111 protein-coding genes and 4 tRNA genes (1 of these 115 running past the window's edge) are annotated in these 114205 nt (G+C 55.8%); 71 read left to right on the forward strand and 44 right to left on the reverse strand.

The genetic code is table 11. The features are described from left to right. The 8 genes from ligB to etk form a co-directional block, all read left to right on the forward strand. Positions 1-1076, forward strand: the 3' portion of a protein-coding gene (ligB, locus tag RS584_RS00560) for an NAD-dependent DNA ligase LigB (protein ID WP_315748766.1). The gene continues 595 nt to the left of window position 1, outside the view; only the last 1076 of its 1671 coding nucleotides appear in the window; its start codon lies beyond the left edge, outside the window; the stop codon is at positions 1074-1076. A gap of 704 nt (positions 1077-1780) precedes the next feature. Next, positions 1781-2077, forward strand: a complete 297-nt coding sequence (locus tag RS584_RS00565; RefSeq protein WP_017383628.1) for a hypothetical protein — start codon at positions 1781-1783, stop codon at positions 2075-2077. Positions 2078-2192: 115 nt separating this feature from the next. Beyond that, on the forward strand, positions 2193-2837 hold the full coding sequence (locus tag RS584_RS00570; RefSeq protein WP_193042197.1) for a YjbF family lipoprotein: 645 nt from the start codon (positions 2193-2195) through the stop codon (positions 2835-2837). Beyond that, positions 2834-3571: a capsule biosynthesis GfcC family protein gene (locus RS584_RS00575; protein ID WP_315748767.1), complete on the forward strand. Its 738-nt coding sequence runs from the start codon at positions 2834-2836 to the stop codon at positions 3569-3571. The genes RS584_RS00570 and RS584_RS00575 overlap by 4 nt, the downstream gene beginning before the upstream one ends. Further along, entirely contained in the window at positions 3571-5664 is a 2094-nt protein-coding gene (locus tag RS584_RS00580; protein ID WP_315748768.1) for a YjbH domain-containing protein, read from the forward strand. The genes RS584_RS00575 and RS584_RS00580 overlap by 1 nt, the downstream gene beginning before the upstream one ends. A 43-nt stretch (positions 5665-5707) precedes the next feature. Next, on the forward strand, positions 5708-6841 hold the full coding sequence (locus RS584_RS00585) for a polysaccharide export protein (protein ID WP_032646765.1): 1134 nt from the start codon (positions 5708-5710) through the stop codon (positions 6839-6841). Then, positions 6829-7272 carry a protein-tyrosine-phosphatase gene (locus tag RS584_RS00590; RefSeq protein WP_015570047.1) on the forward strand — a complete coding sequence of 148 codons (444 nt, stop codon included), beginning with the start codon at positions 6829-6831 and terminating at the stop codon, positions 7270-7272. The genes RS584_RS00585 and RS584_RS00590 overlap by 13 nt, the downstream gene beginning before the upstream one ends. Positions 7273-7294: 22 nt before the next feature. Beyond that, positions 7295-9472, forward strand: coding sequence for a tyrosine-protein kinase (gene etk, locus RS584_RS00595; protein WP_315748771.1), 2178 nt, complete (start codon positions 7295-7297; stop codon positions 9470-9472). A gap of 26 nt (positions 9473-9498) precedes the next feature. Here etk and RS584_RS00600 read toward each other — a convergent pair whose 3' ends face one another. Together RS584_RS00600 and RS584_RS00605 are read right to left on the reverse strand one after the other, a co-directional pair. Then, positions 9499-10116, reverse strand: coding sequence for a trimeric intracellular cation channel family protein (locus RS584_RS00600; protein ID WP_015570045.1), 618 nt, complete (start codon positions 10114-10116; stop codon positions 9499-9501). A gap of 208 nt (positions 10117-10324) precedes the next feature. Beyond that, a complete protein-coding gene (locus RS584_RS00605; RefSeq protein ID WP_003860907.1) occupies positions 10325-11188 on the reverse strand; it encodes a YicC/YloC family endoribonuclease in 864 nt (287 codons plus the stop codon). A gap of 125 nt (positions 11189-11313) precedes the next feature. On the opposite strand from RS584_RS00605, the gene rph reads away from it, so the two are divergent. Together rph and pyrE are read left to right on the forward strand one after the other, a co-directional pair. Continuing rightward, positions 11314-12030, forward strand: a complete 717-nt coding sequence (gene rph / locus RS584_RS00610; protein WP_015570044.1) for a ribonuclease PH — start codon at positions 11314-11316, stop codon at positions 12028-12030. A gap of 66 nt (positions 12031-12096) precedes the next feature. Further along, positions 12097-12738 carry an orotate phosphoribosyltransferase gene (gene pyrE / locus RS584_RS00615; RefSeq protein ID WP_315748772.1) on the forward strand — a complete coding sequence of 214 codons (642 nt, stop codon included), beginning with the start codon at positions 12097-12099 and terminating at the stop codon, positions 12736-12738. Between the two features lie 82 nt (positions 12739-12820). Here the strand turns inward: pyrE and slmA are convergent, their stop codons facing one another. From slmA to coaBC, 3 genes are all read right to left on the reverse strand, one after another. Further along, positions 12821-13417, reverse strand: coding sequence for a nucleoid occlusion factor SlmA (gene slmA / locus RS584_RS00620; RefSeq protein WP_003860901.1), 597 nt, complete (start codon positions 13415-13417; stop codon positions 12821-12823). Between the two features lie 121 nt (positions 13418-13538). After that, a complete protein-coding gene (gene dut, locus RS584_RS00625) occupies positions 13539-13997 on the reverse strand; it encodes a dUTP diphosphatase (RefSeq protein WP_015570042.1) in 459 nt (152 codons plus the stop codon). Beyond that, a complete protein-coding gene (gene coaBC / locus RS584_RS00630) occupies positions 13975-15186 on the reverse strand; it encodes a bifunctional phosphopantothenoylcysteine decarboxylase/phosphopantothenate--cysteine ligase CoaBC (protein WP_168728665.1) in 1212 nt (403 codons plus the stop codon). The genes dut and coaBC overlap by 23 nt, the downstream gene beginning before the upstream one ends. A 173-nt stretch (positions 15187-15359) precedes the next feature. Here coaBC and radC point away from each other — a divergent pair, with 173 nt between their 5' ends. The 4 genes from radC (at position 15360) to mutM (ending at position 17551) form a co-directional block, all read left to right on the forward strand. Then, positions 15360-16025: a RadC family protein gene (gene radC / locus RS584_RS00635; RefSeq protein ID WP_006812419.1), complete on the forward strand. Its 666-nt coding sequence runs from the start codon at positions 15360-15362 to the stop codon at positions 16023-16025. A gap of 217 nt (positions 16026-16242) precedes the next feature. After that, positions 16243-16479 (forward strand): 50S ribosomal protein L28, encoded by a 237-nt coding sequence (rpmB, locus tag RS584_RS00640; protein WP_002436699.1) that lies wholly within the window; start codon positions 16243-16245, stop codon positions 16477-16479. A 22-nt stretch (positions 16480-16501) separates the two neighbouring features. Next, positions 16502-16669, forward strand: a complete 168-nt coding sequence (gene rpmG, locus RS584_RS00645) for a 50S ribosomal protein L33 (RefSeq protein WP_003024094.1) — start codon at positions 16502-16504, stop codon at positions 16667-16669. A 72-nt stretch (positions 16670-16741) separates the two neighbouring features. Continuing rightward, on the forward strand, positions 16742-17551 hold the full coding sequence (gene mutM, locus RS584_RS00650; protein WP_003860879.1) for a bifunctional DNA-formamidopyrimidine glycosylase/DNA-(apurinic or apyrimidinic site) lyase: 810 nt from the start codon (positions 16742-16744) through the stop codon (positions 17549-17551). A gap of 2 nt (positions 17552-17553) precedes the next feature. On the opposite strand, the gene coaD is transcribed toward mutM, so the two are convergent. The 7 genes from coaD to rfaQ form a co-directional block, all read right to left on the reverse strand. Further along, positions 17554-18033 (reverse strand): pantetheine-phosphate adenylyltransferase, encoded by a 480-nt coding sequence (coaD, locus tag RS584_RS00655; protein WP_015570040.1) that lies wholly within the window; start codon positions 18031-18033, stop codon positions 17554-17556. A 3-nt stretch (positions 18034-18036) separates the two neighbouring features. Then, positions 18037-18807, reverse strand: coding sequence for a glycosyltransferase family 2 protein (locus RS584_RS00660; protein ID WP_315748773.1), 771 nt, complete (start codon positions 18805-18807; stop codon positions 18037-18039). Continuing rightward, positions 18807-20081, reverse strand: coding sequence for a lipid IV(A) 3-deoxy-D-manno-octulosonic acid transferase (waaA, locus tag RS584_RS00665; protein WP_003860874.1), 1275 nt, complete (start codon positions 20079-20081; stop codon positions 18807-18809). The genes RS584_RS00660 and waaA overlap by 1 nt, the downstream gene beginning before the upstream one ends. A 66-nt stretch (positions 20082-20147) precedes the next feature. Then, positions 20148-21137 carry a glycosyltransferase gene (locus tag RS584_RS00670; protein ID WP_315748774.1) on the reverse strand — a complete coding sequence of 330 codons (990 nt, stop codon included), beginning with the start codon at positions 21135-21137 and terminating at the stop codon, positions 20148-20150. A gap of 11 nt (positions 21138-21148) precedes the next feature. Continuing rightward, entirely contained in the window at positions 21149-22249 is a 1101-nt protein-coding gene (locus tag RS584_RS00675; protein ID WP_315748775.1) for a glycosyltransferase, read from the reverse strand. Positions 22250-22251: 2 nt separating this feature from the next. Beyond that, positions 22252-23379, reverse strand: coding sequence for a glycosyltransferase family 4 protein (locus tag RS584_RS00680; RefSeq protein WP_315748776.1), 1128 nt, complete (start codon positions 23377-23379; stop codon positions 22252-22254). After that, positions 23376-24446, reverse strand: coding sequence for a putative lipopolysaccharide heptosyltransferase III (gene rfaQ, locus RS584_RS00685; protein WP_315748778.1), 1071 nt, complete (start codon positions 24444-24446; stop codon positions 23376-23378). Before rfaQ ends, RS584_RS00680 begins: the two co-directional genes overlap by 4 nt. A 150-nt stretch (positions 24447-24596) precedes the next feature. Between rfaQ and RS584_RS00690 the strand changes: the two genes are divergently transcribed. Beyond that, the gene (locus RS584_RS00690; protein WP_023302886.1) at positions 24597-25550 is read left to right on the forward strand and encodes a polysaccharide deacetylase family protein; all 954 of its coding nucleotides are present in this window, start codon (positions 24597-24599) and stop codon (positions 25548-25550) included. Positions 25551-25576: 26 nt separating this feature from the next. On the opposite strand, the gene RS584_RS00695 is transcribed toward RS584_RS00690, so the two are convergent. Genes RS584_RS00695 through rfaD form a run of 6 tightly spaced genes read right to left on the reverse strand, consistent with a single transcriptional unit; the run spans position 25577 to position 31762 of the window. Further along, entirely contained in the window at positions 25577-26788 is a 1212-nt protein-coding gene (locus RS584_RS00695; RefSeq protein ID WP_315748779.1) for an O-antigen ligase family protein, read from the reverse strand. Beyond that, positions 26776-27675 carry a glycosyltransferase family 2 protein gene (locus RS584_RS00700; protein ID WP_315748780.1) on the reverse strand — a complete coding sequence of 300 codons (900 nt, stop codon included), beginning with the start codon at positions 27673-27675 and terminating at the stop codon, positions 26776-26778. Before RS584_RS00700 ends, RS584_RS00695 begins: the two co-directional genes overlap by 13 nt. 5 nt (positions 27676-27680) lie before the next feature. After that, entirely contained in the window at positions 27681-28790 is a 1110-nt protein-coding gene (locus RS584_RS00705; protein WP_017693958.1) for a glycosyltransferase family 9 protein, read from the reverse strand. 3 nt (positions 28791-28793) lie between these two features. Continuing rightward, positions 28794-29777 carry a lipopolysaccharide heptosyltransferase RfaC gene (rfaC, locus tag RS584_RS00710; protein WP_032668862.1) on the reverse strand — a complete coding sequence of 328 codons (984 nt, stop codon included), beginning with the start codon at positions 29775-29777 and terminating at the stop codon, positions 28794-28796. 3 nt (positions 29778-29780) lie between these two features. Continuing rightward, positions 29781-30827: an ADP-heptose--LPS heptosyltransferase RfaF gene (gene rfaF / locus RS584_RS00715; protein ID WP_015570031.1), complete on the reverse strand. Its 1047-nt coding sequence runs from the start codon at positions 30825-30827 to the stop codon at positions 29781-29783. 2 nt (positions 30828-30829) lie between these two features. Continuing rightward, positions 30830-31762 carry an ADP-glyceromanno-heptose 6-epimerase gene (rfaD, locus tag RS584_RS00720; protein ID WP_003860858.1) on the reverse strand — a complete coding sequence of 311 codons (933 nt, stop codon included), beginning with the start codon at positions 31760-31762 and terminating at the stop codon, positions 30830-30832. Between the two features lie 213 nt (positions 31763-31975). Here rfaD and kbl point away from each other — a divergent pair, with 213 nt between their 5' ends. Both kbl and tdh read left to right on the forward strand, forming a co-directional pair. Further along, positions 31976-33172, forward strand: coding sequence for a glycine C-acetyltransferase (gene kbl, locus RS584_RS00725; protein ID WP_015570030.1), 1197 nt, complete (start codon positions 31976-31978; stop codon positions 33170-33172). A 9-nt stretch (positions 33173-33181) separates the two neighbouring features. Next, on the forward strand, positions 33182-34210 hold the full coding sequence (gene tdh, locus RS584_RS00730; protein WP_017383610.1) for an L-threonine 3-dehydrogenase: 1029 nt from the start codon (positions 33182-33184) through the stop codon (positions 34208-34210). 28 nt (positions 34211-34238) lie between these two features. Here tdh and RS584_RS00735 read toward each other — a convergent pair whose 3' ends face one another. Beyond that, the gene (locus tag RS584_RS00735) at positions 34239-35153 is read right to left on the reverse strand and encodes a hypothetical protein (protein WP_047057000.1); all 915 of its coding nucleotides are present in this window, start codon (positions 35151-35153) and stop codon (positions 34239-34241) included. A 15-nt stretch (positions 35154-35168) separates the two neighbouring features. Then, complete coding sequence (locus RS584_RS00740; RefSeq protein WP_033486967.1) at positions 35169-36374, reverse strand: glycosyltransferase; 1206 nt, start codon at positions 36372-36374, stop codon at positions 35169-35171. Positions 36375-36580: 206 nt separating this feature from the next. Between RS584_RS00740 and RS584_RS00745 the strand changes: the two genes are divergently transcribed. After that, the gene (locus RS584_RS00745; protein WP_315748782.1) at positions 36581-37381 is read left to right on the forward strand and encodes a glycosyltransferase family 2 protein; all 801 of its coding nucleotides are present in this window, start codon (positions 36581-36583) and stop codon (positions 37379-37381) included. An 11-nt stretch (positions 37382-37392) separates the two neighbouring features. Here the strand turns inward: RS584_RS00745 and RS584_RS00750 are convergent, their stop codons facing one another. The 3 genes from RS584_RS00750 to gpmM are packed head-to-tail and all read right to left on the reverse strand — an operon-like array spanning position 37393 to position 41166. Further along, positions 37393-38325 carry a divergent polysaccharide deacetylase family protein gene (locus tag RS584_RS00750; RefSeq protein WP_032622054.1) on the reverse strand — a complete coding sequence of 311 codons (933 nt, stop codon included), beginning with the start codon at positions 38323-38325 and terminating at the stop codon, positions 37393-37395. A gap of 3 nt (positions 38326-38328) precedes the next feature. Continuing rightward, positions 38329-39588 carry a murein hydrolase activator EnvC gene (gene envC, locus RS584_RS00755; protein WP_248595745.1) on the reverse strand — a complete coding sequence of 420 codons (1260 nt, stop codon included), beginning with the start codon at positions 39586-39588 and terminating at the stop codon, positions 38329-38331. Between the two features lie 33 nt (positions 39589-39621). Next, the gene (gpmM, locus tag RS584_RS00760; RefSeq protein ID WP_032646785.1) at positions 39622-41166 is read right to left on the reverse strand and encodes a 2,3-bisphosphoglycerate-independent phosphoglycerate mutase; all 1545 of its coding nucleotides are present in this window, start codon (positions 41164-41166) and stop codon (positions 39622-39624) included. 248 nt (positions 41167-41414) lie between these two features. On the opposite strand from gpmM, the gene RS584_RS00765 reads away from it, so the two are divergent. The 5 genes from RS584_RS00765 to cysE all read left to right on the forward strand — a co-directional run bounded on the left by RS584_RS00765 (position 41415) and on the right by cysE (position 44524). Then, complete coding sequence (locus RS584_RS00765) at positions 41415-41846, forward strand: rhodanese-like domain-containing protein (protein ID WP_017383604.1); 432 nt, start codon at positions 41415-41417, stop codon at positions 41844-41846. An 11-nt stretch (positions 41847-41857) separates the two neighbouring features. After that, positions 41858-42109, forward strand: coding sequence for a glutaredoxin 3 (gene grxC / locus RS584_RS00770; protein WP_003860837.1), 252 nt, complete (start codon positions 41858-41860; stop codon positions 42107-42109). A gap of 31 nt (positions 42110-42140) precedes the next feature. After that, positions 42141-42608, forward strand: a complete 468-nt coding sequence (gene secB / locus RS584_RS00775; RefSeq protein WP_003860835.1) for a protein-export chaperone SecB — start codon at positions 42141-42143, stop codon at positions 42606-42608. Continuing rightward, positions 42608-43627 carry an NAD(P)H-dependent glycerol-3-phosphate dehydrogenase gene (gene gpsA / locus RS584_RS00780; RefSeq protein ID WP_006812398.1) on the forward strand — a complete coding sequence of 340 codons (1020 nt, stop codon included), beginning with the start codon at positions 42608-42610 and terminating at the stop codon, positions 43625-43627. The genes secB and gpsA overlap by 1 nt, the downstream gene beginning before the upstream one ends. Before the next feature lie 75 nt (positions 43628-43702). Beyond that, positions 43703-44524: a serine O-acetyltransferase gene (gene cysE, locus RS584_RS00785; RefSeq protein WP_022646641.1), complete on the forward strand. Its 822-nt coding sequence runs from the start codon at positions 43703-43705 to the stop codon at positions 44522-44524. A gap of 54 nt (positions 44525-44578) precedes the next feature. On the opposite strand, the gene ppiC is transcribed toward cysE, so the two are convergent. Next, positions 44579-44860: a peptidylprolyl isomerase PpiC gene (gene ppiC, locus RS584_RS00790; RefSeq protein ID WP_006812396.1), complete on the reverse strand. Its 282-nt coding sequence runs from the start codon at positions 44858-44860 to the stop codon at positions 44579-44581. Positions 44861-44945: 85 nt separating this feature from the next. On the opposite strand from ppiC, the gene rep reads away from it, so the two are divergent. Further along, positions 44946-46970, forward strand: coding sequence for a DNA helicase Rep (rep, locus tag RS584_RS00795; RefSeq protein ID WP_015570023.1), 2025 nt, complete (start codon positions 44946-44948; stop codon positions 46968-46970). Between the two features lie 51 nt (positions 46971-47021). Here the strand turns inward: rep and gppA are convergent, their stop codons facing one another. Then, entirely contained in the window at positions 47022-48506 is a 1485-nt protein-coding gene (gene gppA / locus RS584_RS00800) for a guanosine-5'-triphosphate,3'-diphosphate diphosphatase (protein WP_017383602.1), read from the reverse strand. Positions 48507-48511: 5 nt separating this feature from the next. Beyond that, on the reverse strand, positions 48512-49780 hold the full coding sequence (rhlB, locus tag RS584_RS00805; protein ID WP_006812393.1) for an ATP-dependent RNA helicase RhlB: 1269 nt from the start codon (positions 49778-49780) through the stop codon (positions 48512-48514). A 144-nt stretch (positions 49781-49924) separates the two neighbouring features. On the opposite strand from rhlB, the gene trxA reads away from it, so the two are divergent. The 17 genes from trxA to RS584_RS00890 all read left to right on the forward strand — a co-directional run bounded on the left by trxA (position 49925) and on the right by RS584_RS00890 (position 65080). Then, a complete protein-coding gene (gene trxA, locus RS584_RS00810; RefSeq protein WP_006812392.1) occupies positions 49925-50254 on the forward strand; it encodes a thioredoxin TrxA in 330 nt (109 codons plus the stop codon). 341 nt (positions 50255-50595) lie between these two features. Beyond that, positions 50596-51855, forward strand: coding sequence for a transcription termination factor Rho (gene rho, locus RS584_RS00815; RefSeq protein WP_001054528.1), 1260 nt, complete (start codon positions 50596-50598; stop codon positions 51853-51855). A 242-nt stretch (positions 51856-52097) separates the two neighbouring features. After that, on the forward strand, positions 52098-53201 hold the full coding sequence (gene wecA / locus RS584_RS00820) for a UDP-N-acetylglucosamine--undecaprenyl-phosphate N-acetylglucosaminephosphotransferase (protein ID WP_001050933.1): 1104 nt from the start codon (positions 52098-52100) through the stop codon (positions 53199-53201). 13 nt (positions 53202-53214) lie between these two features. After that, a complete protein-coding gene (gene wzzE, locus RS584_RS00825) occupies positions 53215-54261 on the forward strand; it encodes an ECA polysaccharide chain length modulation protein (RefSeq protein WP_315748784.1) in 1047 nt (348 codons plus the stop codon). Positions 54262-54317: 56 nt separating this feature from the next. Further along, positions 54318-55448, forward strand: a complete 1131-nt coding sequence (gene wecB, locus RS584_RS00830; protein WP_315748785.1) for a non-hydrolyzing UDP-N-acetylglucosamine 2-epimerase — start codon at positions 54318-54320, stop codon at positions 55446-55448. Next, a complete protein-coding gene (wecC, locus tag RS584_RS00835; RefSeq protein ID WP_193041784.1) occupies positions 55445-56707 on the forward strand; it encodes a UDP-N-acetyl-D-mannosamine dehydrogenase in 1263 nt (420 codons plus the stop codon). Before wecB ends, wecC begins: the two co-directional genes overlap by 4 nt. Next, positions 56704-57381, forward strand: coding sequence for a dTDP-4-amino-4,6-dideoxy-D-galactose acyltransferase (rffC, locus tag RS584_RS00840; protein ID WP_032646798.1), 678 nt, complete (start codon positions 56704-56706; stop codon positions 57379-57381). The genes wecC and rffC overlap by 4 nt, the downstream gene beginning before the upstream one ends. A gap of 4 nt (positions 57382-57385) precedes the next feature. After that, positions 57386-58516, forward strand: coding sequence for a dTDP-4-amino-4,6-dideoxygalactose transaminase (gene rffA, locus RS584_RS00845; RefSeq protein ID WP_015570019.1), 1131 nt, complete (start codon positions 57386-57388; stop codon positions 58514-58516). Position 58517: 1 nt separating this feature from the next. Continuing rightward, on the forward strand, positions 58518-59768 hold the full coding sequence (gene wzxE / locus RS584_RS00850) for a lipid III flippase WzxE (protein ID WP_017383597.1): 1251 nt from the start codon (positions 58518-58520) through the stop codon (positions 59766-59768). Beyond that, entirely contained in the window at positions 59765-60844 is a 1080-nt protein-coding gene (locus tag RS584_RS00855) for a TDP-N-acetylfucosamine:lipid II N-acetylfucosaminyltransferase (protein ID WP_315748786.1), read from the forward strand. Before wzxE ends, RS584_RS00855 begins: the two co-directional genes overlap by 4 nt. Then, complete coding sequence (wzyE, locus tag RS584_RS00860; RefSeq protein WP_017693948.1) at positions 60841-62193, forward strand: ECA oligosaccharide polymerase; 1353 nt, start codon at positions 60841-60843, stop codon at positions 62191-62193. Before RS584_RS00855 ends, wzyE begins: the two co-directional genes overlap by 4 nt. A 12-nt stretch (positions 62194-62205) precedes the next feature. Next, complete coding sequence (wecG, locus tag RS584_RS00865) at positions 62206-62946, forward strand: lipopolysaccharide N-acetylmannosaminouronosyltransferase (RefSeq protein WP_315748787.1); 741 nt, start codon at positions 62206-62208, stop codon at positions 62944-62946. Positions 62947-63143: 197 nt separating this feature from the next. Further along, positions 63144-64529 carry a bifunctional threonine/serine APC transporter ThrP gene (thrP, locus tag RS584_RS00870; protein ID WP_017693946.1) on the forward strand — a complete coding sequence of 462 codons (1386 nt, stop codon included), beginning with the start codon at positions 63144-63146 and terminating at the stop codon, positions 64527-64529. Between the two features lie 102 nt (positions 64530-64631). Continuing rightward, positions 64632-64708, forward strand: a tRNA-Arg gene (locus RS584_RS00875). A gap of 67 nt (positions 64709-64775) precedes the next feature. Next, positions 64776-64851, forward strand: a tRNA-His gene (locus tag RS584_RS00880). A 21-nt stretch (positions 64852-64872) separates the two neighbouring features. Beyond that, positions 64873-64959: transfer RNA gene (locus tag RS584_RS00885), tRNA-Leu, on the forward strand. Between the two features lie 44 nt (positions 64960-65003). After that, a tRNA-Pro gene (locus RS584_RS00890) sits at positions 65004-65080 on the forward strand. Positions 65081-65617: 537 nt separating this feature from the next. On the opposite strand, the gene hemY is transcribed toward RS584_RS00890, so the two are convergent. The 4 genes from hemY to hemC are packed head-to-tail and all read right to left on the reverse strand — an operon-like array spanning position 65618 to position 69712. After that, positions 65618-66817 carry a protoheme IX biogenesis protein HemY gene (hemY, locus tag RS584_RS00895; RefSeq protein WP_026080629.1) on the reverse strand — a complete coding sequence of 400 codons (1200 nt, stop codon included), beginning with the start codon at positions 66815-66817 and terminating at the stop codon, positions 65618-65620. Between the two features lie 2 nt (positions 66818-66819). Then, positions 66820-68013 (reverse strand): uroporphyrinogen-III C-methyltransferase, encoded by a 1194-nt coding sequence (gene hemX / locus RS584_RS00900; protein WP_315748788.1) that lies wholly within the window; start codon positions 68011-68013, stop codon positions 66820-66822. Between the two features lie 20 nt (positions 68014-68033). Beyond that, positions 68034-68774, reverse strand: a complete 741-nt coding sequence (gene hemD / locus RS584_RS00905; RefSeq protein ID WP_315748789.1) for a uroporphyrinogen-III synthase — start codon at positions 68772-68774, stop codon at positions 68034-68036. Then, complete coding sequence (gene hemC, locus RS584_RS00910) at positions 68771-69712, reverse strand: hydroxymethylbilane synthase (RefSeq protein WP_315748790.1); 942 nt, start codon at positions 69710-69712, stop codon at positions 68771-68773. The genes hemD and hemC overlap by 4 nt, the downstream gene beginning before the upstream one ends. A gap of 350 nt (positions 69713-70062) precedes the next feature. Between hemC and cyaA the strand changes: the two genes are divergently transcribed. Then, positions 70063-72606, forward strand: coding sequence for a class I adenylate cyclase (gene cyaA / locus RS584_RS00915; RefSeq protein WP_017383591.1), 2544 nt, complete (start codon positions 70063-70065; stop codon positions 72604-72606). 279 nt (positions 72607-72885) lie between these two features. Here cyaA and cyaY read toward each other — a convergent pair whose 3' ends face one another. Continuing rightward, entirely contained in the window at positions 72886-73206 is a 321-nt protein-coding gene (cyaY, locus tag RS584_RS00920) for an iron donor protein CyaY (protein WP_003860816.1), read from the reverse strand. 135 nt (positions 73207-73341) lie between these two features. Here cyaY and lptM point away from each other — a divergent pair, with 135 nt between their 5' ends. The 8 genes from lptM to corA all read left to right on the forward strand — a co-directional run bounded on the left by lptM (position 73342) and on the right by corA (position 80273). Next, on the forward strand, positions 73342-73545 hold the full coding sequence (gene lptM / locus RS584_RS00925; RefSeq protein ID WP_003860815.1) for an LPS translocon maturation chaperone LptM: 204 nt from the start codon (positions 73342-73344) through the stop codon (positions 73543-73545). Between the two features lie 35 nt (positions 73546-73580). Further along, entirely contained in the window at positions 73581-74405 is an 825-nt protein-coding gene (gene dapF, locus RS584_RS00930; protein ID WP_017383590.1) for a diaminopimelate epimerase, read from the forward strand. Next, a complete protein-coding gene (locus tag RS584_RS00935; RefSeq protein WP_023295731.1) occupies positions 74402-75109 on the forward strand; it encodes a DUF484 domain-containing protein in 708 nt (235 codons plus the stop codon). The genes dapF and RS584_RS00935 overlap by 4 nt, the downstream gene beginning before the upstream one ends. Beyond that, positions 75106-76008, forward strand: a complete 903-nt coding sequence (gene xerC / locus RS584_RS00940; RefSeq protein ID WP_193041791.1) for a tyrosine recombinase XerC — start codon at positions 75106-75108, stop codon at positions 76006-76008. The genes RS584_RS00935 and xerC overlap by 4 nt, the downstream gene beginning before the upstream one ends. After that, positions 76008-76724: a 5-amino-6-(5-phospho-D-ribitylamino)uracil phosphatase YigB gene (gene yigB / locus RS584_RS00945; protein ID WP_315748791.1), complete on the forward strand. Its 717-nt coding sequence runs from the start codon at positions 76008-76010 to the stop codon at positions 76722-76724. The genes xerC and yigB overlap by 1 nt, the downstream gene beginning before the upstream one ends. A 79-nt stretch (positions 76725-76803) precedes the next feature. Then, positions 76804-78966, forward strand: a complete 2163-nt coding sequence (uvrD, locus tag RS584_RS00950) for a DNA helicase II (RefSeq protein WP_017383586.1) — start codon at positions 76804-76806, stop codon at positions 78964-78966. A 149-nt stretch (positions 78967-79115) separates the two neighbouring features. Continuing rightward, on the forward strand, positions 79116-79172 hold the full coding sequence (gene ysgD, locus RS584_RS00955) for a YsgD/CorL family protein (RefSeq protein WP_212743980.1): 57 nt from the start codon (positions 79116-79118) through the stop codon (positions 79170-79172). 150 nt (positions 79173-79322) lie between these two features. Continuing rightward, positions 79323-80273, forward strand: a complete 951-nt coding sequence (gene corA / locus RS584_RS00960; protein WP_003860807.1) for a magnesium/cobalt transporter CorA — start codon at positions 79323-79325, stop codon at positions 80271-80273. 374 nt (positions 80274-80647) lie between these two features. Here corA and rarD read toward each other — a convergent pair whose 3' ends face one another. Continuing rightward, positions 80648-81544, reverse strand: a complete 897-nt coding sequence (gene rarD, locus RS584_RS00965; protein WP_017694744.1) for an EamA family transporter RarD — start codon at positions 81542-81544, stop codon at positions 80648-80650. 51 nt (positions 81545-81595) lie between these two features. Beyond that, the gene (gene yigI, locus RS584_RS00970; RefSeq protein ID WP_006812366.1) at positions 81596-82063 is read right to left on the reverse strand and encodes an acyl-CoA thioesterase YigI; all 468 of its coding nucleotides are present in this window, start codon (positions 82061-82063) and stop codon (positions 81596-81598) included. 160 nt (positions 82064-82223) lie between these two features. Between yigI and pldA the strand changes: the two genes are divergently transcribed. From pldA to rhtC, 3 genes are all read left to right on the forward strand, one after another. Next, a complete protein-coding gene (gene pldA / locus RS584_RS00975) occupies positions 82224-83093 on the forward strand; it encodes a phospholipase A (protein WP_003860803.1) in 870 nt (289 codons plus the stop codon). Positions 83094-83183: 90 nt separating this feature from the next. Next, positions 83184-85013 carry an ATP-dependent DNA helicase RecQ gene (recQ, locus tag RS584_RS00980; RefSeq protein WP_017383584.1) on the forward strand — a complete coding sequence of 610 codons (1830 nt, stop codon included), beginning with the start codon at positions 83184-83186 and terminating at the stop codon, positions 85011-85013. 61 nt (positions 85014-85074) lie between these two features. Then, the gene (gene rhtC / locus RS584_RS00985; RefSeq protein ID WP_006179256.1) at positions 85075-85695 is read left to right on the forward strand and encodes a threonine export protein RhtC; all 621 of its coding nucleotides are present in this window, start codon (positions 85075-85077) and stop codon (positions 85693-85695) included. Here rhtC and rhtB read toward each other — a convergent pair. Next, positions 85692-86312 (reverse strand): homoserine/homoserine lactone efflux protein, encoded by a 621-nt coding sequence (gene rhtB, locus RS584_RS00990; protein WP_006812363.1) that lies wholly within the window; start codon positions 86310-86312, stop codon positions 85692-85694. The genes rhtC and rhtB overlap by 4 nt on opposite strands. 111 nt (positions 86313-86423) lie before the next feature. Between rhtB and pldB the strand changes: the two genes are divergently transcribed. The 3 genes from pldB (at position 86424) to RS584_RS01005 (ending at position 89230) form a co-directional block, all read left to right on the forward strand. Continuing rightward, positions 86424-87416, forward strand: a complete 993-nt coding sequence (gene pldB, locus RS584_RS00995; protein ID WP_015570002.1) for a lysophospholipase L2 — start codon at positions 86424-86426, stop codon at positions 87414-87416. A 31-nt stretch (positions 87417-87447) separates the two neighbouring features. Continuing rightward, on the forward strand, positions 87448-88248 hold the full coding sequence (gene yigL / locus RS584_RS01000) for a sugar/pyridoxal phosphate phosphatase YigL (RefSeq protein WP_015570001.1): 801 nt from the start codon (positions 87448-87450) through the stop codon (positions 88246-88248). Positions 88249-88330: 82 nt separating this feature from the next. After that, a complete protein-coding gene (locus tag RS584_RS01005) occupies positions 88331-89230 on the forward strand; it encodes a carboxylate/amino acid/amine transporter (protein ID WP_023295736.1) in 900 nt (299 codons plus the stop codon). On the opposite strand, the gene metR is transcribed toward RS584_RS01005, so the two are convergent. Next, positions 89118-90071 (reverse strand): HTH-type transcriptional regulator MetR, encoded by a 954-nt coding sequence (metR, locus tag RS584_RS01010; RefSeq protein ID WP_015570000.1) that lies wholly within the window; start codon positions 90069-90071, stop codon positions 89118-89120. The two genes, RS584_RS01005 and metR, sit on opposite strands and share 113 nt — an antisense overlap. A 116-nt stretch (positions 90072-90187) precedes the next feature. Between metR and metE the strand changes: the two genes are divergently transcribed. Continuing rightward, positions 90188-92449 carry a 5-methyltetrahydropteroyltriglutamate--homocysteine S-methyltransferase gene (gene metE / locus RS584_RS01015; RefSeq protein ID WP_315748793.1) on the forward strand — a complete coding sequence of 754 codons (2262 nt, stop codon included), beginning with the start codon at positions 90188-90190 and terminating at the stop codon, positions 92447-92449. Positions 92450-92496: 47 nt separating this feature from the next. Here the strand turns inward: metE and RS584_RS01020 are convergent, their stop codons facing one another. Next, a complete protein-coding gene (locus tag RS584_RS01020) occupies positions 92497-93303 on the reverse strand; it encodes a dienelactone hydrolase family protein (RefSeq protein WP_003860793.1) in 807 nt (268 codons plus the stop codon). 259 nt (positions 93304-93562) lie between these two features. On the opposite strand from RS584_RS01020, the gene udp reads away from it, so the two are divergent. The 9 genes from udp (at position 93563) to tatD (ending at position 101472) form a co-directional block, all read left to right on the forward strand. Further along, positions 93563-94324 carry a uridine phosphorylase gene (udp, locus tag RS584_RS01025; RefSeq protein ID WP_003860792.1) on the forward strand — a complete coding sequence of 254 codons (762 nt, stop codon included), beginning with the start codon at positions 93563-93565 and terminating at the stop codon, positions 94322-94324. A gap of 138 nt (positions 94325-94462) precedes the next feature. Then, positions 94463-95920: a DNA recombination protein RmuC gene (gene rmuC / locus RS584_RS01030; protein ID WP_047057032.1), complete on the forward strand. Its 1458-nt coding sequence runs from the start codon at positions 94463-94465 to the stop codon at positions 95918-95920. 66 nt (positions 95921-95986) lie between these two features. Further along, positions 95987-96742 carry a bifunctional demethylmenaquinone methyltransferase/2-methoxy-6-polyprenyl-1,4-benzoquinol methylase UbiE gene (gene ubiE, locus RS584_RS01035; RefSeq protein ID WP_003860790.1) on the forward strand — a complete coding sequence of 252 codons (756 nt, stop codon included), beginning with the start codon at positions 95987-95989 and terminating at the stop codon, positions 96740-96742. A gap of 13 nt (positions 96743-96755) precedes the next feature. Continuing rightward, complete coding sequence (locus RS584_RS01040) at positions 96756-97361, forward strand: SCP2 domain-containing protein (RefSeq protein ID WP_023295740.1); 606 nt, start codon at positions 96756-96758, stop codon at positions 97359-97361. Next, positions 97358-98998: a ubiquinone biosynthesis regulatory protein kinase UbiB gene (ubiB, locus tag RS584_RS01045; RefSeq protein ID WP_015569998.1), complete on the forward strand. Its 1641-nt coding sequence runs from the start codon at positions 97358-97360 to the stop codon at positions 98996-98998. The genes RS584_RS01040 and ubiB overlap by 4 nt, the downstream gene beginning before the upstream one ends. A 76-nt stretch (positions 98999-99074) precedes the next feature. Further along, positions 99075-99329 (forward strand): Sec-independent protein translocase subunit TatA, encoded by a 255-nt coding sequence (gene tatA / locus RS584_RS01050; protein ID WP_069595577.1) that lies wholly within the window; start codon positions 99075-99077, stop codon positions 99327-99329. A 3-nt stretch (positions 99330-99332) separates the two neighbouring features. Continuing rightward, entirely contained in the window at positions 99333-99875 is a 543-nt protein-coding gene (tatB, locus tag RS584_RS01055) for a Sec-independent protein translocase protein TatB (RefSeq protein WP_003860783.1), read from the forward strand. Between the two features lie 2 nt (positions 99876-99877). Further along, on the forward strand, positions 99878-100648 hold the full coding sequence (tatC, locus tag RS584_RS01060) for a Sec-independent protein translocase subunit TatC (protein ID WP_015569997.1): 771 nt from the start codon (positions 99878-99880) through the stop codon (positions 100646-100648). A gap of 41 nt (positions 100649-100689) precedes the next feature. After that, positions 100690-101472 carry a 3'-5' ssDNA/RNA exonuclease TatD gene (gene tatD / locus RS584_RS01065; protein WP_017694739.1) on the forward strand — a complete coding sequence of 261 codons (783 nt, stop codon included), beginning with the start codon at positions 100690-100692 and terminating at the stop codon, positions 101470-101472. Here tatD and rfaH read toward each other — a convergent pair. Further along, positions 101469-101960 (reverse strand): transcription/translation regulatory transformer protein RfaH, encoded by a 492-nt coding sequence (gene rfaH, locus RS584_RS01070; protein WP_003860779.1) that lies wholly within the window; start codon positions 101958-101960, stop codon positions 101469-101471. The two genes, tatD and rfaH, sit on opposite strands and share 4 nt — an antisense overlap. A 169-nt stretch (positions 101961-102129) precedes the next feature. Between rfaH and ubiD the strand changes: the two genes are divergently transcribed. The 3 genes from ubiD (at position 102130) to RS584_RS01085 (ending at position 106205) form a co-directional block, all read left to right on the forward strand. Continuing rightward, entirely contained in the window at positions 102130-103626 is a 1497-nt protein-coding gene (ubiD, locus tag RS584_RS01075; protein WP_086524167.1) for a 4-hydroxy-3-polyprenylbenzoate decarboxylase, read from the forward strand. Positions 103627-103665: 39 nt separating this feature from the next. Then, the gene (gene fre / locus RS584_RS01080; RefSeq protein ID WP_315748799.1) at positions 103666-104367 is read left to right on the forward strand and encodes an NAD(P)H-flavin reductase; all 702 of its coding nucleotides are present in this window, start codon (positions 103666-103668) and stop codon (positions 104365-104367) included. Between the two features lie 218 nt (positions 104368-104585). Next, on the forward strand, positions 104586-106205 hold the full coding sequence (locus RS584_RS01085) for an ABC-F family ATP-binding cassette domain-containing protein (RefSeq protein ID WP_315748800.1): 1620 nt from the start codon (positions 104586-104588) through the stop codon (positions 106203-106205). Between the two features lie 38 nt (positions 106206-106243). Here RS584_RS01085 and RS584_RS01090 read toward each other — a convergent pair whose 3' ends face one another. Beyond that, entirely contained in the window at positions 106244-106531 is a 288-nt protein-coding gene (locus RS584_RS01090) for an HTH-type transcriptional regulator (RefSeq protein WP_003860776.1), read from the reverse strand. 330 nt (positions 106532-106861) lie between these two features. Here RS584_RS01090 and RS584_RS01095 point away from each other — a divergent pair, with 330 nt between their 5' ends. Continuing rightward, a complete protein-coding gene (locus RS584_RS01095) occupies positions 106862-107572 on the forward strand; it encodes a DUF3053 domain-containing protein (RefSeq protein WP_017383576.1) in 711 nt (236 codons plus the stop codon). A gap of 244 nt (positions 107573-107816) precedes the next feature. Further along, a complete protein-coding gene (gene cspA, locus RS584_RS01100) occupies positions 107817-108029 on the forward strand; it encodes an RNA chaperone/antiterminator CspA (protein ID WP_003860775.1) in 213 nt (70 codons plus the stop codon). A 58-nt stretch (positions 108030-108087) separates the two neighbouring features. Here cspA and ghrB read toward each other — a convergent pair whose 3' ends face one another. From ghrB to RS584_RS01130, 6 genes are all read right to left on the reverse strand, one after another. Further along, the gene (ghrB, locus tag RS584_RS01105) at positions 108088-109062 is read right to left on the reverse strand and encodes a glyoxylate/hydroxypyruvate reductase GhrB (protein WP_315748801.1); all 975 of its coding nucleotides are present in this window, start codon (positions 109060-109062) and stop codon (positions 108088-108090) included. 27 nt (positions 109063-109089) lie between these two features. Continuing rightward, positions 109090-110370 (reverse strand): MFS transporter, encoded by a 1281-nt coding sequence (locus tag RS584_RS01110; protein ID WP_001089079.1) that lies wholly within the window; start codon positions 110368-110370, stop codon positions 109090-109092. Positions 110371-110487: 117 nt separating this feature from the next. Continuing rightward, positions 110488-111426 carry a sugar kinase gene (locus RS584_RS01115; protein ID WP_108394223.1) on the reverse strand — a complete coding sequence of 313 codons (939 nt, stop codon included), beginning with the start codon at positions 111424-111426 and terminating at the stop codon, positions 110488-110490. Positions 111427-111429: 3 nt separating this feature from the next. Then, the gene (locus RS584_RS01120) at positions 111430-112179 is read right to left on the reverse strand and encodes a sugar phosphate isomerase/epimerase family protein (protein ID WP_033486944.1); all 750 of its coding nucleotides are present in this window, start codon (positions 112177-112179) and stop codon (positions 111430-111432) included. Between the two features lie 102 nt (positions 112180-112281). After that, on the reverse strand, positions 112282-113298 hold the full coding sequence (locus tag RS584_RS01125; protein ID WP_315748803.1) for a LacI family DNA-binding transcriptional regulator: 1017 nt from the start codon (positions 113296-113298) through the stop codon (positions 112282-112284). Positions 113299-113477: 179 nt separating this feature from the next. Next, positions 113478-114140 (reverse strand): OmpA family lipoprotein, encoded by a 663-nt coding sequence (locus RS584_RS01130; RefSeq protein ID WP_015569987.1) that lies wholly within the window; start codon positions 114138-114140, stop codon positions 113478-113480. Between the last annotated feature and the right edge of the window lie 65 nt (positions 114141-114205).

Here is a 114205-nt window from a genome sequence, read left to right on the forward strand (position 1 = left end):
AGGTAGCGGGGGCGATGATGCGCGCGACCGATCGCGCAGCGCTGAAGCAGACAGGCATTTTTATCTGGGCCTGGCCGAACGGCCCAAAAGTGATGAAAGCACGCCTTTCCGCGCTGGCGGAGGCAGGTTTTACCCTGACGGCCCGCTATACCCTGCCGGTTAAAAACGCGGCTGACGTGGAAGCGCAGCGGACGGCCTGGTTTAAGGCTTCGTTGCCCTTCGCCACGGATGGCATTGTGGTCCGCGCTTCGGCAGAGCCGCCGGGCGAGGAGTGGCTGCCGGGGGAAGGGAGTTGGGTCGTCGCATGGAAATATCTTCCTGTAGCCCAGGTGACGGAGGTCAAAGCGATTCACTTTACCGTTGGCCGTACCGGGCGGATCACCGCGATTGCGCAGCTTGAGCCGCTGATGCTCGACGATAAACGCGTACAGCGCGTCAGCTTAGGGTCGGTTAACCGCTGGCAGAGGCTGGATATTGCCCCCGGCGATCAGGTGCTGGTAAGCCTGGCGGGACAAGGTATTCCCCGGCTGGATAACGTGGTGTGGCGCAATGTGGATCGCCGTAAACCGCAGCCGCCCTCATCGCGCTATAACGGCTTAACCTGTTTCTATGCCTCCCCGGAATGCATGGAGCAATTTTTTGCCCGGCTGACGTGGCTAAGTTCCAGGCAGGCGTTAGATATCGAAGGAATGGGCGAATCAGGATGGCGGACCCTCTATCAGGCGCATCGGTTTGAGCACCTCTTCTCCTGGCTACAGCTCACGCAGGCGCAGCTCACCGCGACGGCGGGGATATCGGCATCGCATGGCGCTGCGCTGTGGCATCAGTTTAACCTGGCGCGGGAGCGACCTTTTATCCGCTGGATCACCGCGATGGGAATACCGCTGGCCCGGTCGACGCTCAAGGCGGCAGGGGATCGCACCTGGCAGGCGCTGATTCAGCGAAGCGAAGCGGAGTGGCGGATGCTGCCGGGTGTCGGGCAGGAGAAGGCCCGCCAGATCGTAAACTGGCTGCATCAGCCTCAGATTGATGCCCTGGCAAAATGGCTGGCCGCAGAGCACATCGGTGGATTTTAATCTGCGTGCGCTCCTGAACAGACTGGCGAGGGGGCACACTTCCGCTGCCGTGAATAGCGTATTTATGAGACGCGGTTTATATACGCAATAATTATGAATATAAATGAATTATTCATGGTAAATATATTTTGAGGAAATATTATTCCTGAACCCAATTTCAGAATTTGCTCTGCTTGCGTTTTTATTTTCTTTGAGAGAACGGCTTAATTGATCTCAATCACTATTAATCGAGAGCAATAGCCGGGAATGAAGGAGTTATAGGTGATGCAGCCTGAGTGTTGATCGTTTTGTTGCTTTTAATTTCAGTAGGTTAACTATTTTATTAATAATATGTTGAGTGTTTTCTGGTTAACAATTAGTCATATTTATTCTGCCGGAAATCATTGCGCCAAATTATTATAAGAATTATCTTATCCAAAATTTTTAAGGTAGTTACCGCTGGGGTGCATTTCGCATCACTTCTGCGTTTTCCTTTCTTTTTGCACCCCGTGAGGGGGTTAACTATCTGAACTCCAATTGAAGCAATTAAAGGTACCGAAATATATCCTGGCGGTTTATATGCGCTGGTGTTCAGAGCCCTGGGCTTTTACATGGATGATTTTCCGTCCCTGTCGGGCCGGAATTCAGCCCCGGGCTTTATGCCCGTTAACCGGGACCTGGTTTCCAGGTGCTCATATTTTTCTTCATTTGAATGAGGACCAAAAATGAAAAGGACGCTTTGTACAGTGCTGACGGCACTCACGCTGGCGACTGCCCTGCCTGCTATAGGCGCTACCACCGAAGCAGGTAGCACCAGCGCAGCAACAACCGGTACAACAACCGGAGCAACGGTGGGAACTACCGCTGGCACTACGGGGGGACTGGCGGCAGGCGCGATTGGGACAACCGCTGTTGTCACCACCGCTGCGATTGCCGGCGTAGCGACGTTAGCCGTTGTCGCGGCAAGCGACAGTGGCGATGACTCAGGCAATGGTACTTCCACGACGACAGTTACCCGCTAAGGCTGGTGCGCAAGGCGATATAGCTTTGCGCTGAACAGCGCAACGACTTGACCCGGTGGCGATATCAAAGCCGGGTATTTAATTGATTTCAATGTTATTTAATCAAGGATTTCTGGTGAGACTGTTTATTCTGCTCATCATGACTCTGCTGATCCAGGGATGTACGCCGAGCCAGCAGAGCATTATTGAGACCTTTAACGCCAGCCTGGACGGGCGCCAGGATGTGACGGTAACGGACGAGCAGATTCAGGTGCTCCCATACTCAACCATGTACCTGCGTCTGGATAATGGCCCGAGGATCCTGGTGGTTCTCGGATACATCGAACAGGGAAACAGTAAATGGTTATCGCAGGATAATGCGATGATCGTCACGCATAACGGTCGCCTTATCCACACGCTCAAACTTCCTTATAACCTGCTTGAGGTAACCAACCTTGAGCACGATCCGCTGCGCCACACGCCGCAGCTCCGCGACGGCAGCCAGTGGTCGCACGATGTGCGCTGGCAGGAAGAGGGGCGGTATCGCTCCGCACACCTCACCTCGCGCTTCTCCCTGAGCGGGACGGAAAACCTGACCCTTGCCGGAAACACGCTACGTTGTCAGGTCTGGCAGGAGACGGTGCAGGCCGACGGCCTCGATCGTCGCTGGCATAACACCTTCTGGATCGATTCCGCCACCGGCCAGGTACGCCAGAGCGAACAGATGCTCGGCGCGGGCGTATTCCCTCTCGCCATGACGATGTTGAAGCCCGCCCCATGAACAGACTCAGAAAATGGTTACCTGGCGTAGGGCTCTCTCTCTTCAGCCTGTCCGCCTTATGCGCAAGCGTCGTTACCGTGCATCAGCCGGGCAAAACGTGGTCTGCTGGACAGGCCGATACGCTCTCCCGGCTGGTCACCCAGCCGCAGCTGGAAAACGTCTGGTGGCAGGGCGCTGTCATCGCAACCCCTTCCGCCACGCGGCGCGCGCAACAGACGCAACAGCAGGTGCTGGCGTCGCTTTCAGCCTGGCAGAATCGCGTCGATGACGAGCGGATCGCGACCATTCGCGCTGTCGCTACACAGATCCGCTCCCTGCGGATCGTCGGGCGGCAGTTTGTCAGCCTCGATCCAGACGCCGTGCGTACCGACGCCCGCGGCGATCGTTCCCTTGAGGGCCGTTACGATCTGTGGCTCTCGCCTGCGCCCCGCACCGTCACGCTGATGGGGGCGGTCGCCACACCGGGGAAACTGGCCTGGCGACCGGGCGCAAGCATCAGGGATTACTTACAGGGGCAGCTGCGGCTGGCTGGCGCCGACAGGAATAACGTGACCGTTATCGATCCTGACGGCAGTACGGTTGTTGCGCCGGAGGCGTACTGGAACGCACGCCATATTGAAGCAGAGCCGGGCGCTGTTCTGTGGGTGGGGTTTGATCCCCGGGCGGTGCCGGACGATTTTACCGGTCTGAATGAGCAAATCGTTGCGCTCCTGACGCGGCGGATACCTGACTAATGAACAAACTTTTTTTACTGAGCGGCCTTGCTCTGGCGATCTCTTCTGCCTGCCACGCGGAGCTGCGTACCTGGCCCGATCCGACCGGACCTTCACAGTCCGACTTTGGCGGCACCGGCCTGATGCAAATGCCCGACGCGCGCTTTGGCCGGGAAGGGGAATTCAGCGTCAACTACCGCGATAACGACCAGTATCGTTTTTACTCCTCTTCGGTCGTGCTCTTTCCGTGGCTGGAAGGGACGATTCGTTATACCGACGTCCGCACCCGCAAATACAGCAGCGACGAGGATTTCAGCGGCGATCAAAGCTACAAGGATAAGTCGTTCGATTTTAAGGTTCGTCTGTGGGAAGAGGACTATAGCCTGCCGCAGGTGGCGCTCGGCAAGCGCGATATTGCGGGCACCGGCCTGTTCGACGGTGAATATCTGGTTGCCAGTAAAATGGCCGGACCGGTCGATTTCACCTTTGGAATAGCCTGGGGATATCCCGGTAATAGCGACAACGTGGGTAACCCGCTGTGCCACGACAACAATAAGTATTGCACCCGCGGCGAATCGCATGATGCCGGGGATATCAGCTTTAGCGATATGTTTCGTGGTCCGGCGTCGCTGTTTGGCGGACTCCAGTATCAGACACCCTGGCAGCCCCTGCGCCTGAAGCTCGAGTATGACGGCAACAATTATGCCGATGATTTTGCCGGCTCCATTAAGCAGTCGAGCCATATTAACGTGGGGGCGGTCTATCGCGTTGCCGACTGGGCCGATCTCAACCTCAGCTACGAGCGCGGCAATACGCTGATGTTTGGCTTCACCCTGCGGACCAACTTTAACGATCTGCGCCCCGCGCTGCGTGATAACCCGAAACCGGCCTGGCAACCGGCACCGGCAGGCGAGAAGCTGGACTATACCTCGGCGGCAAACCAGCTCACCGCGCTTAAGTACAACGCAGGCTTCGATGCGCCGGAGATCCTTCAGCATGGCAATACCTTATACATGACCGGCGAACAGTATCGCTATCGCGATCCGCGCGAAGCGGTGGATCGCGCCAACCGTATTCTGATCAATAACCTGCCCGACGGGGTCGACACGATCGCTATCACCCAGCAGCGTGACCATCTGCCGCTGGTCACGACGCAAACCGATGTCGCCAGCCTGCGCAAACAGCTGGCGGGACAGCCGCTCGGCCAGGAGGAGGCGCTCAGGCAGCAGCGCGTCGAGCCTGTGGATACCACAGCGTTCGGGCGCGGCTACCGTATTCGCGCCGATCGCTTCAGCTACAGCGTCAAACCGACGCTGGCGCAGTCGCTGGGCGGCCCGGAAGATTTCTATATGTTCCAGGTGGGGGTGATGGCCAGCGCAAGCTACTGGCTGACCGATCGTCTGCTGCTCGACGGCGGCGTGTTCGCCAACCTCTATAACAACTACGACAAGTTCAAATCCTCGCTGCTTCCCGCTGACTCCAGCCTGCCGCGCGTCAGAACCCATATTCGCGATTATGTCAGCAATGATGTCTACATCAACAACTTACAGGCCAACTATGTCGATGCGCTGGGGCACGGCTTCTATGCCCAGATTTATGGCGGCTACCTCGAAACCATGTACGGCGGCGTGGGAGCAGAGGCGCTCTGGCGCCCGCTTGATAGCGACTGGGCGCTGGGCGTGGATGCGAACTACGTCAAGCAGCGCGACTGGGACGACATGATGCGCTTCACCGACTACAGCGCGCCAACCGGATTTATCACCGCCTACTGGAACCCGGCGAAGCTCAACAGTGTGCTGATGAAGCTGAGCGTCGGGCAGTACCTGGCGAAGGATAAAGGCGCCACCCTCGACGTCGCGAAGCGATTCGACAGCGGTGTGACGGTAGGCGTCTGGGCGGCGCTGACCAACGTCTCGAAAGAGGATTATGGCGAAGGTGGCTTTAGCAAAGGCTTCTACATCTCGATCCCGCTTGATCTGATGACGATCGGCCCAAATCGCAACCGGGCGGTGGTCTCGTGGACGCCTCTCACGCGTGATGGCGGCCAGATGTTAGGCCGTAAATATCAGCTCTATGACATGACGTCAGAACGCGAAACCCCGGTAGGGCAGTAGTACCGGATGAAACAGGCATTACTTAACCAGATGATTTTCCTGAATGAAAAACGTTAAATTTTCCGTGCTTGCGTTGGCTATGATGGCGTTAAGCGGTTGTACTATCGTACCGGGCCAGGGACTTAGCACCCAGGGCAAAGATATTATCGATCTGCCTGACAGCAATTACGATCTGAATAAGATGGTCAACGTCTATCCGCTCACGCCGGGGCTGGTGGAGCAGTTGCTGCCTGGCAAAGTCGACTCCCGCGCGAATCCTGAACTGGATCGCCAGCTTCAGAACTACCAATATCGCATCGGCGTCGGCGACGTGCTGATGGTTACCGTCTGGGACCACCCGGAGCTGACCACCCCCGCAGGTCAGTACCGTAGCGCCAGCGATACGGGCAACTGGGTGAATGCCGATGGCACGATCTTCTACCCCTATATCGGCAAAATCCGCGTCGTCGGCAAAACGCTGGCCCAGGTGCGCGATGAGATCGCCGCCCGGCTGGACTCGGTGATTGAGAGCCCGCAGGTGGATGTCAGCGTCGCGGCGTTCCGCTCGCAAAAAGCCTACGTGACGGGCGAAGTGGCTAAGTCGGGCCAGCAGCCCATCACTAACATTCCGCTGACCATAATGGATGCGATCAATGCGGCAGGCGGCCTGACGTCAGAGGCGGACTGGCGCCACGTGGTGCTGACCCACAACGGCCAGGACACGCACATTTCGCTCTACGCGCTGATGCAGCGCGGCGATCTCACCCAGAATAAACTCCTCTATCCGGGCGATATTCTCTTCATTCCCCGTAATGACGACCTGAAAGTGTTTGTCATGGGCGAGGTGGGTAAACAGAGCACCCTGAAGATGGACCGTAGCGGCATGACGCTGGCGGAAGCGCTGGGTAATGCGCAGGGCGTAAATCAGGATATGGCCGACGCCACGGGGATCTTTGTGATTCGTCCGTTGCAGGGCAAGCAGAACGGCAAAATCGCCAACGTCTACCAGCTTAACGCCCGGGATGCCACCGCGATGGTGTTGAGCACCGAATTTCAGCTTGAGCCTTACGACATCGTCTATGTCACCACCGCGCCGCTGGTGCGCTGGAACCGCGTGATCTCTCAGCTTGTGCCGACCATTACCGGCGTACATGACCTGACTGAAACAGGGAGATATATCAGAACATGGCCAAACTAACGTTTAACGCCATCCTGGTGATCTGTACCGGCAATATCTGCCGCTCTCCCATTGGGGAACGGCTGCTGCGCCGGCTGCTTCCCGCCGCCCGGGTCGATTCAGCGGGAACGTGTGGCCTGGAAGGGCGCACCGCCGATTCACAGGCGACAGAGATCGCCGCCGAACGCGGCACCCTGCTTGAGGGCCACGTGGCGCGCAGGCTCACCCCCGCCATGGTGCGCGACTACGATCTGATTCTGGCGATGGAGCTGGAACATATCGAGCAGGTCACGGCTATCGCACCGGAGGCGCGCGGCAAAATGATGCTCTTTGGTCACTGGACGGGCAGAAAAGAGATCCCGGACCCCTACCGTAAAAACCGGGACGCATTTGAATATGTTTATGGGCTGCTGGAGCAGGCCAGTCTGGAATGGGCGAAACGGCTCAGTTAATCACACGGGATAGTTACGTTTTATGTCAACAAATAACCTTCACGCCCATGATGCGTCTGCCGCGAATAACGAGATCGATCTGGTGCGCCTGTTGGGTGAGCTGCTCGACCACCGAAAATTTATTCTCATCCTTACCGCGCTGTTCACGCTGGCGGCACTGCTTTATGCGCTCTTTGCCACACCAGTTTATCAGGCCGATGCGCTGATACAGGTGGAACAGAAGCAGGGCAACGCGCTACTCAGTAACCTTAGCGAGTTCATCCCTGACTCCTCGCCTGAGTCGGCGCCGGAGCTTCAGCTTCTCCAGTCGCGCATGATCCTCGGTAAAACGATTGATGACCTGAACCTGCGCACGCAGGTAAGTGAAAACTATTTTCCCCTTGTCGGACGCGGCTGGGCGCGGCTCACCGGGCAACAGCCTGGCATCGTCGATATCCGTATGCTCAATCTTCCCCCTGTCGCGGGTCGGGCGCAAAAGCTGACGCTGACCGTCGGCGAGAACGGCCACTATCAGCTGGAAGGCGATAACGTGACGTTACAGGGCGTCGTGGGACAGCTACTGAGCGCGGCGAATATCGCCATTACCATTGCCGCTATCCAGGCGAAGCCGGGTACGCAATTTACGATTACACAGCTGAGCGAGCTGGAGGCCATTGACGCGCTACAGCTGCGTTTTTCCGTGAGCGAGCGCAGCAAGGACAGTGGGATGCTTGGCCTGACCATCACGGGGGAAGATCCCGATGAGATGGCGCGCGTGCTTAACTGCATCGCCGACAACTATTTACAACAGAACGTGGCTCGCCAGGCGGCGCAGGATGCGAAAAGCCTGCAATTTTTGAAGCAGCAGCTTCCGCAGGTGCGCAGCGAGCTGGACCAGGCCGAGGAGAAGCTCAACCGCTATCGCCAGCAAAATGACTCCGTTGACCTGAACCTGGAGGCAAAAGCGGTGCTGGAGCAGATTGTAAATGCGGACAATCAGCTCAATGAACTGACCTTCCGGGAAGCGGAAATTTCGCAGCTCTACAAAAAAGATCACCCCACCTACCGGGCGCTGATTGAGAAACGCCAGACGCTGGAGCAGGAAAAAAACCGCCTGAATAAACGGGTATCGTCCATGCCGTCGACCCAGCAGGAGGTGTTGCGCCTGAGCCGTGATGTGGAGTCGGGACGCGTTATCTACCAGCAGCTGCTTAACCGCGAACAGGAGCTGAGCATCGCCCGGTCGAGCGCAATTGGTAACGTCCGCATTATCGATCCGGCCGTGACCCGGCCGCAGCCAGTCAAGCCGAAAAAAGCGCTGGTCGTCGTTCTGGGGGTTCTCCTGGGTCTGTTCGTCTCTGCGGGCTGGATCCTGGCGCGCAGTATGCTGCGTATGGGCATTGAAACGCCGGAGCAGCTGGAGGAGCATGGGATTAACGTCTATGCCACCGTACCGCTGTCGGAATGGCTGGCTAAAAAGATGCGTTTGCGCAAAAAAGACTTTATGTCCTCAGGGCTGCGCCATAAGACCAAACATATCCCCTTCCTGGCGGCGGATAACCCGGTCGATCTCTCCGTGGAGGCGATTCGCGGCCTGCGCACCAGTCTGCATTTTGCGATGATGGAGTCAGCGAACAATATACTGATGATCTCTGGCGCCACGCCTGACAGCGGTAAAACCTTTGTCAGCAGTACCCTGGCGGCCGTCGTGGCGCAGGCGGGCCAGAAAGTGCTCTATATTGATGCGGATATGCGTCGCGGGTATGCCCATGATCTGTTTAAGCTCGACAATACCTGCGGCTTATCGGAGATGTTGTCCGGTAAGGCGGAGTATACCCAGGGCGTTCAGACCTTCGATAAAGGCGGGTTCGATACCATCGTGCGCGGGCAGATCCCCCCTAATCTGGCGGAGCTTCTGATGCATACGCGTTTCCAGCAGCTGCTGGACTGGGCGAATGAACGCTACGATCTGGTGATTATCGATACGCCACCGATCCTGGCGGTCACCGACGCGGCTGTTGTCGGTCGTCGCGCAGGCACCACGCTGCTGGTCGCCCGCTTCGGGATGAACAGCGTGAAGGAGATGCTGGTCTGTGTACAGCGTCTGGAGCAGAGTGGCGTCAATACCAAAGGGGTGATTCTCAACGGCGTCGTTAAGCGGGCAAGCAACGCTTACGGCTACGGCTATCATCACTACGGTTACAACTATTCGAGTAATTGATTATCCGGCGCCTGCCCGTTCTGACATTAATGCGCATTGTGTTTGTAATGAAAAACGGGAAGGCCCAGCTTAAGGCGCAATGCCAGCATACGCGCGGTGAAGCCAAACAGCAGGGTGGAGATAACCACCACATCGTGGCTGGTGACATAGTGCTGCAAGGCGACATAAAGCACCGCCGCGGCAAAGGAGATGCCGGCATACAGTTCCTTCTGGAAAACCAGCGGGATACGTTTGCAGAACATATCCCGCAGCACCCCGCCAAACACGCCCGTGATCACGGCAGCAATGGTGGCGATAACCGGGCCTTCACCCATATCGAGAGCGATCTGCGCGCCGATGATGGAAAAAACAATCAGCCCAAGCGCATCCAGCACCAGGAACACGCGGCGCAGATGAGGCATCACCGGGGCCACAATCGTGGTTAGCACGGCTGCCGTTGCCACGATAATGACGTACTCAGGGTTTTTGACCCAGCCGAGCGGATAATGGCCAAGCAGGATATCGCGTACGGACCCGCCGCCGAGCGCGGTGGCCGTGGCAATAATGATCACGCCGAAGGTGTCCATACGGCGACGTCCGGCGGCGAGCGCGCCGGTCATGGCTTCTGCGGTAATGCCAATAAGATAGAGAATGTGAAGCAGCATAAACCCTCCGGAATGAAGAGGAGGAGATTAGCGATTTGTGCGGAAGATCACGATTGAGATTTTCTAAGGCGAGGGGATTTGCCCTACAGAAATTTATCAACGCATGCCTGGCGGGCTTGTGATAAGGCGGGAGGAAAAGAAAGTAAGGCTAAATAAGGATTAGAAAAAGTAATGGGTGGTGTGCGAGGCAACACCACCCTGAAAGGAATTACTCGATATTCTGGATCTGCTCGCGCATCTGCTCAATCAGGACCTTCAGCTCAATCGCTGAATTGGTTACCTCGGCATTGATAGACTTAGACGCCAGCGTGTTCGACTCGCGGTTGAACTCCTGCATCATAAAGTCGAGACGGCGGCCTACCGCTTCTTTCTTCTTCAGAATGTTGTAGGTCTCTTTAACGTGCGCTTCCAGACGATCCAGCTCTTCAGCCACGTCCACACGCTGCGCCATCAGCACCAGCTCTTGTTCCAGACGGTTGTTTTCCAGCTGAACTTCCGCCTCTTCCAGTTTGGCGACAAGACGCTCACGCTGCCATTGCAGCACTTCTGGCATATGAGCGCGCACTTTAGCGACTTCGGCGCTCACGCCTTCAAGGCGTTGCTCAATCATCGCTTTCAGCGCCTGGCCTTCGGTTTCGCGGGCAACGATAAAGTCGTCCAGCGTGCCGTCGAGTGCAGCCAGGATTTCAGCGGTAATCGCGTCCAGATCCTGCTCTCCGGCGGCCATCACGCCAGGCCAGCGCAGAATATCAACCGGGTTGATCTCGCCTTCATCGCTTTGCATTTTGACCCAGTTCGCCGCATTAACCAGCTGTTTTGCCAGCTTTTCGTTCAGGATCAGTTCGCCCTGTGCACTGGCATCGGGCTCAAAACGCAAATTACATTCCACTTTCCCGCGGGTCAGACGCGTACGGATACGCTCACGCACCACAGGCTCCAGGCTGCGGAACTGTTCCGGCATACGGAAATACGTTTCCAGATAGCGCTGGTTTACCGAGCGCATTTCCCAGGTAGCGCTACCCCAGCTACCCTTGATTTCACGCCGGGCGTAGGCGGTCATACTGCGGATCATAGACATTCCCGTTTTTAAAGGAGAGATGGGGGGATTATAGCTTTCAGGGGCTTCTCAGGATAGGAATAAGCGTCCTTTATCCGTATAATGCGCAGCCACATTCGTTTCAAGCCGGAGAATCCATCATGCGTCCAGCAGGTCGTAGCGCCAACCAGGTGCGTCCCGTCACCCTGACCCGTAACTATACAAAACACGCTGAAGGCTCCGTGCTGGTTGAGTTTGGTGACACCAAGGTGCTTTGCACCGCGTCCATTGAAGAGGGCGTGCCTCGCTTCCTGAAAGGTCAGGGCCAGGGGTGGATCACCGCCGAATACGGTATGTTGCCGCGCGCAACCCATACCCGTAATGCCCGTGAAGCGGCAAAAGGTAAGCAGGGCGGCCGTACTATGGAGATCCAGCGCCTGATCGCGCGTGCGCTCCGCGCCGCGGTTGACCTGAAAACGCTGGGTGAGTTCACCATCACGCTGGACTGCGACGTGATCCAGGCCGATGGTGGCACGCGTACGGCCTCTATTACCGGTGCCTGTGTGGCGCTGGCAGACGCCCTGAACAAGCTGGTTGCCGCCGGTAAGCTGAAAACCAACCCAATGAAAGGGATGGTTGCTGCTGTCTCCGTTGGTATCGTTAACGGCGAAGCGCTTTGCGATCTGGAATACGTTGAAGATTCTGCCGCAGAAACCGACATGAACGTGGTGATGACCGAAGATGGTCGCATCATTGAAGTGCAGGGGACGGCAGAAGGCGAGCCATTCACCCACGAAGAACTGCTCACCTTGCTGGCGTTGGCCCGAGGGGGTATCGAATCTATTGTAGCGACGCAGAAAGCGGCGTTAGAAAATTGATTTTAAGGCGACCAATGAGTCGCCTTTTTTTTGCCTGTAAGACTGAAAAGACAAAGGAGCAAATCCATGAAATCGTATCAGCGCCAGTTTATTGAGTTTGCGCTTAACAAGCAGGTACTTAAGTTTGGCGAGTTCACGCTGAAATCCGGGCGTAAAAGTCCGTATTTCTTCAACGCCGGACTGTTTAATACCGGGCGCGACCTGGCACTGTTAGGCCGCTTCTATGCCGAAGCGCTGGTGGATTCCGGGATTGATTTCGACCTGCTGTTTGGCCCCGCGTACAAAGGCATTCCAATCGCAACCACCACGGCGGTAGCGCTGGCGGAGCACCATGACTGCGACGTACCGTACTGCTTTAACCGTAAAGAGGCCAAAACCCACGGTGAAGGCGGCAATCTGGTAGGCAGTGCGTTGCAGGGGCGTGTGATGCTGGTGGATGACGTGATCACCGCAGGTACCGCGATCCGTGAATCGATGGAGATTATCCAGGCTAACGGCGCAACGCTTGCGGGTGTGCTGATTTCGCTCGATCGTCAGGAGCGCGGGCGCGGCGACATCTCTGCTATTCAGGAAGTGGAGCGCGATTATGGCTGCAAGGTCACGTCGATTATCACGCTGAAAGAGCTGATTGCGTATCTGGAAGAGAAGCCTGAGATGGCGGATCATCTGGCAGCGGTAAAAGCGTATCGCGAAGAGTTTGGCGTTTAATTCAATTGCCTGGTGGCGCTACGCTTACCGGGCCTACCCGTTCGTAGGCCGGATAAGGCGAAGCCGCCATCCGGCGATGGCGTTACTGTAACTGAGCAGCCACTAACGGCCAGCGGGCGTCAAAATCGTCCGTTGGTCGATATTTAAACTCGCTGCGCACAAACCGGGAGAGCATCCCTTCGCAAAATGCCAGGATCTGGCTTGCCAGCAGGGTCTCATCAGTATTATATCCCTCGCCTTCCCGCATTTTCTTCTCGCGCAGAACCTGACGCAGCTGGGCTTCGATACGCTCAAAAAGCTGGTTTATACGGCCTTGCAGACGATCCTGTTCAAACATCAGCGCGTGGCCGGTCAGAATACGGGTCAGACCCGGGTTACGTTCACCAAAGCCCAGAATCAGCAGCACAATCAGACGCAGACGCGTGCTGGTGTCTTTTTCATCCTTCAGAATCAGGTTGATGCGCGTGATCAGGCTGTCTTCGATAAACTCGATCAGGCTGTCAAACATCCGGGTTTTGCTCGGGAAATGACGATACAGCGCCGCCTCTGACACGCCCACAGAGGCCGCCAGTTTTGCGGTGGTGATGCGTTGACTGCCGTCGCTGGATTCAAGCATCAGAGCCAGAGATTGAAGTATTTCTTCGCGACGATTCCTTTTCGCGGTTTGTTTTTCTGCCATGTTACAAAATACCCCTGAAAATAAGCACTTGTCAGGCTGGCAACCACACAGCGACCCGCAAACTGACGTTTGCGGTTTGTTATTGCATTATGGCGCTGTGAGATGCGTGTTTGTCGGGCGGTTATTTGCGCCCGGAATGGCCGAAGCCGCCTTCGCCACGGTCGGTAGCGTCGAAGTCTGCCACCAGGTTAAATTCTGCCTGCACCACCGGTACAAACACCATCTGCGCGATACGCTCGCCCGGCTCAATGGTGAAGCTGTCCTGGCCACGGTTCCAGACGGATACCATCAGCTGACCCTGATAGTCAGAATCGATCAGGCCGACCAGGTTACCCAGCACGACGCCATGCTTGTGGCCCAGGCCAGAGCGCGGCAGGATGACCGCTGCCAGTGACGGGTCAGCAATGTGAATCGCCAGCCCGGTCGGGATCAGGGTCGTTGCACCCGGCGCCAGTTCTACGGCGTCATCAAGACAGGCGCGCAGGTCAAGACCGGCAGAGCCGGAGGTGGCATACGTTGGCAGCGGAAATTGCTCGCCAACGCGCGGGTCCAGAATCTTAACGTCGATTTTTTTCATCATAACGGGTAACGATCTCGTCCAGTAAGTGTTGGCCCAGGAGTTCTTTGCGCTCAAGCGGTAAGACTTTATCTCCATCCTGCCAGAAAAGGTGCAATGCGTTGCTGTCACTGTTAAATCCTTGCGTGGACAGCGATACGTCGTTCGCGCAAATCAAATCGAGGTTTTTGCGGGTACGTTTTTGCCGGGCATATTCTTCCACATTATTCGTTTCTGCGGCAAACCCAACAACGTAAGGTCGATGAGTTTTCAATGCGGCGACACCGGCAACGATATCCGGGTTCTTCACCATTTTTATTGTTAATTCATCACCTTGCTTTTTAATTTTGGCGTCGGCAATGGTTTCGGCGCGGTAATCAGCCACGGCCGCACAGCCGATAAAAATATGCTGCTGTTGAGCATGTGCCTGTACGGCGGCTTCCATTTCCAGCGCGGTCGTTACATCAATACGCTGCACAAACGCAGGGGTGGTAAGCGACACCGGGCCGCTCACCAGCGTGACGTTCGCGCCGCGTTTGGCTGCCGCGGCAGCAATCGCAAAGCCCATTTTGCCTGAGCTGTGGTTGGTGATGTAACGCACCGGATCCAGCGGCTCGCGCGTGGGGCCCGCGGTAATCATGATGTTGAGATGTTGCAGATCGTTGACAGGCGAGAAATGGGCGGCGGCCATATCAACAATCGTCAATGGGTCGAGCATACGCCCTGGCCCAACGTCGCCGCAGGCCTGGCTGCCACTGTCCGGTCCCCAAATCAGCAGGCCGCGCGAGGCCAGCGTGTCCAGATTATGCTGGGTAGCGGCGTTGCGGTACATCTGCTGGTTCATTGCGGGCACAACCGCGACGGGCGCAGGCGTGGCGAGGCAAATGGTCGTTACCAGATCGTTCGCCATACCGGCTGCCACGCGGGCAATTAAATCTGCCGTGGCGGGGGCAAGGATAACCAGATCGGCCCATTTCCCCAGCTCAATGTGGCCCATTGCGGCTTCGGCCGCCGGGTCGAGCAGGCTGTCGGATACCGGGTATCCCGAGACGGCTTGCAGGCTCAGCGGGGTGATAAAGGCTTTGCCGCCTTCGGTGATCGCGACCCGTACGTCGGCCCCGCGCTCGCGCAAACGGCGCACCAGGTCTGGCGTTTTATAGGCAGCAATACCGCCGCTGACGCCAAGAACGATTTTTTTACCGGCCAGGCTCATCATGATTCTTTCCTGTTGGGTTTCACCAGAGAGCGGGCATTTTATCACAATCCCTAAAACGGGGTGATGATGTCCTTAATTCACTTTGCGAGGCGTTACGCAAGAACGAAATGCCAGCGTCGAACCCCGAATTTGCCTGTGGCAGCATAATGGCAAACAGAAGGAGGCCGGGCATGGAAGAGACTGAACTGCTGCTACCGCGTGAAAAAATGCTGCGTCATGGCGTCACGTTGTTAAAGGACGACGAGCTGCTGGCGCTCTTTTTACGCACAGGCACGCCGGGGAAAACGGTATTTACGCTGGCGAAAGAACTGATAGACCATTTCGGTTCACTGTATGGATTGCTGACCGCTGAGCTGGAGGCGTTTACGCACGTTGAGGGCATTGGCGTGGCGAAATATGCCCAGTTACGGGGCATTGCCGAGCTGGCCCGGCGATTTTACAACGTGCGTATGGAGGAAGAAGACCCGATCCTCACCCCCGACATGACCCGCGAATTTCTGCAAAGCCAGCTCTCCGATCTGGAGCGGGAGATCTTTATGGTGATCTTTCTCGACAACAAAAACCGGGTACTGAAACATACCCGCCTTTTTTCGGGAACATTGAGCCACGTTGAGGTGCATCCGCGTGAAATTGTGCGGGAAGCGATAAAAGTGAATGCAGCCGGCGTGATCCTCGCGCATAATCACCCCTCTGGCTGTGCAGAACCAAGCAGAGCTGACAAAGCAATTACCGAACGTATTATCAAATGCTGTCAATTCATGGACATTCGTGTGCTGGACCATCTGATAATTGGCCGCGGAGAGTACATTTCTTTTGCCGAACGTGGCTGGATTTAGGCCTTTTCTCGCGATCCATCGGGATCTTTGTCTGTTCGGGACTTGAGCACACCGCCGAGTCAGCGTATACTACGCCACCTTTGAGAATCTCGGGTTTGGCATTTGGGCCTGGCAATCGAGAGTTCAATAGAACTATGCGATGACCGGGCTGTAAAGCCTGACGAGGCGCCGATACCCCATACGAAGCTCGAGCTAATTTGATTTTTGGAGAATAGACATGTCCCGAGTCTGCCAAGTTACTGGCAAGCGTCCGGTGACCGGTAACAACCGTTCCCACGCACTGAACGCGACTAAACGCCGTTTCCTGCCGAACCTGCACTCTCACCGTTTCTGGGTTGAGAGCGAGAAGCGTTTTGTCACCCTGCGCGTATCTGCTAAAGGTATGCGTGTAATCGATAAGAAAGGCATCGATACAGTTCTGTCCGAACTGCGTGCCCGTGGCGAAAAGTACTAAGTACTTAAAGAGGAAATAAATCATGGCTAAAGGTATTCGCGAGAAAATCAAGCTGGTTTCTTCTGCTGGTACAGGTCACTTCTACACCACCACGAAGAACAAACGTACTAAGCCGGAAAAACTGGAACTGAAAAAATTCGATCCAGTTGTACGCCAGCACGTACTGTACAAAGAAGCTAAAATCAAATAATTTTAGTCTCCTTGTATTGAAAAACCCCGCAACTGCGGGGTTTTTTGCATTCTGCATCTCAACGGAGGAACCATGCCTGAATTACCTGAGGTAGAGACCAGCCGCCGCGGCATTGAGCCCCATCTGGTTGGCGCGACTATTCTTCATGCTGTCGTTCGCAACGGGCGTCTGCGCTGGCCGGTGTCCGATGAGATCCACGCGTTAAGCGACAAACCCGTCCTGAGCGTGCAGCGCCGCGCGAAATACCTGCTGCTGGAGCTGCCTGACGGCTGGATCATTATCCATCTGGGCATGTCGGGAAGCCTGCGCATCCTCACCGAAGAGTTGCCTGCGGAAAAGCACGACCACGTTGATCTGGTGATGAGTAACGGCAAAGTACTGCGTTACACCGACCCGCGTCGCTTTGGCGCATGGCTGTGGACCAAAGAGCTGGAAGGACACAACGTGCTGGCGCATCTCGGACCTGAGCCGCTGTCAGAGGCGTTTAACGCGGATTATCTCAAAGAGAAGTGCGCGAAAAAGAAAACCCCGATTAAACCCTGGCTGATGGATAACAAGCTGGTGGTGGGCGTGGGAAATATCTATGCCAGCGAATCGTTGTTTGCCGCCGGGATCCATCCCGATCGGCTGGCCTCCTCGCTGTCGGCGCAGGAGTGCGAGCTGCTGGTCAGAGTAATTAAAGCGGTACTGCTGCGCTCAATTGAGCAGGGCGGGACGACGCTGAAGGATTTCCTGCAAAGCGACGGGAAGCCAGGCTATTTTGCGCAGGAGTTGCAGGTTTATGGCCGTAAGGGTGAGCCGTGCAGAGCCTGCGGGACGCCGATTATTGCCACGAAGCACGCTCAGCGCGCCACGTTTTACTGCCGTCAGTGCCAGAAGTAGGGTTACTTTAGCTTTTCCATCAACGCCTGGTGGACGTTAACCGGCAGGAAGTGGGTAACGTCCCCGTGATGGCGCGCCACCTCTTTCACCAGTGAGGAAGAGATGAAGGACCACTCTTTGGAGGGCATCAGGAATACGCTCTCCAGCTCCGGCATCAGATGGCGGTTCATGTGTGCCAGCTGCATCTCATATTCGAAGTCTGCTACCGCGCGAAGACCGCGGATCAGGATATTGGCCTGCCGGTCACGGGCAAAGTTTGCCATCAAGTCGCTGAATCCGACGACCTCAACATTCGACAGATGCGAAATCGCATCGGTGGCAAGCTGCACGCGTTCGTTCAGGTCGAACATCGGCTTTTTGCTCGGGCTGGCGGCAATGGCCAGAATCACCTTGTCGAACATACACGCCGCACGGGTGATGATATCAAGATGACCGTTAGTGATCGGATCGAAGGTACCCGGATAAATCGCTTTTGTGCTCATGGCTCACGTTTTCTCTGAGTAGCCGCGGTTCAGCGCCCACAGCTCGGTGTATTTGTTGAAAGTATACTGGGCATTCACTACGGCCAGTAACCAGCCCTGTTTGCCGTCCAGCACGCCGCCACGCAGCAGCAGCGTTTTCAGAAACGCGCCCAGCGTGTGGGTGAAGATGCCGGTCAGCGTGGCCTTCTTGCCGCGCGCATGCCGCTCCTGCGCCCAGGCGGTGGCATAGTTCAGCTGTTTACGCTGGAAGCTGGCGAAATCGCGGCAGGTCAGATGAAGCAGATCGCCCGTCAGGGGGATGACCTGAGCGCTATCGCAGGCCAGAGATTCATGGACCAGGTTGTCGTTGTACTGATAACGCTCGCGCGCATAGAGGCGCATCACGCGGTCGGGGTACCAGCCGCTGTGGCGCATAAAGCGGCCCAGGAAATAGTTACGACGCGCGATACTGTAGACCGCGCCGGGCTGTGGCGCGGTAAGCACCGTTTGAATGGCCTGTCGGAGTTCCGGGGTGACGCGCTCATCGGTGTCGATCATCAACACGTAATCGCCCGTGGCGTAACCCTGCGCACGCTGGCGCTGAATACCGTAGCCCTGCCAGTCGGTGTCGGTAAAGACTTTTGCCCCGGCTGCACGGGCAACGTCCGCCGTGTTGTCCGTACTTCCGGAGTCGAGAATGACGATTTCGTCAGCCCAGGCAACAGAGGCCAGGCAATCCGGAAGCAGGTCGGCGGCGTTTTTGGCGATCATCACGACCGACAGACGCGTTGACATTAGTGGCTCCGCTGCGGCAGGTAAGGTTGCAGAAGTTGCAGCAGACGGGTCAGTGCGCCCTGGTTCTGATGCAGGACTTCAACGGCGTGACGACCGTACCACAGGCGGTAATCTTCGTCAGTCAGAAGGGTAGAGACCTCTTTGACCACCGAATCCGCGTCGGTCACGGTGATTAAGCCATCGGCTTGCTGCAATTTCGCGCAGATATCTTTGAAGTTAAACGTGTGTGGTCCCATCAGCACGGGGATGGCGTGGGCTGCCGGCTCCAGCGGGTTATGACCACCGCGCTCCACCAGGCTTCCGCCAACGAATGCAAGATCGGCGATCCCGTACAGCAGCATCAGTTCGCCCATCGTATCGCCAATCACCACCTGCGTGCTGCCAGAGGGGATTTCGCCGCTGCTGCGCAGGGTGAAGCTGAAACCGCCTTTTTGCACCATCTCGCGGGCATCTTTAAAACGCTCAGGATGGCGAGGAACCAGAATCAGCAGTAAATCAGGGAATTTTTCCAGCAGCTGGCGGTGAGCCTGAAGAATAATGGCTTCTTCGCCGTCATGGGTGCTGGTGGCAATCCAGACCTGGCGACGCGGCGCCCACTGACGACGCAGTGTTACCGCACGGGCGGCGAGTTCAGGGGTGACGGAAATATCGAACTTCAGGCTACCCGTGACCGCAAGCTGGTTGCGCTTCAGGCCGAGGGCGATAAAGCGCGCGGCATCTTCTTCGTTCTGCGCGGCGATCAGCGTGATTTTGCTGAGCAGGCGACGCATAAATTTACCCAGCTTGCCGTACCCTTTCGCCGAGCGTTCCGACAGACGCGCGTTGGCGATAACCAAAGGAATTTTACGGGCATGCAGGGCGGAAATCATATTCGGCCAGAGCTCGGTTTCCATGACGATCACCAGTTTAGGGCGCACGGTATTCAGGAAACGGTTCATGGCGCAGGGGAGATCGTACGGCAGGTAGACGTGATGCACGTCTTTACCGAAGGCAGACATCACGCGCTCTGAGCCGGTTGGCGTCATCGTGGTGACGGTGATGGGCAGTGACGGATAACGGTGGCGCAGGGCACGCACCAGTGGAATGGCGGCCAGCGTTTCCCCGACTGACACGGAATGCAGCAGAATACCGTCCGGCGCCACTTTATTGCGGCAGTAGCCATAACGTTCGGCCCAGCGTTTACGGTACGCAGGCGCTTTACGGCTACGAAGCAACAGTCGCAGCCACACCAGTGGCTGAATGATGTAGAGCAGGGCGGTATACAACAATTCCAAGCGATTATCCGTTTTTTTAGTTTCGGCCGGGAAATTCTAAGCATTTAAGCGTGCTAAAGCTATCTCTTATGCCAGATACCGTTTTAAACGGAAGTAGCGTCGGCCCAGGCGCCAGCGCAAACGCGGGCTTTTGGCACTTTTCCAGATGAGCTTCCAGATCCCGGTGTCGAAGAACTCTTTGATTATCATTGATTTCTTCGCCTCATCCTTCATGTTGTCGAAGGTATGAATAATTCCCAGACCCTCTTTAGCGATTTGCCAGTAACAGGCCGGGATATTTTTCACTTTATCCGGGTAGCGCTGGTTAATGGCATCAAGCATCTTCAGGATCTTCATGTAATGGCGCGCAGAGCGAATCAGCGTGTCGTCATTATCCGGGGTGTGCGATACCGAGGCGGAGTGAATGTAGTAGTCGTAAAAGCGTTCGCTGGTGTACTGAACGCGTTCCGCGGCAAGCAGCACCTCAGTCGTCCACGGGATATCCTGATGGCGCAGGCCAGGCTCGAAACGGAAGCCGTGCTGACGAATAAAATCGTGACGATAGATATTCAGCCAGGTCACATGCAGGAACTTACGTGAATCCAGCGCCTTTTTTAACCATGCCGCGCCATTCATGACGCCCGTTGAGGCGAGCTTATCTTCAGGGAAGATAGGGCGAGACGGTTTTTTGTTATTTTCCCAGACGTAGTTGCCATTGCAGGTGGCGACATCCAGGTTCTGCGTGACGGCCATATCCAGCAGACGCTGGTACATGCCGGGTTTGAAGACATCATCAATATCCGGGAAAGAGAGATACTGCCCGGTCGCAACGGCCAGGCCAGTATTACGCGCGATGGACACGCCCTGATTAGGTTGTTCAATAACCTGCATCTGTGGCAGCTTTTCGCGCCATTTTTCGACAATCTGCATCGAGCGGTCAGTGGAGCCGTCATTCACGATGATGACTTCCATACTGTCGATGTGTTGATTTATAAGGCAGGTAAAGAACTGATCGAGAAAAGCTTCACCGTTATAAACGGCAACCACCACGCTTAATAAAGGCGCTGAATTTTGCATATGAAACCTGATTATTTTTGGTTGTCGACCAAAGCAATGTATTGCTGGCAAATGGCGTTGATACCGAACGATGCGATCGTTTCGCGATCAACAACGGGCGGAGAGGCATACAGTTCTGCCAGTGTTTTCGCCAGTGATTCGTCGGTTAACGCTGTCAGACCATGCGCCAGGGGGCCAGTAAGGATCTCAGCAGGGCCGCCAGGGCAGTTTGTACTCACCGGTGGGGTCTGACAGATAATGGACTCTACCAGTACATTACCAAAACCTTCGCAGTCGGAACTTAACACTAAAAGGCGTGCCCCTTTGATCCACGGGTAGGGGTTGGTTTCGAACGGGCGGAAAACGATCTTGTTTTCAATTCCAAGTTTAGCGGCAAGCTGTTTGAGCTGGTTGATTTTCGCGTCAGAACCTTTGCCCATCAATACCAGCGATGCGTCTATCTTGCTCAGCGCAAACGCCCGCAGCAGCCTGTCGTGACGTTTGTGTTCATGAAAACGGCCAACGTGGATAATGTAATCCTGCCCCTGCATCTCAAAGGACGCTTCCGCCAGACGCTGAATTTCAGGGATATCAAAGGGGTTATGGATAACCGCTTTGCGCCGCAGGGGGATCGCGAGTACTTCGGAAAGATCGTGCAGCACGGCGCCGGATACCGCCACCACGTTGCGGTTTTCATAGGTATGACGAATTTTATAATGCTTAAACCAGCGAGAAAGCCCGCTGCGATGGCGCAAATAGGAGAAGGAGAACATCCCGTGTACGCAGAACCAGACCTTATCCCGATCCAGCACGCGGCTGTGCGCCACGATACGGTCGGTTTTATGCAGATGTGAGAAGACGACGTCAAATTTACCGCTGCGTTCTGCCTGCTCGATGGCGCGATCCAGCAAACGGGCGCGACGCGGGATCTCGGTCAGCTTCCGCCAGGGTTTTTTACAGGTATCCTGCACAACCTGAAAATCGATGCCTTCCGGAATGGCGTAGTCGCACACCTTCCGTAAGGAGAAAAGGGTGACCTGATGCCCCAGTTCTGTCAGTCCGCTGGAGAGGGTGAGAACCGTTTTTTCGGCTCCTCCACCGGGTAAACCATCAATAATCATTAGGATGCGCATTATTAATCCAGTAATTTTTGATAAAGCGAAATAAGCTGACTTGATAGTTTTTCAGGGGTTGCTTCTCTGACGCGTTCACGCGCCGCAAGCCCCATATTGTTATTTTTTTCCAGGGAAGGGATGGACATGACGGCCTCCTTCAATGTGTGGATATCAAGTGCATCACAGTAAAACCCGTTCTGGCCTTGCTCAATAAATTCTGAACCACCGCAACTCTCTGACGTAATGACGGGCAATCCACAGGCCATTGCTTCAAGTATGACGTTAGGGAAAGGATCATACAGCGTCGGCAGCAGTAAACCATCAGAAAGCTGATAAAACGGCAGCGTCTCTTTTTGCATCCCCAGGAAACGGATTTGCCCCTCACAGCCTAATGAACGGGCGAGGTCGCGATAACGGCTTTCCGCTTTATCCTGACCGACCACAACCAGCCACGCCGATGTTCCTGCTATAGCCCGAATAGCGCTTGCCAGCCCCTTGCGTTCAAACCCTGAACCCACGAAGCATAAAATGACGGCATCAGCGGGTAAGCCAAATTGCTGACGCAGTACAGCGCGTTGTCTCTCTTCTGCCGGAACGAAGCGGCTGGAATCTATTGAATTATAAATCACATGTATCTTTTTTGCGTCAATATCAAAGTCTTCGACGATTTCGCGCTTGATCATCTCCGCATTACAGATAACGGCTTTCAACTCGGGAGCCTGGTACATTTCACGTTCTGCGTGCATCACGTAGCGGTGATAGCGATCGTGCATAAGCAGCTTCGCGCGCCAGGCGGGAAGAATACGCGTACGCTGTAGCAGCCAGCGTCGATGTACACCATCCCCGGCGCGGTAAATATCGCAGCCCGGAATACGTTCATGGCTCTGGACAATATCAAACTGCTGTTGCTGCCACAGCGCGCGCGCGGCGTGTGCAAAGCCGCGCTCACGGCTGATGCGGCCCCACTTCCGGGGATCGCAAATATGAATATGCCAGTCGTCCTGCTTTTCGCCCTGCCACTCGCGGGTGATGACGTTGAGCTCAAGATTTTGATTGCTCAGCGCGGTAAGTGCCCTGGAGACAAAACGTTCTGCTCCCCCATCCGGACGATATTTTTGGCGCACAATGGCCAGACGATGAAGCTTCATTGCAGGTATCTCCTTGCGGCGGAGACGACAGCATCAACGGGGATGGCGTCGAGATAACGTTCCGTCGTTTTTGTATCAATGGCGTCAGGGTTGGGAAGCGGGCCGTAGTTACCTGCCCAGATGACCTCTCCGTTAACCTGCCATGGCGACCAGAACGTCAATTTTGACGGGCCAAACAGCGCCACGCAGGGCGTCTGAAGGGCGGCGGCCATGTGCATGGGTACGGAGTCAACGCCAATGAACAGGATCGCGTGATCGATTAGCGAGGCCAGCTGGCGCAGGGCTAACTGCCCTGCCAGCGATACAACACCCGTCTGCGGGGAGGCGGCAAGAATGCGGTCAATCATCGCCAGCTCTTTCTTATCCGGTCCCGCCGTAAGGACGATAGTGTGGCCGTCCTGCTGCAACGCGGCGATAGTTTGCGCCATTTTGCCTTCGTCCCAGCACTTAAAGAACCAGCGTGAAGTGGGTTGAATAACGATGTAGTGGTCTCCCACGCCCTTTTGCGTCAGCTTTTGGTGAGCATGGCGCCAGTCATCCGCGCTGTAAGCCATGGTCACGGTAGGGTTGGCCATTACCGGCAGCGCTGACAATATGGAGAGATTTTGTTCAACGGTGTGCAGCGACTGATGGCTGGCGACCGAGACCAGTTCACTGTGACAAAAACGCCAGAAGGCATTATTGCGCTTGTTAAAAGCGAACCCGAGCCGAACCGGTGCGCCGGTGAAGCGGGTAACAATCGCGCTGCGCCACTGATCGGCAAGATTGATCACCAGATGATAATGCTGAGCGCGTAAAGTACGAAGCAACTGCCACTCTTTTTGCAGGTGCTTCAGCGTCCCCAACTGCTTCCATTTACGATCGATACCATAGATAGTCCCGATTGCCGGATGCGCGGCGAGCATGTCTCGCGTCTCTTCATAGAGAAGCACGTCGATTTGGGCTTCAGGCCATTTCTGGCGTAATGAATTGATGACGGGGGTGGTGAGTAACATGTCACCATGATGGCGAAGTTTGATCAGTAAAATGCGCAAATCAGGCGTGTCAGGTAAGTTATTCATCATCATCTTATCGGCGTTGTACTATTGGCAATTCTAATAGACCTGGTAACGACTTGCACTCTTTCTCCATAATGTCAGGAATTTCCCTGGAAGGGTTTACTCCTGCTTTCGGGCGTGCGTAACATAGCGCTAACTATTTTGTCTTGCGGGCTCATTATGAAAAAACCAGCGTTTATCATCACGATCGATACCGAAGGGGATAATCTCTGGCAGAACCACCGGGTGATCAAAACGGAAAACGCGCGCTACCTGGCGCGGTTTCAGGCGCTTTGTGAACGCTTCGGCTTTAAGCCCGTCTGGCTGACCAACTACGAGATGGCAGTCGAACCGGTATTCATTGAGTTCGCGAAAGAGGTCATAGCCCGCGGCCAGGGTGAGGTGGGAATGCATCTCCATGCCTGGAATAGCCCTCCGGAGCACGATCTGACTGGTGATGACTGGCGTTGGCAGCCTTATCTGATTGAGTTTTCAGACGAGGTCATGCGTGAGAAAGTGCTGTTCATGACCCGCTTACTGGAAGAGACTTTCCAGACAAAAATGCTCAGCCATCGCGCCGGGCGCTGGGCATTCGACAGTCGTTACGCCCAGTTGCTGATTGAGCTGGGGTATCAGGTAGATTGTTCCGTTACGCCGCGCGTGAACTGGCGCAACGCGAAAGGTGCCCCGCAGGGTAATGGCGGAACGAATTACCAGCATTTTCCCGATCGTGCCTACTTTTTGGACGTAGACGACATTTCCCGGCCGGGAAACAGCCCTCTCCTCGAAGTGCCGATGAGCATCCAGTATAAACACCCGGCATGGCTGAATTCCCTGAAGCAGGGTTATGATCGTCTGCGCGGTAAATACCGTTCTCCGTCAGTTAACTGGTTACGCCCGTCCGGAGGAAATGCGGCTGAGATGATTAAGGTTGCGCAGCAGTGCCTGGCTCAGGGGAATGACTACGTGGAATTCATGCTGCATTCGTCGGAATTTATGCCTGGCGGGAGCCCTACTTTTAAAGACGAGGCCGCGATTGAGGGGCTGTATCAGGATCTGGAGCAGCTCTTTACCTGGTTATCAGATAAGACCGTGGGGATGACGCTGGCGGAGTTTTATCAGTACAAAAAATAGTTATGCCCGCCAGGCGGGCATATTTGTTATTGCTGTTTTGTTTGTGAGAAAGGTGTACTTAACGCAAACAAAATCATAAAGAAGATTAAGGCTTCTGAACTGAGCAGTATGACATCCGTCAGTCCATACAAAAGCAAAAGAAGCATCGACGTCAGCAGCAGTGCGTTTCTGTTTCGTAGGGCATACACAATCATCGAAACGAAGAAAAAGAGCATTACCGCTACGCCGGGGATCCCCTGCAAAGAGTATTTCTCAATAAATTCATTATGCAGGTGGACTTTGATGTATTCGAGTGCACTGCCAAGGTGAGGATGGCCGTCTTTAATGTAGTGTCGGGTCCACGCTTCACGCTCTTCCAGCGATTGCCCTAACGGATGGGCAAGACCATTCTCGATCCCGATAGTCCACATCGAAAAACGTGCGCCGAGTGAGGTGCGGTCATAGCCTTGTTGATAACGTTCAACCTCACGTTGGGTTTGTTGTATTTTTGGCGAAATCAATGGCTTGTAGCTAACGATTACAACGCCTGCAACAATGCATAAAAAGATGAGGGCTGATTTAAGATGAATCTTTCTGAAATGATAAAGCGTGAGCACAATCGCCAGAAGCAGATATAAACCCATCGCAGCGCGGGTCCCCGTCAACAGTATGACGAAGTAAGAGATTAATATAGTGAAGCCCGCAATAACATACAGCTTCACGTTCTGTTGAAGGTAAAGACTGTATACGAAAGCCAGTGACAGGACAGAATAAACATAAGCTGAAACGGTGGCACGGTTAATTGCCATCTCAACGCGAGTCATACCTTGCGAGGCCTGCCACAAGCCATACCCTGTGGCGAGCACAAACCCCAAGGCCGTTGCGAAGAAGAAGAATTTCCTGAAGGTGTCCTTATCGATATAAAACTTAAAGCGATCGATATAGAAAATCAGGATACTCGCTAAAATTAACTTTTTGCTGGCGCCGAGGTAGTCGCTGTAAAGGTTGAGGCCCTCGTTATGATACTCATAGAGTAAGTACCAGCCGAGGTTAAGTAACCCAATCAGCAGAATGGGCAGCGCTATAGTAAAAGGTCGCAGAGTGATTTTTTTATATTCGAAAGCCAGGCCAATAATACTGACGTAAATAGCAATATAGAAAAACTCTCTTTGCTTCCCAGAACTGACTAAAGCCAGTATCAAGGAGATGAGGCTTAAAGCGATCGTCAGTTGATATAGCCGTGGTTTTATTTTTTCCATAACGCCTCAATAACCCTTTTTTTGTAGCTAAAACGAACATCGGTGGACAGGAAAAAAGACAATGTATACATGGTCTTTACGCGTTGTTTCACGAGCTGTAATTGTTGGTCTGTCAGACAGGACCGATGGTTGCTGTAAATATCAAACCAGTGGCAATTGACGAGATGTTTGTAGCGTGACGGAAATGTTCTTTCCATCTGTAACGTGCATTCGACAAGCGTTGAAATTTTGCTGGCGTCCAGACTGCTCGACAAACTGTCAGGACGCTTGATGTAATAATAATGCCCCTGGCGCTGATAGGCTATTTTACTCGATTGCATCAACATTCCCGGGAAGACAGCGAAATCCTCATAACATAACATCGGAGGTATGGGATTTTTCTCGTAAAGGCTACGATGAATAAACTGGCCAATGAGATGTGCCTGAAAGTCTTTATGACGTAAGAAACGAGTAATTGCTTCATGTTGTGACAATGGCACAGGATTAAATCCCTGCCAGTCTGAAGTCATTCTCCGGGGATCGCGAATCTCAAGCAAACGTGTCAGTAACATATCCGGACGTTGCGCTTTCAGGAAGGTCATTGCATCCCTGAGGCTGCCCGGCTTTAAGCAATCATCACTGTCGAGCATCGTAATATACTCACCCGATGCCAGCGCGACAGCACTGTTTCGTACCCGGCCGACGTTACGAAAGTTCACGGTGCGCGTTATGATCTGAGGAAATTTCGGCGACCACTCTTCAATTATTGCCTGCGTGGCATCCTCAGAACTGTCATTGAAAATAATAATTTCAGTGTCCTGATCGGTTGCTGCCAGAAGGCTTGAAAGCGTGGCGTGCAGCGTAGCTTCAGCGTTATGCGCAGCAATAATGACGCTTAAAAAAGCCATAAAAATTAGTTTCCTTGAGCGTCGGTAGCGCTAGCCAGTGAGCGGGCTTTTGGTAGTGTACGGATAAACTGCTGAAGATCGTGTAACGCGGAGTCAGTGACAGAGAATAGCGCTTCCCGTTCTTGCGGGAAGTAATAGCGCGTTTCAAACACATAAGAACAAATGTTATCGTCATTCCCGATCAGCATCACATTGCCAAGCGGACGCTGTTCATAGTGACAACACGGTCCAAACAGCAGGACCACCGGCACGCCGACGGCGTCTGCGATGTAGACATTCCCCGAGTCAGACGCGATATAGCAGTCCATCTTAGAAATGGCCCAGGGAAGCTCTTCCAGCGAAATTTTGCCAATAAGATTGATAAAATTGGGGATGTCACCGTAAAGACGGGTGATATCGTCCATCCACGACTGTTCGTTTGGCGCGCCGAAGACATAAAACTCGCAGGGTAAATCAGCAAGTTGATCAACAATCCGCTTCCAGATAACCGGAGGGACGGTTTTGGCTTTATTGCCCGCCGCAATACTGATGCCGATGCGGATAACGCCAGGTTTATCAAGTATGGCCGGCCAGGTCGTCGGCTTGAAGAGTGGCTTTGTGGCGTGCTTGGGAGAGTCTTGCCACGTGAGCGAGCGGTCGGCCAGTTTCAGGTAGTTCGTCACCGAAAGCGTTTTTTTGCCATGCTCAACGGTACCGTCGGCCGCGAGATAGAAAATCCCGTGATACCACCTGCGCGTGTAAATGCTTAAAAATTGTTTGTTTTTGGCATTGCAGACGGCGGCAAAAAAGAGGTTCACGCTGTTGGGCTGTAGCAGGTAGACGTTGTCGTAGCGGTTCATGATCCTGCACGCGAAGCACAGTTTACGCCACAGGTTGCGCTTATGCTGCTCAATAAAATAGATCTGCTCAATAGTCTCATCATGCTTCGCCAGCGCGCCAACGCTGCGACTGATCAACACATCGCTTTTTTGCAGATATGCCAGAAGAGGCGTCGCATTAATAAAGTCACCGATTTTGGCTGTCTGAATGACAAGGTTCTTGCCCGTGTCCTTTCGAAACAGCTTCCGGATGAGTTTCACCGGAAAGAGTAAAATCAGCAGAAATACATAACTCATGGGTTAAATATCCCTGTTGGAAAGCCGATGGCTGCCCTGTAAAAATGAAAAAATAGCATCTGCGCTAATATCCTTCGTTTGCTGCGTAGGGCTGACCATCTGATGCTGGTTTTTACCGTAACCCCCGATCAACCCCGGATCGGTCGGGCCGAAAATCGTGATATTAGGACGATCCAGTGCGGCGGTTAAATGGCTTAACCCTGTATCCACAGAAACGACGGCGTTAGCGCCCGCCAGCTGTGCGGCAACCTGCGCCAGCGTGAGTTTGGGTAACACCTCGACGTGGGAAAAACCCGCTGCCAGACGTTCCGCTCGCTGTCGCTCATGTTCAGCGCCCCACGGGAGTTTAATATGGATACCGCAAGGTTGCATTAGTTCAATCAGCCTTCTCCAGTGCGTTTCCGGCCAGTGCTTATCGTCGCGCGTTGTGGCATGCAGGAAAACCAGATAGGGCGCGATATCCTTGTCCGTTTCGCGCAGAAAATGCTGTGCGATGGCGTAGTCACCCTGGAGGTCGGGTTTTGCATAGCCGAGACTCTTAGCGAACAGCTCGCGGGTACGTTCCACGGCGTGCTGCTGCTTCGCAATATGGTGGCGACGGTTATAGAACAGGCTCGCCAGCGGTTCGCGGGCGGTTTGCCAGTCCATGCCGTGCTTTACGCCGTGCGCCAGACGCGTCACCAGCGCGGCGCTTTTGACCAGCCCCTGCGCGTCGATGATGGCATCGTAACGTTGCGCCTGCACCGCCTCGCGGAAGGCTTTGCGTTCGGCTTTAATCGGGGCAGAGAACCACGCTTTGCGCCAGCGGCGAATGGCCACCGGGATCACGCGATCAACCGCTTCATGCCAGGTGGGGATCTGCGCGAAGCCTTCTTCCACCACCCAGTCAAAACGGATGCCGGGAATGGCCCGCATGGCGTCCGTCAGCGACGGCAGCGTATGCAGAACATCACCCATTGAGGAGGTTTTAACGATCAATACCCGCATCCGTTATCCTTCTTCGCTCAACAGCAGTGCGTTGAGTTCTTCGAGAACACGCTGCGGGGTAATGTCGATCAGGCTCTGATGGTAACCTTCTGCGGCATCGCCTTTGCGCACCTTGTGGTAGCCGGTGATCAAACGGATCACGCGCGCCTTGTGCGAGAGCGGCGGCGTGAAGTCCGGGCTGCTTGGGCCATACAGCGCGACCAGCGGGCGGTCCAGCGCGGCGGCGACGTGCATCAGGCCAGAGTCGTTACTGACCACGGCCTTACAGGCGGCAATCAGGATAACCGCCTGCTCGAGCTGCGTTTCCCCGGCCAGGTTGCGGCACCATGCCTGTTGCTCGGTGCTCAGCGTGGCGAGAATTTCATTGCCCGCCTCATGATCTTTCGCCGAGCCAAACAGCACAATCTGATAGCCTTCATCGATAAGCTGTTTCGCCAGCTCTGCATAGTGATAGTGCGGCCAGCGTTTTGCCGGACCGAATTCTGCGCCAGGGCAGAACCCAATCATCGGGCGTTCGGACGAAATGCCAAATGCGTTGCAGGTGTGGGATTTCTCCCCATCGCTTACCTGGAGCTGCGGCCACAGCAGTGGCTGCGGCAGATCTTTCGCGCTGCGCATCACGCCTTTGTCGTAGGCCAGCGCCACGTAGCGCTCCACCATCAGCGGCCAGGCCTCTTTATCCAGCACCCGGGCGTCGTTCAGCAGGCCGTAACGCATTTCACCGCGCCAGCCGGTACGGTGCGGGATGCCCGCAAAGAAGGGCACAAGGGCGGATTTAAAAGAGTTTGGCAGCACGTACGCGCGGTCATAGCGCTTCTCACGCAGGCTGTGGCCGAGTTTGCGGCGTTCACCGATTTCCAGCGCCCCGTGGCCGAGCGGCATCGGGATCGCCTCGTTCACTTCCGGCATACGCGATAACAGCGGACGGCACCATGCGGGTGCCATCACGTCGATTATCGCCTGGGGATAACGCGCCTTGAGCGTGCGATAGAGACTTTGCGACATCATCATGTCGCCCACCCATGACGGGCCGATCACCAGAATTTTCATGCTTATGCGTCGCGGTTCAGCCAGGCCATATATTCCGTTACGCCTTCGGCAACGGTCTTGAACGGCTTGTCGTAGCCTGCGGCACGCAGGTTAGTCAGGTCCGCCTGGGTGAATGCCTGGTAGCGGCCTTTCAGCTTATCCGGGAACGGAATGTACTCGATGCTGCCTTTCTTATGGTACGCCAGCGTCGCGTCTGCCACCGCCTGGAAGGATTCCGCGCGGCCGGTGCCCAGGTTGAAAATGCCGGACACGCCATTTTCCAGGAACCACAGGTTTACTGCCGCCACATCGCCCACGTAGACGAAGTCACGCTTGAAGCCGTCGCTGCCTTCGAACAGTTTCGGGCTTTCGCCGTTATTTAACTGGGTGTTCAGGTGGAACGCCACGCTCGCCATGCTGCCTTTGTGGCCTTCGCGCGGCCCGTAGACGTTGAAGTAGCGGAAGCCGACAATCTGCGAGTTCGCTTCTGGCAGGATCTGACGTACGTACTCATCAAACAGGAACTTGGAGTAACCGTAAACGTTCAGCGGCTGCTCATATTCGCGGGATTCGATGAAATCTGAAGTGCGCCCACCGTAAGTTGCCGCGGAAGAGGCGTACAGGAACGGAATTTCACGCTCCAGGCAGTAGTGCAGGAGCTCTTTGGAGTACTGATAGTTGTTATCCATCATGTACTTGCCGTCCCACTCGGTGGTGGAGGAGCAAGCACCTTCGTGGAAGATGGCTTCGATCTCGCCGAACTCTTCACCCGCCATAATCTGGATAAGGAAGTCTTCTTTATCCATGTAGTCAGCGATGTTCAGATCCACCAGGTTCACGAACTTGGTGCCGTCTTTCAGGTTGTCCACCACCAGAATGTCGGTGATGCCTTTGTCATTGAGGGCCTTAACAATATTGCTGCCGATAAAGCCCGCGCCGCCAGTAACGATGATCATAACTGTAACCTTTGAAGTATGAGTCGGGGAATATCCCGAACGCTAATCTCTTTATCATATCATCACAATGCTCAGGCTTCAGCCATTCACCGATATGCAGCAGGGGTACGCGTGATTTATGCTGCAAAAACGAGAAGAGATACTGCGTCATCTCGTCATGAACTATAGGTTTGGGTAATATGTGCCAAAATTTGCCGAGTCTGGAGAATTGCAATGCGTGGTGATTTTTACAAACAGTTAAACAGCGACCTCGACACCGCACGTGCGGAAGGGTTGTTCAAAGAAGAGCGTATTATCACGTCTGCCCAGCAGGCGGACATCACCGTTGCCGACGGCAGCCATGTGATTAACTTTTGCGCGAACAACTATTTAGGTCTTGCGAATCACCCTGAGCTGATTGCCGCGGCGAAAAACGGCATGGACACCCACGGTTTCGGTATGGCCTCCGTTCGCTTTATCTGCGGTACGCAGGACAGCCACAAGCAGCTTGAGCAAAAGCTGGCGAACTTCCTCGGAATGGAAGACGCGATTCTGTACTCCTCCTGCTTCGACGCCAACGGCGGTCTGTTTGAGACCCTGCTCGGCGCAGAAGACGCAATTATCTCCGACGCCCTGAACCACGCCTCCATCATCGACGGCGTACGCCTGTGCAAAGCGAAGCGTTTCCGCTACGCCAACAACGACATGGTTGAGCTGGAAGCGCGCCTGAAAGAGGCCCGTGAAGCGGGGGCTCGCCACGTCCTGATCGCCACCGACGGCGTGTTCTCCATGGACGGTGTGATCGCCAACCTGAAGGGCGTGTGCGATCTGGCGGATAAATACGACGCGCTGGTGATGGTGGATGACTCTCACGCGGTCGGTTTTGTCGGCGAAAACGGTCGTGGCTCCCACGAATACTGCGACGTAATGGGCCGCGTGGATATCATCACCGGTACGCTGGGCAAAGCGCTCGGCGGCGCGTCTGGCGGCTACACCGCCGCGCGTAAAGAGGTGGTCGAGTGGCTGCGCCAGCGCTCCCGCCCGTATCTGTTCTCCAACTCCCTGGCGCCGGCGATTGTGGCTGCCTCCATTAAAGTGCTGGAGATGGTGGAATCCGGGGCTGAGCTGCGCGACCGCCTGTGGGCTAACGCCCGCCTGTTCCGTGAAAAAATGAGTGCCGCAGGATTCACCCTGGCCGGTGCCGATCACGCGATCATTCCGGTGATGCTGGGCGACGCGGTTGTCGCGCAGAAATTTGCTCGTGAGCTTCAGAAAGAAGGGATTTACGTGACCGGGTTCTTCTTCCCGGTGGTACCAAAAGGTCAGGCGCGTATCCGCACCCAGATGTCTGCGGCGCACTCGCCTGAACAAATTGAACGTGCGGTGGAAGCCTTTACCCGCATCGGCAAACAGCTGGGCGTCATTGCCTGAGGACGTATGATGAAAGCGTTATCCAAACTGAAAGCGGAAGAAGGGATTTGGATGACCGACGTGCCGGAGCCGGAAGTCGGTCATAACGATCTGCTGATCAAAATTCGTAAAACCGCCATCTGCGGTACTGACGTTCACATCTACAACTGGGACCAGTGGTCACAGAAAACCATTCCGGTACCGATGGTTGTCGGTCACGAATATGTCGGCGAAGTGGTGGGTATCGGCCAGGAAGTAAAAGGCTTCAACATTGGCGATCGCGTCTCCGGTGAAGGCCACATTACCTGCGGTCACTGCCGTAACTGTCGCGGTGGGCGTACCCACCTGTGCCGCAACACCGTCGGCGTGGGCGTGAACCGTCCGGGCTGCTTCGCGGAATACCTGGTGATCCCGGCGTTTAACGCGTTCAAAATCCCGGACAATATCTCTGACGATCTGGCCTCCATCTTCGACCCGTTCGGCAACGCGGTACACACGGCGCTCTCCTTCGACCTGGTGGGTGAAGACGTGCTGGTTTCCGGCGCGGGCCCCATCGGCATTATGGCGGCAGCCGTGGCGAAGCATGTGGGTGCGCGCAACGTGGTGATCACCGACGTGAACGAATACCGCCTGTCGCTGGCGCGCAAAATGGGCGTCACCCGCGCGGTGGATGTCTCGAAAGAGAGCCTGACCGATGTGATGGAAGAGTTGGGCATGACCGAAGGCTTTGACGTGGGTCTGGAGATGTCCGGCGCGCCACCGGCGTTCCGCACCATGCTCGACACCATGAACCACGGTGGCCGTATCGCGATGCTGGGTATTCCGCCGTCAGATATGTCCATTGACTGGAACAAAGTCATCTTCAAGGGGCTGTTCATTAAGGGCATCTATGGCCGTGAGATGTTCGAAACCTGGTACAAGATGGCCGCGCTGATCCAGTCCGGTCTGGATCTGTCCCCGATTATCACTCACCGTTTCTCCATCGATGAGTTCCAGCAGGGCTTTGACGCAATGCGGTCCGGCCAGTCAGGGAAAGTGATCCTGAGCTGGGATAAGTAATTAAAAAGGGGCCAGCGGCCCCTTTTTTTTACTGATTCTTTTTCTCTTCGTCCGTCAGGTAACGCACCTTGCGGGTGTAATCCTGGCCTTTGAACAGCAGTTTGTTATCCGGCGATTCCAGATACTTCTGCCATTCGGAAAGCGGGAAACCACCGTGCGCGCCAATCACCTCTTTCGGCACAACGGCTTCCTGTCCGCCGATCTTCTTGGAGACCGGCCAGTTCATCCAGTCGCCCAGGTTAACCGTTTTAACATCCAGCATGTCCAGCAGCGCAGCGAGCGGCAGCTGATCGGTCGGCGGCTGCGTATCGTCCATCAGCTCCCAGGTATCCTGGAACAGCGTCAGCCACAGCGGGCAGATACGGCGCCAGGTCTTTTTGGTGGCGGCAAGAAACGCGCCGTTAACGTGATCGACCAGATACGGGCGCACCGTTTCTTTGTAATACGCTGGCACTTTCTCCGCTGGCGCGCCGTCCAGCTTGGCAATCATTTTGCCCTGACGGAAGCTGGAGTAGATGTGCATATCCACCATGTTGATCTCTGGCATTTTAAGCAGGTTGAGATCGGAGTCGATCATCAGCACACCTTCACCGCGCGCCTGCAACGGAGCGTTAAGCTTCACCAGACGACTGAGGTAGATCTGCTTATAGCGGTATCCTTCTTCACGTTTTGGAAGCGTGAGGGTAACAACGCGGGTTTTTGGCGGCAGCTCGCCGAAAGCGGATTCAGGCTGATCGCTGACGATAACAATCTCACTGACGTCGGTGGCATAACGCTCTGCAAAGGTCGCTGACAATAACGCCTCTTCGACGAAATCCGCGCCCGTACACGGGATCACAATGGAATCAACCGCAACGAGATCGCGCGTGACCGGAAGGGAAGCGTAAGGAATGTTATGACGCCCGGTAATGTGGCGGTAGCGAGCATTCAGGAATTTAAACATGTTCTTCTCGTTTGGTTATTGCGCGCCAAGAACGGCCTCGACACCGTTAACATAGCTTTCAATGGCATACATGTTGCAGACATTCTGGTGTGCGGCAGCGGCGAGCCGGGCGCGCAGAGCAGGATCCTGCCAGATATTATCCAGATGTTGAGCAAGTTGCGACACGTCGCTCCAGGGAAACAGCAGGCCGGTCGACTCATGATCGATCAATTCTGCCGTGCCGGTCACTTTTGAACCAATCACGGGGATATTCAGCAGCATTGCCTCCAGTACGACGCGCGGCAGGCCTTCGCTCTTCGAGGCCAGAATAAATGCGTCAAAGGTGGCGAGATAGTCAAAAGGCGTGTTCTGGAAACCGGTAAAAATGACGTGCTCAGCAATACCCAGCGCGTCAGCCTGTGCCGCCAGTGCGCCGCGCTCCGCCCCTTCACCGACCAGCACCATCTTCCATTTTGCCTGCGGGTGCCTCTGGCTGAACTGTGCCAGCGCCTCCAGCGTATGGTGGTTGGCTTTGCGAGGGATTAGCGAGCCAATGCTGCCGAACACAAACGTGTCGTCATCAATGTTCAGGCGCTGGCGCATCGCGCGTCGGTCGGGCAAAGGCTGGTGGATGTCGATAGCATTGTTGACCGTGGTACACAGCTCGGGCCGGACGCCATGCTGAAGCAACACGCGTTCAACGCCGTGCGAGACGGCGATAATTTTTGTGGCATGGGTATTCACCAGCTTCACCAGCGGCGGGGTCAGCACCGGTTCAATCCGGCAGTGCTGGATTATCCGCGCATGCAGGTTTGCGCCCGCCAGATACCCTTCTTCGTTAGAGCCTGGCTGGTTGTTCATATACAGCGTATCGAATCCACCTTCCCTGAAAATGGTCTCGATCTTGCTGACGTTGGGGCGAATGCGCCACAGGGTATCGATATGCCGCGTAAATGCTTTGCGCGCTGAACGCGAGAAAAACAGCAGACCACGTCCCGCTTCTTTCAGTAGTTTTGCCCATGCCGGTTGCTTACGTTGAGGGATAACGAGTAGCGGGATCCCAATGCTATTGAGCACCTGGCCAATCGTTTGACCTTCAGCACGACTATAATCACTGTAAAAACAACAGGTAATGTCGAATTTGTCGCGGTTGATTCGCTTCAGAAGCTCAAGCATACTGTTGGTACCTCCCCCCCATTCTTTGCCTGTGTCCAGGAGGAGGATTTTACGTTTTTGCGGCATGTCTGAATCCGTATGCTACCCTTCATCTGACCGCATTATAAAGAATTTACTGAAATAAAATAGATTTTTTGTATTTCTTTGTCTTTTTATAAGGAAAGGTTTTAAACGCGCTTATTTTAAAAGTGCGATTTAAGACTTTAATCGCCTCTTCTCAATTCGATAGTATGAGTGCAAAAATTTTATGTTGTTATTGAGAGAGTGAAAATATGTTTAAAATAACGGTCTGCTTATTAACGTTTAACTCCGAAAGAACGTTGCACGATGTTATTCCTCCTCTTTTAAAAATAGCAGATGAATTCGTTATAGTGGATTCCGGAAGTACAGACTCGACGATATATATTTGCCAGAGTTATGGATTGTCGCCCATATTCAAAAAATATAGCTGGCACGGCGAGCAGATGAACCATGCCGTATCCCATGCGCACAACGACTGGGTGTTGTGCATGGACAGTGACGAAATACTCGATCAAGAAACCGTTGATGCTATTTTAAAATTAAAAATGGGCGATGAACCCGAACCGGATATGGCGTGGCGGATATGTCGTCACTGGTTTGTTTTGGGAGAAAATGTCCGAACGATTTATCCCGTCTCATCACCGGATTATCCGGTGCGTTTTTTTAACCGTACGCAGTCGCGATTTAATAACCGTCCAGTAGACGATCAGGTTGAAGGTTTTCTCCGTTCTGAACGTATTCCAGGCTATGTCAGACATGATACGTTTTATTCACTGCATGAACTTTTTAATAAATTAAACGGATATACCACTCGCCTGGTTCAATATCAGACGATACGCCCCTCTCTTGGTCGCGGCGCGATCAGCGCTATCGGCGCATTTTTCAAATGGTATCTGTTTAGCGGTGCGTGGCGTCAGGGCAAAGTAGGTGTGGTGACAGGGTTTTATGCCACGGCGTACAGTTTTTTGAAGTATTTCAAGGCCTGGTATCAGGATCGGGAAAAGAAAGAGTCCGTTGCAAAAGAGCAGTCGGACTCTTATCTGGCAGAATAGGCGTTAGCCGATCAGGCTTTTTTTCCCCAACCCTGCCACTGTTGCTGGACGTATTTAACCAACGTACTGCTGCTGATGCTTTCGCCAATCACCGTGAAGAAACGGGTTGCATAGACCGGTTCAGGCGGCTGTTTCAGCGTGCAGTTCTTCACGCCGCGGAATGGATTACGCGGCTGCGTTGCGGGTGGTTGCGCGCTACCCGGACGAGAAGTATCCACCTGAGGTTCATTGAGCAGATCGCTCGGACGCACCAGCGTAATATCAGCGGGTAAGCCCGGCAACATTTGCTGCAAAACGCGAACGGTAGACGGATGCGGATGCCCAATGGCAATCGCCGAACCGTTACGGCGCGCCAGCTGTACCGCGCGGTTGAACTGCACGCGGATATCCGCTTCGTTCTGGGAGTCGTCCAGGAATACTTTGCGCTTGATGACTTTTACACCCGTCCCCTGAGCGGCACGCATTGCCTGGCTGTTGCCGATGGTCATGCTGTCGAGGAAATAGAGATTGTAACGCTCCAGCGCCTGCATCACTTTCAGCATACCGTACAGGCTGGAGGTCATCGCGCTGCCCATATGGTTATTCAGACCCACGGCATACGGCACTTTATTGTACGCATCGCGAATGATGCGATCGATCTCGTCGCTGCTCATGTCCGGGCGCAGGGTATCTTTTTCCAGCGGCTGCTTGCTGAGGGGGGCCATCGGCAGATGGATGAGGACCTGATGGCCGCCATTGTGAGCTTTGGTCGCCATTTCATGCGCGTGAGGCGCATTAGGCAGGACGGCGACAGAGATGGCTGACGGCATCGCCAGCACCTGATTTTCATAGTGTGGTCGATAACCGAAGTCATCAATCACAATCGCGAGTTTGCCTGCATAAACCGGTGCAGCCAGCGCCAGTGCGCTGACTACGGAAAAAACAATTCGACGAAATTGAAGCAAAACCTATCTTCCCAACCACGGCTGTGGATTGACCGCCTGACCCTGACGACGAATTTCGAAATAGAGTGACGGGCGGCCCTGACCGCCACTGCTGCCCACAAGGGCAATGGGTTGACCCGCGCGCACCTGGGTGCCAACGCTGACCAGCGCGCTCTGGTTGTAGCCGTAAAGACTCATGTCGCCTTTACCGTGTTCAACCACCACCACGAGCCCATAACCCTGTAGCCAGTCGGCCAGGATCACGCGGCCATCGGCGATGGCTTTCACTTCGCTACCTTCAGACGCACCGATAACGATCCCCTTCCAACGTAGCTCACCCTGCAACTGTTCGCCATAGCGATGCAGGATCGTACCGCGAACGGGCCAGTAAGCCTGACCACGCGGGGAGCCGAGGCCGCCGGTACGCGACATCAGGGAACGTTCATTTTCAGTCGGTTTGTAGGTGGTGCCTTTCCGGGAGGCTTCCTGCTGCTTATTACGCACCGCCTGCGCTTCGCGCGCTTCTTTTTCGGCGCGCGCTTTGGCCGCGGCTTCTGCCCGGGCAATGCTGTTACGCAGTCTCGATTCGTTGGCGCGCATTTCGCTCAGCTGGCTTTGTCCTGCCTGGATAGAGGACTCCAGCCCGGCGAGCGTCTTCTTACGCTCATTGCGCGCCTGCTCAAGCTTCTCCTGCTGCGCCTGCTGATCGTAGAGCAGCGTTTGCTGCTGGCTCTGCTTCTCTTCCAGCTCGGCTTTTTGCGTGGTGACTTCTTCGCGCGTCTGTTTCAGCTGCGCAATGGTCTCCTGACGCGCCTGGTTTAGATAGCCGAAATAGGCCTGTAAACGCTGACCACGCTGGCTCTCTTCACCGCTGAGGATCAGCTGAAGGCCTGTGTGCTCACCCTGACGGAAAGCAGCATCAAGCTGTGCAGCAAGGTTCCGCTCCTGGGCATCGCGCTGACGCTCCAGTTTCGCAATCGACGCGTTCATTTCATCGATTTGCTTATTGAGCTGGGCAAGGGTGTTTTGTGTTTCACGCAGCTTACGCGCGGCGGCGGAAATGGCCTCTTCCTGCTTTTTAAGCTGGGCGAGCAGGGTGGCGCGCTGCTGTTGCTGCTGACGTACCGCACGCTCTTTGGCGGCGATATCGGCCTGAATGGATTTAAGCTGATCGCGGTCATCCGCGTGGGCGGATGCGGCGCACAGCAATACGCCAGCGCTGAGTGCGCTGGCGCAAAGCAGAGGTCTGACTGATAACCAAAGCGGCTTCACGACCCATGTGATTGAAAAAATCGCCTTTCCCCTCATGGGGAGCGATTATTCCACGATGAACAGCGGCTTGCCAGTCATCTCTTCAGGGATTTCCATACCCATCAGCGACAACATGGTTGGCGCGATGTCGGAAAGCTTGCCGCCTTCCACAGCTTTCACTGATTTATCACCTACATAAATCAGTGGAACAGGCAGGTTGGTATGGGCGGTATGCGCCTGACCGGTTGCCGGATCACGCATCTGTTCTGCGTTACCGTGGTCGGCGGTGATCAGCAGCTGGCCGCCCACGGATTCAACCGCTTTCGCGACCTGCTCAACGCAGTGGTCCAGCGCTTCAACCGCTTTAACGGCTGCTTCCATCACGCCGGTGTGGCCCACCATGTCGCCATTCGGATAGTTACAGATGATGGTGTCGTATTTACCGCTTTCGATCGCGGCCACCAGTTTTTCGGTCAGCTCCGCAGAGCTCATTTCTGGCTGGAGATCGTAAGTGGCGACTTTCGGCGAGTTGATCAGAATGCGGTCTTCGCCTTTAAACGGCTCTTCTACGCCGCCGTTAAAGAAGAAGGTCACGTGCGCATACTTCTCAGTTTCGGAGATGCGCAGCTGCGTTTTATCGTTTTTCGCCATCCACTCGCCGAAGGTATTTTCCAGGGAAGCGGGTGGATACGCGCATGGGGCTTTGATATCCGCTGCATACTCGGTCAACTGGATGAAATCGATCTTCGCCACTTTCTTACGGGCGAAACCGTCGAAATCGCTGTTGACGAAGGCGCGGGTGATTTCGCGGGCGCGGTCAGCACGGAAGTTCATGAAGATCAGCGCATCGCCATCTTCCATGGCGGCATCGGCCTGGCCTTCAGCGCGGATCACGGTTGCCTTCACAAATTCGTCGTTTTCATCACGCGCGTAAGCCGCTTCCAGGCCTTCAACGGCGGTCGGGAACTGGAACTCACCTTTTGCCAGGGTCAGCAGATCATAGGCTTGCTCAACGCGGTCCCAGCGGTTGTCGCGGTCCATGGCATAGTAACGGCCAACGATGGACGCCACGCGGCCTTTGCCCAGTGCGGCAAATTTATCTTCAAACGCTTCAAGAGAACCTTTTGCGCTGCGTGGCGGCGTATCGCGACCATCCAGGAAGGCGTGCAGATAGATTTTTTCCGCACCGCGCTCAGCGGCCAGTTCTACCATCGCCATGATGTGATCTTCGTGGCTGTGAACGCCGCCCGCAGAGAGCAGACCCATAATGTGAACGGCCTTGCCTGCGGCAACGGCTTTATCAACCGCTCCGGTGAGCGTTGGGTTGGCAAAGAATGTACGTTCTTTGATTTCAACGTCCAGGCGCGTCAGGTCCTGATAAACGATACGGCCCGCACCCAGGTTAACGTGACCCACTTCAGAGTTGCCCATCTGACGATCCGGCAGACCCACTTCCAGGCCAGACGCATCAATCAGGGTGTGGGGACGTTTTGCCCATAGCGCATCCATAACCGGGGTTTTGGCGTTGAAAATGGCGTTATCCTGTTGATCTTCACGGTAGCCATAGCCATCCAGAATCACCAGTACCATAGGTTTTTTAGAAACCGACATTGCGACAACCTCATGCTCAAGAGACAAAAAATTTGCGTAATTTTACTACAGCTGAATCGATAAAATAGCCGCAGAAGATCAAAGAAAGCGCGGGGGCAATGCTGTTCTCAGGCCATTTTGAGGCTTTTTTTACGTGGCATGCCGCAGAAAATAGATTAGCTTTATGTCGCTGGCTGTATTTGCCACAGCGCACAGGTATACTCCTGTCCTGGTTTTTTTAATCACTTAGTCGGGAGTTGTTACCCCCCATGCAAGAAATTATGCAATTCGTTAGCCGCCACCCGGTTCTGAGCATCGCGTGGATTGGCCTGCTGGTCGCTGTACTGTTCACCACATTTAAGGGACTGACGTCTAAAATTAAGGTGATCACCCGCGGTGAAGCGACACGTCTGATCAACAAAGAGGACGCCGTGGTTGTCGATCTGCGTCAGCGCGACGATTTCCGCAAGGGCCATATTGCAGGTGCTATCAACCTGCTGCCAGCGGAAATTAAAGCGAACAACATTGGTGAGCTGGAGAAGCATAAAGCCCAGCCGATTATTGTTGTTGACGGCACTGGCATGCAGGCGCAGGAATCTGCCAGCGCACTGCATAAAGCAGGCTTTGAAAACGTAACGGTGCTGAAAGAAGGCATCTCCGGCTGGAGCGGGGAGAATCTTCCTTTAGTGCGCGGTAAATAAGGAGTTAAGTGATGGCCAATATTGAGATCTACACCAAAGCAACGTGCCCGTTCTGCCACCGAGCGAAAGCGCTGCTGTCCAGCAAAGGCGTAACGTTCAAGGAACTGCCGATCGATGGTGACGCGATTAAACGCGAAGAGATGATCCAACGCAGTGGTCGCACAACGGTTCCACAGATTTTTATTGATGCGCAGCACATTGGCGGCTGTGATGACTTGTATGCGCTCGACGCCCGCGGTGGACTCGATCCGCTGCTGAGCTAGAGACTTTAGGACAATTAAAAAGGGTTTTTCCATGTCAGAACAAAACAACACCGAGATGACTTTCCAGATCCAGCGCATCTACACCAAGGATGTCTCTTTCGAAGCGCCAAATGCGCCGCACGTTTTCCAGAAAGACTGGCAGCCAGAGGTTAAACTTGATCTGGATACCGCATCCACCCAACTGGCGGATGATGTGTATGAAGTCGTACTGCGTGTCACCGTGACCGCCTCTCTGGGCGAAGAAACCGCATTCCTGTGCGAAGTTCAGCAGGGCGGTATCTTCTCCATCGGTGGCATCGAAGGCAACCAGATGGCGCATTGCCTGGGTGCATACTGCCCGAACATCCTGTTCCCGTATGCCCGTGAATGCATCACCAGCCTGGTTTCTCGCGGTACATTCCCGCAACTGAACCTTGCGCCAGTAAACTTTGATGCGCTGTTCATGAACTATCTACAGCAGCAGGCTGGCGAAGGTGCCGAACAACATCAGGATGCCTGATGAGCACTGTTAATGCGTCAATGACTGTGATCGGTGCCGGCTCTTACGGCACCGCTCTTGCCATCACGCTGGCAAGAAATGGTCACGACGTGGTCCTGTGGGGCCACGATCCAAAACATATCGCGACGTTGCAACACGACCGCTGCAATGTGGCGTTTCTCCCGGACGTTCCGTTCCCTGACTCCCTGTATCTGGAAAGCGACCTCGCGACCGCGCTGGCGGCCAGCCGCAATATTTTGATTGTGGTGCCAAGCCATGTGTTTGGCGAAGTCCTGCGTCAGATTAAGCCGCTGATGCGTGCGGATGCGCGTATTGTGTGGGCGACGAAGGGGCTGGAAGCGGAAACCGGACGTCTGTTGCAGGACGTTGCCCGCGAAGCGCTGGGAACAGCGATCCCGCTGGCGGTGATCTCCGGGCCGACGTTTGCCAAAGAGCTGGCTGCGGGCTTGCCGACGGCGATTTCGCTGGCGTCCACCGACCAGGCATTTTCCGACGATCTTCAGCAACTGCTGCACTGCGGCAAAAGCTTCCGCGTGTACAGCAACCCCGATTTTATCGGCGTGCAGCTGGGCGGCGCGGTGAAGAACGTCATTGCCATCGGGGCCGGGATGTCTGACGGCATCGGTTTCGGCGCGAATGCGCGTACTGCGCTGATCACCCGTGGCCTGACCGAAATGTCCCGCCTGGGCGAAGCGCTGGGTGCCGATCCGGCCACCTTTATGGGAATGGCAGGGCTGGGCGACCTGGTGCTGACCTGCACCGATAACCAGTCGCGTAACCGCCGCTTTGGCATGATGCTCGGACAGGGCAGCGATGTAAAAAGCGCGCAGGAGAAGATTGGTCAGGTGGTTGAAGGCTATCGCAATACCAAGGAAGTTCGCGAACTGGCGCACCGTTTCGGTGTTGAAATGCCAATAACCGAGGAAATTTATCAGGTATTGTATTGCGGAAAAAATGCGCGCGAGGCAGCATTGACCTTATTAGGTCGTGCGCGCAAGGACGAGCGCAGCAGCAATTAGCCGGGAAGTATCGTCACCTGAATGACCCAGCCAGCGCAGAACTGGCTGGTCATTAACTATCGTCTGGAGCAAGCAATGCCGTGTGAAGAACTGGATATCGTCTGGAATAATATTAAAGCCGAAGCCCGAGCGTTGGCCGACTGTGAGCCCATGCTGGCCAGTTTCTATCACGCGACGCTACTTAAGCACGAAAATCTCGGCAGCGCCCTGAGCTATATGCTCGCCAATAAACTGGCTTCCCCTATCATGCCTGCTATTGCCATTCGTGAGGTGGTAGAAGAGGCCTACGCCGCAGATCCGGAGATGATTGCTTCTGCCGCCTGCGACATCCAGGCTGTGCGCACGCGAGACCCGGCGGTGGATAAATATTCCACGCCGCTGCTGTATCTCAAAGGCTTCCACGCCTTACAGGCGTACCGCATCGGCCACTGGTTATGGAATGAGGGACGCCGCGCGCTGGCCATCTTCCTGCAAAACCAGGTGTCCGTGACCTTCCAGGTCGATATTCACCCGGCGGCGAAAATTGGCCGCGGGATCATGCTCGATCACGCCACCGGCATTGTTGTTGGTGAAACGGCGGTGATCGAAGATGACGTGTCGATCCTGCAATCCGTTACGCTGGGCGGTACCGGTAAAACCAGCGGCGATCGCCATCCGAAAATCCGTGAAGGGGTGATGATTGGCGCGGGCGCTAAAATCCTCGGCAATATTGAAGTCGGACGCGGCGCGAAGATTGGCGCGGGGTCGGTTGTGCTCCAGCCTGTACCGCCGCACACCACCGCCGCTGGCGTCCCGGCGCGCATCGTCGGTAAGCCAGACAGCGATAAGCCGTCGATGGATATGGATCAGCACTTCAACGGTATTCATCACACCTTCGAATACGGCGACGGTATCTGAACGCCGGAACACCTAAATAAAAAAGCCCGGTGAGTCAATGCACCGGGCTTTTGATTAGTTGCGGTATAACACTTTGATAATGTGATAGCCGAATTGTGTGTGCAGTGGGCCAGTTGGCTCCAGCACCGGGCAGGAGAAGACCACTTTATCAAACGCCGGGACCATCTGGCCCTGGCGGAACTCGCCTAAGTCACCACCGCGTTTGCCTGACGGGCAAATCGAGTGTTTCTTCGCCAGTTTGCCGAAGTCGGCGCCGTTTTTAATCTGTTCGAGCAGATCCTGTGCCAGTTTCTCTTCTTTAACAAGGATATGCAGTGCTGCTGCTGTTTTTGCCATGATCGTGCCTTGAGTCGACTAGTTTACGGTCGGTATACTACCACGCGTTTTTCCTCCTCTCCCGACTTTCATTGAGTGACCATTTATGCGTTTAAACCCCGGACAACAACAAGCTGTCGAATTCGTCACCGGACCCTGCCTGGTGCTGGCGGGAGCGGGATCCGGTAAAACACGCGTGATCACCAACAAAATCGCCCACTTAATTCGGGGTTGTGGATACCAGGCGCGCCATATCGCGGCGGTCACCTTTACCAACAAAGCGGCGCGTGAGATGAAAGAGCGCGTCGGCCAGACGCTGGGCCGTAAAGAGGCGCGCGGGCTGATGATCTCCACCTTCCACACGCTGGGTCTGGATATTATCAAGCGCGAATACGCGGCGCTGGGCATGAAGTCCAACTTTTCTCTCTTTGATGACACCGACCAGGTGGCGCTGCTTAAAGAGCTGACGGAAGGGCTGATCGAAGATGACAAAGTGCTGTTGCAACAGCTGATCTCGACGATCTCGAACTGGAAAAACGATCTGATGACGCCGGCCCAGGCAGCGGCAAGCGCCAAAGGCGAGCGCGACCGCATCTTTGCCCACTGCTACGGACTGTACGACGCGCATATGAAAGCCTGTAACGTCCTGGATTTCGACGATCTGATCCTGCTGCCGACGCTGCTGCTTCAGCGGAATGAAGAGGTACGCGAGCGCTGGCAGAACAAAATTCGTTACCTGCTGGTGGATGAATACCAGGATACCAACACCAGCCAGTACGAGCTGGTGAAGCTGCTGGTAGGGCAGCGTGCACGCTTTACCGTCGTAGGCGATGACGATCAGTCGATTTACTCATGGCGTGGCGCGCGTCCGCAAAACCTGGTGCTACTGAGCAAAGACTTCCCGGCGTTGCAGGTGATTAAACTGGAGCAGAACTACCGTTCTTCCGGGCGTATCCTGAAGGCGGCGAACATCCTGATTGCCAATAACCCGCACGTCTTTGAGAAGCGCCTGTTCTCCGAACTGGGTTACGGCACCGAGCTGAAAGTGCTCAGCGCCAACAACGAGGAGCACGAAGCGGAGCGCGTAACGGGCGAGCTGATTGCCCATCACTTCGTCAACAAAACTGAATACAAGGATTATGCGATCCTCTATCGCGGTAATCACCAGTCGCGCGTCTTTGAAAAGATGCTGATGCAGAACCGCATTCCCTACAAAATCTCCGGCGGTACGTCGTTCTTTTCGCGTCCCGAAATCAAGGATCTGCTGGCCTATCTGCGCGTGCTGACCAACCCGGATGACGACAGCGCTTTCCTGCGCATCGTGAATACGCCGAAACGCGAGATTGGCTCTGCGACGCTGCAAAAACTGGGTGAATGGGCGATGACCCGCAACAAAAGCCTGTTCACCGCCAGCTTCGATATGGGGCTGAGCCAGACCCTGACCGGGCGCGGCTATGACGCCTTAACCCGCTTTACCCATTGGCTGGGTGAGGTGCAGCGTCTGGCAGAGCGCGAGCCTGTGGCGGCAGTACGCGATCTGATCCACGGCATTGATTACGAATCCTGGTTGTATGAAACCTCTGCCAGCCCGAAAGCAGCCGAGATGCGGATGAAAAACGTTAACCAGCTCTTCAGCTGGATGACCGAAATGCTTGAAGGATCTGAGATTGACGAGCCCATGACCCTGACGCAGGTGGTCACCCGCTTCACGCTGCGCGATATGATGGAGCGCGGCGAAAGCGAAGAAGAGGCCGATCAGGTTCAGCTGATGACGTTACATGCCTCGAAAGGGCTGGAGTTCCCGTATGTCTATCTGGTGGGGATGGAAGAGGGCTTATTGCCGCACCAGAGCAGCATTGATGAAGATAACGTCGACGAAGAGCGCCGTCTGGCCTACGTGGGGATCACCCGTGCGCAGAAAGAGCTGACGTTTACGCTGTGCAAAGAGCGCCGTCAGTATGGTGAGCTGGTGCGCCCGGAGCCGAGCCGTTTTCTGCTGGAGTTGCCTCAGGACGATCTTATCTGGGAGCAGGAGCGTAAAGTCATTACCGCTGAAGAGCGTATGCACAAAGGGCAGGCAAACGTGGCAAACATTCGCGCGATGCTGGCAAAAGCCAAAGAGAAGGGATAACTATTTGCAGGCCGGGTAAGGCAAAGCCGCCACCCGGCACGCTTCAAAGGGTCACTTCACATCAAGCGCCCAGTGCACATAGCTCTGCCACTGGTACTCCTGCTCAATCAGTTCCGCCCCAAGCGGATGATCCTCAAGCCAGTTTTCCGGCAGCGTCAGCGTCAGTTTCTCATCGTCTGCCGCCAGCGTAATGGCTGGCAGCAAATCATCACGACGCCGGCTGGCAAAAAGGATCGCCAGGCGAAGCAGGCGACACAGATGCTCCGCCACGCGCGGCGGCACAGCGTTCTGCTGGTGAAGGGAAGAGAGATCGACGGCGTTAGTCTGATTTAGCAGCAGGGTGGCCAGCAGCTTCTTCTGGGCGGGCGTATAGCCCGGCAAATCGAGATTACGCACCAGCCAGGCCGCGTGCAGCGGTGCCTGCTTGTACTCCACGCTGAGACCAATTTCATGTAGCGCACAGGCGCTTAGCAGCAGATCGCGGCTTAACGGTTCAATATCCCAGCTTTTTTTCACCTGATCGGCAAACAGTGACGCCAGTTGACTCACTCTGTGTGCCTGGTCGATATCAACAATAAAGCGGCGCTGAACGTTACGCAGCGTACGGCTACGGATGTCCTGATCGACCGACTGGTGCAGCATTCCGTAGACCAGACCTTCGCGCAGCGCACCGCCTGCCAGGGTCATACACTGGATATTCAGTTCAGTAAAAATGGCGATCAGAATGGCGAGCCCACTGGGGAAAACCAGCGCGCGTTCGAGCGTCAGCCCTTCTATTTCAAGCTCTTCCAGACGACCACACTGGATGGCGCGCTGTTTAAGCTGCTGGAGTTTGGCAAGCGTGATCCGCTCGTCCATTCCCTGTGCCATCATGATTTCCTGCAACGCCTGAACGGTTCCGGACGCGCCGACACACACTTTCCAGCCGTGATAGCGCAGTTCGTCCATAACCGGGCGCAGGACCGCACGCGCCGCGTTTTCCGCCTCGTCAAAATTCTCTTTGGCAAGGTTTCGATCGGTAAAGTAGCGTTCCAGCCAGGTCACACAGCCCATCGACAGGCTGAAGAGCGACGTCGCCTGCGCGCCTGTGCCCGTGACCAGTTCGGTACTGGCGCCACCGATATCGACCACCAGACGACGATCGTCGCCGCCGGTCGTATGCGCCACACCCTGATAAATCAGACGCGCTTCTTCTTCACCGCTGATGACCTGCACCGGGCAGCCCAGAATTTCCTGTGCTCTGGCAATGAAATCGCCAGCGTTAACCGCCAGACGAAGGGTCGCCGTGGCAACAACGCGAATTTGACTGAGCGGGATATCCTGCAAACGTTCTGCAAACAGACGCAGACACTGCCAGCCACGTTCCATGGCTTCCGGGGAGAGGTGATTATCGCTGCTCAGGCCCGCCGCGAGGCGGACCTTGCGCTTAATGCGCGTCAGCGTTTGTATGCTTCCCGCCACCTCGCGCACAACCAGCATATGAAAACTATTCGAACCGAGATCAATTGCCGCATAAAGCGAGGTGGAGCTGAGCATATTTTTTAACCTGAACGACGACGATTACGCGGTGCACCGCCGGAACGACGCGGACCATTGCCGGAGCGTGGACGGGTAAGGCGCTTAGGTGGCGGCAGTTCGCTCAACAGCGCGTCCGGATTGTATTTGCTCTGTGGAATAGAGTGACCGATGTAGGTCTCAATGGCCGGAAGATTCAGCGCATACTCTTCACACGCAAGGCTAATGGAGTGACCGCTTGCACCGGCACGACCGGTACGACCGATACGGTGTACATAGTCTTCACAGTCATCTGGCAGGTCATAGTTAAAGACGTGCGTCACGGCTGGAATGTGCAGGCCACGGGCCGCCACGTCGGTCGCGACCAGAATATCAAGGTCGCCACGAGTAAATTCGTCGAGAATGCGCAGGCGTTTTTTCTGCGCCACGTCGCCGGTCAGCAGGCCCACACGGTGACCATCTGCCGCCAGGTGACCCCAGATATCTTCACAGCGGTGTTTGGTGTTCGCGAAGATAATCGCGCGATCCGGCCACTCTTCTTCGATCAGGGTTTGCAGCAGGCGCATTTTCTCTTCATTAGAAGGATAGAAGAGCTCTTCTTTAATGCGGTGACCGGTTTTCTGCTCGGGTTCGACTTCTACGTATTCGGCGTTGTTCATCTGCTCGAATGCGAGTTCACGTACGCGGTATGACAGGGTTGCGGAGAACAGCATGTTCAGACGCTGGTTTGCCGCAGGCATACGGCGGAACAGCCAGCGGATGTCTTTAATGAAGCCCAGATCGTACATGCGGTCTGCTTCATCCAGCACCACGACCTGGATTGCGCCGAGGTTGATATGGTTCTGTTTGGCGTAGTCGATAAGACGGCCGGTGGTCCCAATCAGGATATCGACGCCGCTTTCCAGCACTTTCAGCTGTTTATCGTAGCCGTCGCCGCCATAGGCCAGGCCAAGTTTCAGGCCGGTGGCTTGCGCCAGGGGCTCAGCGTCTGCGTGGATCTGTACCGCCAGTTCTCGCGTCGGGGCCATAATTAGCGCGCGCGGCTGGTTAACTTTGCGGTCTGCAATCGCCGGGTGAGAAAGTAAATAATGAAACGTTGACGTTAAAAACGCCATCGTTTTGCCAGTACCGGTTTGCGCCTGCCCTGCAACATCGCGACCGGCCAGCGTCAGCGGCAGGGCGAGAGCCTGAATGGGCGTACAGTTATGAAACCCTTTAGTTTCAAGGGCTTCGATCACCTTTGGGTGCAGGGCGAAGTCGGAAAACTTCTGTTCTGTTAAATGTGTTTTGCTCATAGTGTGGTAGAATATCAGCTTACTATTGCTTTACGAAAGCGTATCCGGTGAAATAAAGTCAACCTTTAGTTGGTTAATGCGACATCAACACGTCGTTGGTGGAGACAAAACCAACGTACCAGGCTTATTCCTGTGGAGTTATATATGAGCGATAAAATTATTCACCTGACTGACGACAGTTTTGACACGGACGTACTTAAAGCTGACGGGCTGATCCTCGTTGATTTCTGGGCTGAATGGTGTGGTCCTTGCAAAATGATCGCTCCGATTCTGGATGAAATCGCTGACGAATATCAGGGCAAACTGACCGTTGCCAAGCTGAACATCGACCAGAACCCGGGTACCGCGCCAAAATACGGTATCCGTGGCATCCCGACCCTGCTGCTGTTCAAGAACGGTGACGTGGCGGCGACCAAAGTGGGCGCACTGTCCAAAGGTCAACTGAAAGAGTTCCTGGACGCTAACCTGGCGTAAGGTTTCTCAGCTGAGCGTCCAGAACGCCTAATTAACGGTGAGCTCTGGACGCCCGGCTTTAGTCGTGCTAAGTTAGCTATGACTACGTTTTAAACATATCTTGTTGTTTGAATCTTGTTTTACCCGATACTTCCCGTTGTTAACTTAAACAGTGCGTGAAGTTGCTAGATTCCGGGCTTGTCACTCAATCCGTCTTGTCGTTTCAGTTCTGCGTTCTTTCCCTGTGACCAGACAGCGAACAGACATGAGGTGATGGCCGCTAAACAGGCATGGATGACCCTGCCATACCATTCACAACATTAAGTTCGAGAATCACCCCGAGTTTAAGAACCCACACCATTATGAATCTTACCGAATTAAAGAATACGCCGGTTTCTGAGCTGATCACTCTCGGCGAAAATATGGGACTGGAAAACCAGGCTCGTATGCGCAAGCAGGACATCATTTTCGCCATCCTGAAGCAGCACGCTAAGAGTGGCGAAGATATCTTTGGCGACGGTGTGCTGGAGATACTGCAAGACGGATTTGGTTTCCTCCGCTCCGCAGACAGCTCCTACCTCGCCGGCCCTGACGACATCTACGTATCCCCTAGCCAAATCCGCCGTTTCAACCTCCGCACTGGTGACACCATTTCAGGTAAGATTCGTCCTCCAAAAGAGGGTGAACGCTACTTTGCGCTGTTGAAGGTTAACGAAGTTAACTACGACAAACCGGAAAACTCCCGCAATAAGATCCTGTTCGAGAACTTAACGCCGCTGCACGCTAACTCTCGTCTGCGCATGGAGCGTGGTAACGGGTCTACTGAAGACTTAACCGCTCGTGTGCTGGATCTGGCATCGCCAATTGGTCGTGGCCAGCGTGGTCTGATTGTGGCGCCGCCAAAAGCCGGTAAAACCATGCTGCTGCAAAACATCGCGCAGAGCATTGCTTACAACCATCCAGACTGTGTGCTGATGGTGCTGCTGATTGACGAACGTCCGGAAGAAGTAACCGAGATGCAGCGTCTGGTGAAAGGGGAAGTGGTTGCGTCTACCTTCGACGAGCCTGCTTCTCGCCACGTTCAGGTTGCGGAAATGGTCATCGAGAAGGCGAAACGCCTGGTTGAGCACAAGAAAGACGTGATCATCCTGCTCGACTCCATTACCCGTCTGGCGCGTGCCTACAACACCGTGGTGCCGGCTTCCGGTAAAGTACTGACCGGTGGTGTGGATGCTAACGCCCTGCATCGTCCGAAGCGTTTCTTCGGTGCGGCGCGTAACGTGGAAGAGGGCGGTAGCCTGACCATTATCGCGACGGCGCTGATCGATACCGGCTCCAAAATGGACGAGGTTATCTACGAAGAGTTCAAAGGTACAGGCAACATGGAACTGCACCTTTCTCGTAAAATCGCAGAAAAACGCGTCTTCCCGGCGATCGACTACAACCGTTCCGGTACCCGTAAAGAAGAGCTGCTTACCACTCAGGAAGAGCTTCAGAAAATGTGGATCCTGCGTAAAATCATCCATCCAATGGGCGAAATCGACGCAATGGAATTCCTCATTAACAAACTGGCGATGACCAAAACGAACGACGATTTCTTCGACATGATGAAACGCTCGTAACGCAAATAATCCCAGTAAACGCCACGTTTTTACGTGGCGTTTTTTATTTATGGACTATACGCTATTACCACACACTCCCAATTTAGACCTGTCGGTGCGACAATAAGAAGGTTTGCACAGTCAAAGAAATAATTGATTGAAAAACATACAAAGGGAGTTGTGATGAGCCATCTTTAATCCTTCTGAGGCAGAGGCTTCATGGTTATACTTCCGGGACTAACATTTGTTGAGAGCAATCCATTGTGAATCTACTCACTGCTGTAACTGAGCTGATCAGTATTTTTTTATTCACAACCTGTTTTTTGTTCATTGCGCGCAAGGTAGCAAAAAGAATTGGGTTAGTGGACAAACCGAACTTCCGTAAACGTCATCAGGGGCTTATTCCACTGGTGGGCGGCATTTCGGTATACGCAGGCATCTGTTTCACATTCGGGATCGCGGATTACTATATCCCCCATGCCGCACTCTACCTGGCATGTGCCGGTGTGCTGGTACTGGTCGGCGCCCTTGATGATCGTTTTGATATCAGCGTGAAGTTCCGCGCGACGGTACAGGCGGCCATTGGCATCATTATGATGGTGGTAGGCGGCCTCTATCTCAGAAGCCTGGGCTACGTGTTTGGTCCCTGGGAGCTGGTGCTTGGGCCATTCGGCTTCTTCCTGACGCTGTTTGCCGTGTGGGCGGCTATCAACGCCTTTAACATGGTTGACGGTATAGACGGTCTGCTCGGTGGGCTGTCCTCTGTTTCGTTTGGCGCTATCGGCATCATCTTATGGTTTGACGGCCAGTACAGCCTGTCAATGTGGTGCTTTGCCATGATTGCCGCCATCCTGCCTTACATCTGCCTGAATCTGGGTGTGTTAGGGCGTCGCTATAAAGTCTTTATGGGCGATGCGGGCAGTACCCTGATTGGCTTTACGGTTATCTGGGTCCTGCTGGAGACCACGCAGGGTAAAACGCACCCTATCAGCCCGGTAACGGCTCTCTGGATTATCGCCATCCCGCTGATGGACATGGTTGCTATTATGTACCGCCGTCTGCGTAAAGGGATGAGCCCGTTTTCTCCCGATCGGCAGCATATTCATCACCTGATTATGCGCGCCGGCTTCACGTCTCGTCAGGCATTTGTGTTGATTACGCTTGCGGCTGCTATTCTGGCTGCGATTGGCGTAGCCGCGGAATACGCACATTTCATTCCTGAATGGGTAATGTTGGTATTATTCTTGCTAGCATTTTTCATGTACGGTTACTGCATCAAGCGTGCATGGAAAGTCGCGCGTTTTATTAAACGTTTAAAACGCAGGATGCGTCGGAACAGTGGCAAAAACACAACATTAACTAAGTAAAACCGGGACTATGATGACTCAACCGTTGGCGGGAGCGAAATCAGTGGGCACTGAGAACGAGCTGGATATTCGTGGTTTGTTTCGCGTGTTATGGCAGGGCAAACTGTGGATTGTGGGGATTGCCCTGGGGTTCGCGCTGTTAGCGCTTGCCTACACCTTCTTTGCAAAACAAGAGTGGAGCGCCACGGCGATCACAGACCGACCAACGGTGAATATGCTTGGAGGCTACTACTCCCAGCAGCAATTCCTGCGTAATCTTGATATCAAGGCCAATCTGGCGACCCCGGATCAGGCCTCGGTGATGGATGAATCCTACAAAGAGTTTGTGATGCAGCTGGCGTCGTGGGATACACGTCGCGATTTCTGGTCCCAGACGGACTACTACAAGCAGCGTATGGTCGGTAACAGCAAAGCGGATGCCGCGCTGCTGGATGACCTGATTAATAACATTCAGTTTATGCCTGGCGATGTGCTTCGTAACGTTAGCGACAGCGTGAAGCTGATTGCGGAAACGGCGCCGGACGCCAATAACCTGTTGCGTCAGTACGTTGCTTTTGCCAGCCAGCGCGCGGCCAGTCATCTGAATGACGAGCTGAAAGGCGCCTGGGCTGCGCGTACTATTCAGATGAAAGCGCAGGTCAAACGCCAGGAAGAGGTCGCTAAGGCCATCTTCGCCCGTCGCGTACATAATATTGAGCAGGCGCTGAAGATTGCGGAACAGCACAATATTTCCCGTAGCGAAACGGATGTTCCGGCTGACGAACTCCCGGATTCAGAAATGTTCCTTCTTGGTCGCCCAATGCTTCAGGCACGTCTGGAAAATATCCAGGCCGTTGGCCCTGACTTTGACCTTGATTACGACCAAAACCGCGCCATGCTCAATACGCTCAACGTCGGTCCAACGCTGGACGCGCGTTTTCAGACCTATCGTTATTTAAGAACGCCTGAAGAGCCTGTAAAACGCGATAGTCCGCGTCGCGCATTCCTGATGATCATGTGGGGGATTGTGGGCGCACTGACTGGCGCTGGCGTAGCGTTATTGCGTCGCCGCACAAACTAAGAACGCCGTCTACGATGAAGGCTCCGGCCTTCATCGTCTAATCGAAGAGAATCGATGTGAAAGTACTAACCGTATTTGGCACCAGGCCGGAGGCCATCAAGATGGCGCCTCTGGTTCATGCGCTGGCCAGAGATCCTGATATTGAAGCGCAAGTGTGCGTGACTGCCCAGCACCGTGAGATGCTCGATCAGGTCTTAACCCTCTTTTCTATCGTCCCGGATTACGATCTCAATATAATGAAACCGGGACAGGGACTGACGGAAATCACCTGCCGTATTCTGCAAGAATTAAAGCCTATTCTGGAGTCGTTCAAACCGGATGTGGTGCTGGTGCACGGCGACACCACCACCACCGTGGCGACCAGCCTGGCCGCGTTCTATCAGCGTATCCCCGTTGGTCATATTGAAGCGGGTCTGCGTACCGGCAATCTCTATTCCCCGTGGCCGGAAGAGGCCAACCGTACCCTCACCGGTCACCTGGCGATGTACCATTTTGCGCCAACCGAGAACTCACGTCAGAACCTGCTGCGCGAAAATATCAGCGACAACAAGATCTTCGTCACCGGCAATACGGTCATTGATGCGCTGATTTGGGTGCGTGACCGCGTGCTGGCTAACAGCGAGCTTCAGGCAGAACTTGCTGCGCGCTATCCGTTCCTGAACAACGGCAAGAAAACGATTCTGGTGACGGGCCACCGCCGCGAAAGCTTTGGCCGTGGCTTTGAGCAAATTTGCCACGCGCTGGCTGAAATCGCCGCGCAGAACGAGGATGTGCAGATTGTCTATCCGGTGCACCTCAACCCGAACGTCAGCGAACCGGTCAACCGTATCCTGGGCCACGTGGAAAACGTGCTCCTGATCGAGCCGCAGGACTATTTGCCATTTGTCTGGCTGATGAACCACGCCTGGCTGATCCTGACCGATTCTGGCGGCATTCAGGAAGAGGCGCCTTCACTCGGTAAGCCGGTACTGGTGATGCGTGAAACCACCGAACGCCCGGAAGCGGTTACTGCCGGTACCGTGCGTCTGGTGGGAACGGATCCGCGTCGTATTGTCGAAGAGGTCACGCGCTTACTGCATGACGATGAAGAGTATCAGGCGATGAGCCGGGCCCACAATCCGTACGGTGATGGGCAGGCTTGTGGTCGTATTTTGCACGCACTTAAACACAATCGGGTAACGCTATGAGTTTTTCTACCATCTCTGTTGTTGGTCTTGGCTATATCGGGCTGCCTACTGCGGCGGCCTTTGCCTCTCGTCAAAAGCAGGTCGTTGGCGTAGATATCAACGCGCACGCGGTGGAAACCATCAACCGTGGCGAAATTCATATCGTGGAGCCCGATCTCGATCGTGTGGTGAAAATGGCGGTGGACGGTGGCTTCCTGCGCGCCAGCACCACGCCGGTAGAAGCCGATGCGTACCTGATTGCGGTTCCAACGCCCTTTAAAGGCGATCATGAGCCTGACATGGTTTACGTCGAGGCGGCGGCAAAATCCATTGCGCCTGTGCTGAAGAAAGGGGCGCTGGTTATTCTTGAGTCCACTTCACCTGTTGGGGCTACCGAGCAGATGGCGCAGTGGCTGGCCGAGGCGCGTCCCGATCTCAGCTTCCCGCAGCAGGCGGGCGACCAGGCCGATATCAATATCGCCTACTGTCCTGAGCGCGTACTGCCAGGCCAGGTGATGGTGGAACTGATTAAAAACGACCGCGTGATTGGCGGCATGACGCCAGTCTGCTCCGCGCGCGCCAGCGAGCTGTATAAAATTTTCCTTGAAGGCGAATGTGTGGTGACCAACTCCCGCACCGCCGAGATGTGCAAACTGACCGAAAATAGCTTCCGCGACGTTAACATCGCGTTTGCGAATGAACTGTCGTTGATTTGCGCCGATCAGGGGATTAACGTCTGGGAACTTATTCGTCTTGCCAACCGTCACCCCCGCGTGAACATCCTTCAGCCGGGGCCGGGCGTGGGTGGGCACTGCATCGCGGTCGATCCGTGGTTTATCGTGGCGCAGAACCCGGAACAGGCACGCCTGATTCGCACCGCGCGCGAAGTAAACGACCACAAACCGCACTGGGTTATCAACCAGGTCAAAGCCACGGTCGCGGATTGCCTGGCCGACAGCGGCAAACGCGCCAGTGAGCTGAAAATTGCCTGCTTTGGTCTGGCATTCAAACCGAATATTGACGATCTGCGCGAAAGCCCGGCGATGGAAATTGCCGAAATGATCGCTGCCTGGCACAGCGGTGAAACGCTGGTGGTTGAGCCGAATATTCATGCGCTGCCGGCAAAACTTGCCGGTCACTGCACCCTTACCGCCCTGGATGACGCGCTGGCGACGGCGGATGTGCTGGTGCTGCTGGTGGATCACAATGCGTTCAAAGCGGTTTCCGGTGATGCCGTACGTCAGCAGTATGTTGTTGATACCAAAGGCGTGTGGCGTTGAGTATCCTCAACGGCGTGCTGGAGTCCCTTGAGTGGGAAAGCGCATTCTTTGCGCGTCCCTCAGCGATAGTGCGTCTGCGCGACAATGCCCCTGCGTTGCAGGAAGCAGACTTCAGCGCCTGGCAGCGCGTACAGGCTAAGATCCCGGCGGACCGCGCCGATCTGCTGGACGCCCTCCAGCAGCACGGATTCCGGCTGGTCGAGGGTGAGGTTGATCTCTCTGTTACCGTGGCTCTCCACGCCTCACCGGGCGCGGAAATTGCAACGGAGCAGGATATCCCCGCGCTGCGCAAGATGGCGGCGCTGGCCTTCGCTCAGAGCCGTTTCCGGGCGCCCTGGTATGCGCCCGATGACAGCGGCCGCTTTTATGCCCAGTGGATAGAGAATGCGGTCAAAGGCACGTTTGACCACGTCTGTCTGGTGTTCCGTACCGCCGGGGGGCAGATTCAGGGTTTTGTTTCGCTTCGCAGGCTCAACGAGCACGAGGCGCGCATCGGATTGTTAGCCGGGCGCGGCATGGGCGAGAAACTCATGCAGGCGGCGCTGCACTGGGCGGAGCAACAACAGGTATCGACGCTGCGGGTCGCAACCCAGATGGGCAACACCGCTGCGCTTAAACGTTATATTGCGAGTGGTGCCAGCATCGACGCCACCGCCTACTGGTTATACAGGTGACAAGATGATTCCATTTAACGCGCCTCCCGTTGTGGGCACTGAACTTGATTACATGCAGTCTGCTATGGGCAGCGGCAAGCTCTGTGGCGACGGCGGTTTTACCCGCCGCTGCCAGCAGTGGATGGAGCAACGTTTTCACAGTGCCAAGGTGCTGCTGACGCCGTCCTGTACCGCATCGCTCGAGATGGCGGCGCTGTTGCTGGATATCCAGCCCGGCGATGAAGTGATCATGCCGAGCTACACCTTCGTCTCCACGGCGAACGCGTTTGTCCTGCGCGGGGCGAAAATCGTGTTTGTGGATATCCGTCCGGATACTATGAACATCGACGAAACGCTGATTGAAGCGGCGGTCACCGATAAAACGCGGGCGATTGTGCCGGTGCATTACGCGGGCGTGGCCTGTGAGATGGACACCATCATGGCCATCGCTAAAAAGCACAACCTGTTTGTGGTGGAAGACGCCGCGCAGGGCGTGATGTCCACCTACAAAGGGCGCGCGCTGGGTACCATTGGTCATATCGGCTGCTTTAGCTTCCACGAAACCAAAAACTACACCGCAGGCGGCGAAGGCGGCGCGACGCTGATTAACGATCGTGCCCTGGTGGAGCGTGCGGAAGTGATCCGTGAAAAAGGGACCAACCGCAGCCAGTTCTTCCGCGGTCAGGTGGATAAGTACACCTGGCGCGATATCGGCTCAAGCTACCTGATGGCGGATTTGCAGGCCGCGTATCTCTGGGCGCAGCTGGAAGCGGCAGAGCGCATCAATCTGCAACGCCTCTCCCTGTGGCAAACCTACTACGACGCGCTGGAGCCGCTGGCAAAAGCCGGACGTATTGAACTGCCGACTATTCCGGCAGACTGCATCCACAACGCTCACATGTTCTACATCAAGCTGCGCGATAACGACGATCGCAGCAAGCTGATTGCCTGGCTGAAAGAGGCGGAAATTATGGCGGTATTCCACTATATTCCGCTGCACTCCAGCCCGGCTGGCGAAGCCTTCGGGATGTTTGCCGGTGAAGACCGCTACACCACCAAAGAGAGCGAACGTCTGCTCCGTCTGCCCCTGTTCTACAACCTCGCGCCGGTGAACCAGCGTACGGTGATCAATTCGCTTCTGAGTTATTTCGCCTGATATGTCTCTGGCAAAAGCGTCGGTGTGGACGGCAGCGTCCACGCTTGTAAAAATTGGCGCCGGGTTACTGGTCGTCAAGCTGCTGGCCGTCTCATTTGGTCCGTCAGGCGTTGGGCTGGCAGGGAACTTCCGCCAGCTGGTCACGGTGCTTGGCGTGCTGGCGGGTGCCGGGATATTCAATGGCGTCACCAAATACGTCGCGCAGCATCATGACGATGCCGAAAAGCTCCGCACGGTGGTGGGCACCTCCTCTGCTATGGTGCTGGGCTTCTCTACGTTGCTGGCCGTCGTCTTTTTGCTGGCGGCGGCACCCATCAGCCAGGGGCTGTTCGGACACACGCATTATCAGGGGCTGGTGCGCCTGGTGGCGCTCGTTCAGATGGGGATCGCCTGGGCAAACCTGCTGCTGGCGCTGATGAAAGGCTTCCGTGATGCCGCCGGGAATGCGCTGGCGCTGATCCTCGGCAGCATCATCGGCGTTATCGCCTACTACTTTTGCTATCGGCTGGGCGGCTATGAAGGCGCGCTGCTGGGGCTGGCGCTGGTGCCTGCGCTCGTTGTCATTCCGGCAGCGTTTATGCTGATGCGCAGAGGCAATGTCCCGCTGAATTACCTGAAACCGCAGTGGGACAAGATGCTGGCGGGGCAGCTAGGAAAGTTTACCCTGATGGCGCTCATCACTTCGGTAACGCTTCCCGTTGCCTACGTGATGATGCGAAACCTGCTGGCAGCGCATTACAGCTGGGATGAAGTGGGGATCTGGCAGGGCGTGAGCAGCATTTCAGATGCTTACCTCCAATTTATTACGGCTTCCTTTAGCGTCTATTTACTGCCAACCTTATCGCGCCTGACTTCCAGGCAGGATATTACCCGCGAGATTTTTCGCTCCCTGCGTTTTGTATTGCCGGCGGTTGCGATCGCCAGCTTTACCGTCTGGTTACTGCGTGATTTCGCCATCTGGCTGCTGTTTTCGGCGAAGTTTACCGCCATGCGCGATCTGTTTGCCTGGCAACTGGTCGGCGATGTGCTGAAAGTGGGGGCATACGTTTTCGGCTATCTGGTGATTGCGAAGGCTTCGCTGCGGTTGTATATCCTGGCAGAGATCGGCCAGTTTGCGCTGCTGACGGCATTTTCTCACTGGCTGATCCCCACCCACGGTGCGCTGGGGGCGGCTCAGGCCTATATGGCAACTTATATCGTTTATTTCGCTGCCTGTTGCGGCGTATTTTTACTTTGGCGTAAACGCGCATGACTGCACTGATACACATACTGGGATCGGATATCCCGCATCATAACCAGACCGTTCTGCGGTTCTTCAACGATGAACTGGCATCCGGCACGCCCGATGCGCGCGAGTTTATGGTCGTTGGACGCGATAACGGCCTGAGCGCGGCGTGTCCGGCATTGCACATCACCTTCTGGGCAGACAAAGCGGCGCTGACGAAGGCTGTGGTTGCTAAAGCCAAAGCGGATCGTACCCGGCGTTTCTTTTTCCACGGACAGTTCAATTCCGGCCTGTGGCTGGCGCTGTTAAGCGGCGGGATAAAACCTTCCCAGTTCAGCTGGCATATCTGGGGAGCGGATCTCTACGAAGTCTCCCACGGCTGGAAGTTCCGTCTTTTCTATCCGCTGCGTCGTCTGGCGCAGGCGCGCGTGGGCTGCGTTTTTGCTACCCGTGGCGACCTCAACTATTTTGCTAAACAGCACCCAAAGGTTCGCGGGGAGCTGCTCTATTTTCCGACCCGTATGGATCCGGCGCTGAATACCATGGCGAATGACGCGGTTCGTGAGGGCAAACTGACCATCCTGGTGGGAAATTCCGGCGATCGCAGTAACGAGCATGTCGCGGCGCTGCGGGCGGTGCATCAACAGTTTGGCGATACGGTGAACGTGGTGGTGCCGATGGGCTATCCCGCCAATAACGACGCCTACATCGATGAAGTTCGCCAGCAGGGGCTTGGGCTGTTTAGCGCGGAAAATCTGCACATTCTCAGCGATAAGCTGGAATTTGATGACTATCTCGCGCTGCTGCGAAAATGCGATCTGGGCTATTTCATCTTTGCCCGTCAGCAGGGGATTGGTACGCTGTGTCTGCTGATTCAGGCGGGCGTACCGTGCGTGCTCAACCGCGAGAACCCGTTCTGGCAGGACATGGCCGAACAGCATATTCCGGTGCTGTTTACCTCTGACACGCTTAATGTCGAGGTGGTACGGGAAGCGCAGCGTCAGCTCACGCTGGTGGATAAAAATAGCATCGACTTTTTCAGCCCGAACTATCTCACGCCGTGGCACCGCGCGCTGCGTATTGCTTCAGGAGACAACGCATGAGCCAGTTGCAATTTAGCGGCTTGCTGGTGGTCTGGCTGCTGAGCACGCTGTTTATCGCCACGCTCACCTGGTTTGAATTCCGGCGCGTACGTTTTAACTTCAACGTATTCTTCTCGCTGCTGTTTTTGCTGACCTTTTTCTTTGGCTTCCCGCTGACCAGCATCCTTGTGTTCCGCTTTGATGTTGGCGTCGCTCCGCCGGAAATCTTGTTGCAGGCGCTGCTCTCTGCGACCTGCTTCTACGCGGTGTATTACGTCACATATAAAACGCGCCTGCGCGCGGCGAAAGACACCACACCCCGTCGTCCGCTGTTTACCATGAACCGGGTAGAAACCCATCTGACGTGGGTTATGCTGATGACCATCGCCCTCGTCAGCGTGGCGATTTTCTTCATGCATAACGGCTTTTTACTGTTTAAGTTGCAGTCCTATAGCCAGATTTTCTCCGCCGAAGTCTCCGGCGTCGCGCTCAAGCGTTTCTTCTATTTCTTCATTCCGGCGATGCTGGTGGTCTTTTTCCTGCGTCAGGACAGCAAAGCCTGGCTGTTCTTCCTGGTCAGCACCGTCGCATTTGGCATTCTGACCTACATGATCGTCGGCGGCACCCGCGCTAACATCATTATCGCCTTCGCGATTTTCCTGTTTATCGGCATTATTCGCGGTTGGATTTCGCTGTGGATGCTGGCGGCGGCAGGTGTCTTTGGCATTGTGGGGATGTTCTGGCTGGCGCTGAAGCGCTACGGACTGAACGTGGCCGGCGACGAAGCGTTTTATACCTTCCTGTATCTGACGCGCGATACCTTCTCGCCGTGGGAAAACCTGGCTTTACTGCTGCAAAACTACGACAAAATCGAATTCCAGGGGCTGGCGCCGATTGTTCGCGATTTCTATGTCTTTATACCGACGTGGCTGTGGCCCGACCGTCCCGGTATTGTCCTGAACACGGCGAACTACTTTACCTGGGAAGTGCTGAACAACCATTCGGGCCTGGCGATTTCCCCAACACTGATTGGCTCGCTGGTAGTGATGGGCGGAACGTGGTTTATCCTGCCGGGCGCGATCGCGGTCGGGTTGATAATAAAATGGTTTGACTGGCTATATACGCTGGGTAACGAAGAGACCAACCGCTACAAAGCCGCTGTTTTGCACAGTTTCTGTTTCGGTGCCATTTTCAATATGATCGTTCTGGCGCGCGAGGGGCTGGATTCTTTCGTCTCACGCGTGGTGTTTTTTATGGTCGTTTTCGGTCTCTGTCTGCTGCTGGCAAAACTGCTGTACTGGTTGTTTGACAGTGCAGGGCTTGTGCACAGACGTGAGCCACAGGGCAGCACAACGCTGTCGCAAGTCTGAGTAGGGATTATCATGACGGATACAACTTCAGCCCCGCGTTATGCGCTGCGTGGGCTACAGCTTATTGGCTGGCGAGATATGCAGCACGCGCTGGATTTTCTGTTCTCGGACGGGCAGATGAAATCGGGCACGCTGGTGGCCATCAACGCAGAAAAGATGCTGGCGGTTGAAGATAATGCGGAAGTGAAAAGCCTGATTGAAGCCGCGGAGTTTAAATATGCCGACGGTATTAGCGTGGTGCGTTCAATTCGTAAAAAGTTTCCTTACGCTAATGTGTCTCGCGTGGCGGGTGCTGACCTTTGGGAGCGACTTATGGAACGCGCAGGCGCTGAAGGCACGCCGGTATTTTTGATTGGCGGCAAACCAGAGGTGCTGGCGCAGACCGAACAAAAGCTGCGTAGCCAGTGGAATGTTAACATCGTGGGCAGCCAGGATGGCTATTTCAGGCCGGAAGATCGCCAGGCGTTATATGAGCGCGTGCGCGACAGCGGGGCGAAAATTGTCACTGTCGCCATGGGGTCGCCGCGGCAGGAAATTCTGATGCGCGATTGCCGTCTGGTCAGCCCGGATGCGCTCTATATGGGCGTTGGCGGCACCTACGACGTCTTTACCGGCCACGTTAAGCGGGCGCCCAAAGTCTGGCAAAACCTGGGGCTGGAGTGGCTCTACCGCCTGCTCTCTCAACCGACGCGTATCAAACGACAGATTCGTCTGCTGCGCTACCTCGCCTGGCACTACACCGGGAAAATGTAATCAATATGCAGCGCGATCTGCTGTTCGCGCTGCAACCCCCCCTGTAAAACTGCTGGATTTCTGTACAATGCATTCATTTTTTTAATGCATTGTTTGCCATTTGCCAGAATTTAAGAAACCATTCGCTCCGTATTTCAGTACCCCTCAAAACAATACCCGGCAATAAGTCGGGAAACAGCAAACACAACCGAGGATTTATGGCAGAGAAAAAACCGGAGCTTCAGCGTGGGCTGGAAGCTCGACATATTGAATTGATCGCGCTGGGCGGGACTATCGGCGTTGGCCTGTTTATGGGCTCGGCAAGCACGCTGAAATGGGCGGGGCCTTCCGTCCTGCTGGCGTATATTATTGCCGGGCTGTTCGTCTTCTTCATCATGCGCTCAATGGGCGAAATGTTGTTTCTGGAGCCGGTAACGGGCTCTTTCGCCGTTTACGCCCACCGTTATATGAGCCCGTTCTTTGGCTATCTCACGGCCTGGTCGTACTGGTTTATGTGGATGGCCGTCGGGATTTCGGAGATCACCGCCATCGGGGTCTACGTGCAGTTCTGGTTCCCGGAGATGGCCCAGTGGATACCCGCGCTCATCGCCGTAGGGCTTGTGGCGCTGGCGAACCTTGCCGCCGTTCGCCTTTACGGTGAAATCGAGTTCTGGTTTGCGATGATCAAAGTTACCACCATTATCGTGATGATTGTTGTGGGTCTGGGTGTCATCTTCTTTGGTTTCGGTAACGGCGGGCACGCGATTGGTTTCGGTAACCTGACCGGACACGGCGGCTTCTTTGCCGGCGGCTGGAAAGGCTTCCTGACCGCACTCTGTATCGTTGTCGCCTCTTATCAGGGCGTTGAGCTGATCGGCATTACCGCAGGTGAGGCGAAAAACCCGCAGGTCACGCTGCGTAGCGCGGTAGGCAAGGTGCTGTGGCGTATCCTGATTTTCTATGTGGGCGCGATCTTCGTTATCGTGACCATTTTCCCATGGAACGAGATCGGCACCACCGGCAGCCCGTTTGTCTTAACCTTCGCTAAGATTGGCATCACGGCGGCGGCCGCCATTATCAACTTTGTGGTACTGACGGCGGCGCTCTCCGGCTGTAACAGCGGGATGTACAGCTGCGGGCGTATGCTTTACGCGCTCTCGCAAAACAAACAGCTGCCGGCGGTGATGGGTAAAGTCTCCCGCGTGGGTGTACCGGTGGCGGGCGTAGCGGTGTCGATTGTGATTCTGCTGATTGGCTCTTGCCTGAACTACATCATCCCGAATCCGCAGCGCGTGTTTGTTTACGTCTATAGCGCCAGCGTGCTGCCGGGAATGGTACCGTGGTTTGTCATTTTGATTAGCCAGCTGCGTTTCCGACAGGCGCACAAAAAAGCGATCGCCAGCCATCCGTTCCGCTCCATTCTGTTCCCGTATGCGAACTATTTGACGATGGCGTTCCTGATTTGCGTATTAATTGGAATGTACTTTAATGAAGATACCCGCATGTCGCTGTTTGTCGGGATGATCTTCCTGGCTGCCGTCACAGCTGCATATAAACTTTTTGGCCTGGGCCGCCGTGGCTCCGCCCATAAAGTGGAGGAATAAGCGGCAAAATGTGCAAACCATAACCAAACGCGCATTTTTTTCAAAAAAGCACTAGACAGCGGGGACGGAGGTACGTAATATCCAGCCCCGCAACGGCGCTAAGCGCCCGTAGCTCAGCTGGATAGAGCGCTGCCCTCCGGAGGCAGAGGTCTCAGGTTCGAATCCTGTCGGGCGCGCCATTTTAGTCCCGGCGCTAGAGCTGCGGTGGTCTGAGAAGTAGTCAGAACCGCGTGAAAGAATACAGTGGTGGCTATAGCTCAGTTGGTAGAGCCCTGGATTGTGATTCCAGTTGTCGTGGGTTCGAATCCCATTAGCCACCCCATTATTGAAAGAGTTGTGAATTGCGAAGGTGGCGGAATTGGTAGACGCGCTAGCTTCAGGTGTTAGTGTTCTTACGGACGTGGGGGTTCAAGTCCCCCCCCTCGCACCACGACTTTTAATGAGTTGAACTAAAAATTCAAAAAAGCAGTACATCGGCGAGTAGCGCAGCTTGGTAGCGCAACTGGTTTGGGACCAGTGGGTCGGAGGTTCGAATCCTCTCTCGCCGACCAATTTTGAACCCCGCTTCGGCGGGGTTTTTTGTTTTCTGCGTTTTTTATCCTGTAGCCTTTCCCCGACAACATTCTATATCCTTGTCGCGATTCAGCGACATATAACCCGTTAATATTAAAGAATTTATTATTTTACCTCTTAACCTGTCTCCTGGTGACGACATATCGCCGCCTTCAGCGCGATGTTGTATGGCTTCAGGCGGTTCTTAACAGCATAATTTCCTTTTATCTTAAAATGTTGCGCGATGTAAAAGTTCTGCGTGTAAACCTGGCACATTACATGCAATAATATGCGTGTAGATGCTCATTCCATCTCTTATGTTCGCCTTAAGGCCTCATAAACTCAGGAATGACGCAGAGCCGTTTACGGTGCTTATCGTCCACTGACAGATGTCGCTTCGGCCTCATCAGACACCATGGACACAACGTTGAGTGAAGCACCAAATATGTTGTCTTACAGACCTGTTTTAACGCCTGCTTTTATAGCAGGCGTTTTTTTATGGGCGTAAAAAAGGAGGCCATCTGGCCTCCTGTTAATTACTGCTGCGTTCCGTTATTTTGCAACGTCAATAACAGCCCATCACGGCGCATAGCTGCGGCCTCTTCCGGCTTATGCTGCTTGTCCAGCGAATCAGCAAGCCAGGCGTAATCAAATGCGTCCGGACGTTGCTTCAGCGCGGCGCGGAAGGCGAGGCTCGCCTCCTGCCACTCGCCGTGTTTCATCAGAGACTGGCCCAGCGTACTCCACAGCAGCGGACGATCGCCCACGGTTTTGATCTGCTGGCGCAGTGCTTTTTCAATTTGTTCCGGATTGTTGGTTTTCAGACGCGGGATGACCATCACCAGGCGGTCATCATACTGTCGCTTGAGACCGTCCAGGAGGATCTCCTGCGCGGTGTCATGGTCGTCACACTCAATCAGATGTTCTGCCATCGCCACCTGAAGAGGAACCTGCTGGCGCGTTTTACGGCTCTGGTTTTTCCACCAGGTTTTCAGGCCGTCGCTGCCGAGATCGGCGCGCGCCTGATCCATCAGGCCAATCCAGGCCAGACGCTGAAGTTCATCACGATGTTCATCATCGCCCACGTCGGCTTTCGCCATGGAAGGGATAATGTCCAGCAGCGAGCCCCAGGCACCGGTCCGAATATATGCCTGCTCAGCCAGACGCAGCACTTCCGGGTGACGAGGGGTAATTTCCAGCAGACGGTCAACGCCGTGACGGGCGGCATGGTTTTCATTGCGCGCCAGTTGCAGACGAACGCGGGTGATCTCAACCGGAATCGGATCTTTAGTAGAGAGCTCAGACGCGCGTTCAAGATGCTGATTGGCGCGGGCCTCATCGCCTCGCTGTTGCGCCGCCTCAGCGGCCAGCAGATAGTTAACAACCGGCTGTTCTGCATGGTCGGCATTTTTCGACATCAGCTTTTCAACCTGCTGATAGTCGCCTTCGGCCAGCTTCAGCAACGCTTGCTCGGTCTGCTTGCGGGCGCGACGGCGCTTACGGCCAACGAACCAGCCGCGCGTATGTACGCCGGTACGGAAAATACGACGCAGGAGCCACTCCACTGCCAGCAGAACGACCACACCCAGGATCAGAATAATTACCAGCCCTGTTACGCTGGTTTCGATATTGTAGTTATCGGTCTGGATCAATACATAACCCTGGTGACCCGCGAGCATCGGCCCCAGTACAATCCCGGCGATCAGCAGGATGAAGAGTAAGAAGACTTTTAGCATCATTACTCTCCTTGCTGCGCGCTTTCAGGCGCTGGCGCGGCGGCAGGTGCTTCAGCCGGACGCTCTGCCGGAACGCCCGGCTGGGCCAGCAGGTTACGCACGCGCGTCTGCATGAGCTTCTCCAGAATCGGCTGGCTTTCCAGCTTGTCCGGCACGTTCATGGTGATGTTTTGCTGGCTCAGCTTGTCGATATCCTCAAGGAACGCGGTCGTGGTTGCGTCATTGGTATCGTAGTAAGCACGTACCCAGGTTGAAACGTTATCCAGCGCCTGTTTGTAGGTCTCTTCCTGGTGACGCGGTACGGCCTGGGCAGCCACCAGCAGGCGGGAGCGAATGTTTTCACGCAGATAGACGTCCTGGTTCGGCGCCAGCAGCGGCACGGCAGTTTCATCACGGCGGCGAATGGTAATAAAGCTGTCCATAAAGTTCTGCCAGCTCTTTTGCAGGTTGATACGCCATTCGCTCAGGGAGCTGGACAGCTCGGTGCCGTCAGAATCCATCGGGGAGTCATCGTCGTTGTTATCGGCCAGCTGAAGGTTATCAATCTGGTTGGAGAGCTGATTTACCTTAAGGATGATACCGTCGTAATCGACCTGAGAAACCGCAGACAGGCTGGCGATATCTTCCGTAATAGCGCGGCGTGCGTTGATGAGGCTCGGATCGTTCATGTCAGCCAGGCTTGCGTCGGCACTTTTCAGCAGCGCGGCGGCGGTGGTGACATCCTGATCGCTCCAGAGCTTGCGCCCGGCCAGTTTCACCAGAAAATCGGCCTGTGAAAGTAGCCAGGTTTTGGCATCGGTTCCCGAAATTGTGGCGACTTTCTCCTGCACTTCGCTCAGCTGTTTGGTCAACTCTTCACGTTTGCTGTTCGCGTCGGCGAGGGCGGCAGTTTGCTGTTTGATCACGCCTTCCAGCTCAGCTTTTTGCGTCTCCTGCGCTTTCTGTAGGGCAGTGATTTGGTTAACCAACGCGTCGCTGGTGGCCGTCTGGTTGGTGCCTTGTTTCTTCACCAGTCCGTAGAGACCCACGCCTGCGGCCAGCGCAATCGCGATGGCAATCACGCTCAGCGTGAGGCTGGTTTTGTTGCTGCCGTTTTTCTTCTCAACGGTTGTGTCTGTCGTCTCTGGCTGTGACGTGGTGTCCACAGTCTCCCTGGTCTCTTCAACCACGGCGGAGGATTTTTCGTGTTCCGTCATTATGGCTTCCCATTTGAGAGTTATTGTAATGCGCGCAGCAGCGCATCGTTGTCGGCGTTTTCAGCGATCCGAATATCCTGCCAGCCCAGTTCCCGGGCGTGGTTCGCCAGACGCTCACTGACGACCAGAAGTCGACAGCGGAGTAACCAGTTTTCGCGATACCAAAGCGGAATCAGCGACCAAAGCTGTTGTAACATTTCACTGCTGGTGACCACCAGCGTATTAATACCGCGGGCGTGCCAGCGCATTGCTTCTTCCGCGCCATCATAGTGTTTCGCACAGCGCTGATAGCACTCCACAAACGTCACGTCTGCGCCGCGTTCGCGCAGCGTCTCGCCCAGCAGTTCGCGGCCACCGTTGCCGCGCAAAATGAGCGCGCGCTTTCCGGCAATGGTTTGTAATTCAGGTAATTGTAGCAAGACTTCGCTGATTTCCCGATCTAACGGGTAACGAACATCGATTCCGCTCGCGGTATGTAAGGCCAGCGCCGTGGTGCGCCCGATGGCGAAATAGCGGGGGGCGTGAGGCCAGCTAACGGCATGCTGTTGCAGCTGCGCATGGGCAAACTCCACGGCATGCTGCGACAGCGCAAAGAGCAGATCGCCTTCCTGCAAGAGACGCATCTGGTCAGCGAGCGCAGGCAGCTCGCGACCGGGGGAGAATTCAATCAGCGGAAAACTCCAGGCCACCTGCCCCAGTGCGCGCAGACGGCTCACTAACTGCTCTCCTGCGGGAGAAGGGCGGGTGACAAGTATGCTCATGCAGGGGGCTCTCCGTTATAGACCTCAGCCAGAATTTCACGCGCGCCGTTATTCAGCAGCTCTTCCGCCAGCGATACGCCAAGCGCCTCGGCATCTTGCGGCTTGCCGCGACGTTCACCGCGAACCATCTGTGAGCCGTCCGGCGCGCCAACCAGCGCACGCAACCACAGCTCACCGTCAGTTAATTCAGCATAGCTGCCAATTGGCACCTGACAGCCTCCTTCGAGGCGAGTATTCATCGCGCGCTCGGCTTTTACGCGAACGGCGGTATCGTCATGATTCAGCGGCGCGAGCAGTGCCTGAGTGCGCGCATCAACCAGACGACACTCAATGCCGACGGCACCCTGGCCGACGGCGGGCAGCGACAGCTCCGGCGGCAACGCGACGCGAATGCGTTCTTCCAGCCCCAGGCGTTTCAGGCCCGCAACCGCAAGAATAATGGCATCGTAGTCGCCGTTATCCAGCTTGCCAAGACGTGTGCCGACGTTCCCGCGCAGCGAACGGATCACCAGATCCGGGCGACGTTCAGCCAGCTGACACTGGCGGCGTAAACTTGACGTGCCGACCGCGCTGCCTGCCGGCAACGCATCGAGCGAGTCATAGCGATTAGAGACAAACGCATCGCGCGGATCCTCGCGCTCGCAGATGGTCACCAGCCCCAGCCCTTCCGGGAACTCAACGGGCACATCCTTCATCGAATGCACGGCGATATCGGCGCGGTTCTCAAGCAATGCCAGCTCCAGCTCTTTGACAAACAGACCTTTTCCGCCCACTTTGGCCAGCGGCGTATCCAGAATGACATCGCCACGTGTGACCATTGGCACCAGCTCAACGCGTAATCCGGTGTGGCAGGCTTCAAGGCGCTGCTTAACATAATGTGCCTGCCAGAGTGCAAGAGGACTTTGGCGTGTGGCAATTCTCAAAACATTGTCTAACATGCTTGTTACCGTCATTATCAATCGCTAACCATCCTAACATTGTTGACACTCGGATGGCAGTTTTACGGTTGATGAAGAGTGAGAGGGACAGGGCGGCGTACTCGTCAGCCATCGCCGTATTCAGGAATTTACACGTCAAGAACGGTGCTACACTTGTATGTAGCGCATCTTTCTTTACGGTCAACCGGCAAGGTGTTAAATTGATCACGTTTTAGACCATTTTTTCGTCTGTACCACCAGAAAAGCAAAAGGCGAAAAAAGGGTAACGGTTATTTTTTGAAATACTGCGGGTCCGCTGCTTTTTGTGTTCTGACTGGCGTGCGACACCCGGAAACATCAGGCGATACGTCTTGTACCTCTATATTGAGACTCTGAAACAGAGACTGGATGCCATCAATCAATTGCGTGTGGATCGCGCGCTTGCTGCCATGGGCCCTGCTTTCCAGCAGGTATACAGTCTACTGCCAACATTGTTGCACTATCACCATCCGCTGATGCCGGGTTACCTTGATGGTAACGTTCCCCAGGGCATTTGCCTCTTCACGCCTGATGAAACCCAACAGCATTACCTGACTGAACTTGAACTCTACCGTGGTATGCCGCCGCAGGATTCGCCGAAAGGCGAGCTGCCGATTACCGGGGTTTACTCCATGGGCAGCACGTCATCGGTTGGGCAAAGTTGCTCTTCTGACCTGGATATCTGGGTCTGCCATCAGTCCTGGCTCGACAATGAAGAGCGCCAGCTGTTGCAGCGTAAATGCAGCCTGCTGGAGAGCTGGGCGGCGTCGCTCGGCGTGGAAGTGAGCTTCTTCCTGATTGATGAAAACCGTTTCCGCCATAACGAAAGCGGCAGTCTGGGTGGTGAAGACTGCGGCTCGACTCAGCACATCCTGTTGCTGGATGAGTTTTACCGTACTGCCGTTCGCCTGGCCGGGAAACGTATTCTGTGGAATATGGTGCCGTGCGATGAAGAAGAGAATTATGACGACTACGTCATGTCGCTTTACTCGCAGGGCGTTCTGACGCCAAACGAGTGGCTGGATCTGGGCGGCCTGAGCTCCCTGTCCGCCGAAGAGTACTTTGGCGCAAGCCTCTGGCAGCTCTATAAGAGCATTGATTCACCGTACAAAGCGGTGCTGAAAACCCTGCTGCTGGAAGCCTACTCCTGGGAATACCCCACGCCGCGCCTGCTGGCGAAAGATATTAAACAGCGTCTGCACGACGGGGAGATCGTCTCCTACGGGCTTGATGCCTACTGCATGATGCTGGAGCGCGTCACCGAATACCTGACAGCTATTGAGGACGCCACGCGTCTTGACCTGGTGCGTCGATGTTTCTATCTCAAAGTCTGTGAAAAACTGAGCCGCGAACGCGCCTGCGTGGGCTGGCGTCGTGAAGTCGTCAGCCAGTTAGTCAAAGAGTGGGGATGGGACGAAGAGCGTCTCGCCATGCTCGACAACCGCGCCAACTGGAAGATCGATCAGGTGCGTGAGGCGCACAACGAACTGCTTGATGCGATGATGCAGAGCTACCGCAACCTGATCCGCTTTGCCCGCCGTAACAACCTTAGCGTTTCTGCCAGCCCACAGGATATCGGGGTGCTGACCCGTAAACTGTACGCCGCGTTTGAAGCGTTGCCGGGCAAGGTAACGCTGGTTAACCCACAGATTTCGCCTGACCTGTCTGAACCGAATCTGACCTTTATCTACGTGCCGCCGGGCCGCGCGAACCGCACCGGGTGGTATCTGTACAACCGTGCGCCAAGCATGGATTCGATCATCAGCCATCAGCCGCTGGAATATAACCGCTACCTGAACAAGCTGGTGGCCTGGGCCTGGTTTAACGGCCTTCTCACCTCACGTACCCGGTTGTTTATCAAAGGCAACGAGGTGGTCGATTTAGCCAAGTTGCAGGAGATGGTGGCGGATGTCTCGCACCACTTCCCGCTGCGTCTGCCTGCGCCGACGCCAAAAGCGCTCTACAGCCCGTGTGAGATTCGCCATCTGGCGATCATCGTCAACCTGGAATACGACCCGACGGCGGCCTTCCGCAATCAGGTGGTTCACTTTGACTTCCGCAAGCTGGACGTCTTTAGCTTTGGCGAGCAGCAAAACTGCCTGGTGGGCAGCGTGGATCTGCTGTACCGCAACTCGTGGAACGAAGTGCGTACCCTGCACTTTAACGGCGAGCAGGCGATGATCGAGGCGCTGAAAACGATCCTCGGCAAGATGCACCAGGACGCCGCGCCGCCGGACAGCGTGGAGGTGTTCTGCTACAGCCAGCACCTGCGCGGCCTGATTCGTACCCGCGTTCAGCAGCTGGTGTCTGAGTGCATCGAACTGCGTCTCTCCAGCACCCGACAGGAAACCGGGCGCTTTAAAGCGCTGCGCGTCTCCGGCCAGACCTGGGGGCTGTTCTTTGAGCGCCTGAACGTGTCGGTGCAGAAGCTGGAGAACGCCATTGAATTCTACGGCGCGATTTCACACAACAAACTGCATGGCCTGTCGGTTCAGGTGGAAACCAATCACGTTAAGCTGCCGCAGGTGGTGGATGGCTTTGCGAGTGAAGGGATTATTCAGTTCTTCTTCGAAGAGTCGGGCGATAACGCCGGGTTTAACATCTACATTCTGGATGAAACCAACCGTGCCGAGGTGTATCACCACTGCGAAGGCAGCAAAGAGGAGCTGGTGCGCGACGTCAGCCGCTTCTATTCGTCCTCGCACGATCGCTTTACCTACGGCTCAAGCTTTATCAACTTCAACCTGCCGCAGTTCTACCAGATTGTGAATGTGGATGGGCGAGCGCAGGTGATCCCGTTCCGTACGCAGGCGATTACCCCTGCGGCGCCCGCTAACCAGGAAACTGCGCCGCTGTTGCAGCAGTATTTTTCCTGAGGCTTTTCGCCGGGTGGCGCTAACGCTTACCCGGCCTACGGTCCGAGTCGCTGTTGCCGGGTGGCGCTGACGCTTACCCGGCTTACGGTTTGAGCCGCTGTTGCCGGGTGGCGCTAACGCTTACCCGGCCTACGGTTTGAGCCGCTGTTGCCGGGTGGCGCTGACGCTTACCCGGCCTACGGTCCGAGTCGCTGTTGCCGGGTGGCGCTATCGCTTACCCGGCCTACGGTTCGAGCCGTTGTAGGCCCGGTAAGGCGTAGCCGTCACCCGGCAACGCAACTATCTGAAACTTACGTCCTCGCCCGCCTGCGCCGTCGCCGCCTGCTCCAGCAGATCCCAGAACGTTTCGCCGCTGCGATCGCAGACCCACTCGTCACCTTTCAGATCAAAGTGATAGCCGCCCTGTTTCGCCGCCAGCCACACCTGGTGAAGCGGCTCCTGACGGTTAATAATAATCTTGCTGCCGTTTTCGAAGCTTAAGGTCAGGATCCCGCCGTTGATTTCACAATCGATATCGCTGTCGCCGTCCCAGTCGTCGATACGCTCTTCGATGGTCATCCACAGGGTATCGGCAAGGCGATGAAATTCACTGTCGTTCATGGTTTTATTCCTGTTTTTCGTGATGGCGGCAGTATAACGCTAAATAATTCCCGTTGCAGGAAAGCGGCAAACTCTTGCTTTTGTGTCTTCTCCTGCGATGATAGAAACAGATTTGAACTTACGGGCAACCTCTACATGAAAAACGTCTTCCGAACGCTTGTCGTTCTTGTCACTCTGTTTAGCCTGACCGGCTGTGGACTGAAGGGACCACTGTACTTCCCGCCAGAGGATAAAAACGCACCACCGCCGACAAAACCGGTGCAAAGTGGTATTGAGTCATCTACGCCGGATACCAACGATCGCGGCAATAACGGCGGCCCGACTCAGGTCAATCTCTGACAATTACGTTCTGTACCCGCGCAATGGAGCAAATGATGCAGTTCTCTAAAATGCATGGCCTTGGCAACGACTTTATGGTCGTCGACGCGGTAACGCAGAATGTCTTTTTCTCCCCGGAATTGATCCGTCGTCTGGCGGATCGACACGTGGGCGTGGGGTTTGACCAACTGCTGGTGGTGGAGCCGCCTTACGATCCTGACCTGGACTTTCACTACCGCATTTTTAACGCCGACGGCAGCGAAGTTTCCCAGTGCGGCAACGGCGCGCGCTGTTTTGCCCGCTTTGTTCGGCTGAAAGGGCTGACCAACAAGCGCGATATCCGCGTCAGCACCGCCAACGGCCGGATGGTGCTCAGTGTTACCGACGACGAACTGGTGCGCGTGAACATGGGCGAGCCGAACTTCGACCCCTCTGCCGTGCCGTTTCGCGCCAACAAAGCGGAAAAGACCTATATTATGCGTGCCGCCGAGCAGACAGTATTGTGCGGCGTCGTCTCGATGGGTAACCCGCACTGCGTGATTCAGGTGGATGATGTGCAAACCGCGGCGGTTGAAACGCTCGGCCCGGTGCTGGAAAGCCACGAGCGCTTCCCGGAGCGGGCGAACATCGGTTTCATGCAGGTGGTGAAGCGTGAACACATTCGCCTGCGGGTTTACGAGCGCGGCGCGGGCGAAACCCAGGCCTGCGGAAGCGGTGCCTGTGCGGCGGTGGCCGTCGGTATCTCACAGGGGTTACTGGCAGAAGAGGTTCGCGTGGAATTACCGGGCGGACGTCTTGATATCGCCTGGAAAGGAGCGGGTCATCCACTGTACATGACTGGCCCGGCGACACATGTTTATGACGGGTTTATCCATCTATGAAGCAACCAGGGGAAGAACTGCGAGAACCTGTAACGGAGCTGGACGACAGCGCTGTTGTGGATTATCTGCTGCACAATCCTGAGTTTTTTATCCGCAATGCACGCGTCGTCGAACGGATGCGCGTGCCGCATCCGGTTCGCGAGACCGTGTCGCTGGTTGAATGGCACATGGCGCGCTCGCGCAACCACATCAATCAGCTCGAAGAGAACATGACGCTGCTGATGGAGCAGGCCAGCAATAACGAAAGCCTGTTCTACCGTCTTCTGCACCTTCAGGCACGTCTGGCTTCCGCGCACAGTCTCGAAGAGTTCCTCAACCGCTTCCACCGCTGGGCGCGCGAGCTGGGGCTGGCAGGCGCGACGATCCGTCTCTTCCCTGACCGCTGGCGCATTGGCGCGCCGTCCGGGTTTACCCATCTGGCGCTGAGCCGTCAGGCGTTTGAGCCGCTGCGCATTCAGCGTCTGGGCCACGAGCACCACTATCTGGGGCCGCTAAACGGGCCCGAGCTGCTGGTGGTGCTGCCGGAAGCCAAAGCTATCGGCTCGGTGGCGATGTCGCTGATGGGGCGCGATGGTGACCTGGGCGTGATGTTATTTACCAGCCGCGACGCGCATCATTATGAACAGGGGCAGGGCACGCAACTGTTGCAGGAGATCGCCCTGATGCTGCCTGAGCTGCTGGAGCGCTGGATTGAGCGCGTATGACGGACGGACTGCTCGCTAATGACGTCAACCGCTTTCTGCGCTATCTGGGCGTAGAACGCCAGCTCAGCCCTATTACGCTGCTCAACTATCAGCGTCAGCTTGATGCCATCATGCAGCTTGCCGATGAAATCGGCCTGAAAAGCTGGCAACAATGTGACGCCGCCACGGTACGCGGGTTCGTCGTGCGTAGCCGTAAAAAAAATCTCAGCCCGGCGAGCCTGGCGCTCCGGCTCTCTGCCCTGCGCAGTTTCTTCGACTGGCTGGTCAGTCAGGGCGGTCTGAAAGCCAACCCGGCGAAAGGGATCGCCACGCCGAAAGCCCCGCGTCATCTGCCGAAAAATATCGACGTCGACGACGTAAACCGCCTGCTGGATATCGATCTTAACGATCCGCTGGCCGTGCGCGACCGCGCGATGCTGGAGGTGATGTACGGCGCGGGCCTGCGTCTCTCTGAGCTGGTGAACCTCGACTTAAAGCACCTCGATCTGGAGTCCGGCGAGGTGTGGGTAATGGGCAAGGGCAGCAAAGAGCGCCGCCTGCCGATCGGCCGCAATGCGGTCTCCTGGATTGAGCACTGGCTGGACCTTCGCGGACTGTTTGGCGCCGACGAAGATGCGCTGTTCCTGTCGAAACTCGGCAAGCGGATCTCGGCGCGTAACGTGCAGAAGCGCTTTGCGGAGTGGGGCATTAAGCAGGGGCTGAACAGCCACGTTCACCCCCACAAGCTGCGCCACTCTTTTGCGACGCACATGCTGGAATCAAGCGGCGACCTGCGCGGCGTACAGGAGCTGCTTGGTCATGCGAATCTGTCGACCACCCAAATCTATACCCACTTAGACTTCCAACACCTTGCCTCGGTGTATGACGCGGCGCATCCACGCGCCAAACGGGGGAAATAATGCGTTTTTACCGCCCACTCGGTCAGATCTCAGCCCTGACGTTTGATCTTGATGACACCCTTTACGACAATCGTCCGGTGATCCTGCGTACCGAGCAGGAGTCGCTGGCGTTTGTGCAGAACTACCATCCTGCGCTGAAAACGATGCAGAACAAAGACTTCCAGAAGCTGCGTCAGTCCCTGCGGGAAACCGAGCCGGAAATTTACCATGACGTGACCGAATGGCGCCGCCGTGCGGTTGAGCAGGCGATGCTCAATGCCGGCCTGAGCGCGCAGGACGCGGCCACGGGTGCCGAAGCGGCCATGGAAAACTTCGCCAAATGGCGCAGTCGGATCGACGTGCCGCAGGAGACCCACGACACGCTGGCGAAGCTCGCCGAAAAGTGGCCGCTGGTGGCCCTCACCAACGGCAACGCTCAGCCTGAACTGTTTGGTCTGGGGAACTATTTTCAGTTCGTGCTGCGCGCGGGCCCGCACGGACGCTCGAAGCCGTTCAACGATATGTATCATCTGGCAGCGGAAAAACTGGATTTGCCGCTCGGCGAGATCCTGCACGTGGGCGATGACCTGACCACGGATGTGGCCGGGGCGATCCGCTGCGGCATGCAGGCCTGCTGGATCAAGCCGGAAAATGCCGATCTGATGACTACTCCGGATAGCCGTCTTCTGCCGCACGTGGAAATTTCACGGTTGGCATCCCTCACGACGCTGATATAATCATCAATTGTTCTGTATAAATTAACAGGGTTTTGGCGAATGGAAACATTTGCCTGCCCGACATGACGTGACGGTGCCAATGGACGTTTCTTACCTGCTCGACAGCCTTAATGATAAACAGCGTGACGCGGTTGCCGCCTCGCGTACAAACCTGCTGGTACTGGCTGGAGCGGGCAGTGGTAAGACGCGCGTGCTGGTTCACCGTATCGCCTGGCTACAGAGCGTGGAGAACTGCTCGCCGTACTCGATTATGGCCGTGACGTTCACCAACAAGGCGGCGGCGGAGATGCGCCACCGTATCGCGCAGCTGATGGGCACCAGCCAGGGCGGCATGTGGGTTGGCACCTTCCACGGCCTGGCGCACCGTCTGCTGCGCGCGCACCATATGGACGCTAACCTGCCGCAGGATTTCCAGATCCTCGACAGCGAAGACCAGCTCCGTTTGCTGAAGCGTCTTATCAAGGCGATGAACCTCGATGAGAAGCAGTGGCCGCCGCGTCAGGCGATGTGGTACATCAACGGTCAGAAAGACGAAGGGCTGCGTCCACATCATATCCAGAGCTTCGGTAACCCGGTCGAGCAGACCTGGCAGAACGTCTACAAGGCCTATCAGGAAGCGTGCGATCGCGCCGGTCTGGTGGATTTCGCCGAGCTGCTGCTGCGCGCCCACGAGCTGTGGCTGAACAAACCGCATATCCTGCAACACTACCGTGAACGCTTTACCAACATCCTGGTGGACGAATTCCAGGATACCAACAACATCCAGTACGCCTGGATCCGCCTGCTGGCCGGGGATACCGGCAAGGTGATGATCGTAGGCGATGACGATCAGTCTATCTACGGCTGGCGCGGCGCGCAGGTGGAGAACATCCAGCGCTTCCTCAACGATTTCCCCGGCGCGCAAACCATCCGTCTGGAGCAGAACTACCGTTCTACCAGCAACATTCTGAGCGCGGCCAACGCCCTGATTGAGAACAACAACGGGCGCCTGGGTAAAAAGCTGTGGACCGATGGCGTCGACGGCGAACCGATTTCGATTTACTGCGCCTTCAACGAGCTCGACGAAGCCCGCTTCGTGGTGAACCGCATTAAAACCTGGCAGGAGAACGGCGGCGCGCTGGAGCAGTGTGCCATTCTCTATCGCAGCAACGCCCAGTCGCGCGTGCTGGAAGAGGCGCTGTTGCAGGTGAGCATGCCGTACCGCATTTATGGCGGTATGCGCTTCTTCGAACGTCAGGAGATCAAAGATGCGCTCTCGTATTTGCGTCTGATTGCCAACCGTAACGACGATGCGGCGTTTGAGCGCGTGGTGAACACGCCGACGCGCGGCATCGGCGATCGTACGCTGGACGTGGTGCGTCAGGCCTCGCGCGATCGTCAGCTCACGTTGTGGCAGGCGTGCCGCGAGCTGTTACAGGAAAAAGCCCTCGCCGGGCGCGCCGCCAGCGCATTGCAGCGCTTCCTGGAGTTAATCGACGCGCTGGCGCAGGAAACGGCCGACATGCCGCTGCACGTCCAGACTGACCGGGTGATCAAAGATTCCGGCCTGCGCACCATGTACGAGCAGGAAAAAGGCGAGAAGGGCCAGACCCGTATTGAGAACTTAGAGGAACTGGTGACGGCAACGCGCCAGTTCAGCTACAACGAAGAAGATGAAGACCTTATGCCGCTGCAGGCATTCCTCTCTCACGCCGCGCTGGAGGCGGGTGAAGGGCAGGCCGATACCTGGCAGGATGCGGTTCAGCTGATGACCCTGCACTCCGCGAAGGGTCTGGAGTTCCCGCAGGTGTTCATCGTCGGGATGGAAGAGGGGATGTTCCCGAGCCAGATGTCGCTGGATGAAGGCGGGCGTCTGGAAGAGGAGCGTCGTCTGGCCTACGTGGGCGTGACCCGTGCGATGCAGAAACTGACCCTGACCTACGCGGAAACCCGCCGCCTGTACGGGAAAGAGGTGTATCACCGTCCGTCGCGCTTTATCGGCGAGCTGCCGGAAGAGTGCGTGGAAGAGGTGCGCCTGCGCGCCAGCATCAGCCGTCCGGTCAGCCATCAGCGTATGGGCTCGCCGATCTCTGAAACCGACACCGGTTACAAGCTGGGCCAGCGCGTGCGTCACTCGAAGTTTGGCGAAGGCACCATCGTCAACCTGGAAGGCAGCGGCGAGCATAGCCGTTTGCAGGTAGCGTTCCAGGGGCAGGGGATTAAATGGCTGGTGGCAGCCTATGCTAAGCTGGAAAGTGTGTAACTTTCAGAAAAATATCACTATTTTGTAATAATCTGCTAGCCTTATACGTTGAAGGTCAATTAATGCCCTTCAGCGTTCCGTTGCGTGTTGACGCCACAGTTATTGCTGGCGTAACATGCGCGCACGATTACGCTAAGAGGACATTCGCCTTGGACACACCCAGTAGATACTGGCTCAATTCCCTGTCATCCAGGAACAACTCCTAAGGCTATCTCCTCTTGCTGATGGCCTTAGTGGTTGTCAGCGACTGCATCATTCCCGTCGCGCTGAGTCAGGCTGTTTAATGGTCTGAAACCCAATTTGTTTCTGTGTGCCCACCGAACTGTCCGATATTTTTTGCATTGGGAGTCCCGGTCATGTTGAGCGCATTTCAACTCGAAAATAACCGACTGACTCGGCTTGAAGCCGAAGAGTCACAGCCCCTCATTGATGCCGTATGGGTGGATCTGGTCGAGCCGGACGACGATGAGCGCCTTCGCGTACAATCTGAACTGGGGCAAAGCCTGGCGACACGCCCGGAACTGGAAGACATCGAAGCATCCGCCCGTTTTTTTGAAGACGAAGACGGCCTGCACATTCACTCCTTCTTCTTTTTCGAAGATGCCGAAGACCACGCGGGGAACTCCACCGTGGCGTTTACCATCCGCGATGGCCGCCTGTTCACCCTGCGCGAGCGCGAACTGCCTGCGTTTCGTCTCTACCGTATGCGTGCCCGCAGCCAGGCGATGATGGACGGCAACGCCTATGAGCTGCTGCTGGATCTGTTCGAAACCAAAATCGAACAGCTGGCGGATGAAATCGAAAACATCTACAGCGACCTGGAAAAGCTGAGCCGCGTGATCATGGAAGGCCATCAGGGCGATGAGTACGACGAAGCGTTGTCCACGCTGGCTGAGCTGGAAGATATCGGCTGGAAGGTGCGTTTGTGTCTGATGGATACCCAGCGCGCGCTGAACTTCCTGGTGCGCAAGGCGCGTCTGCCGGGCGGTCAGCTGGAGCAGGCGCGTGAGATCTTACGCGATATCGAATCCCTGCTGCCGCACAACGAATCCCTGTTCCAGAAGGTCAACTTCCTGATGCAGGCGGCGATGGGCTTTATCAACATTGAGCAGAACCGCATCATCAAGATCTTCTCGGTGGTGTCCGTGGTGTTCCTGCCGCCGACGCTGGTGGCGTCCAGCTACGGGATGAACTTCGAGTTTATGCCGGAGCTGAAGTGGAGCTTTGGCTACCCGGGGGCGATTATCTTTATGATCCTCGCCGGGCTGGCGCCGTATCTGTACTTCAAGCGGAAGAACTGGCTGTAAAAATCTGGCGGGTGGCGCTGCGCTTACCCGCCCTACGATCGAATTCCCTCTCCCTATGGGAGAGGGCTGGGGTGAGGGGGAACATACGGCTCTGGTGGTCATTCCGTTCACTTTATGTTCCTTGCTACTCTGTCACGACATGACCGGTGAACGTGCCAGGGTGGCTCAGTCGCCACCCCCCTGGCGACCCGGGCTTCCGGCGGTAAATCGCCGCTTCGCGGTGCCTTCGGCTTATTCCTTCCGGCTTATCGGGGACGGGCGGAGGTAACATCCCTGTAAAGCCCTCAGTTATTCTGAGGCAACGTTATCGCTTTTGCTTTCAAATTACTGGGGAACCCTCTCCCCTGTGGGAGAGGGTTAGGGTGAGGGCAACATCACAGCCCTTTGCGCACCCTGCGCTGGGTATAAATCGCATCCGCAACAAAGATGGCCAGCGCCACCCAGATAAAGGCGAACGTCACCATCTTATCCGCACCCGGCACCTCGCCGTAAAACACCACCGCCAGCAGGAACATCAGCGTGGGGCCAATGTACTGGAAGAAGCCCAGCGTGGAGAGGCGCAGACGCGTTGCCGCGCCGGTAAAGCACAGCAGTGGGATCGTTGTGACCACGCCTGCGGCCATCAGCATCAGGTTCAGCGACCATGGGTTGCTGCCCATGTGGCTGGTGGCGCTGTCGGCAATACCGAACAGGTAGATCGCGGCGACAGGCAGCAGCCACAGGGTTTCAAATAGCATTCCCGTCTGCGCTTCCACGGCAATTTTTTTACGCACCAGGCCGTAGAAGGCAAAGCTGAACGCCAGCCCTAGGGCGATAACCGGCAGTGAGCCGAAGGTCCACAGCTGTACCAGCACGCCGCAGAAGGCCAGAATCACCGCCACCCACTGCATCCGGCGAAAGCGCTCACCAAGGAAAATCATCCCCAGCAAAATATTGACCAGCGGGTTAATAAAGTAGCCCAGGCTGGCTTCGAGCATGTGATGGTTATTCACCGCCCAGATAAACAGCAGCCAGTTTCCGCCAATCAGCACCGCAGAGAGAGCGAGCAGGAAGACCTTCTTCGGGGTTTTCAGCAGCGTTTTGACGCCTGACCACTGACGGCTGATACTCATCAGCGCAATCATGAAGAAAAAGGACCAGATGACGCGGTGAGTGAGGATCTCGTCCGCCGGGACATAGGCGATAAGTTTGAAGTACGCCGGTGCGATACCCCAAATAAAATAAGCGGCAAGGGCGAGTAAAACGCCCTGCCGCGTCTGTTTAGCATCCATCGGGAAAATCCGTTACAAAAAAGTGAAGTAATTTTACCCGAATTTGCCGTCTCAACCCACCATATAAGTGGCGGTTGCGCTGGCGATATAAACCTGCTCCTCGTTATGCAGCTCAACGCGGGCGACGGCAACTTTATTCCCGGCGCGCAGCAGGCTGCTGGTGCAGGTGAAGCGGTTTCCGCGTCCCGGACGCAGATAGTCGACGCGTAAATCGATGGTGCCCATGCGCGACAGGCGCTGGCGTAATTCATCTTCGTTGATGGTGTCATGGCGCGTCAGCGTGCTGCCCACGCACACCAGACCGGCCGCCACGTCCAGCGCGGAGGCAATGACCCCGCCATGCAAAATGCTTTGCGCCCAGTTACCGACCATCATTGGCTGATTATTGAAACTCAGCTGAGCGAAGTCTTTTTCGTATCGCTCCAGCTCAAGACCCAGTGCACGGTTGAACGGCATGTGGTACACAAAAATCTCGCCCACGAGCTTTAAGGTTTCTTCGGCGGTGAGTGTGGCTGACATCTGACGTGGCATCCTTGTTGTTAACAAAATGTTGATTTTATGCTTCGGGATAAAGGAATGCCACTTTAAGAAACGAGGAAGCGGAAGTTATCGCAGAAGTCTGTAGAATGCCCGGACAAAACTATTCATTAAATGTCACCATTTCAGGAGAACACCACCGATGCGGACGTATCTGGGTTGGTTACTGGCGGCGGTTGCGCTGCCCCTCACAGCATATGCGCAGGAAGCGACGATCAAAGAGGTGCATGATAAACCTGCCGTTAAGGGCAGCATCATCGCCAATATGCTTCAGGAGCATGACAATCCGTTCACGCTGTACCCTTATGATACAAACTACGTGATCTACACCCAGACCAGCGATCTCAACAAAGAGGCGATAAGCTCCTATAACTGGTCTGATAATGCGCGTAAAGATGAGGTGAAGTTCCAGCTCAGCCTCGCCTTCCCGTTCTGGCGCGGCATCCTGGGGCCGAACTCGGTGCTTGGCGCGTCTTACACGCAGAAGTCATGGTGGCAGCTCTCCAACAGCGGGGAATCTTCACCGTTCCGCGAAACCAACTATGAACCGCAGCTGTTCCTCGGTTTCGCCACCGATTATGAGTTTGCAGGCTGGACGCTGCGAGACGTGGAGGTGGGCTATAACCACGATTCCAACGGTCGTTCCGACCCAACCTCACGCAGCTGGAACCGCATCTATACGCGTCTGATGGCGCAGAACGGCAATTTCATGGTGGAAGTGAAGCCGTGGTACGTGGTGGGCAGCACCGATGACAATCCGGATATCACCAAATATATGGGCTACTATCAGCTTAAAGTGGGCTATCAGCTGGGTGACGCGGTGCTGAGCGCCAAAGGCCAGTACAACTGGAATACTGGCTACGGCGGCGCAGAGCTGGGCCTGAGCTACCCGGTAACGAAACACGTTCGTCTCTATACTCAGGTGTATAGCGGGTATGGCGAATCGCTGATCGACTACAACTTCAACCAGACCCGCGTCGGTGTGGGCGTCATGCTGAACGATATTTTCTAGGTCGCTCGAATGTTTTTGCGTTAAACGTTGAAGTTTCTCTCTCAGGCGCTGAAAATAGCGCCTGTTTCATTTCTGGCATATGGGGTTAACGTGGCGCAGGCGGAAGTATTAAATCAGGAGTCGCTGGCTAAACAGGTTTTGCAGGAAACCTTTGGCTACCAGCAGTTCCGCCCTGGCCAGGAAACCATCATTGAAACCGTGCTGGAAGGCCGCGACTGCCTTGTGGTCATGCCGACCGGCGGCGGTAAATCGCTCTGCTATCAGGTGCCCGCGCTGGTGCTTAATGGCCTGACGGTCGTGGTATCGCCCCTTATTTCCCTGATGAAAGACCAGGTCGACCAGCTGCTTGCCAACGGCGTGGCGGCGGCCTGCCTGAACTCGACGCAGACCCGCGAGCAACAGCAAGAGGTAATGGCCGGGTGCCGCACCGGGCAGATCCGCCTGCTGTATATCGCGCCAGAGCGCCTGATGCTGGACAACTTCCTCGATCATCTGGCGCACTGGAATCCGGTGCTGCTGGCAGTGGATGAAGCGCACTGTATCTCCCAGTGGGGGCACGATTTCCGCCCGGAATACGCCGCTCTTGGCCAGCTTCGTCAGCGCTTCCCCGAACTGCCGTTTATGGCGCTTACCGCCACGGCGGATGACACCACGCGTCAGGACATCGTTCGCCTGCTGGGGCTGAACGACCCGTATATTCAGGTCAGCAGCTTCGACCGTCCAAACATCCGCTATATGCTGATGGAGAAGTTCAAGCCGCTGGACCAGCTCCTGCGCTACGTGCAGGAGCAGCGCGGAAAGTCCGGCATCATCTACTGCAACAGCCGTGCGAAGGTGGAAGACACCGCCGCGCGTCTGCAAAACCGTGGCTTTAGCGCCGCGGCCTATCACGCCGGGCTTGAGAACCATATCCGCGCCGACGTGCAGGAGAAATTCCAGCGCGACGACCTGCAAATCGTGGTCGCAACGGTGGCGTTCGGGATGGGGATCAACAAGCCCAACGTGCGCTTTGTGGTGCATTTCGACATTCCGCGCAATATCGAATCCTACTATCAGGAAACCGGCCGCGCCGGGCGTGACGGCCTGCCTGCGGAAGCGATGCTGTTTTACGATCCGGCGGATATGGCGTGGCTGCGCCGCTGTCTCGAGGAGAAACCGCAGGGGCAGTTGCAGGATATCGAACGGCACAAGCTTAACGCGATGGGGGCCTTCGCCGAAGCGCAAACCTGCCGCCGTCTGGTGCTGCTCAACTACTTTGGTGAAGGGCGTCAGGCACCGTGCGGCAACTGCGATATCTGCCTCGACCCGCCGAAGCAGTACGATGGCCTGATGGACGCGCGCAAAGCGCTCTCGACTATCGGACGCGTGAACCAGCGCTTCGGGATGGGCTACGTCGTCGAAGTGCTGCGCGGGGCTAACAACCAGCGTATCCGCGATATGGGTCACGACAAGCTGCCGGTTTATGGCATCGGTAAAGACCAGAGCCACGAGCACTGGGTGAGTATCATCCGCCAGCTGATTCATCTCGGCTTTGCCACGCAGAACATTGCCCAGCACTCTGCGCTTCAGCTGACCGAAGCGGCGCGACCGGTCCTGCGTGGCGAGGTTGAACTGAAGCTCGCCGTTCCGCGCGTCGTCGCCCTGAAGCCGCGCGTGATGCAAAAATCCTACGGCGGTAACTACGATCGCAAGCTGTTCGCCAAGCTGCGTAAGCTGCGTAAAGCCATTGCGGATGAAGAGAACATCCCGCCATACGTGGTGTTCAACGACGCGACGCTTATCGAGATGGCCGAGCAAATGCCGCTCAGCGCCAGCGAGATGCTTAGCGTCAACGGCGTCGGCACGCGCAAGCTGGAGCGCTTCGGTAAAGAGTTTATGGCGCTCATCCGTTCCCACGCTGATGGTGATGACGAGGAGTAGTCAGCCGGGCTAAAAAGTGCCAGGATGGTGACTCACTGTATTATTTTCCCGCGAGCTAATTATGTTAATGCTATTTCTCACCGTGGCGTTAGTGCACATCGTTGCGCTGATGAGCCCTGGCCCTGACTTTTTCTTCGTGTCACAAACGGCCGTCAGCCGCTCCCGCAAAGAGGCAATGATGGGTGTGCTCGGTATTACCATGGGCGTCATGGTCTGGGCGGCGGTTGCGCTGCTCGGTCTGAACCTGATCCTGGCGAAAATGGCCTGGCTGCATAACATCATTATGGTCGGCGGCGGGCTGTACCTGTGCTGGATGGGCTACCAGATGCTGCGCGGCGCGCTGAAAAAAGAAGAGAAAAAGCCGGAAGAGCCAAAGGTGGAGCTGGCAACGGGCGGGCGCAGCTTTGTGAAAGGGCTGCTGACCAACCTGGCGAACCCGAAAGCGATTATCTATTTCGGCTCCGTGTTCTCGCTGTTTGTGGGTGATAACGTCGGTGCGGGCGCGCGCTGGGGGATCTTCCTGCTGATCGTCGTTGAGACGTTTGCGTGGTTCACCGTGGTGGCAAGCCTGTTCGCCTTACCGGCGATGCGTCGCGGCTACCAGCGCATCGCGAAGTGGATCGATGGCTTTGCCGGCGCGCTATTCGCCGGCTTCGGCATCCATCTCATCATCTCTCGCTAGGCATGACGCGCTGACGCAAGCAGCGCGCCAACCAACATAAACAGCGAGCCAAAGACTTTATTCAGGGCCTTCATCTGCTTAGGCCCTTTGATCCACGCCGCAATTCGCTGTGCCAGCGTCGCGTAACCAATCATCACAATGATATCGACAATAATGGTGGTCGCGCCCAGCACCACGTACTGCATCACCTGTGGCTGATGCGGCACGATAAACTGCGGGAACAGGGCGGCGAGGAACACGATGCTTTTCGGGTTGGTCAGGTTAACGAACACCGCGCGTTTAAACAGGTGGCCGCGTGTTTGCGTCCGGGAGAGCGTATGCAGATCAATCGAGCCTGCGGCGCGCCACTGCTGAATACCCAGCCAGATAAGATACGCTGCGCCAGCCCATTTCAGCACCTCGAAGGCCAGCACCGAACGGGAGAACAGCGTGCCCAGACCAATCCCCACCAGCACAATATGAATGCCAAGCCCGGTCTGCAAACCGGCAATGGACGCTGCCGCGCCGCGATAGCCGTGGTTGATGGAGGTGGTCATGGTATTGATTGCGCCAGAGCCAGGCGAAAGGCTGAGGATAATGGATGTCAGCAGGTAGGCGAACCACCACTCGAAGGTCATTTGAAACTCCCGGATCGTCTGTTTTTATGCCACAATACGCTATTGTTGAGTCATTTTGTGACCGGTGACGAAAAAAACGATATTCCCTGAATTACGGGGGGTGGAAACCCAATGTTTCAGCAGAAAAAGGACTGGGAAACACGAGAAAACGCATTTGCTGCTTTCTCCATGGGGCCGCTGACCGATTTCTGGCGCCAGCGTGAGGAAGATGAGTTTATGGGCGTCGGGGAAATCCCGGTACGCTTCGTTCGTTTCCGTGATGAAAAAAATGACCGGGTGATTGTGGTCTGCCCCGGGCGCATCGAAAGCTATATCAAATATGCCGAGCTGGCGTATGACCTGTTCCATCTGGGTTTTGATGTGTTAATTATCGACCATCGCGGGCAGGGGCTTTCTGGCAGGATGTTGCCGGATACCCATCGCGGCCACGTGGATAACTTCAGCGATTACGTCGACGATCTGGCCGCGTTCTGGCAGCAGGAAGTGCAGCCCGGACCGTGGCGCAAGCGTTATATTCTTGCCCACTCCATGGGGGGGGCGATCTCGACGCTATTTTTGCAGCGCCATAAGCACCAGTGTGACGCCATTGCGCTGACCGCGCCGATGTACGGCATTGTGATACGTTTTCCTGACTGGATGGTGCGCCATCTTCTCGACTGGGCTGAGGGCCATCAGCGCATTCGTGAGGGCTATGCCATCGGAACAGGACGCTGGCGGGCATTGCCGTTTGCCATTAACGTGTTAACCCACAGTCGGCAGCGTTATCGCCGCAACCTGCGTTTTTATGCCGATGAACCGCGTCTGCGGGTCGGCGGCCCCACCTGGCACTGGGTGCGGGAAGGTATTCATGCCGGTGAGCAAGTGCTGGCGGGCGTAGGCGATGATGACACGCCGACGCTCCTGATCCAGGCGGAAGAAGAGCGTGTGGTGGATAACCGCATGCATGACCGCTATTGTGAACTTCGCGCCGCTGCGGGCCATCCCTGCGAAGGGGGTAAACCGCTGGTCATCAACGGTGCGTACCATGAGATCCTTTTTGAAAAGGACGCTATGCGCTCAGTCGCGCTCAACGCCATTGTTGAATTTTTCAACAGGCATAACTGATTATTGTTTTCCACCAGAGGTTGAAATCCCTATGTACCAGGTTGTTGCATCTGATTTAGATGGCACGCTGCTTTCCCCCGACCACACCCTGTCGCCTTATGCGAAAGAGACCCTAAAACTCCTGACTGCCCGTGGCGTGAACTTTGTGTTCGCCACCGGTCGCCACCACGTGGACGTGGGACAGATCCGCGATAACCTGGAGATCAAGTCGTACATGATCACCTCTAACGGTGCGCGCGTACATGACACGGACGGCAACCTGATTTTTACCCATAATCTCGATCGTGACATCGCCACCGATTTGTTCGGCATTGTGCATAACAACCCGGATATCGTGACTAACGTTTACCGCGATGACGAGTGGTTTATGAACCGCCACCGCCCGGAAGAGATGCGCTTTTTCAAGGAAGCCGTATTCCAGTACTCACTGTATGAGCCGGGTCTGCTGGAGCCGGAAGGGATCAGCAAGGTATTCTTCACCTGTGTAAATCATGAGGAGTTACTGCCGCTGGAGCAGGCGATCAACGCCCGCTGGGGCGACCGCGTGAACGTGAGCTTCTCCACGCTGACCTGTCTGGAAGTGATGGCAGGCGGGGTGTCCAAAGGTCACGCGCTGGAAGCGGTAGCGAAACGGCTGGGCTTTGATCTGAAAGACTGTATCGCCTTTGGCGATGGCATGAACGATGCCGAGATGCTCTCCATGGCGGGTAAAGGCTGCATCATGCAGAACGCGCATCAGCGCCTGAAAGATCTGCACCCGGAGCTGGAAGTGATCGGCACCAACGGCGATAACGCCGTGCCTAAGTATCTGCGCAAACTGTTCCTTGAATAATCTTCAATTGATTGTTTATTGTTCAGATGTCAACTAAAGAGTTCGCTACAATGCCTCTCCTTCTTTCTGAGAGACAAGCATTGTGGCGCTACTCATTATCACCACTATCCTGTGGGCCTTCTCCTTTAGTCTGATTGGCGAATACCTTGCCGGATCGGTCGACAGCTACTTCTCGGTACTGATGCGCGTGGGGCTGGCGGCGCTGGTGTTCCTGCCGTTCCTGCGTACCCGCGGGCAGTCGCTAAAAACGATACTGCTGTACATGCTGGTAGGCGCGATGCAGCTCGGCATCATGTACCTGTTCAGCTTCCGGGCCTACGTTTACCTGTCCGTCTCGGAATTTCTGCTCTTCACCGTGCTGACGCCGCTCTACATCACGCTGATTTATGACTTGCTCAGCAGGCGCCGTTTGCGCTGGGGATATCTGCTGAGCGCTGCGCTGGCAGTCATTGGCGCGGCGATTATTCGCTATGACAAGGTAAGCGATCACTTCTGGACCGGGCTGATGTTCGTCCAGCTCGCTAATATCAGCTTTGCCATCGGGATGGTGGGTTACAAACGTCTGATGGAGACCCGCCCGATGCCGCAGCATAACGCGTTTGCGTGGTTCTATATGGGCGCGGCGATTGTCGCGGTAGCGGCGTGGTTTCTGCTCGGCAATCCGCAAAAGCTGCCGACTACCTCCGTGCAGTGGAGCGTTCTGGTCTGGCTGGGCGTGGTGGCGTCGGGGCTGGGCTATTTTATGTGGAACTACGGCGCTACGCAGGTAGACGCCGGGACGCTGGGGATCATGAACAATGTGCACGTGCCGGCGGGGCTACTGGTGAACCTCGCCATCTGGCAGGAGCAGCCGCACTGGCCGAGTTTCCTTATTGGGGGAACGGTGATCCTGGCTTCGCTGTGGGTACATCGCCGCTGGGTCGCTCCGCGCTCCGCACAAACGGAAGATGGTCGCACGCGTGGTTCCGCGCTGAGCGAATAAACGCTTCCGTAATCGGCTGACGCTGCTCGCCGTCGCGCACGGCGGCGTACAGCCGGCTCCACAGTCCTTCACCCAGGGTTTTGGTGACCACCAGACCCTGGCGTTCAACCGTCTCGACCACCCAGTGCGGCAGCGCCGCAATCCCCATTCTGGCCGCCACCATCTGAATTAATAGCAGCGTGTTATCCACGCTTTTCAGCTGTGGGCTGATGCCCGCGGGTTGCAGGAAATGGCGCCAGATATCCAGACGACTGCGCTGTACCGGGTAAATCAGCAGCGTCTCCGTTGCCAGATCTTCCGGCGTGATACGCGTTTTGGCGGCCAGCGGATGGTCCGGGGCCAGCACCAGACGCACCTCAAAATCAAACATTGGCGAATAGTGCAGACCGCTGCGTGGCAGAATATCTGAGGTCATCACCAGATCCAGCTCACCCTGCTGAAGCGACGGCTGCGGATCAAACGTGACGCCGGATTTGAAGTCCATCTCCACCTGCGGCCACTTCTGGCGGAAGTTCTCAAGCGCGGGGGTCAGCCACTGAATACAGCTGTGACACTCAATGGCGATGCGCAGGGTGGTCTGCTGCGGCTCGTTGCAGGACTGCAACGCGCTGGCAATCTGCGGCAACACCTGGTTCGCCAGCTGAAGCAAAATTTCGCCCTGCGGCGTAAAGCGCAAAGGCTGGCTCTTACGCACAAAAAGACGAAAGCCGAGGCGTTGTTCCAGATCGCTGAACTGGTGAGAAAGGGCAGACTGAGTCTGGTGCAGCGTGGCCGCTGCCGCCGCAAGAGAACCGCAGTTCCGCAACGCTTGTAGCGTTTTCAGGTGTTTTATCTCGATCATGAAAGTCCTTCACTTCGCCATGAACATTTTGCGCTTGAGGAATATACAGTACCTGCCAATTATAGAAGTGTAAACATCTGGACGTCTAAATAACGAATTTCTACAAGGGGTATGCCATGACAATCCGCACTCACACTCTCGGTTTCCCTCGCGTTGGTCTGCGTCGCGAGCTGAAAAAAGCGCAAGAAAGCTACTGGGCGGGTAACGCCACCCGCGAAGAACTGCTGGCGGTGGGGCGCGAGCTGCGCGCGCGTCACTGGGATCAGCAAAAACAGGCGGGCGTAGACCTGCTGCCGGTGGGCGATTTCGCCTGGTACGACCATGTTCTGACCACCAGCCTGCTGCTTGGCAACGTGCCGGCTCGTCATCAGAACAACGATGGATCGGTGGATATCGATACCCTGTTCCGCATCGGCCGTGGCCGCGCGCCAACGGGTGAGCCAGCGGCAGCGGCGGAAATGACCAAGTGGTTTAACACTAACTATCACTATATGGTGCCGGAGTTCGTTAAGGGCCAGCAGTTCAAACTGACCTGGACCCAGCTTCTGGATGAAGTGGACGAAGCGCTGGCGCTGGGTCACCAGGTGAAACCCGTGCTGCTGGGGCCGGTCACCTACCTGTGGCTGGGCAAAGTGAAAGGTGAGCAGTTCGACCGCCTCAGCCTGCTGAACGATATTCTGCCGGTTTATAAGCAGGTGCTGATTGAGCTGGGCAAACGCGGTATTCAGTGGGTGCAAATCGATGAACCGGCGCTGGTGCTTGAGCTGCCGCAGGCGTGGCTGGATGCCTTCAAACCGGCGTATGACGCGCTCACGGGCCAGGTGAAGCTGCTGCTGACCACCTATTTCGAGGGCGTAACGCCGAACCTCGATACCATTACCGCGCTGCCGGTTCAGGGTCTGCACGTTGATCTCGTTCACGGCAAAGACGATGTGGCAGAGTTGCACAAGCGTCTGCCTGCGGAGTGGCTGCTCTCTGCCGGTCTGGTGAATGGTCGTAACGTCTGGCGTGCCGATCTCACCGGGAAATATGCACAAATCAAGGACATTGTCGGTAAACGTGAATTGTGGGTAGCCTCTTCCTGTTCCCTGCTGCACAGCCCGATCGACCTGAGCGTGGAGACCCGACTCGACCCTGAGGTGAAAAGCTGGTTTGCCTTTGCCCTGCAAAAGTGTGAGGAGCTGGCTCTGCTGCGCGACGCGTTGAACAGCGGCGACACGGCAGCGATTACCGACTGGAGCGCCCCGATCCAGGCGCGCCGTCACTCGACGCGCGTGCATAACCCGGCGGTGGAAAAACGTCTGGCAGCCATCACTGCCCGGGACAGCCAGCGCCAGAGCCCGTATGAAGTGCGCGCCGAAGCCCAGCGTGCACGCTTTAACCTGCCCGCGTGGCCGACCACAACCATCGGCTCCTTCCCGCAGACTACCGAGATCCGCAGCCTGCGCCTGGACTTCAAAAAGGGCAATCTGGATGCGAATCACTACCGCACCGGCATTGCGGAGCACATCAAACAGGCGATCGTCGAGCAGGAACGTCTGGGTCTGGACGTGCTGGTGCACGGCGAGGCCGAGCGTAACGATATGGTGGAATACTTCGGTGAACACCTGGACGGCTTTGTCTTTACCCAGAACGGCTGGGTGCAAAGCTACGGCTCCCGCTGCGTGAAGCCGCCGGTGGTGATCGGTGACGTCAGCCGCCCGGAAGCGATCACCGTGGAGTGGGCGAAGTATGCCCAGTCTCTGACCGACAAACCGGTAAAAGGCATGCTTACGGGGCCGGTGACCATTCTCTGCTGGTCGTTCCCGCGTGAAGATGTATCCCGGGAAACCATCGCCAAACAGATCGCCCTGGCGCTGCGTGATGAAGTGGCGGATCTGGAAGCGGCGGGGATTGGCATCATTCAGATCGACGAACCGGCGCTGCGTGAAGGCTTGCCGCTGCGTCGCAGCGACTGGGATGCTTATCTGACGTGGGGCGTGGAGGCGTTCCGCCTCAACGCGGCCGTCGCGAAGGACGACACGCAGATCCACACCCACATGTGTTACTGCGAATTTAACGACATCATGGACTCCATTGCCGCGCTCGACGCCGATGTGATCACCATCGAGACCTCGCGTTCAGACATGGAGCTGCTGGAGTCGTTCGAAGAGTTCGACTACCCGAACGAAATCGGGCCGGGCGTGTATGACATTCACTCCCCTAACGTGCCGAGCGTGGAGTGGATTGAATCGCTACTGAGAAAAGCCGCCCAGCGCATTCCGGCGGAACGCCTGTGGGTAAACCCGGACTGCGGCCTGAAAACCCGCGGCTGGCCTGAAACCCGCGCGGCGCTGGCGAACATGGTGCAGGCGGCGCAGAATTTGCGTCAGGCGTAGTGGGGCTGGATTGCCCGGTTGGCGCAGCCGCCACCGGGCTTTTTGTATTACGCTTTCTTCCCGCCGTACTGGCTGAACCACGCCAGCATTCTCTGCCAGCCATCTTTCGCCGATTCTGCGTGATAGCTCGGACGATAATCGGCATTAAACGCGTGTCCCGCATCCGGGTACACCACGATTTCGGCCTTCGCGTTTGCCGCCCGCAGCGCGTGGCGCATGGTCTCGACGGTATCAAGCGGAATGCCGGTATCCTGCCCGCCATACAGCCCTAGCACCGGGGCATTGAGATCGGTAGCGATATCAACCGGATGTTTCGGCGAGTTCAGGGTCTTTTCACCCACCAGTTTGCCGTACCAGGCCACAGCGGCTTTCAACTGCGGATTGTGCGCGGCATACAGCCAGCTAATGCGTCCGCCCCAGCAGAAGCCGGTCACCATCAGACGGTGCGGGTCGCCACCGTTGCGCGCCGCCCAGCTGGCAACGTGGTCGAGATCGGCCAACACCTGCGCGTCCGGCACTTTGCTGACCAGGTTGCTGAACAGCGTCGGGATGTCGCTGTAATCATTCGGATCGCCCTGACGGAAGTAGAGTTCCGGCGCAACGGCCAGGTAACCTTCCAGCGCCAGACGGCGGCAGAGGTCGCGAATATGTTCATGAACGCCAAATATTTCCTGCACCACGATCACGATGGGCAGCGGGCCATCGGCAGATTTTGGCCGCGCGTGGTACGCTGGCATGTTCTCCCCCTGGGAGGGAATGGAGGTCTCGCCTGCGGTAATGGCCTCTTCAGGGGTTGAGACGATGGTTGAAGCATGCGGGGCCGCAGCAGGTGCAAAACCGGTTTTTTCAGTCATGGCATTCTCCGTACCAATGAATGGATTAGCGCAAAGATAAATATAGACACCAGGTTAACAATCCACAGTGCCTTATAGCGTCTATCTTTTGTGCAGCACCCGGCGATATAACTTGTTAATGTGATGTGAATCACTATTTTATGGAAATTAACTGCAATCATTTTCATTCATGGTGAGGTGTGTCACGAAATAATGCACATTGCTTCTGTAAAGTACCGTTTTACTTCTTCTGACAAACCGACCCACAGAGGAGTCACCTATGTCTAAGTCTGATGTTTTTCATCTCGGCCTCACTAAAAACGATTTACAAGGGGCTACGCTTGCTATCGTCCCTGGCGATCCTGAGCGTGTGGAAAAGATCGCCGCGCTGATGGATAAGCCGGTTAAGCTGGCAGCGCATCGCGAATTCACCACCTGGCGCGCAGAGCTGGACGGTAAAGCGGTGATCGTGTGCTCTACCGGTATTGGTGGCCCGTCTACCTCTATCGCCGTTGAAGAGCTGGCGCAGCTGGGCATTCGTACTTTCCTGCGCATCGGCACCACAGGCGCTATTCAGCCGCACATCAACGTGGGCGACGTGCTGGTTACCACCGCATCCGTGCGTCTGGACGGGGCAAGCCTGCACTTTGCACCGATGGAATTCCCGGCAGTGGCCGATTTCGAATGCACCACCGCGCTGGTTGAAGCCGCGAAGTCCGTGGGCGCCACCACCCACGTGGGCGTAACTGCCTCTTCCGATACCTTCTACCCGGGCCAGGAGCGTTACGACACCTTCTCTGGTCGCGTGGTGAGCCGTTTCAAAGGCTCCATGGAAGAGTGGCAGTCGATGGGCGTCATGAACTACGAAATGGAATCTGCGACGCTGCTGACCATGTGCGCAAGCCAGGGTCTGCGTGCCGGTATGGTGGCGGGCGTTATCGTCAACCGTACTCAGCAGGAGATCCCGAACGCTGAAACCATGAAGCAGACTGAAAGCCATGCGGTGAAAATCGTGGTTGAAGCGGCGCGCCGCCTGATCTAATTCTCTCTTCAGTGCTAAAAGGCCGACATGCTCGGCCTTTTCTTTTTGCGTAACGCCTCGCAGGAAAACCCTTTCAAACTGGACGTTCATACAGCACAATTCTATTTTGTGCGGTAATACGTTGATGCAGGGGGCATTGTGGATATCTCAATCCTGATTTATGCAGTGATTGCGCTGGTGAGCGTGGGAATTGGCTGGCTCATTTCCGGCTACCAGCATGCGCAGCAGAAAGCCGAACAGCTGGCAGAGCGCGAAGAGATCGTCGCTGAACTTAGCGCGACGAAACAACAGCTTGCGCTGAGTGACCACTGGCGCGACGAATGCGAACTGCTCAATAACGAACTGCGCAATCTGCGTGATATCAATACCTCGCTGGAGGCCGATCTCCGTGAAGTGACCACCCGTCTTGAGTCCACCCAACTGCACGCCGAAGACAAAATCCGTCAGATGATCAACAGCGAGCAGCGTCTTAGCGAGCAGTTTGAGAACCTCGCGAACCGCATTTTTGAGCACAGCAATCGCCGCGTGGATGAGCAGAACCGCCAGAGCCTGAACAGCCTGCTGACGCCGCTGCGTGAACAGCTGGATGGCTTTCGCCGTCAGGTACAGGACAGCTTTGGTCAGGAAGCCCGCGAACGCCACACGCTGGCGCATGAAATTCGTAATCTCCAGCAGCTGAATGCGCAGATGGCGCAGGAGGCGGTTAACCTGACGCGTGCACTGAAAGGTGATAACAAAGCGCAGGGAAACTGGGGCGAAGTGGTCATGACGCGCGTGCTGGAGGCCTCTGGCCTGCGCGAAGGATACGAATACGAAACGCAGGTCAGCATTGAGAACGATGCGCGCTCGCGGATGCAGCCGGATGTCATTGTTCGTCTGCCACAGGGCAAAGATGTGGTTATCGACGCCAAAATGACGCTGGTGGCCTATGAGCGCTACTTCAACGCTGAGGATGACTACACCCGCGAAACAGCGTTGCAGGAGCACATCGCCTCCGTGCGTAACCATATCCGTCTGTTGGGCAGAAAAGATTATCAGCAGCTGCCGGGGCTGCGATCGCTGGATTATGTGCTGATGTTCATTCCGGTCGAGCCTGCGTTCCTGCTGGCGCTCGACAGACAGCCCGAACTGATCACCGAAGCGCTGAAAAATAACATTATGCTGGTCAGCCCCACCACGCTACTGGTGGCGTTACGTACCATTGCCAACCTGTGGCGCTATGAGCACCAAAGCCGTAACGCGCAGCAGATTGCCGATCGCGCCAGCAAGCTGTACGACAAAATGCGGCTGTTTGTGGACGATATGTCCTCGGTGGGGCAAAGCCTGGATCGCGCGCAGGATAACTACCGCCAGGCGATGAAAAAACTCGCCTCCGGGCGTGGCAATTTGCTGGCGCAGGCGGAGGCGTTTCGCAGCCTGGGGGTGGAAGTTAAACGCGAGATTAATCCGGAACTGGTGGAGCAGGCTACCGCTCAGGACGAAGAGTTTCGTCTGCGTGAAGGCGACGGTGAGCAAAATAGCCGCAATGAAGACAACGATTTAGCGGCGAGTTTATCCCCCGAAGCGCAGCCGGCGCGTTTCTTTCACGGTGGTTGAAACGTAGGGCAAATGCGCCCAATCTGTTACACTTCACGAACATTTGACTGATTAGCAGGCTCTGAGATGGTTGACGATTCACAAGACACAACGCACTTTGGCTTTCAGACTGTCGCCAAAGCGCAGAAAGCTGACATGGTGGCCCACGTATTTCATTCCGTGGCGGCGAAGTACGATGTGATGAATGATTTGATGTCATTCGGCATTCATCGCTTGTGGAAGCGCTTCACTATTGATTGTAGCGGCGTGCGCCGTGGACAAACGGTGCTGGATTTAGCCGGAGGCACAGGGGATCTGACCGCTAAATTCTCCCGTCTGGTTGGCGAAACCGGCCGCGTGGTGCTGGCGGATATCAACGACTCCATGCTGAAAATGGGACGCGAAAAGCTGCGTAACATCGGCGTGGTAGGCAACGTTGAATATGTTCAGGCCAACGCCGAAGCGCTGCCGTTCCCGGATAATACGTTCGACTGCATCACCATCTCTTTCGGTCTGCGTAACGTGACCGATAAAGATAAAGCGCTGCGCTCCATGTACCGCGTGCTTAAGCCGGGCGGTCGACTGCTGGTACTCGAGTTTTCTAAACCGATTATCGACCCGCTGAGCAAAGCTTACGATGCCTATTCCTTCCACGTTCTGCCGCGCATCGGCGAGCTGGTGGCAAACGATGCAGAAAGTTACCGTTATCTGGCCGAGTCCATCCGAATGCACCCGGATCAGGACACGCTGAAAGCGATGATGCAGGATGCGGAGTTTGAAAACGTGGAATACTTCAATATGACGGCGGGTGTCGTCGCGCTGCATCGTGGTTACAAGTTCTGAGTGGAGGTTTCCCGTGCCCATTAAACCCTTAGTCACCGCTGGCATCGAGAATGTGCTGAATGCCTTTCTGTATCGCGCTCCGGCGCTGAAAACCGCACGTCAGCGGCTTAACGGAAAGGTGCTGCGCATCGTTTTAAAGGAGTTCTCGACGCCGCTTGTGCTGGTCTTCAGCGAACGCCAGCTTGACGTTCTGGGGGAGTGGGAAGGCGAGGCTGACTGCTCGGTGATTACGCACATGAGCGTATTGCCAAAACTGCGTGACCGTCAGCAGATGACGGCGCTTATTCGCAGCGGTGAGCTGGAGGTCGAAGGCGATATTCAGGTGGTACAGAACTTCGTTGCACTCAGCGATCAGGCTGAATTCGACCCGGCGGAACTGATGGCGCCCTATATCGGCGACATCGCGGCTGAAGGTATAAGCAAAACGCTGCGCACGGGTTCCGCTTTCCTTCGTAAAGGTCTGCTCCGTCAACAGCGCTACGCTGCCGAGGTGCTGACCGAAGAGTGGCGTATGGCGCCGGGGCCTTTAGAAGTCGCCTGGTTTGCAGAAGAGACCGCGGCAGTTGAGCGCGCAGTTGATGCGTTAACCAAACGGCTGGAAAAACTGGAGGGCAAATGACGCCTGGTGAAATTCGGCGCCTCTATTTTATCGTTCGCACCTTTTTGAGCTACGGGCTCGACGAGCTTATCCCCAGAATGCGTATCACCCTGCCGCTTCGGCTTTGGCGTCGCACGCTGTTCTGGATGCCGAATCGCCATAAGGATCAGGAACTGGGCGCACGCCTGCGTCTTGCGTTACAGGAGCTGGGCCCGGTCTGGATCAAGTTTGGACAGATGCTCTCAACACGTCGCGACCTTTTCCCACCGCAGATTGCCGATCAGCTCGCGCTATTGCAGGACCGCGTTGCTCCGTTTGACGGAGAGAGAGCGAAGAAACAAATCGAAGAAGCGATGGGCAATATCCCCATCGAGACCTGGTTTGATGATTTCGATATTCAGCCCCTGGCCTCTGCCTCTATTGCGCAGGTTCACACCGCGCGCCTGAAGGAAAATGGCAAAGAGGTGGTCATCAAAGTGATTCGTCCGGATATCCTGCCGGTTATCAAAGCAGACATGAAGCTGATTTATCGCCTGGCTCGCTGGGTGCCGCGTCTGTTGCCGGATGGTCGCCGTCTGCGTCCGCTGGAAGTGGTACGGGAATACGAAAAAACGCTGATTGACGAGCTTAACCTGCTGCGTGAATCGGCGAACGCCATTCAGCTGCGTCGAAACTTTGAAGACAGCCCGATGCTGTATGTTCCTGAAGTCTATTCTGACTATTGCAGTCAGAACATGATGGTGATGGAACGTATCTACGGTATTCCGGTCTCGGACGTGGTGGCGTTGGAAAAACAGGGCACCAACATGAAGCTGCTGGCCGAACGTGGCGTGCAGGTCTTCTTTACTCAGGTTTTCCGCGACAGCTTCTTCCATGCAGACATGCATCCTGGCAACATTTTCGTCAGCTATGAGCACCCGGAAGATCCGAAATACATCGGCATCGACTGCGGTATTGTCGGCTCGCTGAATAAAGAGGATAAGCGCTACCTCGCAGAGAACTTTATCGCTTTCTTCAATCGCGACTACCGTAAGGTGGCCGAGCTGCACGTGGATTCAGGCTGGGTTCCGCCAGATACCAACGTGGAAGAGTTTGAATTTGCGATCCGCACCGTCTGTGAGCCGATTTTTGAAAAGCCGCTCTCGGAGATCTCTTTCGGACACGTCCTGCTCAACCTGTTCAACACCGCACGCCGTTTCAATATGGAAGTGCAGCCGCAATTAGTTTTACTTCAGAAAACATTACTTTACGTTGAGGGCGTAGGCCGCCAGCTCTATCCTCAGTTAGACTTGTGGAAAACCGCGAAACCGTTCCTCGAATCCTGGATTAAGGATCAGGTCGGTATTCCAGCTCTGGTTCGCTCGCTTAAAGAGAAAGGCCCGTTCTGGATTGAAAAAATGCCTGAAATTCCTGAACTGGTTTACGACAGTTTGCGTCAGAGCAAGAACCTTCAGCACAGCATGGATAAAATCGCGCACGAGCTTCAATCCAGTCGCGTGCGTCAGGGGCAGTCCCGCTATCTCTTTGGAATTGGCGCGACGCTGCTGATAAGCGGCACGTTGCTGTTGATCAATCGTCCGGACTGGGAAATGATGCCAGCCTGGATTATGGCTGCCGGTGTGGTTGTCTGGCTTGCTGGCTGGCGAAAAACGCGCTGAATTAGCGTCGCTATCGAGAGATTGCATACGTATAATGCGATCTGACTAATTAATCATCTATCACTGGGGAACACGCATGGGTGGTATCAGTATCTGGCAGTTAGTGATCATTGCCGTCATCGTTGTGCTGCTGTTTGGCACGAAAAAACTCGGATCGATTGGTTCCGACCTGGGCGCGTCAATCAAAGGCTTCAAGAAAGCCATGAGCGATGATGAGAATAAGCAGGAAAAAACCAGTCAGGATGCTGATTTTAACGCTAAATCCATCGCCGATAAGCAGGACGAAGCCAAAAAGGAAGAGGCTAAACGTCACGATAAAGAGCAGGTGTAATTCGTGTTCGACATTGGTTTTGGTGAGTTACTGCTGGTCTTTGTGATTGGTCTGATTGTGTTGGGGCCGCAGCGTTTACCCGTTGCGGTGAAAACCGTCGTGGGCTGGGTGCGGGCGCTTCGCTCGCTGGCAACTACCGTGCAGAACGAACTGGCGCAGGAGCTGAAGCTTCAGGAATTTCAGGACAGCCTGAAAAAGGTTGAAAAGGCGAGCATGGACAACCTGACGCCGGAGCTGAAAGCATCAATGGATGAGTTGCGCGAAGCGGCTGAATCCATGAAGCGTTCTTACAGCATTAACGATCCTGAGAAGGCGAGCGATGAAGCAAACACCATCCACAATCCGGTGGTGAAGGGTAGCGAAGAGCAGCGCGAGGGTGTAACGCCTTCCAGCGCGGAGCATCAGGCTGCTTCGCCAGAGCAATCGCCGCAGGAGCCCGAAGTGAAAAAGCAGGTGCCGCCGGAAGAGCCCGTGGTCAAAACGGCTGAGGTAAAACCCGCCGCGCCCGTTTCCGAATCATCCCCCTCGTCGAGTGATAAAGCGTAAACATGGCAGTAGATGATACTCAACCGCTTATTACGCACCTCATTGAGCTGCGTAAGCGCCTGTTAAACTGCATTATTGCAGTTTTCCTCATTTTTTTATGTCTGGTCTATTTTGCCAACGATATCTATCAGGTGGTTTCCGCGCCGCTGATTAAACAGATGCCTCTGGGCGCGACGATGATTGCAACAGACGTTGCTTCACCGTTCTTTACCCCGATCAAACTGACCTTCTGGGTGTCGTTGATTGCCTCTGCGCCGGTCATTTTGTATCAGGTCTGGGCATTTGTGGCGCCCGCGCTGTACAAGCATGAACGCAAGCTGGTTATTCCGCTGCTGGTGTCCAGTTCGCTGCTGTTTTATATCGGCATGGCGTTCGCCTACTTCGTTGTCTTCCCGCTGGCCTTCGGCTTCCTGACGCATACCGCACCGGAAGGGGTACAGGTGTCGACGGACATCGCCAGCTACCTCAGCTTCGTGATGGCGCTGTTTATGGCCTTTGGTGTCGCCTTCGAGGTGCCCGTAGCAATTGTCCTGCTCTGCTGGGTGGGGGTGACTACGCCTGACGATCTGCGGAAGAAGCGCCCGTACATCCTGGTGGGGGCATTTGTCGTAGGTATGCTGTTAACGCCACCGGACGTCTTCTCGCAAACCTTACTGGCGATACCTATGTACTGCCTGTTTGAAGTCGGCGTGTTCTTCGCTCGTTTCTACGTCGGAAAGGGGCGTACCCGGGACGAAGAAGACGAGCCGTCTGAAGAGACTACTAAAGAATAAAACCAACCGCCCGTCAGGGCGGTTGTCATATGGGGATACGTATGTTTGATATCGGGCTTAACCTCACCAGCGCCCAGTTTGCGAAAGACCACGATGAGGTGGTGGCGCGCGCCTTTGCCGCCGGCGTGGGTGGGCTGCTACTGACGGGAACGAATCTGCATGAGAGTGAGCAGGCACGGCAGCTGGCGCAACGCTATCAACACTGCTGGTCCACCGCAGGCGTGCATCCTCATGACAGCAGCCAGTGGACGCATGAAAGCGCTGAGGCGCTTCATCGTCTGGCACAAACGCCAGAAGTGGTTGCCATTGGCGAATGCGGGCTTGATTTCAACCGTAACTTCTCGACGCCTGAAGAGCAGGAGAAGGCATTTACCGCCCAGCTCGCGCTGGCAGCAGAGCTGGAGATGCCGGTGTTTATGCACTGTCGCGATGCGCATGAACGTTTTATGGCGCTACTGGAACCCTGGCTGGAGAAACTGCCGGGCGCGGTGTTGCACTGCTTTACGGGCTCCCGTCAGGAAGCGCTGGATTGCCTGAACCGCGGGCTGTATTTGGGTATCACGGGCTGGGTCTGCGATGAGCGTCGTGGGCTGGAACTGCGTGAGCTGTTACCCGTTATCCCGGCCGATCGTTTGCTGCTGGAAACGGATGCGCCGTATCTGTTGCCCCGGGATATGCAGCCCAAACCGCCATCACGACGTAATGAACCGGCCTACCTGGGGCATATTGCTGAGCGAGTGGCGCACTGGCGCGGAGAAGATGCCCAGTGGCTGGCAGCACAAACCGATGATAACGTGCGTCGTCTGTTCGGCGTGCAGTTCTAAACTTTGCGGAAATCGGTGTTTTTAACGCTCTGCAACACCTCTTTGTTCAGCAGGTTGAGCAGCAGCATGGAGCGCGCTTCACCGTCCGGCTCAGCGAAGATGGCCTGTAACCCTTCAAAGGCGCCTTCGGTGATCACCACGCTGTCGCCGGCATAAGGGGTTTCCGGATCGGTAATATCTTCAGGCTGCTGGTAGACAGAAAGCTGATGAATAACCGATGACGGTACTCTTGCCGGATGGGCGCCAAAACGCACAAAATGGCTGACGCCGCGCGTGGCGCTGATCGTCGTGGTGTGGATCACTTCGGGGTCGAACTCGACGAACAGATAGTTCGGGAACAGAGGCTCACTGACGGTCGTGCGTCTTCCACGCTGCATTTTTTCAAGCGTGATCACGGGTGTCAGGCAGTTAACAGACTGACGTTCAAGATGTTCCTGCGCGCGCTGAAGTTGCCCGCGTTTGCAATACAGTAAATACCAGGCCTGCATAATCACTCTTCCCATTGTTCGGGGCGCAAGCATACCAAAACCCTGGCGGGATCGCTAAGGTGATTATAATGGCGAAAAAGAGAGTAAGTCGTGGAAGTTCACGCTAATTTAACAAAATTACAGCATCACGCGGTCTTACGCCGTATAATGAAGCGCTTACAGAGAGGCCATGATTAACTGCATGAAATACCACGATCTACGCGACTTCCTGGCGCTGCTGGAAAAGCAGGGCGAACTCAAACGCATTACGCTTCCTGTTGATCCGTATCTGGAAATGACAGAAATCGCTGACCGCACCCTGCGCGCGGGCGGCCCGGCGTTGCTGTTTGAAAACCCAAAAAGCTACGCCATGCCGGTGCTGTGCAACCTGTTTGGCACACCTCGCCGCGTGGCGCTGGGGATGGGACAGGAAGATGTTACGGCGTTGCGTGAAGTGGGCAAACTGCTGGCCTTTCTGAAAGAGCCGGAGCCGCCAAAAGGGTTCCGCGACCTGTTCGACAAGCTGCCGCAGTTTAAGCAGGTGCTGAACATGCCCACCAAACGCCTGCGCGGTGCGCCGTGCCAGCAAAAAGTGCTGGAAGGCGATGCGGTGGATCTGACCAAAATTCCCATCATGCAGTGCTGGCCTGACGATGCCGCACCGCTGATCACCTGGGGCCTCACCGTGACGCGTGGGCCGCATAAAGAGCGTCAAAACCTCGGCATTTACCGCCAGCAGCTGATTGGCAAAAACAAGCTCATCATGCGCTGGTTGTCCCATCGCGGCGGGGCGCTGGATTTCCAGGAGTGGTGCGCGGCCCATCCGGGCGAACGCTTCCCGGTTTCCGTCGCGCTGGGTGCCGATCCGGCAACCATTCTGGGCGCGGTGACGCCTGTTCCTGATACGCTGTCTGAATATGCCTTTGCAGGGCTGCTGCGCGGCACCAAAACCGAAGTGGTGAAGTGCATCTCCAATGACCTGGAAGTACCGGCCAGCGCAGAGATTGTGCTGGAAGGTTACATTGAACAGGGCGAGCTGGCACCCGAAGGGCCGTACGGCGACCACACCGGTTATTACAACGAAGTGGATAACTTCCCGGTGTTCACCGTCACCCACATTACCCAGCGTGAAGATGCCATCTATCACTCCACCTATACCGGCCGTCCACCGGATGAACCGGCGGTGCTTGGCGTGGCGCTGAACGAAGTGTTTGTGCCGATCCTGCAAAAGCAGTTCCCGGAAATCGTTGATTTTTATCTGCCGCCGGAAGGGTGTTCGTATCGCCTGGCGGTGGTGACGATGAAGAAGCAGTATGCCGGTCACGCTAAGCGCGTGATGATGGGCGTATGGTCTTTCCTGCGCCAGTTTATGTATACCAAGTTTGTGATTGTCTGCGATGATGACGTCAATGCCCGCGACTGGAATGACGTCATCTGGGCCATCACCACGCGTATGGATCCGGCGCGTGATACGGTGTTAGTGGAAAACACGCCGATTGATTACCTGGACTTTGCCTCGCCGGTTTCCGGACTTGGCTCAAAAATGGGACTGGATGCCACGAACAAATGGCCTGGCGAAACCGACCGTGAATGGGGTCGCCCGATCGAAAAAGATCCTGCCGTGACCGCGCGAATTGACGCGATCTGGGACGAGCTGGCCATAATGAATAACGGTAAGGCAGAATAAGACCGTTTAGCCCTATAGACTTCCCGACAGAGAGAGCGAATGACAACCTTAAGCTGTAAAGTGACGTCGGTAGATGCTATTACCGACACCGTATATCGCGTCCGTTTGGTTCCTGAAGCGGCCTTCTCATTCCGTGCCGGTCAGTACCTGATGGTCGTGATGGACGAGCGTGATAAGCGTCCTTTCTCTATGGCCTCAACGCCAGCAGAGAAGGAATTTATTGAGCTGCATATTGGTGCGTCTGAGCTTAACCTGTACGCGATGGCCGTGATGGACCGCATCCTGAAAGAGCGTGAAATCGTGGTCGATATTCCTCATGGCGAGGCCTGGCTGCGTGAAGACGAAGACCGTCCGCTGATCCTGATTGCCGGTGGCACGGGCTTCTCTTATGTCCGCTCTATTCTGCTGACCGCGCTGGCGCGTAATCCAAATCGCGATATCACCATCTACTGGGGCGGCCGTGAAGAGAAGCATCTTTACGATCTGTCTGAGCTGGAAGCGCTGAGCGTAAATCATCCAAACCTGCGCATTGAGCCGGTTGTCGAGCAGCCGGAAGAGGGCTGGTGCGGGCGCAGCGGTACGGTGCTGACTGCGGTATTGCAGGATCACGGGACGCTGGCCGGGCACGATATCTATATTGCCGGTCGCTTTGAAATGGCAAAAATTGCCCGCGACCTGTTCTGCAACGATCGTGACGCGCGGGAAGATCGTCTGTTTGGCGATGCGTTTGCGTTTATCTGATTTGAGAGACCCGCTTCGGCGGGTTTTTTACGCTCGGGCAATAGCGCTGGTGAAAATTTAACCTTGAAATGAGCGGCGCATTGCCGTTATTCTTGTTCCCGTTAAATTTCGCCCTCAGGAGCGCCCCCCAAAAATGAACAAACACGACTGATGAATTTCGATCCTTGCTCAACGCACCGCGTCGGCAGGGGATGTTTTGATTTCATTCAGGAGTGCTTATGGCTCATTTTGCGCAGTCCCCCTCTTTTATTTTGCATCAGGTCACCTGTCAGTTTGCGACGGGCGATATCCTTTTTGGTCCACTGAATCTTTCTCTGGATGCGTCAGTGTGCGCGCTGGTTGGCCGCAACGGCAGCGGTAAAACACGTCTTCTGCGGCTGCTGGCAGGGGTTGATGAACCCGCCAGCGGTCATATTGAGCGCTTTGGTACACACGTCTATGTGGCGCAGCAGCAGGATATTTCTGCGGATACGACTCTTGCCGGACTGCTTGGTTACGACGCGATCTTTGCGGCGCGCACGCGCATCGACAGCGGTCATTATGAACCCGACGATCTCGACACGCTCGATGGTTACTGGGATCTGGCTGAACGGCTGAGCCAGGCTTTTATCACTGCAAAACTTCCCCCTTTTGACCCGAATAAACGCGCGGCAGAGCTGAGCGGCGGCGAGCGCATTCGTGCCTTGCTGTGCGGCGCATTCGCCGCAGATGCTGATTACCTGCTGCTGGACGAACCGACCAACCACCTCGACAGGCAAGGCCGCGTGTGGTTCTACGAGCAGCTTTCCCGGTATCAGGGCGGGGTGCTGGTGGCCTCCCACGACCGTGAGTTGCTGGCCCAGGTATCGCGTATCCTTGAACTGAGCGCATTGGGCCTGCGCAGCTACGGTGGGAATTATGCTGGCTATCGAACCCAGCGTGATGCTGAGCAGCTGGCTGCCCGCGCCGCGCTGGAGCATGCTGCCACCGAACGCAAGCGTACCCGCGCCCGTATGCATAAAGAGCATGACGACAGCCTGCGGCGTTCAGCCAAAACGCTTCGCACGGTCGACAGCCTTAACATCGCCTCGTTTGAACGGGTCAAATACAAAGGGGCGGCTAAAGAGCGTATTGGTTCCTGGAAAAAACAGCATAGCGATCAAAATCATGCTCTGAACGCTGCGGTCAACCAGGCACGCGAGCGGGTTGAAGAGGATAACACGGTGATGTTTACCCTGCCGGGCAGTGAAATCCCGGAAGGAAAACAGGTGCTGGTGCTGGAAGAACTGGTGCTTCCGCACGTGCCTGTCTCCCCGATAAACTGGCGAATGGATGGCCCAATGCGCGTGGCGCTACGCGGGCCGAACGGCTGTGGAAAATCCACGCTGTTGAAAGTGATGTTGGGCGAAACCGCCCCTGTTACGGGAACCTGTAAGGTCTCCGTCAGGTGTGCGTATCTCGATCAGCATCTTTCCCGGCTGGATCTGTCGCAGTCGGTGATGACTCACCTTAGCCTCGGCAATACGCCGCTCGAAGAGGGGGCGTTGCGTACCCGTTTAGCGCAGCTTCAGCTGGGCGCAGAGAAAGTGACACTACCACTGGCCGAACTGAGTGGCGGCGAGCGCCTGAAGGCCGCGCTGGCCTGCGTATTGTGGCGTGAAGCGGCAACGCAGCTGTTGCTTCTGGATGAGCCGACCAACCATCTTGATCTGGCCTCTGTTCAGGCCATAGAAGCGGCCTTAGCCGATTACCCCGGCGCGCTGCTGGTGGTGTCGCATGATGAAGCCTTTCTGGCAGGGCTGAAGCTGACGCATGAACTGGTGTGGGAAGAGACGGGATGGCGATGTGAAAGCCTGTAAACACAAGCCCCCGCAAGGGCGGGGGCAAACAAACTTTATCAGGCTAACTGCTTGCGAAGGTCAGGGTTTGCCTGGATCAGGCGCATCAGCTTTAGCTCGGCTGGGGTTGGTTTTTCACGTTTTGACTCCCACTCCAGCACCATCGCTACGCTGACACCCATCGCTCTTGCGAATTCATCTGTTTTCAGGCCCGATCCTTTGCGTAAACGCTCAAATTCACTAAAAGGATTGGACTTTTGATTCAGGGTAACCGTCGGCGGTACATCTTTAAAAATAATCTGTTCCAGGCTGCTCAGCAGCTCAAACTCAGGATCTTTTAATTCCATTGAGAACTCCTCATAAATCACACATCGGGATCATGAACATCAGAGAGCCTGTTAAGAATAGTCCCTAAACCAGACACAGGATCGTCACGGCTGTGATTAATTGTGCGATAACGATCGCTTTACGCGTTTCAGCTATATGGATAGTTATGCTAATTACCTGATTAGTCATATGTAGGGATGCACAGGTATTTTTTTGTAAATAGTCAGTACAAAAACGGGAATACCCGTTTTGCATGAAAACTCTATCTTGCAAGGCTGACCTGGACTATCCTTGTCAGCGTTGGGCACGCGTGTGCCGGTGTGCGCTTTTTGGGTGAAAGGAGTAATAAAATGGCGACAGGAAAGTCCTGCTCTCGCTGGTTTGCGCCTATTGCGGCGTTGTTGATGGTTGTTAGCCTGAGTGGGTGTTTCGATAAAGAAGGCGATCAGCGCAAAGCGTTTATCGATTTTCTACAGAATACAGTGATGCGTAGCGGCGAGCGTTTACCAACGCTGACTGCGGATCAGAAAAAACAGTTTGGTCCATTCGTGTCGGATTACGCCATTCTGTATGGCTATTCACAGCAGGTAAGCCAGGCGATGGATTCCGGTATTCGCCCGGTAGTGGATAGCGTGAATGCCATCCGCGTTCCACAGGATTATATGACCCAGCGCGAACCGCTGCGCCAGTCAAATGGCGCGCTTGGGGTACTGAGCCAGCAGCTGCAAAATGCCAAAATGCAGGCTGATGCGTCGCGTTCCGCGTTGAAGCAGGGCGAGGATCTCAAACCGGTCTATGACCAGGTGTATGAGAAAGTCGTGACCAAGCCGTCAAACGCCTTGCAACCGCTGATCCCGGCGGCGCAGGTCTTTACTCAGCAGCTGGTTCAGGTGGGTGACTTTATTAGTGAACAAGGTACGCAGGTGAGCTTCGTCTCTAACGGTATCCAGTTCCCGACCTCCCAGCAGGCGAGCCAGTACAACGCGCTGATCGGGCCGCTCGCGTCCCAGCATCAGGCCTTTAGCCAGGCCTGGAGCGCAGCGGTCGCTGCTACGGAATAAGAAAACCCCCCGCTTCGGCGGGGTTTTTTTTATGCTTGATGAAAATAACGCTTGTCATTCATCTACCACATCGGTATAACTATGTTCGTCGGTTTGTTACACAGACCTAAAGCAGTTTAGTAAAGCAGTCCAGATTGTTATCCATAGATACCCTTCGTAGTGACCCTTCCTTCATCGCTTAAAAATCTGTAACGCAATCCATCAAGCCGGAAGGCACAATATATTTGTTAATAAGGTAATTTCTATGTCTGCTAAAATGACTGGTCTGGTAAAATGGTTCAACGCTGATAAAGGTTTCGGCTTCATCACTCCTGACGATGGCTCTAAAGACGTGTTCGTACACTTCTCTGCTATCCAGAACGATGGCTACAAATCTCTGGATGAAGGTCAGAAAGTTTCCTTCACCATCGAAAGCGGCGCTAAAGGCCCAGCAGCTGGTAACGTTGTAAGCCTGTAAGCTTCCAACCCAGTAGCACAAAATTCAAAAACCCGCCTTCTGGCGGGTTTTTTCGTTTCTACTGTTGTATCTGTGGGTTAACGCAGTTCTTATCCACTTTACCGCCGAGCGCGGCAATCAGGTTATCCACGGCGGTCGCCGCCATATTGTAGCGTGTTTCATGAGTGGCAGAGCCGATGTGGGGCAGGGCGACGACGTTCGGCATGGTCAGTAGCGGAGAATCCACCGGCAGCGGCTCCTGTTCAAACACGTCCAGACCGGCGGCGTGGATCTCACCGTTTTGCAGTGCCTCAATCAGCGCCTTCTCATCGACCACCGGACCACGACCCGCGTTGATGAAAATGGCCGATTTCTTCATCTTTTCAAACGCCGCTTTGCCGATGAGATGACGCGTTTCATCCGTCAGCGGCAGGATCAGGCAGACAAAGTCGGCTTCCTGCAACAGCGTATCAAGCTCGCAGTAGCGGGCATTGAAACGTTCTTCAGCTTCAGTGTGGTGACGGCGTGCGTTATACAGGATGGGCATGTTGAAGCCGAAATGCGCGCGCTGTGCCAGTGCCAGACCGATGCGCCCCATCCCAACAATCCCCAGCGTTTTGCCATGAACGTCCACGCCGAACCAGTCCGGGCCAATGCTTTTCGTCCATTCGCCCGCTTTCACGCGCTCGGCCACTTCCACCACGCGACGCGCGGTACTGAGCACCAGCGCCATCAGCGTGTCGGCGACGGTCTCCGTCAGGGCATGCGGCGTGTGCATCAGCAGGATGCTGCGCGCGTTTAGCGCATCCACGTCGAAATTGTCGTATCCCACCGAAACGGTTGAGGTAGCACGAAGCTTCGGCATTTTCTCCAGCAGCGCTGCATCCACCTTTTCGCTCGAACCCAGCAGGCCCTCGGCGCTGGCAAACGCGTCGGCGTGCTGTGCCACGGTTTCCGGGCTGAGGTTCTTGACCCGGGTAACGGTAAAGTGTTCTTCCAGGCGTTTTTGCAGGTCTTCGGGCAGTACTTTGTACAAAATGACGGACGGCTTCATGCTAATCTCCGTTGATTTTAAAAGGATTCAGGCGTGGCGTGCGCCGACGGGTAGCTGTTGATTATTAGCAGGCTTAACAATCAGAGTAAGCCATACCGAGGCAAAAAGCGCCACCCCCATAAAGATGTAAGAGGCCGATGGGCTGCCGGTGGCGCCGTTCAGATAGCCCACAAACCACGATCCAAAGAACGAACCCAGCGCGCCCATACTGTTGATCAACGCCATCGCGCCCCCTGCGACGTTACGCGGCAGCATTTCCGGGATGATGGCAAAGAACGGACCATACGGGGCATACATGGCCGCACCCGCAATCACCAGCAGCGTATACGAAGCCCAGAAGTGGTTCGCGCCTACGGCCCAGGAGCCAATGAAGGCAAAAGCAGCGATCAGCAGCAGTGGCCAGACGAACAGCTTACGGTTTTGCAGCTTGTCCGATGCCCAGGAGACGATAATCATCGCGATGGTCGCAGCCAGGTAAGGCACCGATGACAGCCAGCCCACTTCCACCATGCCAAGGTTTTCACCGCCGCTGCGGATAATCGACGGCAGCCACAGCACAAAGCCGTACACGCCAATACTCCAGGTAAAATACTGTGCGCACAGCAGAATAACGTTCCGTGAGCGGAAGGCTTCGCCATAGTTACGCACCGCTTTCAGCCCCTGCTGCTCTTTATCCAGCTGCGCCTGGAGTGCGGCTTTTTCGTCCTCAGAAAGCCATTTCGCCTGGGCTGGCTTATCTTTCACCAGCACCCACCAGCAGAAGGCCCAGATAATCGCAGGAACCCCTTCGATGATGAACATCTCGCGCCAGCCGAAGGACTGGATCAGGTAGCCGGAAACCACCGACATCCACAACACGGTGACCGGGTTACCGAGTATCAGGAACGTATTGGCACGTGAACGCTCAGATTTTGTGAACCAGTTGCTGATATAAATCAGCATTGCTGGCATGACGGCCGCCTCAACCACGCCGAGAATAAAGCGAATAGCCGCCAGAGCAGGAATGTTATTCACCACGCCAGTAAGCGACGCACAGGCACCCCATAAGATCAGGCAGATGAAAATGAGCTTTCGCACGCTGCGGCGTTCAGCGTAAATCGCGCCGGGGATCTGGAAGAAGAAATAACCCAGGAAGAAGAGGGCACCCAGCAGGGAGGAGACCCCTTTGGTGATCCCGAGGTCTTCGTTGATCCCGGCGGCGGATGCGAAACTGAAGTTGGCACGATCCAGGTACGCCAGGCTGTACGTGATAAACACGATTGGCATGATGTACCACCAGCGTTTTACTGCATTGGTCGAACTGTTCATAGGCTTGCCTCTGTTGTTGAGGTTGTTGCCGCCGTTGTCTGTAGGGTACACGGTGGCTTAATTATCTGGTGCGGATTGCTGCCCTCACCCAGGCCTTCTCCCACAGGGAGAGGGAATTTAGACGCCGAGCTCTGCTCGTGTTGGTAATCCTTCGCTGTCGCCCTGCACCTGAATCGCCAGCGAACCAATTTTGTTGCCTCGCGCCACGGCCTGCGACAGCGGTTTGCCCTCCAGCAGAGCGCTGATGACCCCGACGGCAAACCCATCGCCCGCGCCCACGGTATCGACCACGTTGTCGACTTTTACCGCAGCGACGGCGCCTTGCTCGCCGTCGGCAGTTTTGAACCATGCGCCGTCGGCACCGGTTTTCAGCACCACGGCTTTTACCCCTCTGTTGAGGTAAAAATCAGCAATGCCTTCGGGCGTGCTTTCGCCAGTGAGGATCATTCCCTCTTTTATGCCCGGCAGAACCCAGTCCGCCTGAAACGCCAGTCGGTTGAGTTTCTCAGCCATCTCCGCTTCGCTTTTCCACAGCACCGGGCGCAGGTTCGGATCGAAAGAGATCGTTTTGCCCTGCGCTTTCATTGCCGAAGCCGCGTGATCCAGTAAATCGTACGAGCTGGTCGAGAGCGCCGCCGCCACGCCGCTCAGGTGCAGGTGGCGCGCGGAGGAGAAATACGCGGCGTGATAATCATCCACGGAGAGATGGCTTGCCGCTGAGCCTTTGCGGAAATACTCCACGATGGGATCGGTTCCATTTTCAACTTTAGATTTCAGCTGAAAGCCCGTCGCAAAGCGTCCGTCGAGGGTCACGCCTGCGGCATCAATGCCCTCTTTTTTCAGTGAGTCGAGAACAAAATGGCCAAAGCTGTCATTTCCCACGCGGCTTACCCAGCCGACATTCAGCCCCAGCCGCGCAAGGCCGGTAGCAACATTCAACTCGGCGCCTGCCACGCGTTTAATGAAGTGCTCCACTGCGCTCAGCTCGCCCGTTTCGGTGGCGACAAACATCGCCATGGCCTCGCCAATAGTGATAACGTCCAGCGTCTTGTGCATGGTTTACTCCTCGCGCAGCAGGTTGACGTAATGGCGGGTGACGGCGGTGAGATCCGTCCCTTCCAGCGGAAATTCGATACCGCGTGGCGCATCGGCAGGGAGTTGATTAAGTAGATCCCGCCAGCGAGAATCGGTCTGATCCGGCGCGACGGCGCGGAACTGCGCCTTATGCGGGACTGCGGACTTGACATGAATATAGCTCACGGCGGGAGCCAGCTGACGTGCAGCCTCTTCCGGGGAGTCGCCAACCCACAGCCAGTTGCCCATATCGAACGTCAGTGTGACCGGTAGCGCCATTACCCGGCAGGCGGCTTTGAAGCGCTGCATCGGCGCGAGCTGCCCGCAGTCGGTCTGGTCGTTTTCCACCACCAGCGTCATGCCGCTTTCATCCAGCAGTGCGCGCAGGGCTTCAAGCGGCTGTTTGTCGCTGAAATGACCCAGCGAGACTTTAAGCCACAGCGCGTTCAGGGCGCTGGCTTCGCTAAGGTAGCGCGGGAGATCCGTGTTGAGGGTGCCATCGGGCATAAACAGGGGGGCCGGGGCGGAGTAGCACGCCAGTAAACCCAGCAGTTCAATGGACTCGCCGAGCGCAGGCAGGGCCATTAACTCGTCGTTGCTGAAGAGCTCGCGGCGGATTTCAACGCCATCAGCTCCTGCGCCGGCAATAACGGGAAGCATTGCCCGTTGACCGCCTGCCTGTCGCACCTGATCCGCACCATACGCGGCGGTGACCACCATAATTTTCCTGCTCATTTCCTGACTCCAGAGCGTAATCGATAGTATTACGCTAGATGGAACCGGTTCCAAAGAAAAGATCGGGATGCTGAATTTATGATCGCTGTCACGAAGGGGGAATTAACGGGCGGTTGAGCCGCGAACGATCAGCTCGCCGGAAAAAACCTGCTCGCGTACGGCGTCGCGGGTGCCTTCAATGCGGCGAACCACTTGTTCAACCGCGGCATAGCCGATCTGCCAGGTGGGTTGTTTGAGGGTGGTGATGCCTACGCCAGCAAGTTCTGCCCACTCCAGTTCATCAAAGCCGAGTAAGCCGATGTCGCTGCCCCAGTGCAGGCCAATGCGTTTAAGCGAGCGGGCAACCTGAAGCGTCAGCGCCCCGTTCGCGGAGATCACCGCCTTGCGCATACCCCGATGGCGGGTATGGAACTGGCGGAGGGTATTATCCAGCTCCCCGGCTTCATGCAGGGGGATTTCGGCATTCTCGGCGATCACGCCGGGATATCGCGCCAGCGTGGCACGAAATGCAGCCAGGCGGTCGCGGCGGGTGTTAACCATGCCCAGCGGTTCGCTCAGGAATAAAATGGCTTCGAAGCCCTGTTCAATCAGGTGCTCAGTGGCGGTGGTAGCCGCCTGGGTGTTATCCAGCCCGACCACATCGCAGGCAAATTCCGGGATTTTTCGGTCAATAAGCACCATTGGCAGAGACGATTGTTGCAGACGATTTAGCCCCTCTTCTCGCATCCCGACGGCATTCACCACAATCCCTTCCACCTGATAGCTGCGCAGCAGATCGAGGTAATGCAGCTCCTGATCAACCTCGTTATTGGTGTTACAGACCAGCGGGGTAAAGCCTTTCTCACGGCACGCCGCTTCGATGCCGCTGAGGACGTTTACGGAGTAGGGGTTGGTGATATCGGCGATGATGAGGCCAATCAGACGGGTGCGACCCCGCTTGAGGCCGCGCGCCATCAGGCTGGGACGGTAGTCGAGATCGGCAATGGCCTGTTCGATTCGCGCCAGCAGCGCATCGGAAAGCAGGTGTTTCTCGCCGTTGAGGTAGCGTGAAATGCTGGTTTTACCGGTTTTGGCGGCTTTCGCCACGTCGCTGATGGTGGCCCGGGTTGGTTTGATCATCGCTGATTTCCCTGAATTTAGTGAGAATACCTTAGCGGGAAAATCTGGCGAATCAAGCAATTTACCGGGTGGCGCTGCGCTTACCGGAGGTTGCGGTCTGATGTCCTCACCCCAACCCTCTCCCACGGGAGAGGGCGCAAACACTAAAAACGGCAACGGGGTTGCCGTTTTGCTTTTACCTACTGCACCGGGCTTAACGTAATCTCAACGCGGCGGTTCTGCGCTTTGCCTTCCGCCGTGCTGTTGCTGGCGATCGGGTTAGCCGGACCCATACCGCTGGTGCGGATGCGGTTCGCTTCTACGCCCTGGGCGATCAGCGAGCTGGCCACGGAATCGGCACGCTGCTGGGACAGACGCATGTTCAGATCCTGGCTGCCGGTGCTGTCGGTGTAGCCAATCACGTTCACGGCAGTTTTATTGTACTCTTTCAGCACTGCGGCCACGCCGGTCAGGGTGTTCGCGCCGGCGGGTTTCAGCGTCGCGCTGCTGCTGTCAAAGGTCACGTTGTTTGGCATGTTCAGGATGATGTTGTCACCGCTGCGCGTCACGCTCACGCCCGTACCTTTCATTTTGTCACGCAGTTTTGCTTCCTGCACGTCCATGTAATAACCCACGCCGCCGCCCAGGGCTGCGCCTGCCGCTGCGCCAATCAGCGCACCTTTGCCACGATCTTTCTTGGAGGAGGAGAGTGCGCCAACGCCAGCGCCCACCAGGGAACCAATACCCGCGCCAATGCCGGATTTGCCCGCTTCGCGTTCACCGGTGTAAGGGTTGGTTGTGCAGCCAGAAACAGCCAGTGCGCCGCTCACCAGAGCGGCAATAACGAGTACGCGTTTTTTCATCTTATTTCCTTAATCCTTTTTATTCTTTGCCACGATGGACGTGGCAGTGGATTATGACGTCCGGA

Source organism: Enterobacter sp. DTU_2021_1002640_1_SI_PRY_ASU_LCPMC_013 (assembly GCF_032389435.1).
Classification (GTDB): domain Bacteria; phylum Pseudomonadota; class Gammaproteobacteria; order Enterobacterales; family Enterobacteriaceae; genus Enterobacter; species Enterobacter hormaechei_C.

What these genes read in the sequence shown, in the direction of transcription:
- RS584_RS00565 (WP_017383628.1), top strand. Translation starts at nt 1,781, where the DNA reads ATGAAAAGGACGCTTTGTACAGTGCTGACGGCACTCACGCTGGCGACT.
- RS584_RS00575 (WP_315748767.1), top strand. Translation starts at nt 2,834, where the DNA reads ATGAACAGACTCAGAAAATGGTTACCTGGCGTAGGGCTCTCTCTCTTC.
- RS584_RS00580 (WP_315748768.1), top strand. Translation starts at nt 3,571, where the DNA reads ATGAACAAACTTTTTTTACTGAGCGGCCTTGCTCTGGCGATCTCTTCT.
- RS584_RS00585 (WP_032646765.1), top strand. Translation starts at nt 5,708, where the DNA reads ATGAAAAACGTTAAATTTTCCGTGCTTGCGTTGGCTATGATGGCGTTA.
- RS584_RS00590 (WP_015570047.1), top strand. Translation starts at nt 6,829, where the DNA reads ATGGCCAAACTAACGTTTAACGCCATCCTGGTGATCTGTACCGGCAAT.
- etk (WP_315748771.1), top strand. Translation starts at nt 7,295, where the DNA reads ATGTCAACAAATAACCTTCACGCCCATGATGCGTCTGCCGCGAATAAC.
- RS584_RS00600 (WP_015570045.1), bottom strand. Translation starts at nt 10,116, where the DNA reads ATGCTGCTTCACATTCTCTATCTTATTGGCATTACCGCAGAAGCCATG.
- RS584_RS00605 (WP_003860907.1), bottom strand. Translation starts at nt 11,188, where the DNA reads ATGATCCGCAGTATGACCGCCTACGCCCGGCGTGAAATCAAGGGTAGC.
- rph (WP_015570044.1), top strand. Translation starts at nt 11,314, where the DNA reads ATGCGTCCAGCAGGTCGTAGCGCCAACCAGGTGCGTCCCGTCACCCTG.
- pyrE (WP_315748772.1), top strand. Translation starts at nt 12,097, where the DNA reads ATGAAATCGTATCAGCGCCAGTTTATTGAGTTTGCGCTTAACAAGCAG.
- slmA (WP_003860901.1), bottom strand. Translation starts at nt 13,417, where the DNA reads ATGGCAGAAAAACAAACCGCGAAAAGGAATCGTCGCGAAGAAATACTT.
- dut (WP_015570042.1), bottom strand. Translation starts at nt 13,997, where the DNA reads ATGATGAAAAAAATCGACGTTAAGATTCTGGACCCGCGCGTTGGCGAG.
- coaBC (WP_168728665.1), bottom strand. Translation starts at nt 15,186, where the DNA reads ATGAGCCTGGCCGGTAAAAAAATCGTTCTTGGCGTCAGCGGCGGTATT.
- radC (WP_006812419.1), top strand. Translation starts at nt 15,360, where the DNA reads ATGGAAGAGACTGAACTGCTGCTACCGCGTGAAAAAATGCTGCGTCAT.
- rpmB (WP_002436699.1), top strand. Translation starts at nt 16,243, where the DNA reads ATGTCCCGAGTCTGCCAAGTTACTGGCAAGCGTCCGGTGACCGGTAAC.
- rpmG (WP_003024094.1), top strand. Translation starts at nt 16,502, where the DNA reads ATGGCTAAAGGTATTCGCGAGAAAATCAAGCTGGTTTCTTCTGCTGGT.
- mutM (WP_003860879.1), top strand. Translation starts at nt 16,742, where the DNA reads ATGCCTGAATTACCTGAGGTAGAGACCAGCCGCCGCGGCATTGAGCCC.
- coaD (WP_015570040.1), bottom strand. Translation starts at nt 18,033, where the DNA reads ATGAGCACAAAAGCGATTTATCCGGGTACCTTCGATCCGATCACTAAC.
- RS584_RS00660 (WP_315748773.1), bottom strand. Translation starts at nt 18,807, where the DNA reads ATGTCAACGCGTCTGTCGGTCGTGATGATCGCCAAAAACGCCGCCGAC.
- RS584_RS00670 (WP_315748774.1), bottom strand. Translation starts at nt 21,137, where the DNA reads ATGCAAAATTCAGCGCCTTTATTAAGCGTGGTGGTTGCCGTTTATAAC.
- RS584_RS00675 (WP_315748775.1), bottom strand. Translation starts at nt 22,249, where the DNA reads ATGCGCATCCTAATGATTATTGATGGTTTACCCGGTGGAGGAGCCGAA.
- RS584_RS00680 (WP_315748776.1), bottom strand. Translation starts at nt 23,379, where the DNA reads ATGAAGCTTCATCGTCTGGCCATTGTGCGCCAAAAATATCGTCCGGAT.
- rfaQ (WP_315748778.1), bottom strand. Translation starts at nt 24,446, where the DNA reads ATGATGATGAATAACTTACCTGACACGCCTGATTTGCGCATTTTACTG.
- RS584_RS00690 (WP_023302886.1), top strand. Translation starts at nt 24,597, where the DNA reads ATGAAAAAACCAGCGTTTATCATCACGATCGATACCGAAGGGGATAAT.
- RS584_RS00695 (WP_315748779.1), bottom strand. Translation starts at nt 26,788, where the DNA reads ATGGAAAAAATAAAACCACGGCTATATCAACTGACGATCGCTTTAAGC.
- RS584_RS00700 (WP_315748780.1), bottom strand. Translation starts at nt 27,675, where the DNA reads ATGGCTTTTTTAAGCGTCATTATTGCTGCGCATAACGCTGAAGCTACG.
- RS584_RS00705 (WP_017693958.1), bottom strand. Translation starts at nt 28,790, where the DNA reads ATGAGTTATGTATTTCTGCTGATTTTACTCTTTCCGGTGAAACTCATC.
- rfaC (WP_032668862.1), bottom strand. Translation starts at nt 29,777, where the DNA reads ATGCGGGTATTGATCGTTAAAACCTCCTCAATGGGTGATGTTCTGCAT.
- rfaF (WP_015570031.1), bottom strand. Translation starts at nt 30,827, where the DNA reads ATGAAAATTCTGGTGATCGGCCCGTCATGGGTGGGCGACATGATGATG.
- rfaD (WP_003860858.1), bottom strand. Translation starts at nt 31,762, where the DNA reads ATGATCATCGTTACTGGCGGCGCGGGCTTTATCGGCAGCAATATTGTT.
- kbl (WP_015570030.1), top strand. Translation starts at nt 31,976, where the DNA reads ATGCGTGGTGATTTTTACAAACAGTTAAACAGCGACCTCGACACCGCA.
- tdh (WP_017383610.1), top strand. Translation starts at nt 33,182, where the DNA reads ATGAAAGCGTTATCCAAACTGAAAGCGGAAGAAGGGATTTGGATGACC.
- RS584_RS00735 (WP_047057000.1), bottom strand. Translation starts at nt 35,153, where the DNA reads ATGTTTAAATTCCTGAATGCTCGCTACCGCCACATTACCGGGCGTCAT.
- RS584_RS00740 (WP_033486967.1), bottom strand. Translation starts at nt 36,374, where the DNA reads ATGCCGCAAAAACGTAAAATCCTCCTCCTGGACACAGGCAAAGAATGG.
- RS584_RS00745 (WP_315748782.1), top strand. Translation starts at nt 36,581, where the DNA reads ATGTTTAAAATAACGGTCTGCTTATTAACGTTTAACTCCGAAAGAACG.
- gpmM (WP_032646785.1), bottom strand. Translation starts at nt 41,166, where the DNA reads ATGTCGGTTTCTAAAAAACCTATGGTACTGGTGATTCTGGATGGCTAT.
- RS584_RS00765 (WP_017383604.1), top strand. Translation starts at nt 41,415, where the DNA reads ATGCAAGAAATTATGCAATTCGTTAGCCGCCACCCGGTTCTGAGCATC.
- grxC (WP_003860837.1), top strand. Translation starts at nt 41,858, where the DNA reads ATGGCCAATATTGAGATCTACACCAAAGCAACGTGCCCGTTCTGCCAC.
- secB (WP_003860835.1), top strand. Translation starts at nt 42,141, where the DNA reads ATGTCAGAACAAAACAACACCGAGATGACTTTCCAGATCCAGCGCATC.
- gpsA (WP_006812398.1), top strand. Translation starts at nt 42,608, where the DNA reads ATGAGCACTGTTAATGCGTCAATGACTGTGATCGGTGCCGGCTCTTAC.
- cysE (WP_022646641.1), top strand. Translation starts at nt 43,703, where the DNA reads ATGCCGTGTGAAGAACTGGATATCGTCTGGAATAATATTAAAGCCGAA.
- ppiC (WP_006812396.1), bottom strand. Translation starts at nt 44,860, where the DNA reads ATGGCAAAAACAGCAGCAGCACTGCATATCCTTGTTAAAGAAGAGAAA.
- rep (WP_015570023.1), top strand. Translation starts at nt 44,946, where the DNA reads ATGCGTTTAAACCCCGGACAACAACAAGCTGTCGAATTCGTCACCGGA.
- gppA (WP_017383602.1), bottom strand. Translation starts at nt 48,506, where the DNA reads ATGCTCAGCTCCACCTCGCTTTATGCGGCAATTGATCTCGGTTCGAAT.
- rhlB (WP_006812393.1), bottom strand. Translation starts at nt 49,780, where the DNA reads ATGAGCAAAACACATTTAACAGAACAGAAGTTTTCCGACTTCGCCCTG.
- trxA (WP_006812392.1), top strand. Translation starts at nt 49,925, where the DNA reads ATGAGCGATAAAATTATTCACCTGACTGACGACAGTTTTGACACGGAC.
- rho (WP_001054528.1), top strand. Translation starts at nt 50,596, where the DNA reads ATGAATCTTACCGAATTAAAGAATACGCCGGTTTCTGAGCTGATCACT.
- wzzE (WP_315748784.1), top strand. Translation starts at nt 53,215, where the DNA reads ATGACTCAACCGTTGGCGGGAGCGAAATCAGTGGGCACTGAGAACGAG.
- wecC (WP_193041784.1), top strand. Translation starts at nt 55,445, where the DNA reads ATGAGTTTTTCTACCATCTCTGTTGTTGGTCTTGGCTATATCGGGCTG.
- rffA (WP_015570019.1), top strand. Translation starts at nt 57,386, where the DNA reads ATGATTCCATTTAACGCGCCTCCCGTTGTGGGCACTGAACTTGATTAC.
- wzxE (WP_017383597.1), top strand. Translation starts at nt 58,518, where the DNA reads ATGTCTCTGGCAAAAGCGTCGGTGTGGACGGCAGCGTCCACGCTTGTA.
- RS584_RS00855 (WP_315748786.1), top strand. Translation starts at nt 59,765, where the DNA reads ATGACTGCACTGATACACATACTGGGATCGGATATCCCGCATCATAAC.
- wzyE (WP_017693948.1), top strand. Translation starts at nt 60,841, where the DNA reads ATGAGCCAGTTGCAATTTAGCGGCTTGCTGGTGGTCTGGCTGCTGAGC.
- wecG (WP_315748787.1), top strand. Translation starts at nt 62,206, where the DNA reads ATGACGGATACAACTTCAGCCCCGCGTTATGCGCTGCGTGGGCTACAG.
- thrP (WP_017693946.1), top strand. Translation starts at nt 63,144, where the DNA reads ATGGCAGAGAAAAAACCGGAGCTTCAGCGTGGGCTGGAAGCTCGACAT.
- hemY (WP_026080629.1), bottom strand. Translation starts at nt 66,817, where the DNA reads ATGCTAAAAGTCTTCTTACTCTTCATCCTGCTGATCGCCGGGATTGTA.
- hemX (WP_315748788.1), bottom strand. Translation starts at nt 68,013, where the DNA reads ATGACGGAACACGAAAAATCCTCCGCCGTGGTTGAAGAGACCAGGGAG.
- hemD (WP_315748789.1), bottom strand. Translation starts at nt 68,774, where the DNA reads ATGAGCATACTTGTCACCCGCCCTTCTCCCGCAGGAGAGCAGTTAGTG.
- hemC (WP_315748790.1), bottom strand. Translation starts at nt 69,712, where the DNA reads ATGTTAGACAATGTTTTGAGAATTGCCACACGCCAAAGTCCTCTTGCA.
- cyaY (WP_003860816.1), bottom strand. Translation starts at nt 73,206, where the DNA reads ATGAACGACAGTGAATTTCATCGCCTTGCCGATACCCTGTGGATGACC.
- lptM (WP_003860815.1), top strand. Translation starts at nt 73,342, where the DNA reads ATGAAAAACGTCTTCCGAACGCTTGTCGTTCTTGTCACTCTGTTTAGC.
- dapF (WP_017383590.1), top strand. Translation starts at nt 73,581, where the DNA reads ATGCAGTTCTCTAAAATGCATGGCCTTGGCAACGACTTTATGGTCGTC.
- RS584_RS00935 (WP_023295731.1), top strand. Translation starts at nt 74,402, where the DNA reads ATGAAGCAACCAGGGGAAGAACTGCGAGAACCTGTAACGGAGCTGGAC.
- xerC (WP_193041791.1), top strand. Translation starts at nt 75,106, where the DNA reads ATGACGGACGGACTGCTCGCTAATGACGTCAACCGCTTTCTGCGCTAT.
- yigB (WP_315748791.1), top strand. Translation starts at nt 76,008, where the DNA reads ATGCGTTTTTACCGCCCACTCGGTCAGATCTCAGCCCTGACGTTTGAT.
- uvrD (WP_017383586.1), top strand. Translation starts at nt 76,804, where the DNA reads ATGGACGTTTCTTACCTGCTCGACAGCCTTAATGATAAACAGCGTGAC.
- corA (WP_003860807.1), top strand. Translation starts at nt 79,323, where the DNA reads ATGTTGAGCGCATTTCAACTCGAAAATAACCGACTGACTCGGCTTGAA.
- rarD (WP_017694744.1), bottom strand. Translation starts at nt 81,544, where the DNA reads ATGGATGCTAAACAGACGCGGCAGGGCGTTTTACTCGCCCTTGCCGCT.
- yigI (WP_006812366.1), bottom strand. Translation starts at nt 82,063, where the DNA reads ATGTCAGCCACACTCACCGCCGAAGAAACCTTAAAGCTCGTGGGCGAG.
- pldA (WP_003860803.1), top strand. Translation starts at nt 82,224, where the DNA reads ATGCGGACGTATCTGGGTTGGTTACTGGCGGCGGTTGCGCTGCCCCTC.
- rhtC (WP_006179256.1), top strand. Translation starts at nt 85,075, where the DNA reads ATGTTAATGCTATTTCTCACCGTGGCGTTAGTGCACATCGTTGCGCTG.
- rhtB (WP_006812363.1), bottom strand. Translation starts at nt 86,312, where the DNA reads ATGACCTTCGAGTGGTGGTTCGCCTACCTGCTGACATCCATTATCCTC.
- pldB (WP_015570002.1), top strand. Translation starts at nt 86,424, where the DNA reads ATGTTTCAGCAGAAAAAGGACTGGGAAACACGAGAAAACGCATTTGCT.
- yigL (WP_015570001.1), top strand. Translation starts at nt 87,448, where the DNA reads ATGTACCAGGTTGTTGCATCTGATTTAGATGGCACGCTGCTTTCCCCC.
- metR (WP_015570000.1), bottom strand. Translation starts at nt 90,071, where the DNA reads ATGATCGAGATAAAACACCTGAAAACGCTACAAGCGTTGCGGAACTGC.
- metE (WP_315748793.1), top strand. Translation starts at nt 90,188, where the DNA reads ATGACAATCCGCACTCACACTCTCGGTTTCCCTCGCGTTGGTCTGCGT.
- RS584_RS01020 (WP_003860793.1), bottom strand. Translation starts at nt 93,303, where the DNA reads ATGACTGAAAAAACCGGTTTTGCACCTGCTGCGGCCCCGCATGCTTCA.
- udp (WP_003860792.1), top strand. Translation starts at nt 93,563, where the DNA reads ATGTCTAAGTCTGATGTTTTTCATCTCGGCCTCACTAAAAACGATTTA.
- ubiE (WP_003860790.1), top strand. Translation starts at nt 95,987, where the DNA reads ATGGTTGACGATTCACAAGACACAACGCACTTTGGCTTTCAGACTGTC.
- ubiB (WP_015569998.1), top strand. Translation starts at nt 97,358, where the DNA reads ATGACGCCTGGTGAAATTCGGCGCCTCTATTTTATCGTTCGCACCTTT.
- tatA (WP_069595577.1), top strand. Translation starts at nt 99,075, where the DNA reads ATGGGTGGTATCAGTATCTGGCAGTTAGTGATCATTGCCGTCATCGTT.
- tatC (WP_015569997.1), top strand. Translation starts at nt 99,878, where the DNA reads ATGGCAGTAGATGATACTCAACCGCTTATTACGCACCTCATTGAGCTG.
- tatD (WP_017694739.1), top strand. Translation starts at nt 100,690, where the DNA reads ATGTTTGATATCGGGCTTAACCTCACCAGCGCCCAGTTTGCGAAAGAC.
- rfaH (WP_003860779.1), bottom strand. Translation starts at nt 101,960, where the DNA reads ATGCAGGCCTGGTATTTACTGTATTGCAAACGCGGGCAACTTCAGCGC.
- ubiD (WP_086524167.1), top strand. Translation starts at nt 102,130, where the DNA reads ATGATTAACTGCATGAAATACCACGATCTACGCGACTTCCTGGCGCTG.
- fre (WP_315748799.1), top strand. Translation starts at nt 103,666, where the DNA reads ATGACAACCTTAAGCTGTAAAGTGACGTCGGTAGATGCTATTACCGAC.
- RS584_RS01085 (WP_315748800.1), top strand. Translation starts at nt 104,586, where the DNA reads ATGGCTCATTTTGCGCAGTCCCCCTCTTTTATTTTGCATCAGGTCACC.
- RS584_RS01090 (WP_003860776.1), bottom strand. Translation starts at nt 106,531, where the DNA reads ATGGAATTAAAAGATCCTGAGTTTGAGCTGCTGAGCAGCCTGGAACAG.
- RS584_RS01095 (WP_017383576.1), top strand. Translation starts at nt 106,862, where the DNA reads ATGGCGACAGGAAAGTCCTGCTCTCGCTGGTTTGCGCCTATTGCGGCG.
- cspA (WP_003860775.1), top strand. Translation starts at nt 107,817, where the DNA reads ATGTCTGCTAAAATGACTGGTCTGGTAAAATGGTTCAACGCTGATAAA.
- ghrB (WP_315748801.1), bottom strand. Translation starts at nt 109,062, where the DNA reads ATGAAGCCGTCCGTCATTTTGTACAAAGTACTGCCCGAAGACCTGCAA.
- RS584_RS01110 (WP_001089079.1), bottom strand. Translation starts at nt 110,370, where the DNA reads ATGAACAGTTCGACCAATGCAGTAAAACGCTGGTGGTACATCATGCCA.
- RS584_RS01115 (WP_108394223.1), bottom strand. Translation starts at nt 111,426, where the DNA reads ATGCACAAGACGCTGGACGTTATCACTATTGGCGAGGCCATGGCGATG.
- RS584_RS01120 (WP_033486944.1), bottom strand. Translation starts at nt 112,179, where the DNA reads ATGAGCAGGAAAATTATGGTGGTCACCGCCGCGTATGGTGCGGATCAG.
- RS584_RS01125 (WP_315748803.1), bottom strand. Translation starts at nt 113,298, where the DNA reads ATGATCAAACCAACCCGGGCCACCATCAGCGACGTGGCGAAAGCCGCC.
- RS584_RS01130 (WP_015569987.1), bottom strand. Translation starts at nt 114,140, where the DNA reads ATGAAAAAACGCGTACTCGTTATTGCCGCTCTGGTGAGCGGCGCACTG.